Below are 112692 nucleotides of genomic sequence, written 5' to 3'. Positions count from 1 at the left end.
TAGAACATCACGACCGGCTTGTCTTTCATGGTCGCCTGCAGTCCTGCCAGAAGCGTGTGTGACCGGAGCATGGGATAAGCCGCGCCAACCCCCGTGAGCAGCAACACATCAACCTGATCGAAATCTATCTGGTTGGCGATACGTTCGGCCAGCTTGTCTTCCTTCAGAACGGGGCGCAGCGCAGCCAGAGCTGCTGCATCGCCCTTCTTTGCCTGGATGTCGAGGACCCGGTCGTAAAGCTTGCGATCCTCGAGCAAGTCGATAATCAGGTCGAACAGGTTCACTACGGCGGGCCTTACCGCCGGCTGGCGCTTGGCCATGCCAGGTAGCAAGACGCCGTCAATGAAACTGCGCAGCTCCAGCTCACGTTCGGGCGGATAGTCGAAGATCCAGAAGCCGATCTCGTTGCCAAGCCCTTTGTTGGACAGCAGCTCGTCCGACGACAGCCGGTCAGCAATCTTGTTGAGTCGGACACGGAAGTCGTCAGTCATGCGTGCAGCTCCATGAGCTTGAGTAAACGTTGCTCTCCAGCGTCCTTCAATGCCTTGGCAACAGAGGGATGCAAGTGCGGCTCAAGCAGACGCAGCGACCGGGTGGATTCCAGATATCGCGCTTCAGCAAGAATCCTGAGGACAACCTGCAGCAACTTGCGTCGAGTCGATTCGCTCCAGGTACCCACTGCCGGGTCCCTGGCTTGGCAATCGGCCAGGAACTGCTCCCATTCCCGGGGAGAGATCGTCATTTCGAGTCGTCGAACATGGTCTGTGACGACGTCCCGAACAAAGTCGCGCAGCAGCTCGCTGTGTTTGAGCGCGGCGGCGAATAGCGCCTGGACGGCAGCTTCTTTGTCTCCATGAGCCACCAGCGGCCACAGTGACGGACTGATCGCCTCCAGTCGGAACCGGATCAGACGTGCTTGGCGGATCGCCGTCGACGGCACGCCCTTCTGCAGAAGGTTATCGAGCCGAATAGCCTGATCCCACTCCGCGTCAGTGACATTTGCCATCAGGAGGCGAGCAACGATGCGGCTTTCCGGAAGCATGAGTGAGCCGGCGGACAGATCGGCTTGATACTGCTTCAAGCGATACCTCCGGCAGCGGCACGGCGGGCGGCTGGCGCGCCGATAGTGCGTGTTTTGTTCATTGACCTTTCCTCATAAGCTCAGAGCGTCCGATCACTTGGCGCTCGGCTTTGACCGGCTGTGGGTCCGAGAACGTGGTGAATGCTTCTCCCAGCTCGGTTTCGCCCATGGCGTAGATGCGCTTGTCCCGCAGTCCGGCAATCCCTTCCTGCCAAGAAAGCAACATGCGCTTGCCGATCTCCGCGAAGCCCGGATGTTCTTCCATGGCTTCGCGGACGCTGGGCCCAACCTCGGCCATCGCGGTTCCAATCTGATCGACGACGTCAGCCTGATCGCGAGCCGGCAGCCCGAACGTGGCGGTCAGGAAGGTCTGCAGGTTCCTCCCGGGATCCCAGGTTTTCTTGCCCATGAGCGAGATTCCCGGCGGATTCTTGGCGTACTCCGGATATGCGGCTGTGGTGATCATGTCGTAGGCCGGCGCCAGATGGACGTCGTCACGACGGGTGTAGCGAAGAGCGACATTCTTGGCGTGGCAGTCGGCGTTGCGGAGGGCGTAGGTCAGCAGCAGCATGGTCGCCATCTCGCGGAAAACGCCTGGCCGGTTGGCGGCCGGAGCGTGGTCGCGGACCGCCTTGGCGATGCGTTCCCAGGTGGTTTCGTACTTGTCCGCAGGCCGCATGCCGAGCAGCGCACAGAAGTCCTCCATGCCCCAGAGGCGGGCACCCTTCTCGTCCACGTCAAAGCGATGGACAACCAGGGCTTGGCCATCGCGGGACACTTCGGTCTCCGCGGCAGGCATCACCCGACGGGTCACCTGCATGCAGAGGTGCTCGTTGAGGGACACGAACGGCAGGAGCCGGGAGGAGCCCTTAATGATGTGCCTATGAGTGAACAGCGTGGTCTTCGTATGCGGTCCGGTACCGGTCTTCTCGGCATCGCCGTCCAGAAACTTAGGCACCACACCTGATACGCCACTGGTGGCATGTCGGCGAACCAATTCGGCAAAGGCTTCTTCGGAGTTGTCGCCCTGCAGCAGGGCCGCAACGTCCACGGCCTGTGCGGGCTCGTCGAGGCTTGCGCCCGAGGGAGCCACCTGGATGCGACCGATCATGTTGCGACCAATGACCGACAGGAGCGCCATCGGGCTGGCGCCGATGACCGGGCCAAACTGCTCCTGCAACACCTGCAGCAGATAGCCCTCGGGCAGGTTCATCCGGAAGACCGGGTGAAGCACGTCGTCCCAGATGTAGGGCTCGGCCCGCACATGCATGGTCAGTGAGACGAAATCGTCCACGGCCACGCCGCCGTGATATGTCATCGAACTCTTGAAGTCGCCGTCCGATTCCAGCGTGGCAACTTCGCGGCCAAGCACGTAGACGGACAGGCTCACGGGCGGCCCCCGCGCTCACGGCGAAGCTCGTCCAGCGACCCGGACGCCCCCACTTCGGCGAACTTGAGCTCCATGCCTAGCGCGGCGAGTACGGCCAGGAGCTTGCGCGATCCGAATTCGGCCAGCTTCCCGCGTTCGAAACGGGACAGGGATTCCTGGGAAACGCCCGCGCGGGCGGCGACGTCACCTTGCTTCAAGCCGAGGGACCTTCTTCGCACCGCGACTGCTTCACCGAGCTCAAAGACCGTTTGCATTTGATTTATACATCAATATAGTTCGAGCGCCGGCACATTATTTGACATATATGTCTAATTTGCAACCCGTGCGGCCACGAGACCTCAGCGTCCATCCGAAGCGTCGCAGCCTCCCCCGTGGAGCCTGAAAATCTCTTCTCAGGGCGTCCTTGCATAGGGCAGACGCAGCGCGGGCTGTTGGGCCCTCCGCTGGCGCATGATGTCCAGAACGGAGGCGAGCGCCTCGTATTGTTCCCGCTTCGCGCGCCCCTTGCCGGACAGCCAGTGGCTGCCCACACCCCCCAACAGACCCAACCACCAGGTTTGCGTCACAAGCATCATTCCCTTGCCCGCAAGCGAAGAGACGCCCACGCGTCCGCTGCGTTCGCCAAACACCGCCGCTCGTTCCCCTGCACTAAGGGACTTGTCCATGAACACGGACAACCCGACCACCGCCAGGCCCAGCGCCGATGGCAACACGTCGCTGAAATCTACGCCCGTGCTGGCCACGCCGGCAGCCCCGGTGACCATCTGTTCAAGCGCCGCCTCGCTGATGCCACTGTCCCGCACGCGCTCTGCCAAGCCGAGTGCAGTCAGCTGCGCGTAGACCTCCTGCGTGGTTACCACCTCAATGCCGGGATAGCGCTCCAGCGCCTGCTGCACGTACGCAACGGACTCGGTCGCCTTCGCCTGCAGCAGCTCGGCCACCTGCCCGCCCCGGTCCAGGATCTGGATATCCCAACCACCCTCGGTTGCAGATTGCGCCAGGGACGCGGTCATACCGTCAGGCAAGTTGCCGTCGTTGAGATAGTCGACAAACTCCAGTTCGAACAGCTTGCCCTTCACCCCCGACACGAACCCGGGAAGCTGCTCGGGCGACAGTCGCGTCACCACTTCGGAGAACGATTCCCCGGCGGCCAGCCCGGGATAGGCCTGTTCGAATGCCCGCTGGACTTCCTCCGGCACCCTCGAAGGCGCGCGCGCCATTTCGGCGAGCGACACACCTCCGATCACGTACAGATCGAGCAGCTCGGACTTGCGTCTTGCCGCCCTCGCGCTACGGATGCTCGCTTCCAGGCGGGCCGAACGCTCCTGCTCGTGCAATCCGAGGCCCCGGATCTCAACCCGCATACTGTCCAGCTCTGAGCGTTGGATCGCGATCGAATCCAAGGCTTCGGACGCGAGGGACACGGTTCCAGCAGCCATACCGCCCACTGCGTCACCTACCACGCCGCCCGAGCGATCAACCAGGCCACCTACGGCATCTGCCCCGCGCCCCACCAAGCCGATGCTGTCGGCAGCCAACCCCGCCACAACGCCTACGCTTTTCCCCAGAGCACCAGTCGACGTGGCTGCATATCCATACGCGGCTCTTGCCCCGATATCGGCTGCACCCTTGGTGGCCTTGCCCGCGACCTGCACCGCCTTTCCAGTGAGGGAGACGGTCGCCTTTCCTGCGGCGGCTATCACATCGCGGTTGTCCACGACCACGTGCCGGGTCTCGTTGGCGACCCACGCCGTTGCTTTCACCAAGCCCTTCGTACCCGCCCACGCGACGCCAAACGTTCCCCTGACCCAGCCCATGCCTTTCCCCCAGTGTTGCCAACCCGGAAATTACAAGCAAGACTCATACCACTGCCGCCGAACCAATAGCGACCACCGGCAAGGGGAAATCGTTGATGCTTGCGGCACGCGTGGTCGACCCTCCGCTTGAAGATCTTCAAGGCCTCCGCCAGCCACTGACTGTCTACGCGAGCATCGGGAGCCGGCGACCATGTCATGCCGGCGAGACACCGCAATCGGCCGGTCCGGAACAAGAAGCACCGACGCGGGGCACGCCCCAGAGATCTCCTATTGACTGCCCATAAACGGTTCGCACCCAAGTCGTGCGCTGGGCACCATGGCCCAAAGCGTTCGCCGCCCGCCCCAGAGCCTCCCGCTCGCTCCATCCAGCTGCGTGCAGGTGCACAATCAGGTCACAGCAGTAGGCGTATCGGGCCGAATGCGGCGAACTTGCGCCGACCATTCCCAGGTCTGAGCAAACCGTGTAGACCCGAGACAAGGCTTGCGGAAGTATTCCAGGAAGCAGGTGGCCTCCATTTGATGCGGCTACGGCGATAGCGCGTTGAACTGCTGCATGGGCCCCGACGACGTTGACGACGGGCACAGACCGGATCCGCCCTCCTTTCGTACCGCGCATCACCCTGATTTCGGGCAGCTCGGTCGTTGCGGCTGCAAGCACAGACTCCCATCGCGGCAGATCAGGGGCCGACATCACTGCCTCTTGAACCCGAAGCCCGAGGTGGAATCCCAGCTCAATGACCGAGGCAACACCGGGCTCGATTGCAGCTGCCCTATCTACGAAGTCTTGCATCACAACTTGCTGGAGCGGCTCTCTGACACCGGCACGAGACCCGCCGGAGATTCCGAGCGCGTCATTTGTCGTGTGCGGGTGGCGAAGAAGTTCGCCCCTTCCGGATTTGCGCAAAAGATACCTGACGTGCGCCATCAGGTTTCGAGCAGCCTTTACTCCGTTTCCGTCTTCCAAATAGTCCGTGACCAGTGCGATGAGATGGCGAGTGCGTACCTGTCGAAGGTCAGACAGGTGGAGACGAGCAAATACGGCTACGGCACGGCGCGACGCGCAGTACCTCGCCTTTCGCGTAAGGAATGACCCCTCCTTACGCGCAAGAATGGAATGGACTTGCTGCATCAGAGAATGGTTTGGGGTGTTGGCCACGGCTAATCCTCTTCGGTATGACGCCACCACAGCGGTTCTCACGTCGAGCGTGACGGAGAACCCCGGCGGTGGCGCCTGGCGGTTTGGGTTAGCTCGGTGCGGCGACTCTGTGTGTCCTTGGACGAACACAGATCCTGGAATGACCAGCGAGGCCTGGCCCCTTTTGCAGGGGGCAACCGGAGATCTCCGAATGATGATTCAGATGAATGGAGTCGACCGACTCAGATGATTCGGATGATCTGACGAGGAGGCTCGTCGTTTGAAGCCGTGTGCCGGTGGAAAGGCGCGTCGACACGGACAGCGACATAAATGACCCATACGCCCGCTTGAGGCGCAGCGATCAACTTGACTGTGATGAGATCGATGAGTGACGGGTAACGGTCGTCTACCGTGGCTTTCGCCTAATTAAGGATATTCATACCACGTCCACGTGCCGTGTCAACGGGGAAACATAAAAAAACAACCGCGTCATTCTTGGAAATTCGCCGAAAACGTAATGTGCAGAATGGCTTACACATGATTTCACTCCGCGTCACTCTGAAGTGACTCCTTGCAAGCACTTGATACGACGGGAGCAGCGCCGGCCAGGGCGAAGATTAGGTGTTGCGTCCGAGGAGATTCACACCGCAAGACTGACGATCGCGGACTCTTCGTCGCAGCAAAAGCGAGATTCGTCGGCGCGTAAGGGACTGATTACTTTCGAGAAATCTACGGATCCAAGCACGCCGTGGCGAGATTCTCTTCGAACCCGTCTGCCGGCCTGTGCACGGGGAGAATCTCGCTTTCTTCGTTCTCGCCATCACCTCCGACTCGGCTAACGTGTTGACGCGCAATGGGTTCTTGATGCGTCGTAGCCAGCCAGAATCTCGCCTTTGCAAAATCGCCCACGACTTCGGGCGATTCAGCCCAGCGCGGGTCCCTAGAAGACATATCGGCGCGTGCCACCCGTCAGCTGGCACTGCCAGTCGAAGGCCGGGGCCACAGGCCTGCGCAGCGGAACCAGCCGCTGCGAGGATCTGTTCTCGGGCAGCCGGGCTAGCATGAAGATTGGACCTTGGGGGAGATGGGACCGTGGAAAGGATGTGGATGGTTCGCGGCGATGGTGGCCGCCTTTACGAGGATTTTCGGGAAAAGCAAGCCGTCGCAGTGGGCTGGACTCAGTTGGCAGAGCAGGTCAAGCCGGGCATGAGCAGGGAAGCACTCAAGGATCTATACCGGAAGATCGATCCGTCAGCGTCGGATGGTGCCGTGACATCTGGCGCATCGCAGGTATGGCGATTCGTCAACGAGGTTCGCGACGGCGACCACGTCCTGACCTACTCACCCGCGAATCGTACGTACCTCTTGGGGACGGTTACGGGGGCCGCAGTCCATCGCCCCGATTGGCAGGACCTCGGGATGTCCTTGGCGAGGACTGTGGAGTGGACTTCCGAACTGCCACGCGATGCCTTGAGCGTTACGACGAAGAACACCCTGGGATCGACGCTGACCGTCTTTCTCTTGACCCAGTCGGCAGCCGCGGAAATGCAGGCGCTGGCGTCAGGGGAGACTGTACCGGACCCGAGCTCGGAGACCGGCCAAGACGCTGATCTGATCGATCCACTAGCCGACATCGAATCGTTAGCCATGGAGCGCATCAAGGACTCTGTGAGCGGCCTGGACTGGAGCGACATGCAGGATCTGGTCGCGGGGATTCTTCGAGCCATGGGCTACAAGACCCAAGTCACCCCTGCCGGACCGGATCGCGGAAAGGACATCATTGCCTCACCGGACGGATTCGGCTTCGAGAATCCCCGGATCGTGGTGGAGGTCAAGCACCGGTCCGGCGCGATGGGCAGCCAAGCCATTCGCAGCTTCCTCGGAGGTCGACATCGTGATGACCGAGGCCTCTACGTGAGCACCGGTGGCTTCAGCAAGGACGCTTTCTACGAGGCGGACCGAGCCCAGGTTCCTCTTACCCTGTGGACGCTGGACAACCTGGTCAGGGCATTGGTTGAGCACTACGACCAGACCGATGCCGAGACAAAGCGAATTATTCCTCTACGGCGGATGTACTGGCCGGCGTAGGTCACCCGGGCACGTCCTCGACCACTTGCGGGCTCTACATTGCAGTGAAGCGGATCGCCGCCCTATCGCGGGCGATATCCAAGGGCACACGCTTCAGACCGCCCAATGCCACGCGGCGAGGATTAGCCGCGGAACTAGCGACCTCAAGACACTGCACTTTCGGTCACTAGCGCTGCGCCCACCCCTGCACTAGATTTACCAAAATCCCCCGGCCCGCCGTACTTCAGTCCCATTTTTCGATTCCCAAAGAACCCCCTTAGTCGGTCCAAGTCATCCCCGACCTCTTCATCATCTAGACCAATCGAAACAATCATCAACTTCGGCAATTTGACTGTTTTTGAGCGAAACCATTCACGAACGCTCTCTTGAATAAGGCCGCACTGCGCCTCCGTAGAGCGAACCGGCCAAACCCTCGTCGCATTGACTCGAATCAGATCATCCAGCTCAGACTTTCCGATACCGCACGCGAGCAAGACATCGATCGCATCCGGCCGATCAGTCTTGCGATTTTCATCAAACGCGAGCGCTACTGCAAGTGATTGGTACTGCGCATACTCAAGAGCGATCGAAGAGGCGATACGATTTTGGCCGACTGCTCTTATGCAGACATCCTGGACAGTCTGGACGAACAACTCCAAAAGAAGCGCTGGAGGGAACACTCCACTCCATTGCCTGGGTGAAGCCACGGCTGGAGATACTAGAACAAGCAACTTATCTCTCGACTCAGCGCTGCAGGCATTCTCAGCCCACCAGTCGAAAATTTCCATGTCGCAATCTCCATCCCGCATATTTGTTGAATACTGGAGGACCATCACGGAGCCCCGTTCAGCACATACAGTCCTCAAGATATCCGGAAGCGCATTTTTGATCGCCCTGGCCGCATCGACGCCCCAATCCGTCAACAAATGCACATCGATGAAATTTCGTTGCGCATCATCTAATAGCACGGACGCTCTGTTACAAACGAAGCGAATGAAACCATCAGTTGAGTCAACAACACAAATACCGTCTCTCCTTGTTCGCTTAATAATCCGAGAACTCGACATCTCCCGCCCCCTTTGATCGCTAATGCTCACTTGGAAAATCAATAGTTCTAAGTAAAGCCTCCCGCCCCGGAATCAAACCGTGCACCTTCTCCGATAAATTGAGAAGAGTTGAAATGTCGCTCTTGAACTGTCCTGGGGCGCGCTCCAGAATGCCGTCCAGCCGAGAAACAGCTTGCACCACACTATCCTCGTACGCCGAAACAGCGAAAATAGCTCCCTCATACTGCAGCTCGCTAGCAGTCACTTCAAAAGCAACCAATCCACGCATGACAGGTACACCTTTTAATTCGACCAAGGTATCCCTCAAGCTTGGAAAAAATCCCTCCATTATTTCTCGCCGATCTATGGAGTCCTGTTCAATTAGTTTCCTGAGCTTTGAGCATTGCTGACCCAATATCCACTTCAAAGCCCATATGCGAATGAACGCCTCATAGAACGGATGATCTTGTATAAGCTGTCGCTTGGTAAGCTCAAATTGCGCGCGCGAGATCGCCAATGAAACTTGCGCCAGATAGATAGCATAGAGGGCCCCGGAGATTGCCAAGGGCACTCCAAACAAGACAGCCAAGAGACCTACATACGACTCAGCGTTGAAAAGTCCAGAATCGCCAGCCTGATTCATCGTAAAGTTTGCGCCCTGCAGCGCGTCATAGAGCCAGCGAGAGCCAAGCAACAATACCGCGACCAGAAATGTTACAACCAAGGTACCAGAAGCGAACACCAGCAAATGCCACTTCGCTTGGGATCCGTAGATACCAAAATCGCTAACCTTTAGAATAAATTTTCTGCACGCATACGCCGATACAATGCTCAGCAGCAGTAACGCTGTAAAAATTATCCATACATGCATTGCCCCTTCCCCCATTACTTGGCCAGCCCAGTTATCTTTGTATGCCAACGGCGGCGTTCGTCCACGCTGGCGTCGAGGTAGAGGCGAGTCCTAACGCAGCACACGAGCATCTTAATTTGATACATGACAGGCCCATAGGCAATAGCTCGCAGCCCACTCCGACGGTGCGGAAGGCACCTCTACTAGGCCGGCCTGAATTTTAATAGGCTATCACTGCCCCGCCTGCGCATGGCGCCGCTCTAACTCTACCGGCGTGACGTCGACGCCACCATGGGAGCCGTGTCGCCCAACCAGGTTCTAGAACATTTCGATGTAATCGAACACGTCGGAGCCAGGGGCGGCCGAGTCGGGTTGATGCGCCGCTTGATCCGCTCTTTTCTTCAGTACGTTGAAGACGTTTTTGCCCACCACATTGTTGTGGCTCTACCCGCGACGGTTCATGCTCGGCATGAGCCGTCCAGGCGCATTATTGAGTTGATCTCTAGGACAGTGGCTGGCGATCGCTTGCGGCACCGATCAGCCGTTCGCGATTCTTGCTGAACACCGTTGGCACCCACCACGTCACCCATCGACAAGCCGATGAGCCAGCGAAACAGCAGGTTGTACTGCATCTGCTCCATCAACTGGCGCTCGGATCGGATGCTGTAGAACACCTGCAGCGGCATCGCCCGCACCAGCTTCTCCGGTGCAATGCTTGGCCGACCGCGCTTGTAACTGGGTTCGTACATGCTCGAACAGACCGTCCAGCCGCTGCAGCGCCTCGTTGACCATCGCGCGCACCGGGCGCAATGTGTGGTCGGTTGGATGAACTCGTCCAGCCGCTTGACCATGGACAACTGCTCGCTAAAAACGTCTGCACCGCGCATCGAAAATCTACTTCTGGGGTGACGGGAGTAGTCAATCGGGCTGAGGTGTTTCAGCAGCCTACTAGGGTCGCAAGTGCCTCGCCCAAGTATGCAGATCGGCTACGCGCCAACGCGAACATCGTCGCCCAAGCCGAACAGGTCGAGGGAACCTAGCCTCGCGAATCATGGCGTAAATCTGTGATCTGCCTAAGCCGACTAGACGACAGACATCGCTGAGCGGAATCAAGAGACGGTCGTCCACCGGATCTTTGTTGCTGCGAGTGTTGTGTGTAGGGGATTGCTGTGTGTCCATGGTGAACAGACTAGCGCGAGCCATTGCAGGGCTTCCGGCGAAACGACCTGTAAATGATGGGCGAATCGCCCTGTTCGCTCGAATTGCGTTACGATTTCGGCCACAGCGAAGCGCTACGGGGGCGCGCACGGCGCGCGGAACGCCAGCCAATTTCTGCAGGAGTAGATTTGTGAGTAGCATGATTCAACCAGCGGAATATTTCATAGCCGAATCATGAACTTACGCAAACAATTCTGCGCCAACTTCGGGCGCCAGAAAATCCAGGAGGCCTGCGGAGCAATCCGCAGGCCTTTTTTTCGTCCGCTAGAACCAGCCCCGCGAACGCGCCAGCGCCACCGAGCCGCCGCCAAACACCAGCATCGCTCCCACGGCAATCAGGAAACCGGCATTGCCGGCATCGAAAAAGCCGGCCTTGAAGTTCATGCCCAGCACTCCGGCCACCGTGGCCAGGAGGCCTGTGATCACGGTGACGAAGGTCAATACGCGCATCGAGCGGTCGGTGCGCAGCGCGGTCTGGCTGCTGAACAGCTCGAAGCTGCCGATGACCAGGCTGCGCGCGTTTTCCACCATGTCCATGGCGCGCTCGAAGCGGGTGTCCAGCGCCGCGAAGTGCCGGTCCGATTCCGGGCGCTCGTCGTGGCGGAAATCCGGACGCGACAGCGCCGCGAACACGGCGCGGTGCGGGGCCAGCATCCGGCGCAAGCGCGAGGCCGCCTGCCGCAGCTGGCGCAGTTGGGGCAGGCAGCTGCCTGCGTCCTCGGCCAGGATGGTCTGCTCCAGCGCATCCACCCCGGCCTCGAACGTGCTCACGGCGTCGAAGTAGGTCGACAGCTGCCAGTCCAGCAGCGCGGCCACGAAGCTGTCCGCGCCGAGTCGCCCGATATGCGAGGCCGCGGCTTCGCGGCTCATGAGGTCGTCTATGAAACCGATGTCGCGCCCGTGCACGCTCACGACGATGTTGTCGCCAGCCACCAGCACCAGCGGCGCGCCCTCGACGCCGGCCAATCCGTCATCGACCACGGCGATCGCGCAAACCATGAAATGGCTGCCGAAGCGCTCCAGCCGCGGTCCAGACTCCTGTGCCAGGCAGTCCGGCATGTCCTCGGGCAGTCCGCACCTGGCCCAGACCCGCCGCAGCGTGTCCTTGTCCGCGCGCACCAGGTCGACCCACAGCAGCGCGTCGCGGTCCGGGCAGACCGATCCAAGCTCTTCGCAGGCGAGTTCGCGAACGCTGGAATCGGACAGGAACAGCCTGGCGCGACACGACGTCTCGGCGGGGCCTGCCCCGGTGTGGCGCACACGCGTCGCTGCTGGCCGCAGCGGTGCCTCGCGCTGAGTGGACATGGGCGGCGCTATTTCTTGCGCTGGTCGCCGCGATCGCCGTGGCCGGACTCTACTTCGGTCTCCGCCTTCCTGGCCCGATCCTGCTTCAGCGACCGGCCCACGTCGTCCTGTTCGTCGAACCGCCCCTTTTCGTCCCGGCGCACATAGCGGCTGTCGCCTTCGTTTGGTGTGATGAGTTCGCGCTTGGTCATCTGTGCAGCCTCAGGCAGCCTGGGACGCGGCGCGCTGGTTGCCACCGCCTTCCGCGATCATTGTCAACTTCTCGTCGGTCGCCTTCTCTTCGTCCAGCGTCTCCTGCAGGAGCGGCAGCGCCTTCTTGTAACCAAGCTGCCTCGCAAGTGCGCAGAGCGTGCCGTACGCGGCGATCTCGTAATGTTCGACCTTCTGTGCGCCGCCGATCAGGGCCGCATCGCGCAGCGGCCCTGCATCCACGGTTTCGATCACGTCCTTGCCCTCTTCCACCAGTCCTTCCATCGCCGCGCACTTGATCCGCTTGAGCCGGATGTCCAGGAGCTCGACCACCTGGTCGATACGCTCGATCTGGCCCCGGGTCTCTTCGAGGTGTGTTTCGAAAGCCGTGGACAGTTGCTCCGATGAGGCGGCCTTCGCCAGGCGCGGCAGCGCCTTTGTCAGCTGCTTTTCCGCGCTGTAGATGTCTGAAAGCTCATGCACGAACAGCTCTTCCATCGTCTTGACAGCCATTGTGTTTACTCCGGCTTGGGGGGAGGGCCAAGGCTCGCAAAGGGCACGCTAAGCCTGGGTGAACTCCCGGTGGTCGGACAGCCGGAGGCCAAATGGCTTCATTCACGCCGCCTATCCATCAGCACGCTACCGTCGAAGACCCGACTTCCTTCGCTGCAGATGTCGCGCCTTGTCATCGTTTCCAACCGCGTCGCCGTACCTGGACAGTCGCGTTCCGGTGGGCTCGTGGTTGCGCTGGACGGCGCCCTGCGCGCCACCGGTGGCGTCTGGTTCGGCTGGAGCGGCAAGGCGAGCCGCGACGGCACCCGCGGGCTGAATTCGACCAGCGAAGGCAACGTCGACTACGTGACCATGGACCTCACCGAGGCCGACGTCGCCGGTTATTACGACGGCTTTTCCAATCGCACGCTCTGGCCCGCGCTGCACTACCGCCTCGACCTGGTCGAATACAGCCGCGAGACCCACGTCGCCTACCGCCAGGTCAACGCGCAGTTCGCCGAGCGCCTGGCCGCACTGTTGAGGCCGGACGACCGGGTCTGGATACATGACTACCACCTGCTGCCGCTGGCCGGCGAGCTGCGTGCGCGGGGCGTGGGGAATCCGCTGGCGCTGTTCCTGCACGTGCCGTTTCCGCCGTCGGACCTCGCGCGCGCACTGCCCAACCACGACAGCGTCTTCGGTGCGATGTCCGCCTTCGACCTGGTGGGCTTCCAGACCCGCCGCGACTGCGAGAACTTCGATGCCTACCTGCGCGATGCCGCGGAGGCCGGTGAACACGTGTCCGGCCGACGCGATCGCAGGCCGCTCACGCGTGCGTTTCCGATCAGCATCGACGAAGGCGAATTCGCACGGGCGGCGGCGCGCGCGCGCGGTTCCGCCGGCCTGCGTGGCCTGCGCGACAGCCTGGGCGGCAGCGCGCTGGCGATCGGCGTCGACCGGCTGGACTATTCCAAGGGACTGGCCGAGAAGTTCCAGGCCTTCGGCGAGTTCCTGCGCCGCCACCCGGCCAACGCCGGCGGCCTGACCCTGCTGCAGGTCGCGCCGCTCTCGCGCAGCGGCGTGCGCAGCTATCGCGAACTGCGGCGCGAGCTCGAGCAAATCGCGGGCCACATCAACGGCGAGCACGCCAATCCTCAATGGACGCCGATCCGCTACGTAAACCGCAACCTCGGCCGCCAGACGCTGGCGGGGTTCTTTTCCGCCTCGCGCCTGGGCCTGGTCACGCCGCTGCGCGATGGCATGAACCTGGTGGCCAAGGAGTACGTTGCCGCGCAGGATCCGGACGACCCCGGCGTCTTGCTGCTGTCGCGCTTCGCCGGCGCCGCGGAGCAGCTGGGCGGCGCGCTGCTGGTCAATCCCTACGACATCGGCGGTGTCGCCAATGCGATCGCCGCGGCGCTGCGCCTGGACGTCGCGGAGCGGCGCGAGCGCCACCTGCAATCGCTGCGATCGCTGCAGGAAGAGGGTATCCACTGGTGGACGTCCAGCTTCCTGCAGGCGCTCGAATCCCGCGCGAACGGGGACGGCCCCGCTGCAGCGGCACGGGACGCGCCGCCGCGCCGGCCGTGACGCCGCGGGCCGTGACGCGGTGTTTCCACCGCCATTGCTATACACCAGCCATGGCGACCCCTGTCCAGCGCGCGGCTGGCTCGGCGCCTATCGACAGACAGGAGAAGAACGATGCCCGACAGGGACAGGCCGGAACGACCGACATCCAGCGGCTACGCCGAACGCGGGCCCGGGCGCGGGGATTACCCCGGCCGCGGCGAAGGTACGAGCAGAAAGCCACAGGCCGAAGAGGAAGCATCCGATCGCAGCCGCTGGCGCGATGCCGACCCGGACGAACGCAGCGAACGCTGGAGCGACACCGGCGACGATGCGCTTGACCCCGAGATCCCCGCACGCAATGAAGAGGGTGGCGCCGGAAGCGCCGGTCCTGCCGACACCGACCCCGCGGACCAGGACCGTGCAGACCATTGAGCTGATGAGTCGGCTGCACGCCCTCGATTCCGCACTGACCTCCTGCCAGCGGCAGGCGATCGCGGTGGGTGAACTCCGCGCCGTGTGGGAACTGCACTCGCGTGGCCTGGACGAGGTCGGTGGCAGCGATGGCGAATGGGTCGACGTCCTGCTGAGGAGAATGGCGAAGCGCCACGGCATCCTCGGACTGGTCAGCCTGCGTCCGCCTCCGCAGCCGGACGGCGGCGGGACACTGCCCGAAGCCTGATCGCGGACTGTGCGATCAACCCGGCGCGGCATCCGCCTGCGCCCCAGCCTGGTACTCGGCCACCTTCGCCTTCGCGGCGTCGCCGCGAGCACCGACTCGCATCGACGGCGTGGTCGTGCACGTCGGCGCCGGTGGGCACAGTGCGTGGCCCATGCACATCGTGGCTCGCAGCGTGCACGACATCGAGCATCGGATCGTCTGTGATTGCGCGCAGCGCGGCGATTCCGGCCGGACTGGCACCGCCGATGCGCCAGGACTGCCCAGCACGCCGGAGCGCATCCGACCATCGCGGCGACGCCGAGTTCCCCGAACCCCCGTGAACTCAGGCAACAGGTCGCGAGGCTGGATCCCTATTGCGGGTCGGGCAAGGTCCGGCCGTCCAGGCCCACCAGCGACCATTTTCCCCACTGGTCATCCACACCCGCACCGCTGGTGCGGTTCGCACCGGCATCGCCCGAATAACGATACAGCGGCTCGCCACCATAGGTCACATGGATGCGGCCTTCGCGCTCAAGGGTGCCAATCCGCGCCGACTCCACCCCGGCGGCTCCCGTGGGCTGCAGGTCGTGTGCCATCACCGGTGGCCAGACCTCCTCGCAGACCGCGTCGCACTTGCTGCCATCGGTATTGCCGGCCAGCACATAGACCGCACTGCCAGCGCCATCCACCAGATGCGAGGACGGCGAGCCCGACATCGCCAGGGTCGCATTCTCGTTGCCGGCGCCCGCCTGCATCCCGGAGCCCTGGTTCGGCGCAGGTGTCCCGGTGGGACGGCCCTGGTCCGCAGGCAGCGACTCCTGCGACATGCGCCCGTCCTCCGCCTGGCTTCGCGCCTCGCCCGCATCGGCGCGCATGTCGCTGCGATCATTGCAGCCCGCGAGGACCAGGGCGCCGACGCCCAACGCAAACAACATCGTATGGCGACTCATGGCGTGCCTCCGAAAGGGTAGGCGTCGACACTAGAACGCGTTCCGTAGGAGGTGCGTGAACAGGCCGCTGCGGCCCTCAGGCCACCTTGACATCGCCCCCGCTACCTTGGCCCCATTCAAGGAGGGGTCCATGGCCGGAAACAGCAGCATGGCGCGCGGCGCGCAGGTCTTGCGGTTCGTGTTGAAGCATCGCGGTGCCGGCCTGTTCGGCGGTGACGACGTGGACATCGCCGATCTGGACGCGGAGGTGGTGGCATTCAGCGACGACACCACCGGGCCGGAGGCGTTCGTCGACGACCTTGAGGCCCTGGGGCCGACATTCATCAAGATCGGCCAGTCGCTTTCAACCCGTCCGGACATGGTGCCTGCGCCCTATCTCGTCGCGCTGGAGCGCATGCAGGACGACGTCCAGCCGGTACCCGCAGCTGCGATCCGCGAACTGATCGAAGCCGAACTGGGCGTGCGCCTGGGCAAGCTGTTCCGCGAGTTCGACGACGTGCCGCTGGGCTCCGCCTCACTGGCGCAGGTACACCGTGCCGTGCTCAACGACGGCCGCGAGGTCGCGGTGAAAGTGCAGCGACCTGGCGTGGATCTCGAAATCCGATCCGACCTCGACACACTTGCCAGCATCGCGCGCCGCGCCGACGCCAGCACCCGCATCGGCCGCCGCCTGCGCTTCTCCGACTGGGTCGACGAATTCCGCAAGACCCTGCTGGCCGAACTCGACTACCACCTTGAAGCCGACAACCTCGAACGGTTCCGCGAACGCCTGGCCGACTACCCTGAACTGCTGGTGCCCGCCCCGCTGCGCGACCTGAGCACCCGCCGCGTGCTGACCATGGAACTGATCCGCGGCACCAAGGTCACCGCACTCAGCGGCCTTCGCCGCACCGAGCACGATTACGCAGCGCTCACCGCCGCACTGATGCGCGGCTACCTGGACCAGGTCTTCGTGCACGGCGAGATCCACGCCGACCCGCACCCCGGCAACATGCTGGTGACGGAAGACGAGCGGCTCGCGGTCTTCGACCTGGGCATGGTCGCGCACGTGCCCCCGAGGCAGCGCGAGCATCTGCTGAAGCTGCTGTTCTCGGCAATCGACGGGCGCGGTGAAGAGGTGGCGGACGAGACCATCGCGATGTCGATCCGGCTCGAAGACTTCGACGAAGTCCGCTACGTGCGCGAGGTGGGCCATCTGGTTGCGCGCTATGCGGCACACGGCAGCTCGCAGGCGCTGTCGGAAGGCCGGCTGATGATGGAGCTGGCGCGACTGAGCGTGGCCTGCGGACTGCGCTCGCCTCCCGAACTTCACATGCTGGGCAAGACCCTGCTGAACCTTGAAGGCGTGTGCAATGCGTTGACACCAGAGCTTGACGTCAAGCGCGTGGTGGAGGGGCACCTGCAGGCGCTGATGCGCCAGCGCGTGCGCCAGGCGTTCTCGCCGGCGCGTCTGGCCGGCGACGCGATCGAACTGCAGAACCTGCTGCAGGAAGCGCCACGCAAGCTGTCGAACATCCTGTCGCTGGTGTCGGAGAACAAGCTGCAGGTGCGGATGGTGGGGCTCCAGGAGTCCCGTCTGACGGAGAACCTGCAGAAGATCGCGAACCGGGTGGCGGCGGGGGTGATCGTGGCTGCGCTGATCCTGGCGAGTGCGATGTTGATGCGTGGGGATGTGGGCGGGCCGAGGTTGTTCGGCTATCCGGCGGTGGCGATGGGGATGTTTCTGTTGGCCTCGGCGCTGGGGTTCGGCATTGTGCTGAGTGTGCTGTTCAGTGACAGGCGACCGAAGGTGCGCGAGGAGCGTAGCCCCAGAGCGTGACATGTCGCCGGCTAGCGTCCATCCCTCAATTTCGCGCGTCGGCGAGACACAACCAACCAATCACCAGCAGTCCGCAAGCGTACCCGTCCCGTTCTCAGTTTTTTGACCGGTGTGGCTCAACGACAGAGTTCCGCAACGAGTGTCCTTCGTCTGGGTCCCCTCTGGAGTTGCCGAGAGAGTAAAGCTGTTCGCAGCCTCCACTTGCGTCAGGCTATAGGCGGCGGTTCCGCCTGTCCTCGGCGAGATACGGTGTGAAGTTGGCACCGTGGCCCAGAACCCAACATAGGAATTATTGCTGGTGTGAAAACGCTCGGCGCGCTGCGCCAGTTCTACGAGGTCCGACTTAACCTGAGCTCGTCTTGATTTGCGAACACTGTCGTTGTAGGCGGGGTAAGCGATAGCAGCGAGAATCGCTACTACCGCGACCACGATCATGAGTTCAATGAGCGTGAATCCTCGCTGGCGCATGGCTTTCCCCTTGTCCATGGAACTTGTCACTGCAGTTGACGCCAAGACTGACGGCCACAGGGATAGGGGAGATACATCTGCTGTGCACCAGCCGCGGTCACCATCATCCAGCAGCCTTGCTCGGGCGGGGCTGGCGGTGTGCCAGGCGGCGTTCCGCCGGGGCCGCCTGCAGGAGCCGTCGGCGGGCCCAACCGCGGAACCACGAACACGCCGACATCTTTGACAGGCGCGCTGCCACCGGTGTCAAGGGCCACTGCGCCAGTCCCTGCGGCCGGCGATTCACCTGTAGGCGAGCCGTAGCGGACGCTTGAGAGCCCCGGAGCGCCACTACGTGAGTTGAGGCCGAACAGCCAGTTGAAGCCTTGCGTGGAACAGCCAGTAGCAGCGGCCTGAGGTGCATATGTAGGCATGAAAACCATACCCGTAGCAATACGCGGGTAACCTACGAACCGCTCCCCTGCTGGCAGGTCGACGTACCATCCTCGTGCACCAACTGGAATCGCACCGGCGATCATCGTCCTTGTCGTGTCGTTCGTGGTGATGGAGTAACCGTGCAAGTTGCTGCGCGTCACTGTCGACGTCGTCGGTCCACGCTCGATATCGTTCACTGCGTAAAGAGACTGCGACTCATCCTCGCCTGGATCGTGGATGAAAGAGAAGCTGCCGGTACCGAAGTAGATGAGGACGCCCCCAGCGGGGCCAGTCGCTGCCGTAAGGCCGCCCGTAATCGGCTGACGGTACGTCGACGAACCCTCAGTGTGCGTGCGCGTCGTGAACAGCGGAACCGTTACATTGGCTGGCGTGGGCGCGCGGAGATCAAACTTCCAGAGGGCGCCGCGCTGGTCAGCGGCATAAACGGTATCTACCAAGCCATCCCGATATTGGCCCTTGATGCCACTTTCCGAAGAACCTCCCCAGCGGTCCAAAGCAACGATGTTGCCCAAGCCATTGCCGCCAGACGGCGCCGAGCCCTCGACGGCCTCAATCATTCGGATGCTGGGTGTACCCGACTTGATATCAACGACAAAAAGCACTGCCTTTCCGCTGGCGCTGTTGTAGCCGTTGCCGAAAATGGCCACCCATCGCGGTGTGTCACTAGCTGTGGTCTTGATCGGAACGATAACGGGCTTGCCTAGGACGTGTCCGATGTTGCTCTGCACATCAGCCGGCAAGCTGCTATCGAGGTCGCTGATCTCCCAAAGCTTGCCGTTGTTGGCGCCCGTGCCGAATTCGGACGGATCCGTCACCTCCAGCGCGAAGACACTACGTCCGCCCGCGCCAGCGCTGCCGACAAGTGCTGTCTTCCAACCGCCAAAATTTGCATCGGACACTGTGACCGGGCCGTCTACGTAGTAACGATGGTCGAACTTCTGGTCGTTGTCGTTGCTTGGGTCGTGCGGGAACAGCAGATTTCCCATGTGTCCAATCGCCGTGGCCGGAATATAGGCAAACTCTTCGCGTCCCCCGTTGGAGTCCATGATGCCATCCGCGCCCATGCCACCATCGAATGCATGCAGCATGCCGTCGTTGGCACCGACGTAAACCATATATCGGCCGTCGTTGCGCTTGTCAGCGAGATAGGTGGCGTAGGAGCTACCCAACAAACCGGGCAGCGATCCGTACCCGTAATCATCCAGTGGCGAGCTCACGACCGGGGTCGAGTTGACAATGTCTCCAAGCTTCGTGGACCTGTCACGAAGCATCCCACCGTTCCGCTTCTCCAAGCTGGCGTCGCCTAGCAAGTAGCTGATGCTTTGAGTCAAAGTCGTCCCAAGCGCTGTGATTTCCGCCTCCGTGCATCGCGAAATGCCGATGTAGTTTCCCGAAGGCTTGGTGCAGAGATTCGCAAGACTCACTGTGGAATCACTGAATTTCTGCATCGTGCCGTCAAGGTTGAAGAAGACATTCCTGGACCCCGGCAACGGCATCTCGTCGCTGGCTTCCCAGGCAAAGGTCAAGGTTGCGGCGCGAGTGGTCGGCTCGATGCTCACGGTTTGTGCCGTCAGCTCGCTGAACCAATCGGTTCCTTCGTTTCTCACTTCGTACCGCGGCGCAACGCTAAGCGAGCCGTCCCCAATTCGCGCGCCGGTGACCGCAAGACTTCCGGACGGCGTCGAGCCGGAGCTGACCGAGGAAAGGATGCGCCTCATTGCTGAAAGGATGTCGGCCGGCGTTCGCGCATTAACCAGCTCGCCACGGGTGTTCACCGTCGCGTGCCAGATATCGTCGATGGTGCTGCGGTTGTCGTTCTGGCGGGACGGCCAATTCTGGTAAATCGCCGGATCCGTGTAGGGTTGCTGATTGACCTCAGGATTGAAGAGGTTTCCGCGTCCTCCAAGCGTTATGCCATAGAAGTTGACGTGCAGGTTTTTCTGGCAATTCACCCGCGGATCATCACTGGGGCAGGCATCGGGAACTGGAACCTGCCCTTCCGCGAAACTGGTGTTCAATGGCGACGTTCCTTCGGCGTCATTTTTGTAAAAGCTGGTTGCGATATCCGCAAGCGTATTATCGTGGCCATCTGAAAACGGCACACCCATAAGGTTATCCACTCCACCAACAGCCGGCCCGTCGGAGTTGCTGTAACCGTCAGTGAAAAGCATCATGGCGTTCTTCTGACAGGCCAATTGCACCGGCGCTCCGTTGGCGGCCGAGGTCAGCGGATCCTTGCGCATGAATTGCCTTCCCGCCGCGTATACCGCCTGCCTATTGTAGGTGCTCCCCCAGTTGGGATTGGCGAGAATGTCATTGAACAGACTCGCCTTATGCGTGGCGTTTGCCATGTCACGCATTGAAACACGTTCATTGCCGGTACCCGTCCCAAGACCCGGGTTGTCGTAAGAGCCGTGCTGATTGATGCGAAAGTAACCGATCCGCATGTTGTTGATCTCAAGCAGCGATCGCGTGAGCCCCGCAACTAGCGAACGATGACGATTACCATAGTACGAGAACCAGTTGGCGAAGTTTTGCAGCGCTTCAGTATCGGTCTGGCGGATCGTGTAACGCCACATGTCGCAGTCAGGGCCGCACGCGTTATATGCCCGCACGCGTGGGACGGACTCATACCCGACCGGAACCTCATCCGAACTCAGATAAAAAACAGCAAGGCGGTGTTTGATGAAGATGTTGCACTGCGCGGTCATGGAGTGGTCGCTGGATAGCGTGCGCCAAGTGCTGCTGCCAACCAGACCGCCGCAGTTACTCGTACCCGGGAATCTGTACTCTGTACCTTCCGGCAACACCATACCGGTGTAAGCACTAAAGCGATCCGACAACTGGCCGGAGCTATCGGCAACCTCTCTGCCGTCATGCAGCTCGGTCAAGTTAACTGCTCCCAAACCCGAGCCGTTGGGCCTGGGGTCGATCCGCGTCGCAGTCAGAGAAGCGCTCCCGAAACTCGTACCGTCGCTGTTGACCCACGGCAAGTAGGTCACGGTCGGATCGAAATAGGCCGGATTGAAGTCGGAAGACCTCGCGAAACCCATTGTGTCAACGGGGGGAATGCCGCGCCAACTGTTGCTCTCCCCATTACGGGGCGAAGACCCATACGAGAAGGCGTACCCGCAGACACCACCGTTGTCCGTGGACGCTCTGAGCTGTCCCTTATTCGTGCCCGACGTATGGAAGAAACTCCAAGCGGGAGTACCCGTGTCACGACTCCAGCAGCCTTTGCCGTCCGCGCCGGGAAACTGGTTGTGATAAGTCATCGAGCCAGAATCGTCGATCGCCATGACGAATGCGGGGGGGACCTGCACCTGCGTGTTCAGTGGCGCTTGCGCCAACACGCCCTGCCCTTGGGCAGCAAATAGTCCATAAAGGAAGTAGCCGCCACCGAATAGTGTGGCGACGACGGCGATGGAAGCCAGACTGGTACGGCGCAATGCCATGGTGGCGGCCCTCAGAGCTTGAACACAGTATCGACCACGGCCGAGGACGTGGGGTTGTCCTCGTCGTCCGCGGCGTAGGAGGTGATCTGGTAGATCGGGAATGGATTCGCGTCCTTGGGGCCGCCCTCGTCCAGCGGCGCTTCGCCCTCGACACACTCATCAATCTGTCGGATGTTGGTCGCCGGCACCGCGGTGAAGCTCTGGGTCTCGCCCCAGGCCACGGGATCGAAGCCGTCGTCGCATCGCCCAAAGTCCAGCGGATCAATGACCGTGCAGACGCCCGGAGAAGTTCTGTTTACGAACTCCTCAATCCCGCACTCCGTATTCCGGACGACGCCTTCAACGTTCTGGAACGCGACGTTTGCCGCTAGGTAGTTGGCCGCCATGCGCTCCTGCATACCGGTGACCTGCATGCCCACCACACCGATGAGAGCCATGATCACGAGCATGATCAACGCGATATAAAGCACCGCGCCCTCTTGGCGGTGCCGCTCGATGAAGTCGCCGCGCGTAAGGGGGGGCATATCGTCAGTTCCCGAAAAGTCGGTTGCGCAGCGCCACCGTGGCTTCGTAGCTCGCCCGATAACGTGCATCGTTGTTTGCCCCCGGGATGAATTCGACGCCGAGCACGCGTTGGCGTGCCGCTCCTTCCGCAGCTTGTGCAGCGGAGGCGCGATTGGGGCTGCGTGCCAGCAGGCCTACCTGCACCAAGCCCACGCGTCGCCATTGTGTTACGCGCTGCGCTGGGGTTCCCGAGCGGACAACTTCAGCGGTGTTCTGCACAGTGATGTTGCCGCGAGGTGGCGACGCCGAGGTGATATTCACAACCTCGTCCTGCCCGAACAGCAACTGCATGCTTTCGATGCCTTCCACAAGCTCTTCACGATTTGCGGCGGGATAGGCTCCAGCGCCATCTGCCCGCGCACGCCAGAGCGCCGGCTCGCCCGCGGAGTTCATCGCCACGTAGTACACGATCGATTCCGCGCGATACAGAGTGGCCAAGCCGTTCGGCGCAGGCACGTATCGCCCTTCGAACGAATAATTCGCGGGTGTGGAAACGGTGGTACCCCCCCCCGTGGCGCCAGGAAAAACATCGGCGTGGTTGCAGTCCGTGACACCAAACATCACCGGTGCCGGTACACCGCCGTTGGTTAATGCTCCGAACCTGGAAGCATCCACTGTGAGTGTCTCGCCACTTCCGGCAGTCGCGATGCCTGTGACAGGCGCACCTTCGTTGTAGAGATAGCGCAGGACGAGGACATCACTACCTCGGGCCGGATCCAGCGCCGCGACCTCGGCAGGCATGCCGGCAGGAATCGCCCATGACCCGCCAATCGTCAACGATTGCCCTGGTCCAGTGCCGGGGGCTTCGTAGCCTTCGACCGAAACCGTGAAGTCAAGCGGGTGGCCCGCACCGGGAGTGATTGTTCCGGCGCCTCCGAAGTGCTGCCGCGGGTCGCCCTCGTTTTTGACGAAATGCGCCTGATCATTGACACAGCCGAAATGTCCCGCCATCCGAATGTCACGCTGGAGGAAGTCGATCGCAAAGCGCGCGTTTTCCTGCGTGCGTGCCAAGCCCTCGGACAGCTGGTAGGCCGATCGCGAAGCACTGAATACTTGGACCAGCCCCAGAATCAACAGACTACTGATGGCCAACGCCACCATGATCTCGATCAGTGAAAGACCGCGCGCGTAGCGAATGGTCGACATCGGCCTACTCACAGTCTTGTAATGAGTTCAAAAGTGGTGGTCGCCTCTGGATCTTCCTCGTCCCACCGCTGATCTCCCCACGAAATAGCCACGTTGACCACCCCAGCGTTATAGCCCACGTTCGCGCTCGCGCTTTCTCCAAGCAACTGTACGACTTGGCATTGCCAACGCTCGATGCTATCGGCGATCGCAACGGTTCCCACTGGCCTGGAGCAGTCCCCCGCAATGATATCGCCCGCATTGAAACCGGCGCCGCTGGAGCCGCTGTACCAGGCTGCTTGGAATCGATTCGCGCGCATTTGGTCGAGAAGGTCATACGCGAGGTTCGTGGCTTGGGTGCGATAGTTCGCGCTTTGGGCATAGCGCAGACTCATCGTCTGCAGCAGCGCGAACCCCAGTAGGCCGAGCGCGAGCACGATGATCGCCACCAACACTTCAATCATGCTGAAGCCATGCTGGCGCGCCCTACTGCGGGCGCTATCGATCGCGGGTGCGGTAATCACGAACAAGTCTCCTTGCGAACCCGGCCCTGGCCGCTGGCGTTAAGCGCTATAACACGGCGCAATTCCGAACCGCTGCTGCAATCTTCCGGCTGCAAAGTAATGGTCCGCGTATCGCCGATCAGGCGGCCACGGCGGTCGAAGCGAATCAGGTTTTCCTCCGCGACACCACCAGTGCCCCCGGCCTTATTCTTGATCTGAACCTTTGCGAGGCCTTCCTCGTATCGCACGACGCGATCGTCGGTGACAAGCGGCGTGGCCGACGGAGCATCGAAGGCCCCGTTTCCATTCTGATCGATCCAGATCATCCAACCATCGTTCCAGCTAGTACCGTTGCAAACTGCACCATTGCTCGTAGTACAGATCGCAGCGCCCCCTGAGCTCCGGATCGCCTCCATTCTTGTAAGTGCCAAGGAGGCCATAAGCTGGTTGCTCGCAGTTGCAATCCGATTTGAGCGCATGGTGGCCTCGAAACTAGGAAATGCAATTGCCAGCAAAATTGCCGCGATGGCAACTGCGACCATCAGCTCGATCATGCTGAAACCTGAAACCCGGTTGCGCCCCATGCTTCCCCCGTTGCCACTTTGCGGCAATCCACTCAATCGTACCCTCACCGCTCAAGGGTGCACTCCTCATCCGGACGAGCGGTCGAATCATGACCTTGAGCGTCCGCCTCAGCGATCAGTGTCGCCCCCGACGTGACACTGACGCGATGATCCGCGCCCTTCCCTCAGGTCACCACCTCATAACAAGGCCGATACTCCCCACTGATCTTCATCCGCCTCTGCACCACAAACGCCCTCAACAGCGCATCCAGCGACTCCATCATGTCCTTGTCGCCATGGATCTGGAACGGCCCGAACGCCTCGATCCGGCGCATCCCATCCTCCTTCACATTCCCCGCCACGATCCCCGAGAACGCCCGCCGCAGGTCCGCCGCCAGCTCATGCGGCTTCCGCCCGTGGTGCAGGTCCAACCCCGCCATCGCCTCGTGCGTCGGCACGAAGGGCTGCTGGAACGGCAGCGGGATGTCCAGGCCCCAGTTGAAGTAGAACGAGTCCTTGTGCTCGATCCGCGCCTCGCGCACGCGCTTGACGCCCGCCGCCATCCGCCGCGCCACGGCCTGCGGATCGCCAACGATGATCTCGTAGCGTTCGGTCGCGGCCTCGCCCAGGGTCAGCCGGATGAACCTGTCGATCTGCTCGAAGTACGGCGCGGACGCCACCGGGCCGGTCAGGATCAGCGGGAACGGCAGCTCTGCGTTCTCTTCGCGCAACAGCAGGCCCAGCAGGTACAGGATTTCCTCGGCCGTACCCACGCCGCCCGGGAACACGATGATGCCGTGGCCGACGCGGACGAAGGCTTCGAGGCGCTTCTCGATGTCCGGCATGATCACCAGCTGGTTGACGATCGGGTTCGGACTCTCGGCGGCGATGATGCCGGGCTCGGTGATGCCGATGTAGCGCGGGCGGCGCTGGCGCTGCTTGGCGTGGGCGATGTTGGCGCCCTTCATCGGGCCCTTCATGGCGCCGGGGCCGCAGCCGGTGCAGATGTCCAGGCCGCGCAGGCCAAGCTCGTAGCCCACCAGCTTGGTGTACTCGTACTCGACGCGGTTGATGGAGTGCCCGCCCCAGCACACCACCAGCTTGGGCTCGACGGGAAACAGCAGGCGGGCGTTGCGCAGCTGGCCGAACACGGCGTCTGTGATGCCGGCCGACGACTCGAGGTCGGCGGCGTTTTCGGGGCCAAGCTCGATGGCCATATAGGCCAGGTCGCGCACGGTGGCGAACAGAAGTTCGGCCACGCCGCGGATGATCTGGCCGTCAACGAAGGCCATGGCGGGGGCGGCGACCAGTTCGATCCGCAGGCCGCGGTCCTGCTGCAGCACCTGGATGTCGAAGTCGGGGTACATCTCCTGCGCGGCGCGCGGGTCGTCGTTGGCGCTGCCGCTGGTCAGCACGGCCAGCGCGCAGCGGCGCAGCAGGTCGTGCAGGCCACCGGAGGAGGCGTCCTTGAGCCGGGCCACTTCCTCGCGCGACAGCACGTCCAGGCCGCCACGCGGGTAGATGCGGGCGTCGACGGTGGGGAGGGTGGTGGTTTCGGGCGTTGTTGCCTGGGTCATCTGTGTTCTCTTCTTCTTGTTGTCGTCGTCGTTTTCGGTGTCGACTCTAGCGCACGCGGGTCGGCCTGCGGAAACGCCGGCGTGGCCGCAAACGGAAACGGCCGGGGCATGCCCCGGCCGTTCCGTGTGTCGCGTTTCAGGCGTGGATCAGAACTTGTAGCGGAAGCCCACCTGGAGCGCCCAGCGCGACTGGCCCTTGTCGTCGTACAGACCCGGCTGCCACGCACCGTCGAAGTCGTAGATGTACTTGCCGGTCTCGGGGTTGATGCCCTGGAAGTACACCGCGCGCAGGTCGCTGAAGGGCGACTGCTCTTCGATCCGGCCCCAGTCCTTGTTGATCAGGTTGCCGATGTTCATGACGTCCAGCCAGATCTCCGACTTGTGGCCACTCACGAAGCCCGGCAGTTCCTGGCTGACGCGGATGTCAAAGGTGTTGACCCAGCTGTTGCGGCTGCTGTTGCGGCCGGCGTTGCCACCCTGGACCGCGTTCAGCTCTGGCACCGTGGCAAGCCAATGGAAGAACGCGTCCTCCATCTCGGCACCGCCCACGAACTCGACGTCGCCGTACCCGTTCGGCACGTACAGCAGGTCGTTGGTGTAGCCGTCACCGTTCATGTCATTCATGAAGCGCCAGCTGTGGGGACGACCGGCGCGGCCTTCGTACACCGCGCTCACGGTGGTGTTGTAATCGCCGAACAGCGCCTTCTGCCAGGTCAGGGTGCCGATGAAGCGGTCGCGGATCTCGTAGTTCGAGGTCGAGGCCACGTCTTCGTTCGGGTTGAAGATCGCACGGCCGTTCCAGTTCGAGATGGCGCGCGAGGACGTCAGCGGGCTCACTTCGGTGGAATCGGTGAAGGTATAGGCCAGCGACCATGCCCAGTCGTTGATCAGCGGCTTGCTCAGGCTGAAGGTGTACTGCTGGCTGCGGCCTTCGTCGGTGTTCTTCATCAGGATCACGCCATCGTTGTGCCAACCGCTGACGTTCTCGTAGCCCGGCAGGGTGTCGGCGATCGCGCCGATGCCGATGTTGCCGTTGCCACGGCGGCCCGAGGCGGTGGCCGGATCGGCCCAGAAGATCTGACGGCCGTCCTGGCCGGTCGCGGTCGGGCTGCCGAGATCGAGGCGCTCGAAGTGCAGGCCGTCATTGACCTTGGTGTACAGCACCTCGGCCGAGGCCACGATGCCGTGCCACGGCAGCTCGTGGTCGAACGCGAGGTTGGCCTTCCACACCGACGGCTGCTTGATGTTGTCCTCCATCAGGTTGACCAGCATGTCGTAGCCGGCCGCCGGGCTCGGGGTGGTCGGGTTGTCCGGATCGGGGTTGAAGGGCAGGCCCGCCCACACCGCCGCGCGCTCGGCATCGCTGAGGCCATCCACGATCTGGTTGTAACCGATCAGGCCGAAGCCGCTGTTCTGGTAGGAGTTGCCGACCCACACGTTGGCCGCCGCGCCCTGGAACAGGCCCAGGCCGCCACGCAGCTGCGTCGGACGCTCGCTGTCGAAGGTGTAGTTGAAGCCGAAGCGCGGCTGCCACAGCGCTTCATCCAGGACCTTGCGGTTGTCGAGACCGTAGACCTCCTGGACCAGCAGGTTGTGGTCGGCGACGTCGTCGAGGTCGGGGATGTCGACGCGCAGGCCGAACGTCAGGGTCAGGTTGTAGTTGACCGCCCAGGTGTCCTGCACGAACACACCGAGATTGGCGTGCTCGTAGTTCATCGCCACGCTGTCGAGGTTGCGACCGGGGACCGGTGCGTTGAGGCGGTATTCCCAGTAGTTGCCCTGGCGGAAGTTCTCGAGGCCGGCGAACGTGTAGGCGCCCCAGATGTTCTGCGCGTACATGTTGTAGACGTCGTTGCGCTCGTAGTCGAAACCGAACTTCAGCGTGTGGTCGCCGGCATACAGGGTACCCGCGGCGAACACGTTGTCGGTGGTGGTCTCGACGTTGTTGCCGTGGCGGAACTCGTCGGTACCGAAGTTCAGGAACGGGCCACGCTGCTTGGCGTCGTCTTCGGGGTCGGAATTCACGCTGACCTGCATCTCGGGCAGGCGCGCATACACCCCGCTCAGCGAGTCGTAGTTGCGACGTGAAATCTTGAACTCGGTGGAGAAGTTGTCGCTCCAGTCGCTGAAGAGCTGCAGGACGGTGGAGTCGAAGGTCTTGTTGATGTCGTACCACTGGCTGTTGAGGCTCAGCGCGTTGTTGCCCGAACCGGTGGCGACAGGGTCGACCTGCTCGGTCTCGGAGTAGCGCAGCGAAAGGCGATGGTTGTCGCTGATGTTCCAGTCGAGCTTGACGGCCTTCTCTTCAAGCTCCTGCTTGATGCCGTCGATCTGCGCCAGGCTGCCGATGTCGATGCCGTACACGTCGCGGCCGATCTGCTGGACTTCGGTGATCCAGTTCGGGTCGATGTTGACGATGTTCGACGCGCCCGAGCCGATCGGGCCGTAGGAGGAAGCCGGCGAATTGCGGGTGAACTTCTCGTAGTTGGCGAAGAAGAACAGGCGGTCCTTGACGATCGGGCCGCCGAAGGTCATGCCGTAGGTCTCTTCGTCCTCGAAGCCGTTGAACGGCGAGCCGTTCTCGTTGTCACGCACCCAGTCCTGGTCGCGGGTGACGTAGTAGACCGAGCCGCTGAAGTTGTTGGTGCCCGACTTGGTCACCGCGTCGATCACCGCGCCGGTCGCGCCGGTGATGGTGACGTCGTAGTTCGACAGGTCGACGTTGATCGCCTCGATGGCGTCCATCGACACCGGCTGGCGGATCAGCGGGAAGTTGCTGGCCTCGAGGCCGAAGGTGTCGCTGGTGTTGACGCCGTCGATGCGGATGGCGTTGAAGCGCGGGTTCTGACCAGCGGCGCTGATCTCGCCACGGCCCTTGTCGGACTGGGCAATGCGCGGGTCGAGGCGCACGAAATCCTGCAGGTTGCGCGATATGGTCGGGAGGACCTCGATCTGCTCCTGCGACAGGTTGGTGCCGGCACCCATCTTGGTCGCGCTGAAAACGTCGGAACCGGTGAAAACGCCGGTGGCGACCACAGTGCCCAGGGTAGTCACGTCGCCGCGCAGCACCGCGTCGACGGTGTTGGCCTGGTTGAGCGTCAGGAAGACGCCATCTTCGGTGGTGGTGCCTTCGCCGGGCTTGGTGATCATGACCTCGTACGGACCACCAACGCGCAGGCCGCGCGCGTTGTAGCGACCGCTGGCGTCGGTGGTGGAGCGGCTGACGGTTCCCGATTCCAGGTGCCTGATGACGACCTCGGCGCCAGCCACTGGCTGTCCGCCGCTGCCGGTCACCTGGCCGCCGATGCCTGCGGAGGTTGTGCTCTGGGCGAAGACTGGTGCGACGGCAAGCGCGGCGATCAGGCCGAGCGAAAGTTTCGACACACGGAAGACGTTGCGACGGGTCATGGCTGGACTCTTGGTGGCAAGTAAACGGACCGCACCCCGGGGCACGGCAGGAAGAATTCGGGTTGTCCCTGGTCACGCCGCGACCGCCGGAGCGGCAGCGGTTAACAAGAGATTAACACGGTAGCCGGGCTATGTGACAGCCGGGTGACTGATTCAGACCGGGCGCATGCTCACCAGGTAGCTGGCCACGCCGTCGAGCAGCATCTGCACCGATATCGCCACCAGCAGCATGCCCATCAGGCGCTCGACGGCGGTCAGGGCGCGGGCGCCGAGCAGCCGGTACAGATAGGGCGCGCAGAACAGGATGGCCGCGGTCGCGCCCCAGGCGATCATCAGCGCCAGGCTCCATTCCCAGAGACGGTCGGGCTCGCGGGTGCCCATCAGCATCACCGCTGCCATGCCCGAGGGGCCGGCGACCAGCGGCACGGCCAGCGGGACGATGAAAGGCTCCCCGCCCGGCAGTTCGCCCATCAGGCCCTCGGGCGGCGGGAAGATCATCCGGATGCCGATCAGGAACAGGACGATGCCACCAGCGATCGACACCGACTCCTGGCGCAGGTGCATGACCTCCAGGGCGTGCTTGCCAACCCAGAGGAAGACCATCAGCACGCCCAGGGCGATCAGCAGCTCGCGCGCCAGGACGATGCGCTGCCGCTTGGGCGGCAGGTTGCGCAGGATGCTGAGGAACACCGGGATGTTGCCCAGCGGGTCCAGGATCAGGAACAGCAGCAGTGCCGCGGAAGCAATGGTCATGCGGGCGGCGCCCAGGCTTGCCCGCGATGGGCCGTGCCCGCGGGCGACAGCAGGGTGACGCAGGCCTCGGCCGCGGCGGCGGGATCACGCGCGCGGCGGTCTTCATCGACCGCGTGGGCACGTGCGCGCAGCGGTGTGCGCAACGGGCCGGGGCGGAGGCCATGGATGCGCACTGTGCTGTTGCGGTGCTCGGCGTGCAGGGTGTCGAGCAGAGCGCGCTGGCCGTGCTGGGCGATGCCGTAGGCGCCGCGATAGGCGGCCGGCACTTCGTCGTCGAGCACGAACACCACCGATGCGTCCGGCGCCTGTCGCAGCAGCGGCAGGCAGGCCTGGGTCAGCCACCAGCGCGCGCTCAGGTTCACGTGCAGGATGCGGGCGAAGTCGCCCGGGTCGGTGTGTTCGAGCGGAGTCAGGCCGGCGAAGTCGGCGGCGCAGTGCAGGATGCCGTCCAGCCGGCCCAACTGGGCGCCGATGCGCGTGGCAAGTTCGGCATGGTCGCCGTAATCCGCCCCGGCGAGATCGAAGGGATAGTTGACCGGTTCCGGCAGCCCGGCCGGGTCGCGCGCGATCGTGTCGTACACGCGGTTGAGCCTGGGCACCTTGCGTCCGAGCAGGACCACGGTCGCACCCGCGCGCGCGCAGGCGTGTGCGGCGACCGCACCGAGGCCGCCGTGGGCACCGGTCACCAGGACCACGCGGCCGGCCAGTGCGGCCGACGCGATGGGCGCCTCCGCGGCGGCCGGGGGCGTACTCACGCCTTCTGCGTCTCCGCGACCATGCGCGCCAGCTCGCCGGACTCGAACAGCTCCATGGTGATATCGCAGCCGCCGATCAGCTCGCCGTTGATGAACAGCTGCGGGAAGGTCGGCCAGTTGGAAATGCGCGGCAGGTTGGCGCGGACTTCGGGGTCCTCGAGCACGTTGACGCTGTGCAGGGTCGCCATGTCGGCGCCGGCTTCGCGCAGCGCACCCACGGTGCGGCTGGAAAAGCCGCACATCGGGAACTGCGGCGTGCCCTTCATGAAAAGGACGATGGGGTGGCCGCTGATTTCGGCCTGGATGTTTTCGACGATGGCCATGGGGGCTCCGACGTGGTGCGCAGCGGCCGTGGCCAGGCAGCGCGTGATGGGGATCGCGCTATTGTAGCGTCCATGGCCATTGAACTTGCCGCCCTGCCCTGGGACCGCACCGCGCTCGAGCCGCACATCTCGGGTGACACCCTCGACCTCCACCACGGTCGCCACCACCGTGCCCATGTCGAAGCCGTCAGCGCCCTGGCGCCCTCGGCGGGGATGGGTACGGCCACGCTTGAAGAGCTGGTGCGCGGCGCCCAGGGCGCGCTGCAGCAGCACGCGGCACAGGCCTGGAACCTGGCGTTCCAGTGGCGCTGCCTGAAGCCTGCCGCGGCCGGCGGCGGCGGCGAGCCGGAGGGTGAACTGGCCGATGCACTGGTGCGCAGGTTTGGCGACGTGGCGCGTTTCCGCCAGCGCTTCGCGGCGGTGGCCTGCTCTTTGCAGGGATCCGGGTGGATCTGGCTGCTGCAGCGGCCGGACGGCTCGCTCACTCTGGCGCTGACGGCGAACACTGCATCACCGCTCACCGGCGACGACCGGCCCCTTCTGGCCCTGAGCCTTTGGGAACACGCCTACCTGCTGGACTACCGTGAAGCCCGCGGCCGCTACATCGAAGCCGCGTGGAACCTGGTGGACTGGAGCTTCGTGGGCTCGAACCTCCGCTAGCCGCGGAGCTCAAGCAGCAGGGTGTGGAAGCCGTCATGGCGGCGATCGCGGCCATGGCCGCTCCCACAGAAGCTGCTCTTGTGGGAGCAGCTACAGCTGCGATCGCGCCGCCCGCCGGGTCTGATCGCGCTGTTGGGGTTCCGACGATTACAGGAGCGGCGGGCGTTCCTGCAGGCGGGCGATCACGGGTTCGACCTGGGCCTCGCGTCCCAGCGCGGCGCCGACGCGCGCCAGTGCATCGGCCAGTTCCCCGTCGCCATCCGCGCGCAGAGTGGCATGGCCGACCTTGCGCCCAGGGCGCGCGGTCTTGCCATAGTCATGCCAATGGCCACCGGCCTCGGCCAGCACCGCGGCGGGATCCGGCATGTCGCCGATCCAGTTGAGCATGCAGCTGCGGCCCAGCGCGCGCGTTGCGCCCAGCGGCAGCCCGAGCACGGCGCGCAGGTGGTTTGCGAACTGCGAGGTCTCGGCGCCTTCGATCGTCCAGTGGCCGGAGTTGTGCACCCGCGGCGCCATTTCATTGGCCAGGAGTTCGCCATCCCGGCAGAACAGCTCCAGCGCGAACACGCCGACGTAATCCAGGGCTTCCGCCAGCGCGCGGGCGTGCTCCACCGCGCGGGCTTCCAGCGCAGGCGCGACGCGCGCCGGCGCAAGGCTGGCCGACAGCACGCCATCGACGTGCCAGTTCTCCGTCAGCGACCAGGTGCGGAACTCGCCGTCGCGGCCGCGCACGGCGACGACGCTCAGCTCGCGCTCGAAGGGCACGAAGGCTTCGAGGATCAGGCCCACGGTGGCCGCCTGGGCACCAAGCGCCTCCCAGGCCGCAGCGGCATCGGCTGGCGCGCGGATCCGGAACTGGCCCTTGCCGTCATAGCCCAGGCGCCGGGTCTTGAGGATGCAGGGCACGCCGAGTCCAGCCACCGCGGCGTCGAGGTCCGCGCGGGTATCGACCGGCACATAGCCCGGCACCGGGATGCCGAGCTCGCCGAACAGGGTCTTCTCGGCCAGCCGGTCCTGGCTGGTGCCAAGCGCGCGCGGATTGGGGAACAGCGGCACGCGCTCGCCCAGCCACTGCGCGGACCCGGCGGGCACGTTCTCGAAATCGAAGGTGGCGATGTCGATGCCGGCCGCGAACTCCGCCAGCACTCCGGCGTCGCGGTAGTCACCCACCACCAGCGGCGCGAGCTGTCCGGCGCAGGCCTCGGCGCTGGTGTCCATCACCCTGAAGCGCAGGCCCAGAGGAGCCCCGGCCAGGGCCATCATCCGCGCCAGCTGGCCGCCGCCAAGGATGCCGACGGTGGTCATCGCGCCCATCTCGCACCGGACGCCGGGCGGATGCCGGCGCTCACAGGCGCGGATCGTCGCCGGCGGCGACGTCTGCGGTCTGGCGCTGGCGGAAGGCGTCCAGCGCGGCCGCCACATCCGCATCGCCTGCCGCGGCCAGCTGCGCGGCGGCAAACAGGGCCGCGTTGGCCGCGCCGGCATTGCCGATCGCGAACGTGGCCACCGGCACGCCGGCCGGCATCTGCACGATCGACAGCAGCGAATCCATGCCGTTGAGCGCCTTCGACTGCACCGGCACGCCCAGCACCGGCAGCGGCGTCTTGGACGCGATCATCCCCGGCAGGTGCGCGGCACCGCCGGCACCGGCGATGATCACTTTCAGGCCGCGGTCGCGCGCGCCGGCCGCGTACTCGAACAGCACGTCGGGCGTGCGGTGCGCGGAAACAACGCGCACCTCGTGCGCGATGCCGAGCTCTTCGAGCTTCTGCACCGCGTGCTGCATGGTGTCCCAGTCGGATCGCGAACCCATCACGACGCCGACGACGGGCGGACTGTTGGTGGCGGTCATTGGCCGTCCCCGGTGGCAAAGACGTATTCTAGCGGCCCCACGCCGCGACGTACCGCCATGGACCGCAAGCTGCTCGACATCCTCGTCTGCCCCGCCAGCCGCCAGCCGCTGGCGCTGCTGGAACCTGCAGGGCTCGAAGCGCTGAACCGCGCCATCACCGCCGGTGGCGTGCAGCGCGGCGACGAGGCCGTGCAGGCCGAGCCGCTGCGCGAAGCCCTGGTCACCCGCGACCGGCACACGGTCTATCGCGTCGACGACGGCATCCCGGTGTTGCTGGCCGAGGACGCGATCGCCACCGCGCAGATCGGCGGCTTCCCGGGCGCATGAGCGCCGTCGGCCCGGGTCCGGACGCCGCCCCAGCCGGGGTTTCGCCCGGCACCGTGTCCGGCGGCCCAGGATCCGCCGCCATTGCCGTACCACCGGCCGCCACCGTCTCCGCCGACGTCGAGCGCGCCCTGGCCGAAGACATCGGCAGCGGCGACGTCACCGCCGCCCTGCTGCCAGACGCGCCGGAATCGGCCTACCTGCTGTGCAAGGAAGACGCCGTGGTCTGCGGCCGGCCGTGGTTCGACGCCTGTCACCGCGCGCTGGACCCGGACGTGGCCATCGACTGGCGCGTCGCCGAGGGCGACCACGTGCGTGCCGGCACCGTGCTTGCCACGTTGCGCGGCCGTACCCGCGCCTTGGTCAGCGCCGAGCGCACCTCGCTCAACTTCATGCAGACGCTGTCGGGCACGGCGACCGCCGTGGCAGCCCACGTGGAAGCAGTGCGCGGCACGCGTGCGCGCATCCTCGACACCCGCAAGACACTGCCCGGCCTGCGCATCGCGCAGAAGTACGCGGTCCGGGTGGGAGGCGGCGACAACCACCGCATGGGCCTGCACGACGCGGTGATGCTGAAGGAAAACCACGTGCGCGCCGCCGGCTCCATCGCCGCGGCCATCGCCGCCGCGCGCGCCAGCCAGCCGCGGCTGCCGCTGATCGTCGAGGTCGAGACCCTGGTCGAGCTGCGCGACGCGCTCAAGGCCGGCTGCGACCGCATCCTCATCGATGACTTCGACGCCGCCGCCCGCCGCGAGGCAGTGCGCATCACGGCCAGGCGGATCCCGCTCGAGGTGTCGGGTGGGGTCGACCTGGATTCACTGCGCGCGATCGCCGCCGACGGCGTCGACTGCATCTCGATCGGTGGGCTGACCAAACACGTGCAGGCAGTCGACCTCTCGCTGAAACTCGGGCCGGTTCCTGCCTAACGCAGCAGCAGCCACGCCGCTGCCCCCAGGACGGCGACCGCGGCGACCCACCACCACGCGGACACCCCCGCCGGGCGCCGCTGCGTGGCGCCCGGCCGCGGCCGTTCCAGCGGAGCGCCCGGCGCCACGACGCGGAAGCGCAGCACGTCGAAGCCGAGTTCGTCGCCGTGCCGCGCCCAGGCGCGTTCCCGCGGCTCCTCGTTGAGCAGCCAGCCGTTGGTGGAGTCGAGGTCTTCCACCAGCAGGCCTTCCGCGGTCGGCGTCAGCCGGACGTGCTGGCGCGAAATACCCGGATGGTCGAGATGGATCCCGGAGTCCGCCGCGCGGCCAAGGACCGTCGGCCCCACCAGCGGGAAGGTGCGGCCGAAGCCGGCCCCGGCCACGCCGCGCAGGACGTAGCGCGGCATCGCCGGTCGCACGACGGTGGCCGTGGTCGACGCGCGCGCGATCGGCGGGGACGTCGACAGGTCGAGGGTTTCATCTGCGTCGCGGAGGCTGTTCATAGGTGGAAACTGGGATGTGGTCCGTGAAGCCCGCGCAAAGGCTTGCTCAATCTTCGGCTTGGCCCCAGATTGCACAGCCATGCCCAGCCTTATCCTGCTCATGATAGCCGGCGCCCTCGCCTACGCGTGGTGGAACGCGGCCCGCGCGGCCAGCGAACACGCCATCGACGTCGGGCACGCCGCCTGCCGTACCGCCGGCGTGCAGTTGCTCGACCAGACCGTGCATGCCATCGGACTGCGCCTGCGCCGCCGCGGCGACGGGCGGCTCGGGCTCGAGCGCAGCTTCCGCTTCGAGTATTCGCACGATGGCACCGACCGCCAGCGCGGCCGCATGGTGTTCCACGGAAACCGGCTGGTGTCGTTCACCGGCCCGGCACCGGCCGTGGAGTCCAGCCTGCAAGGCGAGGACTGAGCCAGCCACGGCCACCCGACCCGCCCGGAGCGGCTACTTGATCACGCGCAGGTGCGCACCGCGCCGCGGAGGGGGTGAACCATCGTCGTCACCGTCGCCGTCATCGTTTCCGTCGCGATCCTCGCGCGGCGCTTCGTCAGCCACGCCGCCGGGCACCACGCCGAGCACGACATCGCCAGCGGACGTTGCACGGTCGTCTTCGTCAGCGCCGGCCGCATCGCCATCGCTGCCGCCCACCTGGTCTTCGGGCAGGGCCATGCCCTGGCCGGTCTCGCGGGCATAGATGGCCAGCACTGCGCCCACCGGGACGGCCACGGGATGGCTGACACCGCCAAAGCGCGCGGTGAAGCTCACCGACTCGTTGTCCATGTGCAATCGGGAGACCGCGCGCTCGGCGACGTTGAGCACCACGCGCCCGTCCTTCACGGTATGCGGGGGCACGCGCACGCCGGGACCGAGCGCATCCACCAGCAGATGGGGCGTCATCCCGTTGTCCACGATCCATTCGTACAGCGCCCGCAGGAGGTAGGGGCGGTGGCTGGTCATCCGGGACACGTCATTCATGTCCCGATTCTACCGCGAGCGGGCCGGAGTCAGGCCGGCAGCTCGCGCAGATGGCGCTCCTGCGGCGTCAGGCTGCGCGTGAACCCGGGATTGCGGAAAATCCGGCTGCCGTAGTCGTCGATCGCCTTGCCATCCTTGGGCAGCGGCACGCCAAGCGCTTCCAGGCGCCAGATGATCGGCGCCATCGCGCAGTCGGCGAGGCTCATTTCGGGATTGAGGAAGAACTTGTAGGCCTTGAACAGCGGCACCGACGCGGTCAGCAGGTCCTTCAGGCGCTTGCGCGCGGCATCGGCCTGGGCCTTGGTGCCGGTCTGGATCATGCGCACCTCGGGCACCCAGTCGTGCTCGAGGCGCAGCATCGCCAGGCGCAGCCGCGCGCGGGACAGCGGATCGACCGGCATCAGCGGCGGGTGCGGATAGCGCTCGTCGAGGTATTCGGTGACCACGCTCGAGGCGTAGAGCACCAGGTCCCGCTCTACCAGAGTCGGCACCGAATGGTAGGGATTGAGGTCGAGCAGGTCCTCGGGCGGGTCCTTGGGGTCGACGGTGATCAGGTCGTAGGTGACGCCCTTGGCCGCCAGCACCAGCCGCACGCGGTGGCACAGGACATCATCGGCGGAGGAAAAGAGCGTGAGTGCATTACGCATGCGCGGACTCGCTGCCATCATCGAACAACTCCCTTCAGTGCACGTCCTTCCAGTATTCCTTCTTCAGCAGCCACGCCAGGAAGGTGAAGAATGCGAGGAACAGCAGTACCCACACGCCGATCGCCTCGCGCTTGACCGCCACCGGCTCACCCGCGTATTCGAGGAACGCGGTGATGTCGCGCGCGGCCTGGTCGAACTGCAGCGGATCCATGGTGCCCGGCGATGCCACTTCCAGGCGATCGATCAGCGGATCGCCCGTGGCCTCGTCCTTGCCACCGTAGATCGGGCGCTGGATGCCCTGCATCTCCCACAGCACGTTCGGCATCGACGCATTGGGGAACACGGTGTTGTTCCAGCCAAGCGGACGCTCTTCGTCGATGTAGAAGGCCTTGAGGTAGCTGAAGATCCAGTCTCCGCCGCGCACGCGCGAGGTCAGGCTGAGGTCGGGCGGCACCGTCCCGAACCAGTCGCCGGCGTGCTCGGCCGGCATCGCGGTCAGGATCTGCTCGCCGAATGCGGCGCCGGTGAAGTTGAGGTTGGCCATGACCTCCTCTTCGGTCAGCCCCAGATCCTCGGCCATGCGCGAGTAGCGCAGGTACTTCAGCGAATGGCAGGACGAGCAGTAGTTCATGAAAAGCTGCGCGCCACGCTGCAGCGACGCCTTGTCGCTGAGATCGGTGCCGGCATGCTGGACGGGGCCGCCGGCCGCGGCCAGCGCCGAGAACGAGAGCAGCATGGAGGCCGCGAACACCGCGACGCGGCTGATGAGGGTCATGGGCTTAGTCATGCGTGGTCACCCGATCCGGCACCGGCTTGGTGGAGTCGAGCTTGGTCCACAGCGGCATGGTGATGAAGAAGGCGAAGTAGAAGAAGGTCAGGACGCGGCCGACGATGGTTTCGACCGGGTCGGTGCCCGGGCCGGCGCCGATCTTGCCCAGCCAGATGAAGGTGAGCGCGAACAGGCCCAGCAGCACCTTCGACATCAGGCCGCGGTAGCGGTAGGACTTGACCTTGGCGCGGTCGAGCCAGGGCACCAGGAACAGGATCGCGATGGCACCGAACATCACCAGCACGCCGCCGAGCTTGTCCGGCACCACGCGCAACATCGCGTAGTAGGGCGTGTAGTACCACACCGGCTTGATGTGCTCGGGCGTCACCAGGTGGTTGGCCTCGGTGAAGTTGTCATGCTCGAGGAACCAGCCGCCGAAGGCCGGCGCGAAGAAGATGATGAAGGCCGCGATCATCAGGAAGAAGCCCACGCCCACCAGGTCCTTGACCGTGTAGTAGGGGTGGAACGGGATGCCGTCGGCGGGCTTGGTCGCGTCCCAGCGGTTGCCCTTGGGACCCTTCTTGATGTCGACGCCGTCGGGGTTGTTCGAGCCCACTTCATGCAGCGCGCCGAGGTGCAGCACGACCAGCAGCAGCAGCACCAGCGGCAGCGCGATCACGTGCAGCGCGAAGAAGCGGTTGAGCGTGGCGTCGCTGGGCAGGTAGTCGCCCATGATCCACTCGACCAGGCCGTTGCCGATGATCGGGATCGCGCCGAACAGCGAGATGATCACCTTTGCGCCCCAGAACGACATCTGGCCCCAGGGCAGCACGTAGCCCAGGAAGGCCTCGGCCATCAGCACCAGGTAGATCAGCATCCCGAGGATCCACACCAGCTCGCGCGGCTTCTGGTAGCTGCCATACATCAGCCCGCGGAACATGTGCAGGTAGACGACGATGAAGAACAGCGAGGCACCCGTGGAGTGCATGTAGCGGATCAGCCAGCCCCACTCGACGTCGCGCATGATGTACTCGACCGAGGAAAAGGCCTCGGCCGCGGACGGCTTGTAGTGCATCGTCAGGAAGATGCCGGTGACGATCTGGTTGACCAGCACCAGCATGGCCAGCGAGCCCATGTAGTACCAGAAGTTGAAATTCTTGGGCGCGTAGTACTCGGACATGTGCTTGCGGTACATCGGCATCATGCCGGGCGCGCGCTCGTTGACCCAGTCCGCCACGTTGTTGGCGGTGCGCGTGATCAGGTTCGACATGGCTTACGCGGCCCCCTGCGGATCGACGCCGATGACAATCGTGTTGTCGTCGACGAAATGGTGCGGCGGCACCACGAGGTTGGTCGGCGCCGGCACGCCCTGGTAGACGCGGCCGGCCATGTCGAACTTCGACTTGTGGCAGGGGCAGAAGTAGCCGCCCTTCCAGTTGGCGTCGAACGGCGCCGGGCGGATCTCGGCGACCATTTCCGGCGAGCAGCCCAGATGGGTGCAGATGCCCACGAGCACGGAGATTTCCGGCTTCAGCGAGCGCAGCTCCGGATTCGCCTCGCGGATGTACTCCGGCTGCTGCTCGATGTTTTCCGACATCGGGTCGCGCAGCTGGTCGTCCAGCGTCGGCAGCAGCTGCAGGACTTCCTGCGAGCGCTTGACGATCCAGATCGGCTGGCCGCGCCACTCGAACACCAGGCGTTCGCCCTCGGCCAGGGCGCTGATGTCCGCGGTCACGGGCGCACCCGCGAGCTGCGCGCGCTGGCTCGGGAACCAGGTCTTGACGAATGGAACCACGGCCACGCCGGCGCCCGCGGCACCGACCACCGCAGTGGTAGCTGTCAGGAAGCGGCGGCGACCATGATCGATCGTGCCCCCCTCGACAGGATCCAGAACCCCTTCATTGCCCATCCGCCACTCCGAAAGATCGTACGGTCGCCATGTGTAAGTCGCTGTCCCGGCGGGGCCCGGCCTGCAGGCCCGCCGCCAAAGACAATGAAGTGTAGCGGAACGCCGATTCAGGGGACAACGTGGAAGGCGCGATTCCGCCCCGCCGGCCGCTCAATTGGCCGCCTGGTGTCCCCGATAGCGGTCGGCAAGGACGGCCACGCGCTCGACGTAGCGCCGGGTTTCCTTGTACGGCGGCACGCCCTTGTGGCGATCGACCGCGCCCTCACCGGCGTTGTAGCCCGCAGCGGCCAGGGTCAGGTCGCCGTTGAAGCGCTTGAGCAGCCAGGCCAGGTACCGCACCCCGCCGCGGATGTTCTGCGCCGGATCGAAGGCATTGGTGACCCCGAAGCGGTCGGCCGTGGCCGGCATCAGCTGCATCAGGCCCTGGGCACCGACGCGCGACAGCGCATTGGGGTTGAAGGCGGATTCCGCGTGCATCACCGCGCGGATCACCGCCTCCTCGACGCCGAATTCGGTCGCCGCCGCCTTGACCTCGGCATCGTAGGAACTGGTGTTGAGCCGGACGTTGCCGAAATTGAGGCCCGGCGAGCCGCAGGCGTAGCAGGTCTCGAAGAAGCTGTAGCTGATGGTGCGCAGCGCCGAGGCGCCCCCGCCGGCAGGCTTGCGGCTGGTGTAGTGGCGGACGCCGTCCTTGACGTAGGAATAGACCTGGCCCTGGACCAGGCGCCGCGAGCCGCTGCCCGAGGAGGGCGCGGACGGAACCTGCACCGCCGCGGGTGCTGCGGAACCGGAGCCCATGAAGGTGGACGGCGCGTTGGCATCCAGCGAGGCCGGCGAGCCCTGGACCGCGGTCGATGCGTTCACCGCGCCGACCGCGCCCGGCGTGGTGGACGGCTGGCTGGGACGCGACGGGCGGCTGGGCCGGTAGGTGCTGGCCACGGTGCAGCTCGCGCCCTTGATGCGCTTGCTGACATAGCTCGCCACGCCGTCGCCCACGTCGCAGCGGTAGATGGTGCCGGCCACGGCCTGGCCGGCCGCTGCCATGCAGGCAAGGCCGACCGTCGCCGCGCAGGCGAACCCGATGATTTTTCCGAAGCACTTCATCCCCGCCCCTCCATCGCGCGCAGTCTCCATGCTTGAGGCGGCCTTGCCAAGGGCTGAAACCGTGACCATGGCCAGGGAAACGCCCACCCGCCGCGTCTCCGGCCATCGTCCGACGCGCCAACCACTGCAGGATCACTGCGACGAGCACCGTGGTCCGCAAAGCCCCTGGCGGAGCCGACGGGTTTAGACTGACGCCTCCGCATCTGCAATCCGGCCCGGATTCACCGCCGTGCCCCGGAACCACCATGACCACCCAGACCCTGCCGGATTCCGCCTCCGAAGCCTCCGCCCCGCCCGCGCGCAAGCTGTTCATCCAGACCCACGGCTGCCAGATGAACGAGTACGACTCGGCCCGCATGGCCGACGTGCTGGCCGCCTCGGACGGACTGGAACTCACCACGAACGTCGACGAAGCCGACGTGATCCTGGTCAATACCTGCTCGATCCGCGAAAAAGCGCAGGAGAAGGTGTTCAGCCAGCTCGGCCGCTGGAAGTCCCTCAAGCAGGGCGACCGCCCGGTGCTGATCGGCGTCGGCGGCTGCGTCGCCAGCCAGGAGGGCGCGGCGATCGTGAAGCGCGCACCCTACGTCGACGTGGTGTTCGGACCGCAGACCCTGCACCGGCTGCCCGAGATGCTTCGCGGGCGCCGCGAGACCGGCCTGCCCCAGGTGGACATCAGCTTCCCGGAGATCGAGAAGTTCGACCGCCTGCCCGAACCGCGGGCCGACGGGCCCAGCGCCTTCGTCTCGATCATGGAAGGCTGCAGCAAGTACTGCTCGTTCTGCGTGGTGCCCTACACCCGCGGCGAGGAAGTCAGCCGGCCGTTCGAGGACGTGCTGGTCGAGGTCATGCAGCTCGCCGCGCAGGGCGTGCGCGAGGTGAACCTGCTGGGCCAGAACGTCAACGCCTACCGCGGGCCGATTGCCGGGGCCGACGCCGCGGACGGACCTTCCGACGGCCATGTGGCCTCGAACGAGCCGCAGTTCGCCGACCTCGGCCTGCTGATCCGCACCATCGCCGAGATCGACGGCATCGACCGCATCCGCTTCACCACCTCGCATCCGCTGGAGTTCTCGGATTCGCTGATCGAGGCCTATCGCGACGTGCCGCAGCTGGCCAACTACCTGCACCTGCCCGTGCAGTCCGGCAGCGACCGCATCCTGACGGCGATGAAGCGCGGCTACACCGCGCTCGAGTTCAAGCAGAAGATCCGCAAGCTGCGCGCAGTGCGGCCGGACATATCGATCAGCTCGGACTTCATCGTCGGCTTCCCGGGCGAGACCGATGCCGACTTCGAGAAGACCATGAAGCTGATCGCGGACGTGGGCTTCGACCAGTCGTTTTCCTTCATCTATTCGCGCCGCCCGGGCACGCCCGCCGCCGACCTCGAAGACAAGGTGACCGGCGCGGAAAAGCACGCGCGGCTGTCGCGGCTGCAGGCGCATATCAACGAACACGCCGCGGGCATCTCGCGGGCGATGCTCGGCAGCGTGCAGAAGGTGCTGGTCACCGGTCCGTCGCGCAGGGACCCGAACGAGCTCACAGGAAAGACCGAGAACATGCGTTCGGTGAACTTCGCCGGCCCGACGCGGCTGATCGGGCAGTTCGTGGACGTGGTGATCACCGGGGCGTTCAGCAACTCGCTGCGTGGCCGGGTGGCCACGGTCGAAGCACCGGCCGAAGCGCCCGCCGAAGCACCCGCCGGGTCTTGAGGGGCGCCGTGACGCCGCGGCATCAGCATGCCCCCGGAGCACCGTCGCCGCGCCGGCGGCTCGACCCGCTGGGGCTGTGGCTTTGCGGGCTGGCCATCCTGGGCCTGGCGCGCACCTGGATGTACCTGGTGCGCGACGGCGGCGCGGCCGGCGCCGTGGGCTGGATCTGGCTGGCGGGATCGCTGCTGATGGCCGGGATCGGCATCGTGCTGCTGGCACGCGGCCTGCCCGGCGCTGCCCGGCGGCGGCCGGACCCTCCGCCGCCGCGCTAGGCAGCGGCCGGGGCGTGGCCGGCCCTGTCCCCCAGCCATCCGTCGCGCCGCGATCATGGTCCCGGGACGGGCGGCGCGCTACCCTGCTCCGCCTATGCCCAGCCCATACCAGCGCGACTTCACCCTCGAACCCGCCGACACCGAACGGCTGGCCAACCTCAGCGGGCCCTTCGACGGCCACCTGCGCCAGATCGAACTGGCGCTTGGCGTCGAAATCGCCAATCGCGGCAACATATTCCGCGTCACCGGCGACGATGCCGGACGCGTCGACGGCGCCGAGCGCCTGCTGCGCGAGCTCTATGACGAGGCCGGCGGCGAAACCTTCGATGGCCATGCCATCCACCTGCGCCTGAACGCGGTCCGCGCCGCGAAGGATGACCGGGACGCGGACGGCGGCGTCCAGGCCGCGCGCAACGCCGACCCGGACTTCGTGCCCCAGGACGTCGCGATCCGCGTCAAGCGCGGCACCATCCGTGGCCGCGGCGCGAACCAGCAGAAATACCTGCACGCCATCGCTACCCATGACATCAACTTCGGCATCGGGCCGGCGGGCACCGGCAAGACCTTCCTCGCCGTGGCCAGCGCGGTCGAGGCACTCAACGAATCCCGCGTGCAGCGCCTGGTGCTGGTGCGTCCGGCGGTCGAGGCCGGCGAAAAGCTCGGCTTCCTCCCCGGCGACCTGTCGCAGAAGGTCGATCCCTATCTGCGGCCGCTGTACGACGCGCTCTACGAAATGATGGGCGTTGAAACCGTGCTGCGGCTGCTGGAGAAGAACGTCATCGAGATCGCGCCGCTGGCCTATATGCGCGGGCGCACGCTCAACGACGCCTATGTGATCCTCGACGAGGCGCAGAACACCACCATCGAACAGATGAAGATGTTCCTGACCCGGCTCGGCTTCGGCAGCACGGCGGTGGTCACCGGCGACCTCACCCAGATCGACCTGCCGAAGACGGTGAAGTCGGGCCTGCGCGACGCGGTCGAGGTGCTGCACGACGTCGAAGGCGCCAGCTTCACCTTCTTCGAGTCGCGCGACGTGGTCCGCCATCCGCTGGTGGCGCGCATCGTCAACGCCTACGAGCGCCGCGACGCGCAGGACGCGTCCACCGGCGCGGCGTAGACTGCCGGTCATGACCAAAGGCCCGGTCCGCCTCGATGTCGCCGTGGGCTATGCCCTGCCCCGGGCCGGGCTGCCTGCGTCGGTGAGCTTCCGCAAGTGGGTGGCCGCGGCGCTGGCCGGCCGCATCCGCGAGGCCGACCTCGCCATCCGCCTGGTCGACGCGAAGGAGGGCCGCTCCCTCAACCGCCACTACCGCGGCAAGGATTACGCCACCAACGTGCTCAGCTTCCCGGCCGAGCTCGACGAAGACATCAAGCTGCCGCCCGGCGTGCACATGCCGCTGCTGGGCGACCTGGTGCTGTGCGCGCCGGTCATCGCCCGCGAGGCCCGCGAACAGGGCAAGCCGCTGGCCGCCCATTACGCCCACCTGACCGTCCACGGCAGCCTGCACCTGCTGGGCTGGGACCACGGCAACGACGTCGAGGCCGAGGCCATGGAGCAGCTGGAGCGTGAAATCCTGGCCGGGCTGGGCATCGACGATCCCTACCGCGTGGCCTGAGCGGACGCGGTAAACTGCAGGGCCGCCCTTCCCCCAGGGCGATGACACGAGCGAGATGTCCGAAGACGACAGTGGTAGCCAGGGCAACAACGGTGCCGGTCCGGATCACCCGGAACGGCGCCGCGGCTGGCTGGAGCGCCTGAGCTCCGCGATTTCCGGTGATCCCACCACGCGCGACGACCTCATCGAGCTGCTGCGCGATGCCCAGGCCGACGGCCTGGTCGAAGCCGACACCCTGCGGATGATGGAAGGCGCCATCGCCGTGTCCGACATGACCGTCGGCGACGTCATGGTGCCGCGTTCGCAGATGGTCTCATTGCCGGTCGAGTCCCGCTTCATCGACCTGATGAAGGATGTGGTCGAATCCGGCCACTCGCGCTTCCCGGTGCACGGCGACGACAAGGACGAGATCCTCGGCATCCTGCTGGCCAAGGACCTGCTGCGCGGCGTGGTCGCCGACAACGGCCCGGGCACGGTGCGCGCGCTGCTGCGCCCGGCGGTGCTGATCCCGGAGTCGAAGAAGCTCAACGTGCTGCTGCGCGAGTTCCGCCAGTCGCGCAACCACATGGCGATCGTGATCGACGAGTACGGCGGCGTCGCCGGGGTGATCACGATCGAGGACGTGCTCGAGGAAATCGTCGGCGAGATCGACGACGAGCACGACGACGCCAACGATCCCGACGCGCAGATCGCCGCCCAGGCCGACGGCCAGTACGTCGTCGATGCGCTGACCCCGATCGACGACTTCAACGAGCGCTTCGGCGCCGACTTCGACGACGACGAGTACGACACCATCGGCGGCCTGGTTACTGCCGCCATCGGCCACCTGCCTGAAACCGGCGAAGAGCTGACGCTGGGCCGCTTCAGCTTCCGCGTCGCCAGCGCCGACGCGCGCCGGCTGCACGCGCTGCACCTGTCGATCCATGGCGACTGAGTCCCGCCGGGCATCCGCCGGCATGTCCGCGGCCCCGGATTGCATGCCACGCGCCACGCGGACGCTTGCCCGCCGCCTGGCCGCTGCCCTGCTGCTGGCCCTCCTCGCCTGCGCGCTGCCTGCGCTGGCGGCGCCGCGCATCGGCGTGGCCACCATGCAGCCGGGCGAGATCTTCTTCGAGCGCTTCGGCCACAACGCGATCGTGGTCGATGACCCGGCGGCCGGTCCGCCGCTCTCCTACAACTTCGGCTTCTTCGATCCGGGCGAGCCGGACTTCGTCGCCCGGTTCGCGCGCGGGGACATGCGCTACCGGCTGGTGGTCCTGCCGCTCGCCGACGACCTTGCCTACTATCGCGACGTCGGCCGCGGCGTGTCGATCCAGTGGCTTGATCTCGACGCCGCGCAAGCAGCCGGCCTCGCCGCCCGGCTCGCCCGGAACGCGCGCCCGGAGAACGCCGAATACAGCTACGACTACTTCACCGACAACTGCTCCACGCGCGTGCGCGACGCCATCGACGAGGGCCTCGGCGGTGCGCTGCGCCGCCACATGCAGGGTCGCTCCCAGGGCAACACCTACCGCAGCGAAGCCGTGCGCCTGGCACGCCCCGCGGCGTGGATGGCGCTCGGCTTCGACCTGGGCCTGGGGCCCGCCGCCGACCGCCCGAACGCACTCTGGGACGATGCCTTCGTGCCGATGCGCCTGGCCACCGCGCTGCGCGACGTGCGCCATGCCGACGGTCGCCCGCTGGTGGCCTCCGAGGAAGCGCTGCTGCCGCACCGTATCGGCCCCGAGCCCGAACCGCGACAGGTGGCGTGGATCCCGTGGCTCGTCGCCGGACTCGCGCTGGCCGCACTCGCCTGGTCGCAGCGCGGGCACCCGCGCGCCGTGGCCTGGGCGGCGATGGCAACCTGGCTGGCCTGCGCCCTGGTCGGCGCGCTCATGCTGTACATCTGGCTGGGTACCGCGCACCGCTTCGGCTGGGCCAACCACAACCTGTTGTTGTTCAATCCGCTGTGCCTGCTGCTGCTCCCGGGCGCATGGCGCGTCGCACGTGGTGGCGAAGGCGGCACGGCGTTCCGGATCGTGTCGGGGATCGTCGCCGCGCTGGTGCTGCTGTCACCTTTCCTGCTGTGGATGCCGCTGCAGTCGCAACGCAATGGCCACTGGATCGCGCTCATGCTGCCGCTGCACCTGGCCCTGTTGGCGGTCCTTCGTCGCCCCCGGCGCGAAGGCGCATGACGGCGCGATGACCGCCCCCGCGCCGCCGTTGCCCGCCTGCGTCATCAACAGCGCCGCGTATGACCGCGAAGGCCGGCGGCGCGACATCGGCCTCGATGAAATCAGCGATGTGCTTGCGATCGACGACGGCAGCTTCGTCTGGGTCGGACTGTTCGAGCCCGACGAAGCGGTGCTGGCCAAGCTGCAGGAGGAGTTCGACCTGCATGCGCTGGCCGTCGAGGACGCCCACCACGCCCACCAGCGCCCGAAGCTGGAGGCCTATGGCGACTCGCTGTTCGTCACGACCAACACCGCGCAGGTGGCCGACGAACGCATCCGCTACGGCGAAACCCATGCCTTCCTCGGCGCACGCTACCTGGTGACCGTGCGCCATGGCGCCTCGGCGTCCTACACCCCGGCGCGGGCGCGGGTGGAGCGCAACCCGGGGCTGCTCGGGCTGGGTCCCGGCTTCGCCCTGTATGCGGTGCTCGACGCCATCGTCGACGACTACGTGCCGATCGTGGACGAGTTCAAGGCGACGCTGCTTGCGCTGGAACAGGACATTTTCCGCGACACCTTCCACCGCGGCATCCTGCGCCGCCTGTACGACCTCAAGCGCGAACTGACCTACATGCGCGTGGCCCTGACCCCGATGCAGGACGTGCTCTCGCAGCTGCTGCGCAGCAACACCCCGCTGCTGCACGACGAGATCCGCCTGTACCTGCGCGACGTGCTCGATCATTCGGTGCGGATCAACGACAGCATCGACATGCTCCGCGACATGTTGGGCACCGCGATCAGCGTCAACCAGGCGCTGGTGACGCTGGCCCAGGGCGAGGTCGTGAAACGCCTCGCCGGCTGGGCCGCGCTGCTGGCCGCGCCCACCCTGATAACCAGCTGGTACGGCATGAACTTCGCGCACATGCCGGAGCTGGCCGGGCGCTTCAGCTACCCGGTGCTCGTGGGCGCGGTGGTGGTGGTGGTGGCCGGCCTGTACGCGTACCTGCGCAAGGTGCGCTGGCTCTGAATCGCCACGGCGGACCGCGACCAAAGTCTTAGGGCGCTTTCTCCCGCATTGCAGCACCCGCGATTGACCGCACCCCGCCTTGGGTAGACCCTTGCGGACAGCCTGCAACCGGACGGGGAATCGCATGAAAGGTGGACTCGGGAAATTGGCCTGGGCGGCGCTCGCCCTGCTTGGTGCGTTCTGCCTCGGTACGGTGGCCCTGCGCCGCGGCGAACCGATCAATGCGCTGTGGATCGTGGTCGCGGCGGTCTCGATCTACCTGGTGGCGTATCGCTTCTACGCACGATTCATCGCCGACCGGGTCTTCGGACTGGACGCGACCCGCGCCACCCCCGCGATGATCAACAACGACGGCCTGGACTACGTGCCCACCAACAAGCACGTGCTGTTCGGCCACCACTTCGCCGCGATCGCCGGCGCCGGCCCGCTGGTCGGCCCGGTGTTGGCGGCGCAGATGGGCTACCTGCCCGGCACCCTGTGGCTGATCGTCGGCGTGGTGCTGGCCGGCGCGGTGCAGGACTTCATGGTGCTGGTGGTCTCCAGCCGCCGCGATGCCCGCTCGCTCGGCGACCTGGTGCGCGAGGAGATGGGCCAGGTGCCCGGCACCATCGCGCTGTTCGGCGCCTTCCTGATCATGATCATCATCCTCGCGGTGCTGGCGATGATCGTTGTGAAGGCCCTGGCCGAGAGTCCCTGGGGCATGTTCACCGTGATCGCGACGATGCCGATCGCGATCTTCATGGGCATCTACATGCGCTACCTCCGGCCCGGCAGGGTCGGCGAGATCTCGGTGATCGGGCTGGTGCTGCTGGTGGCGGCCATCTGGTACGGCGGCCAGGTCGCCGCGCACCCGACCTGGGGCCCGGCCTTCACCTTCACCGGCATCCAGATCACCTGGATGCTGATCGGCTACGGCTTCGTGGCGGCGGTGCTGCCGGTATGGCTGCTGTTGGCGCCGCGCGACTATCTGTCCACCTTTCTGAAGATCGGCGTGATCCTGGGCCTGGCGGTCGGCATCCTGATCGTGATGCCGGAGCTGCGCATGCCGGCGCTGACCCAGTTCACCGACGGCACCGGCCCGGTGTGGAAGGGCTCGATGTTCCCCTTCCTGTTCATCACCATCGCCTGCGGCGCGGTGTCGGGCTTCCACGCGCTGATCGCCTCGGGCACCACGCCAAAACTGATGGCCAACGAGCGCCACGCACCGTACCTCGGCTACGGCGGCATGCTGATGGAATCGTTCGTGGCGATCATGGCCATGGTCGCGGCCTCGATCATCGACCCGGGCGTGTACTTCGCCATGAACAGCCCGGCGGCGATCATCGGCACCGACCCGGCCGCGGTCGCGCAGGTCGTGTCGAGCTGGGGCTTCGTGGTCACCCCGGACGTATTGATCCAGACCGCCAACGACGTCGGCGAGGCTTCGATCATCTCCCGCGCCGGCGGCGCGCCGACGCTGGCGGTGGGCATCGCGCAGATCTTCCACGCGGTGATCCCGGGCGAAGGCATGATGGCGTTCTGGTACCACTTCGCGATCCTGTTCGAGGCGCTGTTCATCCTCACCGCGGTCGACGCCGGCACGCGCGCCGGGCGCTTCATGTTGCAGGACCTGCTCGGCAATTTCGTACCGGTCATGCGCAGGACCGACGCCTGGGTGCCCAACCTGGTCGCCACCGCGGGCTGCGTGGCGCTGTGGGGCTACTTCCTCTACCAGGGCGTCACCGACCCGCTGGGCGGCATCAACATGCTGTGGCCGCTGTTCGGCATCGCCAACCAGATGCTGGCCGGCATCGCGCTGATGCTGTGCACGGTGGTCCTGTTCAAGATGAAGAAGGACCGCTACGCCTGGGTTTCGATCGTGCCCACGGTGTGGCTGCTGCTCTGCACGCTCAGCGCGGGCTGGATCAAGATCTTCGACAGCAATCCGGGCGTGGGCTTCATGGCCCAGGCCAACAAGTACCGCGCGGCGCTGGATGCCGGCGAGCTGATCGCGCCGTCGAAGGACTTCGGCGGCATGCAGCAGATCATGATCAACAACTACGTCAACGCGGGCCTGACGGCGCTCTTCATGTTCGTGGTGCTGGCGATCCTGTTCTACTCGGTCGGCGCCGTCCGCAAGGCGCGCGCGAACCCGGCGCGCACCGATCGCGAGACGCCTTACGTCGCGTTGACCGAAGAACAGCAGAAGGTCTGGCTCTGATGTCCGGGCAGCTGGTCACGCTGGACCACTTCGCCACGCACAAGCGTGTGTGGCGGAGGATGGTGCAGACCGCCCGGCTGTGCTGCGGGATCCCGGACTACGACAACTACGTGCGCCACGTGCTGGAAAAACACCCGGACCGGGAGCCGATGGACTACCCGACCTTCTTCCGCGAGCGCCAGGAAGCCCGCTACGGCGGGCGCGGCGGGTTTCGCTGCTGCTAGCAGGGCGTCGCGAGGCCGGCGCGCCTCGAGTCTCAGTGGCGATTCCTGCGGCCACGGGCCTGCCACAGCAGGCCCATCGATGCCAGTGCAGCCAGCGTCAGGAGCGGGAACGCGGGCTGCATGTAATGGATGCGGATGGCCGGAAAGGCGGACGCTTCAACCAGGACAAGCAACAGCAACCGCGCGCCGACCAGGGTCCACGCCGCAGCGGCAAGCAGCCAACCACGCTCCAACCGACGCCGCCTGACAGCACGGGCCGTGACCCAGGCGAATGCGACCAGCCCTGCGCCGGCAAGCCAGGGCAAGGCAAAAGCGTGGATGCGGCTGATCCAGGCGCGAACCGTCCTGGCCGCAGGATGCGCCTGCGCCGACTGCGGGATACCAGTGCGAAGCTTGTCGATGTGCAGGTGGCCGGATTCAAACGCGAAATCACGGCGCATGTCCGCAATTTCTGAGAATCGCGCCCTGTCCGTGCCCTGTATGGATTCGAGCGCGCAGCCTTCGATGGCCGGCACCACGACCTCGAAGCGGCTCGCCTGGGCCATCGGGTCATTGAAATGCGCCGCAACATCCTGGCTGGGCATGCGCGCGACTGGCGCGACTCCACGCTCATCGTCGCATGCCAGCCGGATCCACCCCCCGTCCCGCCCGTGATACCAGCCCGCGACCAGGTCACCCAACAGCCTTTCATCCTCGAGCACCCGTGGGCGCCCGACGAACATCCACATGGGGCTGACGGCGGGCACCTTCATGTGCCCGCCGCCCCAACCGTCGCGTCGTCCCTGCCACGTCAGCAGCGATACCGCCCTGCCCATGTGGGATGGCAGGCTGCGCCACTGCCCGTCGGTCATGGCGGGCATCAGCCCCAACGCACCACGCACGCAATCCAGGCGGCCTTCGTCGCAGGCGCCCGCGACCTCATCGGCAAGCTGGCGATAGAACGCCTCGGCAGCAGGAGCGTCTGCGTAGGCGCCGATGGACGCGACCGCGGCCCTCAATGCCCACGGCCAAGCTCCAGCGCCGTAATCACCGCAGTTCTGCTGCTGGTCCCCACAGTCCGGCTGTCTCCAGGATTGGCCATCGGCCTCCAGCTTGGAGCGCAGGCGGGCGAAGCCGGGGCTGGCGATATAAACAGCCTCGCGCACCGCGCCCGGCACGGGCACGTAGGCGACCGGCTCGCCGACGCGAACGCGCTGCAGTGCCGCCATCGCGTCGCCGAAGGCCCCGCCGCGGAAATCATTGGTGACGAATACGCCGTATTTCCCCTGGTTGGCCATTGCCACCAGCGCAAGCGGCGATGCGAACGCCAGCAATGCCGCCAGCGCGCCCATGGCCAGCTGACGCCGCCGCGGCCGGTCCTGCCGGACCTGCCACGCGAATCCGAGCACGAGCACCAGAAGGCCCGGCAACACCCAGTCCCCGTCCTCACGGGTCAACCAGAGCCAGGCGAGGGTCCAGCCACACAGGGCCGCCCACCACCGGCCATGCTTTCCGGCACGGATTGCGCACAGACAATGCAGCAACGCCGCCAGCGCCAACAGCACCTGCGCCGCCACGATGTTGTCGCGGATGACCCGGCTCCATGACAAGGCGGCAGGATGCCACTGCAAGGCAAGCAGCATCAGCAATACCCACCACGGGCGGCCGTTGATCCTGTAGATGGCGGCACCCAGCAAGAGGCACGCAACCGAATACAGCAACGCCTGGGCAGTCATCACTGAAAGCCCGAGTGCATGCCCGGCGGCGAGGAACAGCGGGTAACCGGCCCCCTTCATCAGGGTCATCTCGTCATAGGGCCCCAGCCAGTGGCCTTTGACGATCGACTCTGCACGGTGCCAGAACCATGCATCGTCGTGTCCCGCACCGGCGAGGATCTCGACGGGCAGGCAGGACACCACGAGGACGAACAGTGCGGCGGAAATCAGCGCCAACAGGCCCGGCAGGACCGCGGGGGCCCTTGCGGCCGGCGCATCACCGTTCATGAGTGGCGACATCGCCTTTTGCACCCTGGTCGCCGCTGCCGTGCTTGCGTGCGAGCAGCAACAGATTGCTGGGCCAGCCGCCAAGCGACACGCTGTCGATCCGCCAGTCCGGCAGCCCGGCGTGTGTGCAGGCCTTCGCAAGGTCGCTGCGGCTCATCAGGTTCAGGTGTTCCTCAAGCGCGAGTTCACGGTGTCCCAATACGCGCAGCAGGGTCCGGAACCAGCGCTTCGGCAGCCAGTGCACTAGCGGCAGCACCGTGTGGAATTCCACGGGGAACCAGCGGTTGGGCGTGGTGGCGAAGACCCCTTGCCTGCACACCCGATGCAGCTCCGCGATGAACCGTGCCTGTTCCACCGACGAACCCACGTGCTCAAGCACGGCGCTGGAGTGGACCCAGTCGAAACTGCCGGACCGGAAGGGCAGGTACTTGCCGTCACCGCGCACGAATTTCAGGCCTGGATACAGCTGCTCAAGGAACGACGCGTCGTCGATGCCACATGCGGTGATCCTCTCGCCATGCGGGTACCACGCCTCCAGGTAGTTCGACGCCAGCTGATCCTGGTCGCTGGTCACGCCAACGTCGAGGATGGTGTCTTCGGCCTGCACGCCGCAGCCAATGAAGCGCGCGTACATCTTCCGGCGCATGTGCGTTGACACGCGGTCGGTGATGCTTCCGCGATGCGTGCGGTTGTACTGGGCATTGACGTCACGGTGCACGCTCAACGCGATTCATCCCCCGCGTCCCGGGGCGCGTCGGGAAGACGCAGTGCCTCGAGGAAAAAGGCCGCCAGCCCAAGTTCCCCACCCACCGCCATTAGGGTCACCGACGGAAGGACCCAACGCATCGTCTCCCTCGGATCCAGGGGACCAAACTGGTGCGCGGACCACAGGTATACCGCATACAGCGACATTGCCACGCCGGCCAGGAACAGCAGCACCGCCACAACCAGACAGCGCTCAAGCGTCAGCACCGGCAACAGGCCTTTCCCGCGCCCTCCGTCGGGAAGCCAACCGTTGCGGACACCGACCGCCTTGGCAAGGATCGCGAACAGCACCATCTGCATGCCCAGGATGACCGCAGCCCCGGCATAGGACAGGGTATGGATATCGAGGTTGACCCCGCCGATGCTGACGCTGCGCATCGCGATCACCACCATTCCCAGCGCTCCCACCGCGGCCAGCGCGATGCCAGGCACCAGGAACAGCCAGCGCGGGCTGTGCACCAGCAGGAAGCGCAGGTGCCGCCAACCGTCGCGCCAGGTCCGCAGGTGGGGCGCGCGCGTACGCCCGTCCGGCTTGAGGGTTGTAGGCACCTCGCTGATGCGATAGTCGGCGAGCGACGCCTTGACCACCATTTCGCTCGCAAACTCCATTCCCGGTGCCACCAGGCCCAGTGCCATGATGCGCTCGCGGTCGAAGCCCCTCAGTCCGCAGTGGAAGTCACGCGCCCCGATCCCGTAGAACAGCCGGCCCAGGAAGCTGAGCACCGGGTTGCCGAGGTAGCGGTGCAGGAAGGGCATCGCCCCCGGCGCGATGCCGCCGCTGAAACGGTTGCCCATCACCAGGTCGCTGCCGTTGCGCAGGGCCTGGACGAATGCGTCAAGCCGCGCGAAGTCGTAGGAGGCGTCGGCATCTCCCATCACCACATAGCGACCACGCGCGGCGCCAATGCCGGCCAGCAGCGCGGCACCGTAGCCACGCTGCGCAACTTCGACCACGCGAGCGCCTTCGCGCCCGGCGATCTCCAGAGAACCGTCGGTGCTGCCGTTGTCCGCGACCAGCACCTCCCCGTCCACGCCGGATGCGGCGAGGAAGGACTTCGCCATGCCAATGCACTCCGCCAGCGTCTCGGCTTCGTTGAGGCAGGGCATGAGGATGGTCAATTCCAACGGGCGCGGATCGCCGGCCTCATTCCAGCGCGCGTGCAGCCCCGGGGCGTCGCTCATGCCCCGGCCATCACCCGCAGGACCTGCCCGATGCCGTAGGCGACCACGGTGCCGGTGGCGTAGCCCACTGTCCCCAGCAGAACACCCACGGGCGCCAGCGTCGGATGGAAGGCGGCGGCCACCACCGGCGCGGATGCGGCAGCGCCGATGTTTCCCTGCGAACCCACCGCGAAATAGAACAGCGGTGCCCGCACCAGCTTCGCCGCGGCGAACAGCACGAGGATGTGAACCGCCATCCAGATCAGGCCGATCAGGACCAGCTCCATGCGCTCGGCGAGCTTGAAGAAGTCCATCTGCATGCCGATGCAGGCGATCAGGAAGTAGAGGAACACCGTACCCAGCTTCGATGCGCCGGCGTTCTCCAGGCGACGCATCGGCGTGAAGCTGAGCAGCAGGCCGCCCAGCGTGGACAGCACGATCACCCAGACGAAGGGCGCGTCGAGGCTGAACTGGCTGGCCCATGGTGCGTTGGCCTTGAACCAGGCCGAGGCCGGGTCGGCGACGAAATGCGCCAGGCCGACCAGACCGAATGCCACGCCCACGATCACCATCAGGTCGGTGAGCGTGGGGATGCGGGCGTTGGCTGCCTCGTAGGCCGAAATGCGGTCCTTCATCTCGTCGATGGCGCGGGTGTCGGCGCCGGTGCGGGCGTCGATCTGCGGCGCGCGGTTGGCCAGGAACAGCAGGGTGGCCAGCCACAGGCTGGCGATGGCGACGTCGACGACCGCGAACTGGCCGAACAGGGTCGCGTCGACCTCGTAGATCTCGCGGATCGCCACCATGTTGGCGCCGCCGCCGACCCAGCTGCCCGACAGCGCGGCCATGCCCTTCCAGGTGTCGCCGGCCACGGCCTCCGGCCAGAACCACTCCATCAGCTGGAAACTGGTGAAGGCGCCCAGGGCGATGCCCAGGGTGCCTGCGCAGAACACGAACAGCAGCCGCGGCCCGAGCTTGAGTACGCCCTTGAGGTCGATGGACAGCGTCAGCAGCACCAGGGCCGCCGGCAGCAATACGCGGCTGGCAACCGGGTTGTAGAGCGCGCTGCTTTCGCCATCGATCAGCCCGGCGGTGTTGTAGATCGCAGGCACGAAGTAGCACAGCAGCAGTGCCGGCACCCAGGCGAAGAACTTCTTCCAGAACGGCGTCGGCCCGGAAGCCAGCCAGAAGATCAGCCCCAGCGACGCGGCGATCAGGCCGAACACGACGATGTCGTTGGTGATCAGCGGGGCGACGGCATCGATCGCATCGCCCGCAGCGGCCGGATCCATGGCGTCGATGGCGGCGGCTTCGGCGGAGGCGTCGGGCGCGGTGGATGCAGGTGCCATCGGCAGGTTCCTGTCGGTCGTGTAGGAGCAGCCATGGCTGCGAATCAAAAGTATGCAGGGTCACGCGCAGCCGGAACCGGGCCGGCCGCGCGCGGCAACGCCTATTCGCCGATGTGCTGTTCCAGCCAGGCGTTGACGGTGTCATGCCAGAGGATGCTGTTCTGCGGCTTGAGCACCCAGTGGTTCTCGTCCGGGAAATAGAGCAGCTTCGACTCGATCCCCCTGCGCTGCAGCGCAGTGAACGCCGACAGCCCCTGGTCCACCGGCACGCGGTAGTCCTTCTCGCCCTGCACCACCAGCATCGGCACCTTCCACTTCGACACGTGGTTGACCGGATTGAACTTTTCGTAGGCCTCAGGGTTGTCGTACGGCGTGCCGCCGTTCTCCCACTCGGTGAACCACAGCTCCTCGGTCACGTAGCCCATCGAGCGGGTGTCGAACACGCCGTCGTGGTTGACCAGGCACTTGAACGGCGCGTTGCCCTGGCGGTCGAACCAGTTGCCGGCCAGCCAGTTGATCATGTAGCCGCCGTAGCTGGCGCCGAGCGCGCAGGCGCGGTCGCCATCGAGGTAATCGTACTTCTCCTGCGCCGCCGCCCAGCCCTTCTGCAGGTCGACCAGGGGCGCATCGCCCCAGTTGCCGGTGATGGCGTCGGTGAAGTCCTGGCCGTAGCCGGTGGAGCCGTGGAAGTCGATCATCACCACGGCATAGCCCTGGCCGGCATAGGTCTGCGGGTTCCAGCGGTAGCTCCAGCCGTTGCCGAAGCTGCCCTGCGGGCCGCCGTGGATCAGGAAGGCCACGGGATACTCGCGGCCCTCTTCGAAGTTCCAGGGCTTGACCACGTAGCCGTGCACGGTGGCGTCGTCCGCGCCCTTGAAGCTGAACTGTTCGAAGGCGCCGAAGTCGACGCCGGGCAGGCGCTCGGCCGCCGTCGGGGTGATCGCGCGCTGGACCTTGCCATCAAGCGAGGCCGCGTAGATGACGTCGCCGGTGTCGATGGCGTTGCGGCTGAAGACCAGGCTGTCGCCGGCGACTTCGAACGAGGACACGCTGCCGCCATCGACCAGGCGCGTGGCCTTGCCGCTCGCGATGTCGACGGTGAACAGCGGGTATTCGCCGGTGTCCTGCGCCGCCACGTACAGCGCGCGGCCGTCTGGCGACGGCGTGATGCTGCTGGGCGAACGGTCCCAGTCGGGCGCGATTTCCCGGCGCTCGCCGCTGGCAAGGTCCAGCGCCATCAGTGCATAGCGGTCGGCCTCGAAGCCGGGGCGCGCCATGGCGCGGTAGAACAGGGTTTTGCCGTCAGCGCTGAACACCGGACCCGCATCCCAGGCCTTGTTGTCTGCAGTCAGGTTGACCGGCGCCGCGGAACCCGCCGGGTCCAGGCGGAAGAGGTCGTAGTTGGTCGACCAGGCCTCTTCGCGGCCGGCCACGTTCACGCTGGCCACGATGCTGGCCCCGTCCGGCGCCCATGCGTAGTCACCGGCGCCGCCGAACGGCTTGCCCGGCACGTCGCCGTCAAGCGCGCCGCTGACCGCGGTGGCGGCGGCGGCCGGCTTGTCCTTTGCACCCGGCAGCGTGGCGACGAAGAGGCGGTTGCGGCGGCCATCGGCCCACGTGTCCCAATGGCGGACGAACAGCTGGTCGTAGACCACGCCGCTGGCCTTGGAGGCTTCGCGTTGATCCAGTCGCGCCTTCGTGCACGCGAAGTCCGCGCCGCAGTCGCCGAAGGTGTCGGCACTGAACGCGATGCGGCTGCCGTCCGGCGAGACGTGGTAGGTGCCGACATCGGCCTCGAACGCGGTCAGCTGGCGCGGCTCGCCGCCGGCCAGCGGGATCGCGTAGAGCTGCTGCGAGCCGTTCTTCGCACTGAGGAAGTAGACCGTGGCGCCATCGGGCGAGAACGAAGGCGAATTGACGTTCCAGCCCTGCGGCGTGAGCCGCTTGGGCGGCGCGAGGTCGCGGGTCACCAGGTTGCGCGCATACAGCGCCGAAGACGCGCTGTTGGCTTCGAGATCGACCGTGCGCTGCGCGAACACCAGGTGCCTGCCGTCCGGCGACAGCGTCGGCGAAGACACCCGCTCCATGGCGGCGAGGTCACGCGCCTCGAGGCCGCGGGCATCGGCGACCGCGGGCAGCGCGGCGAACAGGCACAGGGTCAATACGGCGATGCGCGGCATGGATCGGGACTCCGGACGGAAAGTCCCGATGGTAGGGGCCGGCGGCGGCGGGCGCAAAGGCGGAAGGTCGGGCGACCGCTTCCCGCCGCTGCGATACAGCAGCCACGCAACCCCGGCAGCAGCACCGGGCCTATCGTTCGGCCGCGGTCCTGCCGCCCAGGTGCTTGCCAAGGAAGGCGAGCAGCCGGCTGTAGTACTCGTAGCGGTTGGCGTCGTCGTAGTAACCATGCCCTTCCGTCGGGAAGTAGGCCGTTTCGACCGGCACGCCCGCCTTCACCAGGGCGCGCTCCATCTGCTTGCTGTGTTCGATGGGTGCGCGCTCGTCCTTGCCGCCCGCCGCCAGGAACACCGGCACCTTGATCCGATCGGCCATGCGCGTGGGCGACACGGCGCCGAGCGCGTCACGATCGCCGATCCACTCGTTCAGGTAGGTCACGCCCGAACCGCGCTTCTGCACGTCGCCGTGCGTGTGCATGGTCGGCAGGTCGTAGACACCGACGTTGCCGGCCGCACAGCGGTACAGGGTGGGCTCCTTCGCCGCGCCCATCAGCGCCGCGTAGCCGCCATAGCTGCTGCCGTAGATGCAGATCCGGCTGGCGTTGGCGATGCCCTGGGCCACCGCCCAGCGGGTGGCATCGGTGATGTCGTCCTGCATCGCGCCGCCCCATTCGCGCGCGCCCGCGTGCTCGAAGGCGCGGCCCTGGCTGCCGGAGCCGCGGAAGTTCACCTGCAGCACCGCATAGCCGGCGTCGGCAAGCAGCTGCGCCTCGTTGTCGAAGCCCCAGCTGTCGAACATGCCGAAGGGCCCGCCGTGCGGCAACACCACCATCGGCAGGCCGCGGCCATCGGACCCGGCGGGAATCGTGACGAAGCCCTGCAGCTTCAGACCGTCGCGCGCCTCGAAGCTGATCGGGCGGCGCTCGGCCATCTTCGCGGGATCGAACCATTGCGAGCGCGCAACGACGTATGCGGCCTTCTTGTCCACCGTGTCGTAGACATAGAAGTCGCCGGGATTGCGGTCGCTCCAGACCTGTACCAGCACCTTGCGCCCGTCGGCCGTGCTGGACGTGATGTACACGGCATGGCCTTCGAACGCGGCCTCGAGGCTGCGGTACAGGCGTGCATGTTCGGACTCCGGATCGAAGAACGCGGTGCGCGGGCGGCCATCGAGGAACAGAGCGCCCACCGGCACCCGCGTTCCAGGGGCATGGAGAACCACCGGGTCGCCGGTCTCGTCGGCAAGGACCGTGGTCCGCTTGCCCGTCGCCACGTCATACGCAACGATCCGGTCGGGGCCTTCCGCCTGTTCGACGTTGAGATAGGCGATCGCATTGTCGGCGGAGAACCCGACCGGCCACTCCGCGCGCCCGCTGGCTGACTCGTCGTTCACCAGCACCCAGTCGGCACCTGCCCCGGCACGATGGTAGAGCTTGTTGACGATGTCGTAGCCGGCGCCATGCGCGAAGCGCACCGCCCCGGTGTTGTCGGTGGTGAAGCTTGCATTGCGGATCGGCGCGGTGGCCTCCAGCGTGCGGCGGCCGGTGTAGATGTCCAGGCGCTCGGCGCGCGTGTAGGGATCCGTGGCGAAGCGTTCGGTCGACACCAGCGAATAGCGCGCGTCGTCAGGCAGCGGATCGATCAGGAAAGCGGCCACGCGATCGGCGCGCTGGGTCTGGATGCGGGTCCCCGAGCCCGAACCGACGACGCGCTGGCCGATCAGCAGCTGCTTGTCGCTGCCATCGGCGTCGAGCGCATACAGCTCGCCGGTGAGCTGCGGCGCGTCCATCGTTCCCATTTTTTCCGCCACGCTGAGCATCACGCGCTCGGGGGTGACCCAGCTGAAGCCGGCGAAATGCGTGTTCTTGCCGAGCCGCAGCGCGGTCGAGATCTGGTTGTCCGCGGCCTTGATGATGACCAGGCCCATCTGGTCTTCCAGCGGTACCGTTGCCGCGTAGTACTCGCCGGTGGGCGAGAGCTTGATGTCGACGAAGGCATCTTTCTTGACGTATGCGTCCAGGTCGATGCCGGTCGCCGCCATCGCCGGCACGGACGCCATGGCCAGCATCGCAGCCAGTGCGAACGCATTCCCTCGCTTCATCTGTTTCCCCGGAAAATAGAACCAGCCCCTCGCTGGCGGCCCCATTATGGAGCGCCGGCAGTCCCGACGGTACCCGCGTCAGTCCTCGACCATGCTGTCCAGCACGCGCTCGAGGTCGCGGCTCCATTCGGGCAGTTCGATCGCCCACTGCGCTTGCAGCGCGCCGGTGTCGAGCCTTGAACAGGCCGGGCGGCGCGCCGGGGTCGGGTATTCGCTGGTCGGCACCGGCACGATTCGCGGGCGCCCGGCGAGCAGGCCGCGGGCATGGGCGCCGTCGATGATGGCGCTGGCAAAGCCGTGCCAGCTGGTACCGCCCGAAGCCGTGAGGTGCCAGAGCCCGGACGGGCCTTGCGTCGAAGCCAGTACCGATGCCGTCACGGACGCGATCAGGCTGGCCGCCGTCGGCGTTCCATGCTGGTCGTCGACCACGCGCAGCTCGTCGCGCTCACCGGCAAGGCGCAGCATCGTGCGCATGAAGTTGTGCCCGTGGGCGTCGTAGACCCAGGCAGTGCGGAAGACCATGTGGCGCGCACCACTGCCGCGCACCGCCTGCTCTCCGGCGAGCTTGCTGGCGCCATAGACGCCCAGGGGTGCGGTCGGGTCATCCTCGCGCCAAGGGCGGCTGCCGCTTCCGTCGAACACGTAATCGGTCGAATAATGGACCAGCAGCGCGTCACGGCGGGCACAGGCTTCGGCCAGGGCGCCGGGCGCCTCGGCGTTGGCGCGGAATGCGGATTCGCGCTCGGTCTCAGCGCGATCGACGGCAGTGTAGGCGGCGGCGTTGACCACAACGTCCGGGGCGATCCGCTCGACCAGGCCGGGCAGCGTGCCCGGCTGGTCGAAATCGGCGCGTTCGCAAACGCCGCCGTCGGGCAGCGTGCCGCTGCGGGTGGTGCAGACCACCTCGCCCAGGGGTGCGAGCGCACGGCGCAGCGCATGGCCGACCTGGCCGTTGGCACCGAGCAGCAGCAGCCTCAAGGCGCGTAGACCGGCAGCCGGTCCTCGGGCACGTCGGCGAGGAACGGCGCGCGCGCGTCCTTGTCCGACAGCGAAGGCGCGGCCACCGGCCAGTCGACGGCCAGCGTGGCGTCGTTCCAGCGGAGGCCGGCATCGGCTTCGCGATCGTAGGTTTCCGTGCAGAGGTAGGTGAACACGGCGCGCTCGCTGAGCGTCACGAAGCCGTGCGCGAAGCCTTCCGGGATCCAGAAATGGCGCTTGTTCTCCGCGCTCAGCACCACCGCCGTCCACTTGCCGAAGGTCGGCGAGCCGCGGCGGATGTCGACGGCCACGTCCCAGACCTCGCCTTCGGTCACCGACACATACTTGCCCTGCGGCTTCGGCCACTGGTAGTGCAGCCCGCGCAGCACGCCGCGCGAGGACGCGGACACGTTGCCCTGGACGAACGTCGGCGTGAGTCCGTGCTGCGCCAGCTTGTCGGCGTTGAAGGACTCGTAGAAGAAGCCGCGATCGTCGCCGAACACCTGCGGCTCGATCACCACGCAGCCCGGCAGGCCGGTCTCCACGACTTTCATCGCACGACTCCGCGCTTGGCCAGCGACAGCAGGTACTGGCCGTAGCCGTTCTTGGCCAGCGGCGCGGCCAGGCGTTCGAGGTCTTCGTCGCCGATCCAGCCGTTGGACCAGGCGATCTCTTCCGGACAGCACACGCGCAGGCCCTGGCGGGCCTCGACCGTCTCGATGAAATTCGAAGCTTCGATCAGCGACTGGTGGGTGCCGGTGTCGAGCCAGGCATAGCCACGACCCAGCTGCTCCAGGTGCAGGCTGCCCTCTTCGAGATAGCAGCGGTTGAGGTCGGTGATTTCGAGTTCGCCGCGCGGCGAGGGCTTGAGCGAAGCGGCGAAGTCGCTGGCGCGGCCATCGTAGAAGTACAGGCCGGTGACGGCGTAGTTCGAGCGCGGGTTCGCCGGCTTTTCCTCCAGCCCCACCACCTTGCCGTCGGCGTCGAAGTCGGCCACGCCGTAGCGCTCCGGATCGCTGACCCAATAGCCGAACACCGTGGCGCCGTCCTGGCGCGCATCGGCGCGCTTGAGGATTTCGGTGAAGCCGTGGCCATGGAAGATGTTGTCGCCGAGCACCAGGCAGCTCGGCTTGCCGTCGACGAACTCGCGGCCGATCAGATAGGCCTGCGCCAGCCCGTCCGGGCTCGGCTGCACCGCGTAGCGGATGTCCATGCCCCACTGCGAGCCGTCGCCCAGCAGCTGCTGGAACAGCGCCTGCTCGTGCGGGGTGTTGATGATCAGCACCTCGCGGATCCCGGCCAGCATCAGCGCGCTCAGCGGGTAATAGATCATCGGCTTGTCGTACACCGGCAGCAGCTGCTTGCTGATGGCGCGGGTGATCGGATACAGCCGTGTGCCGGAGCCGCCGGCCAGGATGATGCCGCGGCGCGCGGTCATGCTTCGGCCCCGATGCGTTCCAGGCGGTAGCTGCCGTCAAGCACGCGCTGCACCCAGGGCTGGTTGGCCAGGTACCAGTCGACGGTTTCGGCGATGCCGCGCTCGAAGCTGTATTTCGGCTCCCAGCCCAGTTCGTCACGCAGCTTGGAGGCGTCGATCGCATAGCGGCGGTCGTGGCCCGGGCGGTCGGCGACGTAGGCGATCTGCGACTCGCGCGGCTGTCCGTCCTCGCGCGGGCGGCGCTGGTCAAGCAGCGCGCAGATGGTCTTCACCACCTCGATGTTCTGCATCTCGGCGTTGCCGCCGACGTTGTAGGTCTCGCCCACGCGGCCCTTGGCCAGCACGGTGCGGATCGCCTCGCAGTGATCGGTCACGAACAACCAGTCGCGCACCTGCTTCCCGTCGCCGTACACCGGCAGCGGCTCGCCGGCCAGGGCCTTGGCGATCACCAGCGGGACCAGCTTCTCGGGGAAGTGGTAGGGACCGTAGTTGTTCGAGCAGTTGGTGGTCAGCACCGGCAGCCCGTAGGTGTGGTGGAAGGCGCGCACCAGATGGTCCGAGGCCGCCTTCGACGCCGAGTACGGCGAATTGGGCGCGTAGGCCGTGGTCTCGGTGAACAGGCCGGTCTCGCCCAGGGTGCCGTAGACCTCATCGGTGGAAACGTGCAGGAAGCGGAACGCGTCCTTCGCATCGCCTTCCAGCGCCTTCCAGTAGTCGCGCACGGCCTCAAGCAGCGCCAGGGTGCCGACCACGTTGGTCTGAACGAAGGCCGCCGGGCCGTCGATCGAACGATCGACGTGGCTCTCGGCGGCGAAGTTGATGACCGCATCCGGCCGGTGTTCGGCCAGCAGCCGGGCGACCAGGTCGCCGTCGCCGATGTCGCCGTGCACGAAGACGTGGTCGGGATTGCCTTCAAGCGAGGACAGTGTGTCCAGGTTGCCGGCGTAGGTGAGCACGTCGAGGTTGACGACGCGGACGCCCGCGGCGACCGCCTCGAGCACGAAATTGCCGCCGATGAAACCGGCACCGCCGGTGACTAGCCAAGTGGCCATGCTGGGAAAATCCTCCGGGAACTCCAGCCACCCCGGCCTGCTCCTGCGGCCGCGGACGATGGCTTGATCCGCCTAGGATAGCGGGCAGGCCCTGCCCGACCAAATCCGCGCCCCACGCCTTGCACCGGCCTGCCTGGAGCGGCTTGCGCCACCCGGCCCCGCCAAAGCGGGGCTTCCTCTACTCTTTCTCACCACATACAAATAAGTGTGTCTTAGAACGGGATGTCGTCGTCCGAAAAACCGCCGTCGTCGAAGGGCTGCGCCGGCTGCTTCGGGCCGCCCTGTGCTTCACGGCCACGCTGCTGGTCCCCACCGCCGCCGCTGCCACCGCCACGCTGGTAATCCCCGCCGCCACCGCGCTGGCCGCCACCTTCGCCACCGCCGCCGCGCTGGTAGTCGCCGCCGCCACCGCCGCGCTGGCCACCCTCGCCACCGCCGCCGAGCATCTGCATCTCGTCGGCGATGATGTCTGTGCTGTAGCGCTCGACGCCGTCCTTGCCGGTGTACTTGTCGGTGCGCAGCGACCCTTCGATGTAGACCTGGCGCCCCTTCTTCAGGTATTCACCGGCGATTTCCGCCAGGCGCCCGAAGAACTTCACCCGGTGCCACTCGGTGCGCTCCTGCTGCTGGCCGGACTGCTTGTCCTTCCAGGCGTCGGTGGTGGCCACGCTGATCGTGGTGATGGTGGTGCCGCTCTGGGTGTACTTCACGTCGGGATCGTTGCCGAGGTTGCCGACGAGGATGACCTTGTTGATTCCGCGGGCCATGGTCTTGGGTTCCTTGCGCTCTCCGCCGGGATTGGCAGAGGAAAAGGATGAGTATAACCGCCACCCCGCGGCCATCCGCCCGTTGCCCGGCCCACCGTCGGGCGAATCCCGCGCGGCCCGTAGTCCGGCATCGGACCCTATAATGACGGCCCCCAGAACCGCGCACGACATGGATCAGACCGCCCCGGCCGCCCCGCCACGCCACGCCCTGCCCCTGCCGGAAACCCAGGCCTTCGCCGCGCCCGACATGGCCGCGGTCGACGCCCTGATCCGCCGCCGCCTGGCTTCGGACGTGGTCCTGGTCAACCAGGTGGCCGAGCACATCGTCGCCGGCGGCGGCAAGCGGCTGCGTCCGATGCTGCTGCTGCTCGCGGCGCGGGCGTTGGGCCACCAGGGAGCCGACGCGCACCAGCTGGCGGCGGTGGTCGAGTTCATCCATACCTCGACGCTGCTGCACGACGACGTGGTCGACGAATCCGACCTGCGCCGCGGCCGCAGCACCGCCAACGCGGTGTTCGGCAACGCGGCCAGCGTGCTCGTCGGCGACTTCCTGTATTCGCGCAGCTTCCAGCTGATGGTCGAGCTGGGCTCGATGCGGGTGCAGGAGATCCTGGCCGACACCACCAACCGCATCGCCGAGGGCGAGGTGCTGCAGCTGCTGCACGTACGCAACCCGGACGTGGACGAGACCGCCTACCTGAGCGTGATCGAGCGCAAGACCGCGATCCTGTTCGCCGCCGCGACCCGCCTGGGCGCGCTGCTGGCCGGCGCGGACGACGAGGTGCAGCAGCGCCTGCACGATTTCGGCCTCAACCTCGGCATCGCCTTCCAGATCGCCGACGACGTGCTCGACTACAGCGCCGACGAGGCCGCCCTGGGCAAGCACCTGGGCGACGACCTCGCCGAGGGCAAGATGACGCTGCCGCTGATCCACGCCATGGCGCACGCCGGTGACGACCTTCGCGCGCGCCTGCGAACCATCGTCGAGGAAGGCGACGTGGATGCGCTGGACGAGGCGATCGGCGCGATCCGCGCCAGCGGCGGCCTGGAATACAGCATCGGCCGCGCGCGGGAATACGCCGCCCTGGCCGAAGCCGCGCTCGACGGGCTTGATGACAACCGGGCCGTGGCCGCCCTTCGCGGCCTGGTCCGCCACGCCGTGGACCGGGGCGCCTAGCGCCTGGACCGGGGCGCCCGGGAACCCGGGCATCGGCCTGCGACAGGCAGGTCCGCCCGAGCCCGACCCCCTGGCCAGCACGTCCCGTTGGAGCAAATCCCGGGTTACCGAGTCCCGGGTCAGCGAATTCCGTTGCAACGAATCCCGTTGCAACGAATCCCGTGGGAGCAAGTCCTGTGGGAGCGGCTATAGCCGCGATCGATCTGTCCCGCGTCACGACCAGGTCACGTCCACCGCGAGGTGTTCCGCCCTCGCGGCCATGGCCGCTCCCACACCGCTTTCAGCCAGGATTCGACGAAGCGATGCCCAGCCCTGGGATCGCCGAGATCGCATCCGGATCGAAGCCTCCAAGCCGCGCGAAATCCCGGCCACGCTCCACATAGTCGCGGTAGGGACCGAAGCTCGGCGCGCCCGGCGACAGCAGGATGACGTCGTCCGCGGCCGGCCGCGGGCTGGCAGCCAGCGCGTCCCGGGCACCGGCGAGCGCGCCGGGCAGGTCGGACGCCTGGCGCAGGTCGAAGCCGCCGTCGCCCGCCACCTGCGCCAGCAGCGCGTGGATGCGTGGACCGTTCTGCCCCGTGGTGACGATCACCGCCGGCGCCTGCGTGCGCATGCGTGACGCGAAATCCGACCAGTCCAGGCCGCGGTCGTGCCCGCCGACCAGCAGCGCCACGCGTCGGTCCCGGTACACCTCGAGTGCGGCCAGGGTGGCGTGTGGCGTGGTGCTGATCGAATCGTTGACCCAGATGGCAGCATCGCGCGTACCCAGCACCTGCAGCCGGTGCGGGAGCGGACGGAAGCCGCGTGCCGCCGGCGCCAGCGCCACGGCGTCGTGCCCCAGCGCCTCGATCGCCGCGAGCGCCGCGCACAGGTTGCCGCGGTTATGGCGCCCCGGCAGCGGCACGGCGCGGGTGTCGTACAGGGCCTCGCCGCCACGATGCAGCACGTCGCCGCGCAGGTGCCAGCCGTCACCGCGCCCGTACCATCTCACTTCGGTGGCCGGATCCAGCCGGGCACCCAGCGCCGCCAGCCGCGGATCGGCGGCGTTGAGCACGGCGATCCTCGGCCTTGCCCGCGTCACCAGCGCCAGCTTGTCCTCGATGTAGCGGTCCTCGCTGCCGTGCCAGTCCAGGTGTTCGGGGAAGAGGTTGGTGACCACGGCCACGTCCGGGCGCACGCCGCCCGCGGCCACGTCGCCGGTCTGGTAGCTGGACAGTTCGACCGCCCAGGCCTCGGCGCGCCCGTCCAGCAGCTCCAGCAGCGGCAGGCCGATATTGCCGGCCAGCGCCGTGCGCACGCCGCCCGCGCGCAGCAGGTAGGCCAGCAGCGCGGTGGAGGTGCTCTTGCCCTTGGTGCCGGTGACACAGGCGACGCCGCGCGCGACGCCATCCGCGTCCGCCCGCTCGCCGAACCACAGCGCGGTACCGCCGATGAACGCGGTCCCCGCATGCGCGGCCAGGAGGGCCTCGGGCCGGTACGGACTGATGCCCGGTGACTTCACCACCACGTCGAAGGCGGAGAGGCGGCCAGCGCTGGCGTCGGTTTCGACCGTCAGCAGCCCGTCGCCAAGCGCGCCTGCCGACGCGGCCTCTTCAGCGGCGCAAAACAGGGTCAGCGCCTGCGTGGGAAGCCTGGCCCGCAGCGCATGCCAGGCGGCGCGCCCCTCGCGTCCCCAGCCCCACAGCGCGACCCGGTGGCCCTCAAGCTGCGAAATACGCATGCAGCCGGCTCCAGACCGCGTCGGGAATGCCGTGCTCCGGATCGGCCACCAGCAGCGGCGCGATCTCCAGTCCACCGGCGTCGATCTGCGGCAGGATTTCGCGGCTGAAGCGCTGCACCACCGCGTCCTCGCGCCACTCCGGGCGCGCCGCCAGCGCCGCCATCGCCGCGCGCGACTCACGTGCCTCGCCCACGCATTCGAAGGGCTTGTGGTCGTGGAACTCCATCAACGCGTCATAGCCCGGGACCTGTGCCGGGTCGTCGAGCAGGTTGCGGCCGAGGATGCCGACCAGCCGCGGCTTGGGCATGAACGGCGCCAGCGCCAGGAACACGAAATGGCACTTCGGGCAGGCCCCGCACCAGCGGCTGGTGGGGCGCTCGCCGAGCAGGTGGAAGTTGCGGTTGCAGCTCGAGAACCAGGCATCGTAGCGATCGCTGCGCGCGAACTGGCGCGCCACCGCCAGCTCCGACAGCGGCCGCAGCAGCGAGTAGTAGCCGAGGTCGGCCGCGACGTGCCGCTTGAGGTAGCCGGCAAAGGCCTGCTCGAAGGCCCAGCCCTTAGACCACTGGTGGTTCACCTCGCCGGTGCCCTCGATCAGGCTGCCGTAGCTTGCCGAGCGCTCGTTGGAGAACACCACCTGGTCGACGCCCAGCACCACCGCGGCCAGGGCCAGGATCGCCGAGTTGATGGCCGTGACCGGGATGTGGCCGTTGTACGCGCCCTGGCGGTTGTACTCGAACAGTTCAGCCGCAAGCTGGCGCTGGATGTTGAGCGTCGGCAGGCCGGTGCGTTCGGCGCAGGCGCGGATCAGCTGCGAGCCGCCGATCCAGGACACCGTCTGGTCGATGCCCGCGGCACGCAGCGCTTCGATGGACACGAGCGAATCCTTGCCCCCGCCGATGGCGACCAGCGCGTGGCGGCGGAGCTCCAGCGCCGGCGCAGCCGCTGCGCCATCGGCGCTTCGCACATCGTCCGCCCGCCGCGGGAAGCGGATCCGGCCATGGAGGTCGAGCCCATTGCGATACGCGAACTCGCCGAGGCCCTGCAGGTAAATATCTTCCAGCAGCATCGCGGTGTCGTGATCGATGCCATATCCATCGATGCGGATGTCCTCCGGCACCGCCGCCTTGTAGTAGCTGACGCCGGCGACCAGGTGCAGCAGGCGAAGCGCCTGCGTGACGGCTTCCATGCGCGCGCCTTCGAGCCTGAAGGGCGCGCCGGGCACGACCACCGTCTCCACCAGCTCCGGCCCGCTGTCGAACGCGTACACCAGCCGCGCGACGCCGGTGCCGGGATCGAAGCTGCAGTCGACGAAGCGGAAACATGCCGCCGCGGCGCGATCGAACACGATGTTCATTCGCTGCTCTCCGTGCGCACGCCTTCATGGAGCACGCCTTCATGGAGCACGCCTTCCTGGAGCGCGCCTTCCTGGAGCACGCCTTCATGGAGCACGCTTTCACCCGGCAGCGCGCGCAGGTTGTAGGTATTGGCCATGGCCATGCCGTAGGCGCCGGCATCGGCGACCAGCAGCACGTCGCCCGGCGCAGTACTGCGCGGCAGCGGTCGCTGGTGGCCGAGCACGTCGCCGGATTCGCAGATCGGGCCGACGACGTCGAACGCCAGGGTGTCCTCGCCTTCCGGCCGCGACAGGTTGTGGATGTCGTGCCAGGCCTCGTACAGCGCCGGCCGCATCAGCACGTTCATGCCGGCGTCGGCGCCCACGCGGCGCACGCCGCCTTTCTCCACCACCTGGGTGGCGGTCAGCAGCAGCACGCCGGATTCGGCGACCAGGAAGCGCCCCGGCTCGATCGCCAGGCGATAGCCCGGATAGGCCGCCTTCACCTCAGCCAGCCCCACGGCCCAGGCCTCGAGGTCGAAGGGTTCGTCGTCCTCGCGGTAGGGGATCGGCAGGCCGCCGCCGATGTCGATGGTGTCGATGCTGCCGATGCGCTCGGCGATCCCGCCCAGCGCGTCGCAGACCTCGCGCCAGTGGTCGGGCGTGTCGACGCCGCTGCCCAGGTGCGCATGCAGGCCGGTGATGCGCACGTCGATGCGGCGCGCCGCGGCGACGAAGTCCGCGATCCGGTCGACCTGCAGCCCGAACTTCGATGCCGGCCCGCCGGTGCGTACTTTCTCGTGGTGGCCTTCGCCGCGGCCCAGGTCGACGCGCAGCCAGAGCGCGCGCCCGCGGAACACGTCGGGCCGGCCCTCCAGCGCCTCGACGTTGTCGAGGGTCACCGTGGCGCCACGCTCGAACGCCAGCGCGTATTCGTCCATGGGCGCGAAGCTCGGCGTGAACAGCACCCGCGCCGGATCGAGCTCCGGCAGCACCGAGAACACGTGCGCGATCTCGCCGGCGGATACGCATTCCAGGCCGAAGCCTTCCTCCACGAGCAGCCTCAGGATGGCCGGGTGCGGATTGGCCTTGATCGCATAGAAGCGGCGGTCGACCGCGGCCACCGCCGCCAGCTGGCGGGCACGGGCGCGCACCGTGGCAAGGTCGTAGGCGTAGCGCGGCGTGCCTTCGGCGGCCAGCGCAAGCAGCGCGTCGCGGCGCGCATGCCACCACGGCGCCGGGCGCCGGCGCAGGCCGCCCTGGATCTCGCGCCAGCGCGGGCCGAAGACCTCGGCCTCGCGCACGGGCATCGCACCGCTGGCGATGAGTTCTTCGTGGAGTTCCTGCATGAGTCCCTCTGCGTCGGCTTCGTCGATGACGAAGGTCAGGTTGAGATCGTTGGACGACTGCGAAATCAGGTGCACGCGTTCGCGGCCGAAGGTGGCCCAGACATCGGACAGTTTGTGCAGCAGCGAGCGCATGCCGCGCCCGACCAGGGTGATCGACGCGCAGGGCGCGATCACCTTCAGCCGGCAGCTGCGGGCAAGGTCCGCGGACAGGCGCTCGAGCACGTCGGTGCTGACCAGGTTCTCACTGGGGTCGAGCGACACGGTGACGTTGGTTTCCGACGAGCCGATCAGGTCCACCGACAGGCCGTGGCGGCGGAAGCATTCGAAGATGTCGGCCAGGAAGCCCACCTGCTGCCACATGCCGATGGTTTCCATCGACACCAGGACCACGCCGTCGCGGCGGCTGATGGCCTTGACGCCGGGCACGGTGTCGGCGCCGCCGTCGATGCGCGTGCCCGGCAGTTCCGGGCGCGCGGTGTCCAGGATCGCCATCGGCACGCCGGCGTCGCGGCAAGGCTTGATGGCGCGCGGATGCAGCACCTTGGCGCCGGTGGTGCAGATTTCCTGGGCCTCGGCGTAGTCCAGCCGCGCCAGCAGGCGCGCGTCGGGCACCTCGCGCGGGTTGGCGCTGAACATCCCCGGCACGTCGGTCCAGATCTCGACGCGCTCGGCGCCGAGCAGCGCGCCGAAACAGCCCGCCGAGGTGTCGGAGCCGCCGCGGCCCAGGGTGGCGGTGCCGCCGTCCTCGTGGCGGGCGATGAAGCCCTGGGTGAGCACCATGGCGGTGGGCTGCGCGTCGAAGCGCGGGCGCCAGGTGCCCCCGACCTCGCGGCGGCATGACACCGACAGCCGGCGCGCCCAGTCGTTCTGGTTGGGCAGCGACTCCGCCTGCAGCCAGTCGCGCGCATCGCACCAGCCGAAGTCCAGGCCCTGGGCACGCAGGTAGGCCGCGCCCAGCGTGGATGACAGCAGTTCGCCCTGGGCCAGCAGTTCAGCCTGCCATGCCAGCGGGCGACTGGCGGCGCGGGGCTCGGCCACCAGGGTGCGCAGGGCATCCAGCCGCGCCCCGACCGCCGCATCCGGGGCAAGCCCCAGCGCCACCGCGAAGGCACGGTGCCGCTCCACCAGGTCTTCCAGCCGAACACGGGCGTCGGCCGCGCCGTCCGCGATCGCCGTGAGCTCGTTGGTGACGCCCGACAGCGCCGAAACCACCACCAGCACGCGGCGCCCGCCTGCGGCGCGCGACGCGGCAAGGCGTCCGATGGTGTCCCAGCGCTCGCGCTGCGACACCGAAGTTCCGCCGAACTTGAGCACGATCCAGCGGGCGGATTCGGGAATGGTGGTCATGGCGGGAGGCGTGGGCACAGCCTGCGATTCTAGCCGCGTGCATGGTCCCGGCGCTGCCCGGCCGGCGTCCAGCGGACGCCTGGCGAGCCCCTGGCGATGGCCGCGGACCATCGCGGCGCGGGCGCCGCGGCTACACTGGCGCGCCGCGCTGGAGCCCTCGATGACCGCACGTCCCTACGTCCAGCTGGACGTGTTCTCCGACCGCGCCGGCGCCGGCAACCCGCTGGCCGTCATTCCCGACGCCGGCGACATCAACGACGCCACCATGCAGGCGATCGCACGCTGGACGCGGCTGCCGGAAACCACCTTCGTCTTTCCCTCGCCCACCGCATCGGCGGACTACGCCGTGCGCATCTTCAGCCCGCGCCGCGAGGTTCCCTTTGCCGGCCATCCCAGCGTCGGCACCGCGCACGTGCTGCTGGACCGTGGCCTGGTCAAGCCGCGCGACGGCATCCTGGTCCAGTCCTGCGCGGTCGGCGAACTGCCGCTGCGCGTGGATGGCGAAGGTGCGTCGCGCACGGTCGCGGTGCGCACGCCGCGCGCGAGCGTGGTCGAAGTCGCCGGCGCCGACGATCCGCGCCTGCGCGATGCCCTTGGCGGCCTCGTCACAGGAGCGCTGCCCCCGGTGCTGATGGACGGCGGCCGCCGCTGGTGGCTGGCCGAGCTGCGCGACGAAGCCGAACTGCGTTCGGCGACGCCCGATTGGGCCGCGATCACGGCCCTGGCCGAAGCCACCGGAACCATGGGCCTGTGCGCGTTCGCGCGCAGCGAGGACCCGGTCTACTACCTCGCCGTCCGCGCCTGGGTGGGCTCGCCGGCACCGTTCGAGGACGCGGCGTCCGGCGCGGCGAACGCGACGCTTGCCGCGTGGCTTGCCGAGCGCGACGCCCTGCCCGGCGACGACGGCTTCTACCGCATCAGCCAGGGTCGCGAAGTCGGGCATGACGCCATCATCGAACTGCGCGTCGATGCCGACGGCGAAGTCTGGTCCGGCGGCCGCGCGCGCAGCATCGTCAGCGGCAGCATCGACTGGTAGCCCCGCCGCCCCTTGCGGGAGTCGCGCCTGCGGGGGCCGCGCTCGTGGGGAGCCGCCTTTGCGGGAGCCGCTATGGCGGCGATCGTGGCAATCGCAGCTGTAGCTGCTCCTACAGGTGGGGCGCTTTCGCGGGAGCGGCCATGGCGGCGACTTCGGTCTCGTACACCGGTCGCCCGTCGACCCAGGTCGAGCGCACGGTGAGCGAATCGAGTTCGCTGCCGGGGATCGCCAGCGGATCCTGGCCCAGCACCACGAAATCCGCGCGCAGGCCCGGGGCCAGGCGGCCGGTTTCGTCCTCGTCGAACGCCGCCCGGGCCGCGCCGGCAGTGAAGCCGTACAGAGCCTCGGCCGCGGTCAGCGCCTGGTCCGGACGCCACCCGCCCGGTGGATGTCCATGCACGTCCTGGCGGGTCACCGCGGCAAACAGGCCAAGCCGGGGGTCGGGGAACTCGACCGGGAAATCCGAGCCCAGCGCCAGCGGCACGCCGGCCTTTTCGAAGCTGCGCCAGGCATAGGCACCGGCAAGCCGCGCCTCGCCCAGGCGCTCACCGGCCCAACCCATGTCGGATGTGGCGTGCGTAGGCTGCATCGACGCGACCAGGTGCAGGCCGGCGAAGCGCGCGATGTCACCCGGCGCCATCACCTGCGCATGTTCGACGCGCCAGCGGTGGTCGCCAGCCGAATCTGTGCCCAGCACGCGCCCGTAGACATCAAGCACCAGGCGGTTGCCGCGGTCGCCGATGGCATGCGTGGCCACCTGCAGGCCGCAGCCGTGGGCGCGGCGCACCGCGGCCTCGAAGTCCTCTTCGCTCTGCACCAGCAGGCCGCGGTTGCCCGGATCGTCGCTGTAGTCCTCGATCAGCGCGGCGCCGCGGCTGCCAAGCGCGCCGTCGATCATCAGCTTCACGCCGCGCATGTCCAGGCGGCCGGATGCGTGGCTGTAGGCACCGTCGCGGCAGAGCTCGTCCACGAGGCCGCTGTCGCGCTGGGCGTAGGCGCGCACGCGCAGGCTGAGCGCACCGCGGTCGGCGAAGCGCTTCATGCGCTCGAGCCCGCCGCGGGAGGTGCCCATGTCGTGCACGCCCGTGAGGCCCAATCCGGCGACGTGGCGAAGCGCACGCTCCAGCGCACGGTCCTGCCATGCCTCGTCGGGCGCGGGTGCGGCGGCATAGACCAGCTGGGAGGCCATGTCGATGAACACCCCGGTGGCCCGGCCGTCGGCACGCTGTACCAGGCCGCCTTCGGGCTGCCAGTCACCGGACAGGTCGCGCCCGGCGGCGCGCATCGCCGCGCTGTTGGCCCAGGTCGCGTGCCCGTCGATGCGTTCGAGCACCACCGGGCGCTCCGGGAAGGCGGCGTCCAGCACCGCAGCCGTCGGGAATGCGCTGTCGGGCCACAGGTTCTGGTCCCAGCCACGGCCCATCAGCCATGCACCCTGCGGCAGGTCCTTCGCGAAGGCCTGCAGCCGCTGCACGATTTCGTCCGTGCTGCGCGCGCCGACAAGATCGGCCTGCATCAATGCCTCGCCCAGGCCGATGAGGTGCGCGTGGGCGTCGATCAGCCCCGGGATGACCGTGGCGTCGCCGGCATCGATGCGCTCGGCGTCGGGGTGCCGCGCGGCCAGCGTTCCGGCATCGCCGACGGCGAGGATGCGGCCATCGGCGCCCCAGACCATCGCAGTGGCCACCGGCATGTCCGCATCCGAGGTATGGATCCGCGCCGCGGTCAGGAGCTTTTCGCCATCGGCGGCGAGGACGTTTCCGGCCAGGGCAAGCAGCACGCTTGCGATGGCGGGGGCGAGGATCGTGCTGGCGTTGCGGCGCATGCGGCGTGGCTCCATGGTTGGACCGCGCCGACTATGTCCGCGATCGCGCGGCGGGGCAACGTGCCATTTTCGCCCGCTGCCCTCCGCGCAGCTCCGACTCTCAGGCCAGGAGTTCGGCCTCGAGCGTGATCGGCACCGCCGACAGCGCCTTGGACACCGGGCAGTTCTTCTTGGCGTCGTCGGCGATGGCGCGGAACTTCGCGTCCTCGATGCCCGGCACCTTGGCCTTGGTGAACAACCGGATCGCGCTCAGCGTCGGCCCTCCTTCCATCGACAGGTCGACCTCGGCGCGCGAGTCCACCGACTCGGCCGGATGCCCGGCTTCGGCCAGTGCATTGGCCAGCGCCATGGTGAAACAGCCGGCGTGCGCCGCGGCGATCAGCTCTTCCGGATTGGTGCCCTTCTCGTCGCCGAAGCGGCTGTTGAAGCCGTAGCGGGTGTCCTGCATCAGCCCGCTGGCCGGGGTGCTGATGCTGCCGCGGCCGGACTTGAGGTCGCCTTCCCAGTGTGCGGTGGCCTTGCGCGAGATGCCCATGGTGGTACTCCGTTCTTCATATGGACCCGACACGCTAGCGGCTCCATCGTTACGCCGGCGTTTGGCGAAGGCGGCGTCCGGCGCGCCCTGCCCGACGCGCATGCTGCGTCGCAACGCGACGCCCGCGCACGCGCCGCGCTACTGTGCCTTTCCGCCATGACCGCCCGCCGCGCGCAGGCCCGGTCGCAGCATGCGACGGACAGCCATGACGTCCTTTCCGCCCAGCCAAGGGAGAAACGGACCCATGTCCCATGCAAGCACAGACATCCGCAACGTGGCCCTCGCAGGCCACCCTGGCGCCGGCAAGACCACGCTGTTCGAAGCCCTGCTGCATGCCGGCGGCGCGATCCAGGCGGCAGGCAGCATCGAACGCGGCAGCACGGTCTCCGACTTCGATCCGCTGGAACGCTCGCGCGGGCATTCCATCGATGCCGCGATCGCCGGCATCGACCACCGCGCGGCGGACGGCAGCCGCGTCCACATCAACCTGCTCGATACACCGGGCTACCCGGACTTTCGCGGCGCCGCGCTGTCGGCGCTGTCGGCGGTGGAGACGGTCGCGGTGGTAGTGGACGCCGACACCGGCATCGGACACGGCACCCGACGGATCATGGAGCACGCCGCGCGCCGGGGACTGTGCCGCGCCATCGTGGTCAACCGCATCGACGCCGAGGGCGCGGACTGCGCGCGCCTGCTCGACGAGCTGCGCCGGGAGTTCGGCCCCGAAGTGCTGCCGGTCAACCTGCCGGCGGAAGGCGGGACGCGGGTGGTCGACTGCTTCGCCAGCGGTGGTGGCGACAGCGACCTCGGCCCCGTGGCCGACTGGCACCGGCGCATCCTCGACCAGGTGGTCGAGGTCGAGGAGTCGGTGATGGAGCACTACCTGGACGGCGGCGAGTCCGCGCTTGGCCGCGACGAGCTGCACGACGCCTTCGAGCAGTGCCTGCGCGAAGACCACCTGGTGCCGCTGTGCTTCGTGTCCGCGCGCTCGGGCACCGGCCTGCGCGAGTGCCTGGACATCATCGCCGGCCTGTTCCCGCACCCGGGCGAGGCCAACCCACCGCCCTTCCAGCGCGGCACGGGCGACGACGCTGAGCCGGTGGCCTCGCGCCCGGACCCCGACGCGCACGTGATTGCCGATGTCTTCAAGATCGTCAACGATCCCTTCGTCGGCAAGCTCGGCGTGTTCCGGGTGCACCAGGGCACGGTGAGGCGCGACCAGCAGCTGTTTGTCGACGACGCCCGCAAGCCGTTCAAGGTCGCGCACCTGTACCGGATCCAGGGCAGGGACCACGTCGAGATCGAGCAGGCGGTGCCCGGCGACATCGCCGCGGTGGCCAAGGTCGAGGAGCTGCACTTCGACGCCGTGCTCCACGACAGCCACGACGAGGACCACATCCACCTCGAACCGATGGCCTACCCCCGGCCGATGTTCGGCCTGGCGGTGGAGGCCGGCAGCCGTGGCCAGGAGCAGAAGCTGGCCACCGCCCTGCACAAGCTGGCGGAAGAGGATCCCTGCTTCCAGGTCGAGCACGACGCCGAGACCAACGAGACCGTGGTGCGCGGGCTCTCCGAGCTGCACCTGCGCATCCAGCTGGACCGCCTGCGCGAACGCCACGGCGTCGAGGTGCACTCACGGCCGCCGCGCATCGCCTATCGCGAAACCGTCAGCGCCGCGGCCGAAGGCCATTACCGCCACAAGAAGCAGACCGGCGGCGCCGGCCAGTTCGGCGAGGTCATGCTGCGCGTGGAGCCGCTGCCGCGCGGCGCCGGATTCGAGTTCGTCGACGCGGTGAAGGGCGGCACCATCCCCGGCCAGTTCATCCCCGCGGTCGAGAAGGGCGTGCAGCAGGCGATGGCCGGCGGTGCCGTGGCCGGGCACCCGATCCAGGACGTGCGCGTCACCGTGCACGACGGCCGGCACCACCCGGTCGACAGCAAGGAGATCGCGTTCGTGACCGCCGGGCGCAAGGCCTTCCTCGACGCGGTGGCCAAGGCTTCGCCGAAGGTGCTCGAACCCATCGTCGACCTGGTGGTGACCTCGCCCGAGGCGCACATGGGCGACATCAGCGGAGGGCTTGCCGGGCGCCGCGCGCGCATTCTCGGCACCGATGCGGCGCGCGGCGGCGACATCGTCGTCAAGGCGCAGGTGCCGCTGTCGGAGCTCGATGGCTACCCCGCCGAACTGCAGTCGGCGACCGCGGGTCGGGGCCGTTATTCGCTTGATTTCAGCCACTACGAGCCGGTTCCGGCGCAGCTGCAGCAGGCACTGGCCGCTGCCTGGCATCCCGGCGGGGACGACGATTGAGCACGGGCCTTGCGCGCGCGGCGCAGGAAAGATCGGGTTTTACCGCGCTTTCCACTTGGCGTGGCCCCGGGCATGCCCTACATTGCGATTGCCGACGGGGTCGGCCCGACTACCCATTACCGATAAACGGAATCACATAAACATGGCGAAGAAAGCAACCAAGGCGGTCAAGAAGGCCGCCCCGAAGAAAGTCGCTGCTGCCAAGCCGGCCGCGCCGAAGCCGATCAAGGACGCCCTGACCAAGTCCGGCCTTGTCGCGCACATCGTCGAGGGCACCGGCCTTGCAGCCAAGGACGTCCGCGCCGTCCTCGCCTCGCTCGAGGGCGCAGTGCACGGTTCGGTCAACAAGAAGGGCATCGGCAGCTTCACCCTGCCCGGCCTGCTGAAGATCACCTCGGTCAAGGTGCCGGCCAAGCCGAAGCGCAAGGGCATCAACCCGTTCACCAAGGAAGAGCAGTGGTTCGCCGCCAAGCCCGCCTCGGTGAAGGTCAAGGTGCGTCCGCTGAAGAAGCTGAAGGACGCCGCTGCCTGATCGCAGCGCGCCAGTGCTCCACCTGCTCGGGACGGCAATCGCCGTCCCGAGTCGTTTCCGGGCAACGGCCACGTTTTCGCGACACGCCTGCGCGCATCCTCGCGGCCGCACCCCGGCTCCTCGCCGCACCACAGGGCACACGCATGAACCTGCAAGGCTTCCTCGACCATCTCCTGAAGTCCCAGTCCGCCACCCAGGCGCCGGGCGCACAGCCATCGACTGGCGGCAGCCTGCTCAATGCCGACTTCGGCAAGGGCGCGATCACCGGTGGCGCGCTTGGCCTGCTGCTGGGCAAGAACAAATCCACGCGCAAGCTTGCGACCTATGGCGGCCTGGCCGCGATCGGCGTGATGGCCTACAAGGCCTACGGCGACTACAAAACGCAGCAGGGCAATGCGCAGGCCGCTCCGCCGCAGACCGTCGACCGGCTTCCTCCGCCGCAGGCGGCGCTGCACAGCGAGGCGATCCTGCGCGCGCTGGTGGGCGCGGCGAAGGCCGACGGCCACATCGACGAGCGCGAGCGCGGGGTGATCGAGGGCGAGTTCGCGCGCCTGAACCCCGGCAGCGAAGTGCAGCAGTGGCTGCACGCCGAACTCGCCAAGCCGCTCGACCCGGCCGAGGTGGCGCGCGCGGCGACGACGCCTGAAATCGCTTCGGAGATGTACCTGGCCAGCCTGATGGCGGTCGACGAGCAGAACTTCATGGAGCGCGCCTACCTCGACGAGCTCGCGCGCCAGCTCAAGCTCGACGAAGACCTGCGCCAGCGCCTGCAGAACGAGCTCAAACGCGCCTGACGTGCCCGCGCTCGTCCGCCTGCTTGCACGACTGGTCGCCTGGCTGTTCGTCCTCGCGGCACTTGCCGCAGTGGCGTACTGGGCCTGGGACCAGCCGTTCATGGCCAGGACGCGCGCGCAATGGGAACTTTCGCGCATGCCGCCGCCGGTTGCGGTGGCGATGCCGGTGCAGGGGGTTGCGGCCGACCAGGTCGCCGACACCTTCGGCGCGCCGCGCGGGCGTGACCGCAGGCATGAGGGCGTCGACATCTTCGCCACGCGCGGCACGCCGGTGGCGAGCTCCACGCGCGGCATCGTCACCGTGGTGCGCGAAGGCGGACTCGGCGGTCGCCAGGTCTGGGTGATCGGTCCGGCGCTTCAGCGGCACTATTACGCGCACCTGGACGACTGGGCCGAAGGCCTTGCCGTCGGCGACGTGGTGTTGCCCGGCGATGCGCTCGGCACGGTCGGCGACACCGGCAATGCGCGCGGCACGCCGCCGCACCTGCATTACGGTATCTACGCCGAGGCCGGAGCGATCGATCCGCTGCCGCTGCTGCGTGCCCGGGGGCGCCGCGGCAGGGCAGCGGAAGCGGCGGCGGAGCAACCATGATCGACGGGTGCCCGGCTCGGCGCTAGGCTTTGGCCATCGCGCGGCGGCACCGCGCTCCACTGGACCGGCATGGACAAGCGTTTCTGGATTTGCGGGATCGTGGTCGGCGCTGCCGGCCTGCTGCTCGGCTTCCTGGTCCACGGACTGCTGCTGCGGCCCGACTACCAGGCACTCGCCCAGCTGTATCGCTCACCCGAACAGGCAAACGCGCAGGCCGCGTGGATCATTCCCGCGTACCTGCTCCTCGGCCTGGCAATGACCTGGCTGTACCGGCGGATGCCGGCAAGCGACGGCGTCGACCTCGGCCGCGGCGCGCGCTTCGGGCTGGCGGTGGCGCTGGTTTCCTACGTGCCCTGGCACATCCTGGCCTTCGTCGGGCAGCCGCTGCCGCCGTCGCTGGTGCTCCGCCAGGTGGCCTTCGACCTGCTTGCGATGGTGCTGCTCGGGATGCTGTTGGCCTGGCTGCAGCCGCATCGGCGGGTGCTCACCTCGCTGTCCTGATGCGGCATTCACAAGCAGACGGATGCTGACGATGCGTTCATCGCCGGCGCGTATCGTCTGGCGCAGCCTCCGCACGCGCATACGCCACCATGTCCCCACTGCAGTTGCTGACCATTGCCGTCCTGGCATCCGCCCTCGCGGGCTGCGGCGATGACGCCCCCACGCCTGCCTCCGTCGCGGAGGAGGATTTCGAAACCCTGCCCGCGCCCGCGCAGCCACGCAGCGGCGGCGTGACCGGCATGCCCGATGCACCCGGCCCCGGCGCCGTCCCGCTTGCCGGCCCGAGCGCCTCGCTGGCGACCGAAGGCGCCGAGCCGGGCACGCTGTTCTCCGACGGCATGGCGCTTCCCGCGCTGCCCGGTGCCGATGGCACGCCTTCCGGCCAGGCGACGCTGCCGCATTTCACCGGCACCCCTGGAGGCCAAGGCACGCTGCCACCGTTGGAAGACAACCCCGAGACGGGACTGGGCGCCGGCCCCCTGCCCGGCGCGGCCGCGATGGCCACGCCCGCATCCACGCCGCCAGCGGCATCGTCGGCGCAGGAAGCGGCCAGCGCGGTCCGCGCCTATTACGACGCGATCGGTGCCGGCGATTTCAATCGCGCCTATGCCGCCTGGTCCGACGGCGGCCGCAGCAGCGGTCGCACCCCGGAGCAGTTCGCTTCGGCCTTCCAGGACACCCACGTCATCCGCGTCTCGATCGGCGCCCCGGGCCGCGTGGAGGGTGCCGCCGGCTCGCGCTACGTGGAGGTGCCGGTGACCGTCACCAGCCGCGGCGCCGACGGCCGCGAGCTGCGCCAGGCCGGCAGCTTCGCCATGCGCAGCTCCGGGGTGGAGGGCGCAGTGCCGGGCTGGCACATCGTTTCGGCGGACCTGCGCGAACTGCAGCGCTGAGCCGCTCCGGGCCGGTCAGCGCTTCGGCTGCAGCATCGTGCCGGTGCATTCCGGCGCGCCGCAGCGGCAACCCCAGAGCTTCTTGAGCTTCGGGGTGTGGCGTTCGTCCAGGGTGATGCCGTAGTTGTAGGTCAGCTCCTCGCCCGGCTCGATGCGACGCAGCGCCTCGATGAACACCTTGTCCTTGTGCGGGCGGCCCTTGTCGTCCTCTTCCACCACGGCTTCGCAGTTCGGCGCGCAGCTGTGGTTGATCCAGCGCGCGACGCCGCTGTCCATGTTGCCGTCGATGACGTACTCGTCGTTGAGGGTGAACAGGAACGTGTGGCCGTTCTCGTCGAGTTCGCCGTATTCGGAATCGACCTCGTCATGGCTGCGGAGCCTGCCCTTGTAGCGGACGATGCGCTCTTCCTTCTCGATCACCGCGGTGGCGAACACGCCGTTGCCGTGGATCTCCGATTGACGGGCCTCGATCTTCTTGTCCTTCTTGCCGGACTTGTCCTTGCTCTTGGCCATCTGCGGCATCGTCTCGCTGGGGAAAGGCGCATTGTGGTGGAAGCGCCGGCGATCTTCCATCGCGCACGCCAGCCTTTGCAGGGCCGCTGCAGCAACTCTTGCACGAAGGAGCGAAGCCCAGGCCGAGGCTTGGACGCGGCCCGATCAAATGGTACAATTTCGGTCCTCTTTAAGGGCCACCGCCTCCGATGCTGCGCGTCACCCGCCTCACCGACTACGCAACCGTTGTGCTTACCGTGCTTGCCGCGGAGCCGGACCGCGTCCTGAGCGCGGCCGAGCTGGCCGAACGCGCGGGGCTGGAAGCGCCCACGGTCAGCAAGCTGCTCAAGCCGCTGGCGCAGGCCGGGCTGCTCGAGGCCTTCCGCGGCGCGCACGGCGGCTACCGCCTGTCGCGCCCGGCGTCGGAGATCAGCCTGATCGCCATCGTCGAAGCCATGGAAGGGCCGCTGGCGATGACCGAGTGCAGCCTCGAGGACACCAGCTGCGGCATCGCCGAACACTGCGGCGCGCGCGCCAACTGGCGGCGCATCAACGACATCGTCGCCGACGCCCTGCGCGGCGTCAGCCTGGCGCAGATGCTTGAAGCGCCACACCCCCGATCCGGGGCCGGCCCGGGTGCGTCCAGACGCATCCCCGCCCGCCTCGCCACCGTATGAAGACCCAGGCAGCCCCCATGGCCACCCAGATCGAAGCATCCATCGAACCCGTCGCGAACCGGGAAATCCACGAGCAGCTCGGCCGCAAGTACGAGGCCGGCTTCATCACCGACATCGAGTCCGACTCGCTGCCGCCGGGCCTTGACGAAGACACCATCCGCGCCCTGTCCGCGATCAAGGAAGAGCCCGGGTGGATGACCGAATGGCGCCTCGAGGCCTACCGCCACTGGCTGACCATGCCGGTGCCGCACTGGGCCAAGCTTTCGATCGCGCCGATCGACTTCCAGGCGATCAGCTACTACTCCGCGCCCAAGGGGCCGAAGTACGCGTCGCTGGACGAGGTCCCGCAGGAGCTGCTCGACACCTACGACAAGCTGGGCGTGCCGCTGCACGAGCGCGCCAAGCTCGCCGGCGTGGCCGTGGACGCCGTGTTCGACTCCGTCTCGGTCGGCACCACCTTCCGCAAGGAGCTGGCCGAGAAGGGCGTGATCTTCTGCTCGATGTCCGAGGCCATCAGGGAATACCCCGAGCTGGTGCGCAAGTACCTGGGCACCGTGGTGCCGGTGGGCGACAACTACTTCGCCGCGCTGAACTCGGCGGTGTTCTCGGACGGCTCGTTCGTGTTCATCCCCAAGGGCGTGCGCTGCCCGATGGAGCTCAGCACCTACTTCCGCATCAACGCCGGGCATACCGGCCAGTTCGAGCGCACCCTGATCATCGCCGAGGAAAGCTCGCACGTGAGCTACCTGGAAGGCTGCACCGCGCCGATGCGCGACGAGAACCAGCTGCATGCGGCGGTGGTGGAACTGGTGGCGCTCGATGACGCCGAGATCAAGTACTCGACCGTGCAGAACTGGTACCCCGGCGACGAGAACGGCGTCGGCGGCATCTACAACTTCGTCACCAAGCGCGCCGAGTGCCGCGGTGCGCGCAGCAAGGTCATCTGGACCCAGGTCGAGACCGGCTCGGCGATCACCTGGAAGTACCCGAGCTGCGTGCTGCTGGGCGACGATTCCTCGGGCGAATTCCACTCGGTGGCGCTGACCCACCACCGCCAGCAGGCCGACACCGGCACCAAGATGATCCACCTCGGCAAGCGCACCAAGTCGAAGATCATCAGCAAGGGCATCAGCGCCGGGCACGGCCAGAACACCTACCGCGGGCTGGTGAAGATCGGCTCGAAGGCGGAAGGCGCGCGCAACTACACGCAGTGCGACAGCCTGCTGATCGGCAAGACCTGCGGCGCGCATACCTTTCCCTACATCGAAGTGAAGAACCCCAGCGCCACCGTCGAGCACGAAGCCACCACGTCGAAGATCAGCGACGACCAGATGTTCTACTGCCGCAGCCGCGGGCTGGGCGAAGAGGACGCGGTGAGCCTGATCGTGGACGGCTTCTGCAAGCAGGTCTTCCGCGAGCTGCCGATGGAGTTCGCGGTGGAGGCGAAGAAGCTGCTTGAAGTGAGCCTTGAGGGCTCGGTCGGCTGATCCATCGCGTTGCCGGTGCCCGGTCGTGCTGCATCGGGATCGCGGCCATCGCCGCTCCCACAAACTCCCATCGCGGCTCCCACGACGATTCGTGGCCGCTGCACATCATTCCAGAGAACGACATGCTGAAGATCACCAACCTCCACGCCACCGTCGGCGGCGACCGAGAAATCCTCAAGGGCCTTGCGCTGGACGTGAAGCCGGGCGAAGTGCACGCCATCATGGGTCCCAACGGCGCCGGCAAGTCGACGCTGGGCAACATCATCGCCGGCCGCGACGGCTATGACGTCACCGAGGGCACGGTCGAATTCGAGGGTGCCGACCTGCTTGCGCTGGACCCCGAGGAGCGCGCGGCCGCCGGCGTCTTCCTCGCCTTCCAGTACCCGGTCGAGATCCCGGGCGTGAACAACACCTACTTCCTGCGCAGCGCGCTCAACGCCCAGCGCAAGGCGCGCGGCGGGGAGGAGCTGGATTCGATGCAGTTCCTGAAGCTGGTGCGCGAGAAGCTTGGCGTGCTGCACCTGGACGACAAGCTGCTGCACCGCGGCGTCAACGAGGGCTTCAGCGGCGGCGAGAAAAAGCGCAACGAGATCTTCCAGATGGCGGTGCTTGAGCCGAAGCTGGCGATCCTCGACGAGACCGATTCCGGCCTCGACATCGACGCCCTGCGCCAGGTCGCCGACGGCGTCAACGCGCTGCGCTCGCCCGACCGCGCCTTCCTCGTGATCACGCACTACCAGCGCCTGCTCGAGTACATCAGGCCCGATTACGTGCATGTGCTGGCCGATGGCCGCATCGTCGAATCCGGCGGGCCCGAGCTTGCCCTGCAGCTCGAGGCCCAGGGCTACGAGTGGCTGCGCGAGCGCAAGGTGCCGGAGGCGGTGGCGTAATGGCCGCACTGCTCGACTCCCTCTCGACCGGCTTCAGCGGCAGCGGCGCGCGGCGCGACGCGCTCGATGCCGCGCTGCGCGACGGCCTGCCGCACGCGCGCAGCGAAGCCTGGAAGTACACCTCCCTGCGCACGCTGGAGCGCCGCGGCTTCTCGCCCACGCCGCTGCCGCATGCGGACGTGGATCCGGCGCTCATCGCCGACATCCCGGCACCGCGCCTGGTTTTCGCCAACGGCCGCTTCAACGCCGCGCTGTCGGACATCTCCGGGCTGCCCGAAGGCGCGCGCCTGCTGTCGATGGCCGAAGCGATGGCCGATCCCGACCCGCGCGAGAGCAACGTGCTGGCGCGCAGCTACGAGCGTGCGGACGAGGTCTTCGCGCGACTCAACGCCGCGCTCGCCGACGACGGCGCGGTGCTGCGCGTGGCCGAAGGCGTGGCGGTGGAGGTCCCGGTGCACCTGGTCTTCATCGGCCTTCCCGCCGAGGGCGACCTCGCCTGGCACGCACGCCACCTGGTCGAACTGCGCCGCGGCGCCTCGGCGACGGTGATCGAACACCACCTGGCCGGCGGCGACCACGCCCATCTCGGCAACGCCATCGCCCACGTGCACCTGGCCGCCGGCGCCGTGCTGCGCCATGCGCGCATCCAGGACGAATCCGGCCGCGCCACGCTGTTCACGCGCACCGACGCCGTGCTCGCCCGCGACGCCAGCTACCGGCGCCTGGACCTCGAGCTCGGCGGTGCGCTGTCGCGCCACGAGCTCAACGTGCGCCTGGAAGGCGACAAGGCCGAACTGGTCGCCAACGGCGTGCTGCTGGCCGCCGGTCGCCGCCACCTCGACACCCGCCTGGGGATCGAACACATCGCCCGCGACACCCGCTGCGAACTGCTCTGGCGGGGCATGGCCGCGGGCCGCGGCCGCGCCGTGTTCCACGGCGGCATCGAGATCCGCGAAGGCGCCGACGGTACCGACGCCCGCCTGTCCAACAAGAACCTGCTGCTGTCCGACACCGCCGAGATCGACACCCAGCCGGTGCTGGTGATCCACGCCGACGAAGTCACCGCCGCGCACGGCGCCACCGTCGGCCAGCTCGATGATGCGGCGATGTTCTACCTGCGCTCGCGCGGCCTGCCTGAAGAGGAGGCGCGCGCGCTGCTGACCGCCGCGTTCGTGCGCGAACCGCTGCTGTCGGTGGTGGAGACCCCCGCGCACCGCGAACTGCTGGAGGCAAGGTTGGACCGGGCGGTCGAAGCGCAGGTACTGGCGTGATGGATCCTGGCGAGCTTCGCCCGCAGGCGGGAGGCGTGGATCCGGCCACGATCGACTGGGCGGCGGTGCGGGGGGACTTCCCGCTGCTGCAGCGGGAGGTCCACGGCAAGCCGCTGGTGTATTTCGATTCGGCCAATACCGGGCAGAAGCCGGCCGCGGTGATCGATGCCGTCGACGGCTTCTATCGCCGCCACAACGCCAACGTCAGCCGCGCCGTGCACCAGCTCGGCAGCGAGGCGACCGAGGCCTACGAGCAGTCGCGGGCGAAGCTTGCGCGCTTCATCAACGTACGGCCCGACGACCTGGTCCTGACCAGCGGCACCACCTTCGCGATCAACCTGGTGGCCTACTCCTGGGCGCTGCCGCGTCTCGGCCCCGGCGACGTGATCCTGCTCACGCGCATGGAGCACCACGCCAACATCGTGCCCTGGCAGCTGGTCGCCCAGCGCACGGGCGCGCGCATCGACGTCGTGGACCTGCTGGACGACGGCAGCCTCGACATGGACATGCTGCGCGCGAAAATGACCGGCGCCGTCAAGATGCTTGCCGTCACCCACGTCAGCAACGTGCTCGGCACCGTCAATCCCGTGGCCGACATCTGCCGCGAAGCGCGCAGGCGCGGCATCGTCACCGTGGTCGACGGTTCGCAGGCGCTGCCGCACCGCCCGGTCGACGTCGCCGCGATCGGCTGCGACTTCTACGCGCTGACCGGCCACAAGATGTGCGCGCCCACCGGCACCGGCGCGCTGTGGGCGCGACGCGAGCACCTCGAAGCCATGCCGCCCTTCATCGGCGGCGGCGAGATGATCAGGGAGGTGCGGCTGGACGGCGGCACCGTGTTCAACGACCCGCCACGCAAGTTCGAGGCCGGTACGCCGAACATCGCCGGCTTCGTCGGCATGGGCGCCGCGGTCGACTACCTTTCAGCGCTGGGCATGGAGCGTGTCGAAGCCCGCGAGCAGGAATTGCTGGCGCACCTGGACGAGGAGTTCGCCAAGGTCGAGGGCCTGCGCGTCTTCGGCACCGCGCCGGGCAAGGCGGCGGTGGTCTCCTTCGCGATCGACGGCGTCCACTCGCACGACCTCGCCACCCTGCTCGACCTCGAGGGCATGGCCGTGCGCTCCGGCCAGCACTGCGCACATCCGCTGCTGCAGTGGCTGGGCGTCAGCGCCACCTGCCGCGCCTCGCTGGCCTTCTACAACACCCATGACGAGATCGAGGCCTTCATCGCCGCGCTGCGCAAGGTCCGGAAACTGCTGGCCTGACCGGGGTGCGGGCCGGCAGAATCACGCCATGGGCGAACTCCAGTTCCGCGCGGCCAGCGACGCCGACATCGATGCCATCGTGCGCCTGGTCACCCGCGCCTACCGCGGCGAGGCCAGCCGCGCCGGCTGGACCACCGAGGCCGATTTCCTCGACGGCGAGCGCATCGACTCCGACGTGGTCCGCGCCGACATCCGCCAGCCGCGCAGCCGCGTGCTGCTGGCCCTGCGCGACGGCGCGCCACTCGCCTGCGCGCACGTCGCCGATACCGGCGGCGCCGGCTATTTCGGCATGTTCGCGGTGGAGCCGACCCTGCAGGGCGGCGGCATCGGACGCGCGCTGCTGACCGAATGCGAGCGCATCGCGCGCGGAGAGTGGGGCCTGCCGTGCATGCGGATGACGGTGATCGACCTGCGCGCGGAGCTGATCGCGTGGTACCAGCGCCTGGGCTACCACCGCACCGGCGAACACAAACCCTTTCCCTACGGCGACGCCCGCTTCGGCGTCCCCCGACGCGACGACCTCCGTTTCGAGGTGCTGGAGAAAATGCTGTGAGCCAAGCCTGGACCTTCGTCTGCCCCGGCGCCGAGCTGCTGCCGGGGGAAATGAAGACCGTGTTCGACGAGGTCAGCGGGGCACCGATCCTGGTGGTGAACCTCGACGGCGAACTCTACGCGCTGGAGGACATCTGCAGCCACGAGGACTTCGAACTCTCGGCCGGTGCGCTCGACGCCGACGAGGGCACGATCGAGTGCGTGCTGCACGGGGCCAGGTTCGACGTCCGCGACGGCAGCGCGCTCTGTGCGCCGGCGTATGAGCCGGTGGCGAAGTTTCCGGTGAAGCGTGAGGCGGACGGCGGGGTGTGGACGAGGGACGACCGGGACTGAGCCTGATAGCAGCGCGTCGGGACCCGTGGGGATCCGGTTCTGGAAGGGGCGCGTCGCCGTTATAGCTGGTCCTACAGTTGAAGGTGCGGGAACTGGGGTGAATGATTCCCCCGTTGCGGTTGCTAATGGTTCTCATTACCATGGCGGTCCGCTGAATGCGTGTGGACGCCCCCGGGTTGCCGCGCACGCTTCCCGCGTCAAGCCGCCGCCAGACGTGGACCCCCCTGATTTCCGGAGCCGTTCCGTCCATGTCCACACCCGCCGCCCGCCTGCGCGTGCGCCACGCACCCGTGCGCACCGCGCTATTTGCCGCAATCACCGTCCTGCTGCCGCTGTCCACTGCGCTCGCGCAGGATGCGACGTCCGATGGCAGCGACGCGACCACCTTCGACACTCTGGTGGTGACCGCCGCAGGCTTCGAGCAGAAGCTCACCGACGCCCCGGCCAGCATCAGCGTGATCACCCGCGAAGACCTGTCCACGCGCCCCTACGTGACCCTGACCGACGCCGTGCGCGACCTCGAGGGCGTCGACATCGGCGAGACCTCGGACAAGACCGGGCAGAAGACCGTCAGCATGCGCGGCATGGGGCCGGACTACACGCTGATCCTCATCGACGGCAAGCGCCAGAACAACCACGGCGACATCTACCCCAACAACTTCGGCGGCAACCAGTTCAACCACGTGCCGCCGCTGGACATGATCGAGCGCATCGAAGTGATCCGCGGGCCGGCCTCCACGCTGTACGGCGCCGACGCCCTGGGTGGCGTGATCAACATCATCACCCGCAAGGTCGGCGACCGCTGGATGGGTTCGGCCACCGTGTCGCACAACCTGCAGGAAAACGACGACTTCGGCAGCGACAGCACCTTCGACTTCGCGGTCATGGGGCCGCTGGTCCAGGACACGCTGGGCCTTGCCGTGCGCGGCTCCTGGTACGACCGCAATTCGTCCACGCCCGAGTACGAAGTCATCACCGCTCCCGACGGCACGGAGTTCGAGCGTTCGCTGGGCTTCGGCGGCGGCGGCAAGACCGTCGACAACACCAACAAGAGCGCCGGCGTGACCCTGAGCTGGACGCCAGGCGAGTTCCAGAGCGTGGTGTTCGAATACGACAAATCCGAGCAGGTGTACGACAACACGCCGTACATCAACAACCTCGGCACCGAGACCTACCCGCTGGGCACGGTGGACGGGCTGGGCGGCATCTGGCGCGCGCCGCCGCGCGTCGGCTACGCCGCCGACCAGGAGTTCACCCGCGACCAGTGGTCCGTGACCCACCAGGGGCAGTGGGAGTTCGGCAACAGCTTCCTGTCGCTGTCGCATATCGACACCGCCAACCACGGCCGCACCCTGCCCTTCACCGTGGCCGAGCGCCTGCTGCACGAAGACATCTACTGCGACAACGCCGCCACCTGCGACACCGGTCCGTATGCCGGCCTGGGCCGAGAAGAACGCCAGCAGCTGGCGGTCGAAGCCTTCCTGCCGCGCCCCAAGCGCACCATGGAAAGCCGCCAGTACACGCTGGACGGCAAGCTCGACTTCGCGCTGGGCGCGAACCACCACGTGATCGTGGGCGGCCAGGTCGTCGACGGCGAACTCGAGGACGGCGTGTTCGGCATGGAAGGCGGCAGTGACGGCGGCGGCACCGTGCAGGAGCACAAGATGTGGTCGGTGTTCGCCGAGGACAACTGGAACCCCGTCGACGCGCTGACCATCACCCTGGGCCTGCGCCATGACGACCACAACATGTTCGGCAGCCGCCTGAGCCCGCGTGCGTACGCGGTCTGGGACCTGGCCCCGGCCTGGACGCTGAAGGGCGGCGTCAGCACCGGCTACAAGACGCCCAAGACCACCGACCTCTACGACGGCATCATCGGCTTCGGCGGCCAGGGCACGTCGCCCTTCGTCGGCAATCCGGACCTTGAGCCGGAGACCAGCGTCAACACCGAAGTCGCGCTGTACTGGACCGCGCCCGAGGGCGGGCACAACTTCAACGTCACCATCTTCCGCAATGACTTCGACGACAAGATCGCCCGCGGCGAGACCAGCCAGAGCTGCGAGGAAACCGGCGGCGTGCGTCCCTGCGCCAACCTTGGCGACTTCGGCCTGCTGGGCTACACGAGCTACGCGCAGAACATCAACATCGACGAAGTGCGGATCCAGGGTGCGGAAGTCGCCGGCCGCTGGGGCATCAGCGAGGCCTGGTCGCTGCGCGCCAACTACACCTTCACCGACAGCGAGCAGCTGAGCGGCGACGACAAGGGCCTGCCGCTGACCAACACCGCGAAACACATGCTCAACGCCAGCCTCAACTGGCAGGCGACCGACGACTTCAGCATGCAGCTGTCGTCGGAAACCCGCTCCAAGCGCTACCGCGACGTGATCGACGGCGTCCGCTACGACTACGAGGACTACACCGTCCTCCATCTCGGCGCGCAGTACCGTTTCAGCGAGAACGTCCGCCTCAACGCGCGCATCAACAACCTGCTCGACGAGGACTTCACCAGCTTCCGCACGGTCTGGACGCAGGATGCGGGCGGCGCCTATGCGCCCACCTATTACGACGACTACAACAACAAGGACAAGTCGCGGAACCTGTGGCTCAGCCTGAACGTGCAGTTCTGATCCGCGACGCCGGCCCCGACGTGACCCGACCCTCCACACCTTCCGGCAACGCCGCGGCCCAGCGCCGCGGCTTCTGGCTGCGCACGCTGCACCAGTGGCACTGGATCAGCTCGGCGGTGTGCCTGGTCGGCATGCTGCTGTTCGCGGTCACCGCCATCACGCTCAACCATGCCGCGAAGATCGAGGGCAGTCCCGAGGTCGGGAACCGGCAGGTCGAACTGCCGGCGGAACTGCTGCCACAGCTCGAAACCCACGTGGAAGGCACCGCACCGCTGCCGCGCGAGCTCGAGCGCTGGCTGCGCGACGAACTCGGCGCACCGACCGGCGGCCGCGAGGCCGAGTGGTCCGAGGACGAGGTCTACCTGTCGATGCCCGGCCCCGGCCGCGATGCATGGCTTGCCATCGACAAGGCCGGCGGCACGGTCGAGTACGAACGCACCGACCGCGGCTGGATCTCCTACCTCAACGACCTGCACAAGGGCCGCAACTCCGGCCCCGCGTGGGGCTGGTTCATCGACATCTTCGCCATCGCCTGCATCGTGTTCACGCTGACCGGGCTGTTCCTGCTGCAGATGCACGCGCGCCAGCGCCCCACCACGTGGCCCTGGGTGGGCCTGGGCCTGGTGGTGCCGGTGCTGCTCGCCCTGCTGTTCATCCATTGATCCACGAGAGGCCACGCATGCGCATTCCCCTGACCATCGTCCTTGGCGGCCTGCTGGCCACGCCGGTGTATGCCGCCGAGCTGACCGTCGAGGTCGAAATCCCGTCGATGACCGTGGCCGAATACCACCGTCCCTACGTCGCGGTCTATGTCGAGGGCGCCGACGGCAAGGCCGCCGCCGATCTTTCGGTCTGGTACATGATGAAGGACACCGCCGAAGGCCACGGCACCAAGTGGCTGCCCGACCTGCGCCAGTGGTGGCGCAAGTCCGGGCGCACGCAGCAGATGCCGGTGGACGGCGTCACCGGCCCGACCCGTCCCGCCGGCCGCCACGCGCTGAAGTTCAACGCCCGCGATCCGCGGCTGTCCGGCCTGGCGCCGGGGCGCTACAGCGTGGTCGTCGAAGCCGTGCGCGAAGTCGGCGGCCGGGAGCTGCTGAAGATCCCCTTCGACTGGCCGGCAACTTCGGCGCAGTCGGGCGAGGCGCGGGGAAAGACCGAACTTGGCGCGGTGAACGTCGCGATCAAGCCCTGAGCCCGGCCACACGACACGCATTCCTTTCCGGAGACCGAAGATGAAGAAGACCCTCGCACTCGCGCTTGCCCTCGCCGCCGTGCTGCCCATGACCGCCTCCGCGCACAAGCAGTGGATCATCCCGTCGCAGGCCGTGGTCAACGGTGGCGACGTCTGGGTGACCTTCGACGCCGCGGTGTCCAACCAGCTGTTCTTCCCCGACCACGTGCCGATGCGCCTGGACGGCATCACCGTCACCGCGCCGGACGGCAGCAGCGCGGAGCTGGCGAACGGTGCCACCGGAAAGTACCGCAGCACCTTCGACGTCGAGCTCGCGCAGCAGGGCACCTACCGCATCGCCAACGCCGGCAGCGGCATGTCGGCGCGCTGGGACACGGCCGAAAGCCTGGCCGCGAAGGCGAAGGCCGAGGCCGCAGGCATGCCCGCCGGTCCCGACGCTCGCGGCGGCTTCCTGCGCAGCGCCACCGCCGAGGACCTGGCCACCAAGGTGCCGAAGGACGCGCAGAACCTGGAGGTCACCGAGACCGTCCGCCGCGTCGAAACCTTCGTCACCAACGGCGCGCCCAACGCGACCGCGCTCGCCGCCACCGGCACCGGCATCGAGCTGGAGCCTGTGACCCACCCCAACGACCTGTTCGCGGGCGAGGAAGCGACCTTCCGCATCCTGGTCGACGGCAAGCCGGCCGCCGGCCTCGAGTTCGAGATCGTCCGCGGCGGCACCCGCTACCGCAATGCCCAGGACGACATCGCCGCGACCACCGACGCCGAGGGACTGCTCCGCGTGACCTGGCCGGACGCCGGCATCTACTGGCTGGAAACCGGCCTGCAGGACGACAAGGCCAGCCTGCCGCAGGCTACCGGCCGCCGCCTCGGCTACGTCGCCACCCTGGAAGTCCTGCCGCAGTAATGGGTCCACACGGCGCCATCGCCGCGCGACCCGCGCTCGCGGTGCACGCGCTGGGCGGCGCCACCATGGGCACGCTCTGGCGGGTGTCGGTCGCGGCACCGCCCGGCGCCGATCTGCACGCCCTGCACGACGGCATCCAGGCCTGCCTGGATCGCGTCGTCGCGCAGATGAGCACCTGGGAGCGCGACTCCGACATCAGCCGCTACAACCGCGCGCCCGCGGGCAGCTGGCAGGCGCTGCCGCAGCCGTTCTTCAACGTGCTGCGCGACGCGCTCACAATTGCCGCGGAGAGCGGCGGCGCCGTCGACCCGACCGTCGGGCCGCTGGTCGAGGCCTGGGGCTTCGGCCCCTTCGGGGGTGGCGGACGCGTGCCGGACGCGGAGACGCTGGCCTCGGCGCGCGCGCGAACCGGCTGGCAGCGGGTGCTCCTCGACAAGGGGGGACAGCGGGCGCTGCAGCCCGGTGGCACCGGCCTCGACCTGTCCGGCATCGCCAAGGGCCACGGCGTGGACGCCGTGGTGGACTGGCTGCAGGCGCACGACACGCCCGCCGCGCTGGTTGAGGTCGGTGGTGAGCTGCGCGGCTACGGCCGCAAGCCGGACGGCAGCGCCTGGAAGGTCCTGGCCGAAGCCTGGCCGGACGACGATGGCGACGATGGCAGCCTCGGCGCGCACGGCGTGGACGGATCCGGCGACGCGCGCCAGGACACGGCGCGGAATCGTCCTGCCGCAAGCTGCGTGATCCAGCTCGACGACGCCGCGGTCGCCACCTCGGGTGATCACTGGCATCGCTTCGACCAGGACGGCCGCCTGTACTCGCATACGATCGATCCGCGCACCGGCGCACCGGTCGCGCATGCCCCGGCCGCCGTGACCGTGGTTGCCGGGACCGCGCTGGCAGCCGACGCCTGGGCGACGGCACTCACGGTGATGGGGCCGGAGCGCGGCTTCGAGCTGGCACAGGCCCGCGGCATGGCCGCGCGCTTCGTACTGCGCGACGCCGAGGGCGAGCGCGAACGCAGCACCGACGCATACATGCAGCGACTCGCGCAGTGAGCGGCGCGTCCGCCACCCGCCGCGCACGCGCGGCACAGGCCGGCATCCTGCTCGCGCTGTGCGCTGCCGCGCTGGCCTTGCTACCGCTGCACGACGACGTCTGGTGGCCCGGTCCGCCAGGCACCACGCAGGGATGGCTGGCGACGCTGCTTGCGGCGGCCTATCTGGCGGCCAGCGCCGCGAAGCTCCTGCACGCGCGTCGCGACGCGCGCGCACGGGCCTCGTCCGAAGCCGCGATCACCGACGCAGCCGACGCCGACGACTGGCTCGTGGTCCATGCCAGCCAGACCGGCCAGGCGCTGGACTTCGCCCGGCGCACGGCGGACGCGCTGCAAAGCGCCGGACTGCGCCCCCGCCTGCGCGGGATCGCGACGCTCGATGCCGCGTCGCTCTCGGCCGCGAAGCAGGTGCTGTTCGTCGCCAGTACCACCGGCGAAGGCGACGCACCCGACCCGGCCGCGATCTTCGTCCGCGACACCATGCACGCCGGCATCGCCCTGCCCGGGCTCCGCTACGCCGTGCTGGCCCTGGGCGACCGCAGCTACCAGAACTACTGCGCCTTCGGCCACGCCATGGACCAGTGGCTGCGCGATGCGGGGGCCAGGCCGCTGTTCGATATCGTCGAGGTCGACAACGGCGATCCCGCTGCGCTGCGCCACTGGCAGCACCACCTCGGCGTCGCCGCCGGGGCCCCGGAGCTGCCCGACTGGTCGCCCGCACGCTATGCGCCGTGGACCCTGGCCGCACGGCGCGAACTCAATCGCGGCAGCCCCGGCGGCGCCGTGCACGAAGTGCTCCTGTCGCCGCCCAGCGGCAGCGACCCGCAGTGGCGCGCAGGCGACATCGCCGAAACCGGTCCGCGCCAGGCGCCCCGGGCCGTGGTCGCGCTGCTGGTCGCCACCGGCCTGGATCCGGCGACGCAGGTGCGCGTGGGCGACGGACACGCGTCGCTGCGCGACCTGCTGGCGCGCTCCCACCTTCCGGATGCGGGCGAACTCCGGGGACTTGACGCGCAAAGCGTCGCCTCACGCCTGCAGCCGTTGCCGCATCGCGAATACTCCATCGCATCGGTTCCCGGGGAAGGCGGGCTGCGGCTGCTGCTGCGGCGCATGCTGCGTCCGGACGGCAGCCCGGGCATCGGTAGCGGCTGGCTTTGCGACCACGCGCAGCCTGGCGGCGTGATCGACCTGCGGATCCGCGCCAATCCCGGCTTCCATGGCCCCGGCGCCGGCACGCCACTGGTGCTGGTCGGCAACGGTACCGGCATCGCCGGCCTGCGCGCGCACCTTGCCGAACGCATTGCCGCCGGTGGCCACCGGAGCTGGCTGCTGTTCGGCGAACGCAGCGCCGAGCGCGACTTCCACCTGCGCGAGGACATCCTGCAGTGGCTGGACCACGGCGCGCTTGCGCGCCTGGACCTCGCGTTCTCGCGCGATGCCGAGGGTGCCGGACTTGCAGAATCGGCAGTCATCGGCGGCGCCGCGGCGATCCACCGCGGCTACGTGCAGGACGCCCTGCGCGCGGAATCCATGCGCCTGCGCCGCTGGGTCGACGACGGCGCCACGATCCTCGTCTGCGGGAGCCTGCAGGGCATGGCGCCGGGCGTGGACGCCGCGCTGCGGGAGATCCTGGGCGATGCGGCGGTGGAGCGGATGCGCGTGGACGGCCGGTATCGGCGCGATGTCTATTGAGCCTGCGTGCTGCGTGTGCCCCGCTGGCGGACATGCCTGCTGCAGGATTACCGCGTGAGGCGAGCGTCCGGGTCGCAGCTATGCAGCTGTAGCTGCTCTTGCATGGGGTTTGGCGGCGATGGCTCGACGCGTATGAGCAGCAGCTCGCCGGCGCCTTCGACCAGGCAGCGCCTGCGCGCGGCATCGGCTTCCAGCATGGCGCTGTCGCCCATTTCAAGCAGTGGCAGCGCATGGTCGCCCCCGACCCTGGCCTGGCCCGTCAACACGTGCACGACCCACGCGGCGCCCGGATCGACGAACAGCAGCATGGAACCCACCAGCGGTCGATGCCACAGCTGCGGTGCGACGCGCCCGTCCTGCCACATCAGGTTGAACACCTCGACCCGCCCCGCCCGCAGCCGGGCCTGCACCGCGGCCTCGCCGCTGAAGCGCTGACGTCCGTGCGGCGGTGCCAGCACGCGCTCCGGTCCGTCGCCGAAGTCCAGGGCAAGGCCTTCCCCGGCCAGCAGCACCTGCTCACGCTGCACGCCGGGAAAGACGGAGTACGGCCCGTCGGCTTCGATCTCGGCGATCGACAGCCGCCAGTTCCAGCCTTCGCCGGCACCACGGGAGGCCGCGTGGATCTCGCGCGTCCAGCCCAGGCCGTTGCGCCAGCGCAGGCGCCGGTATTCATTGGCGGGAAGATGGCGTGCGAAGGCCGCGTCGCTGGACATGGCGGCAGTGTAGCGCCGCATGCCTGCCCTCTCGAAGGCGCGCGGGACGCGTCCCTGCGTCCCGCCACGCCGTTGCCGCGCCAGGTGCGTCCCTGCACCCGTAGCACGGAGTCGCGTCAGGGCGTGGAGGCGGCAACGGGCTTGGCGGCCGCCGGCTTCTTTGCCGCGGCGGGCTTGGCCGCGCCACCACCGACGACGATGCGGTCGCGGTTCCGCTCGACCGTCTTCAAACCCACGCCCTTGACGTTGACCAGTTCGTCGGCGCTCTTGAACGCACCGTTGGCCTTGCGGTAGGCCACGATGGCCTCGGCCTTGGACATGCCGATATTGACCATCACGCTTTCGATGGTCGCGGCGTCGGCGGTGTTGATGTTGACCTTGTCACTGGCGAAGGCGCTGCCGGCCATGAGCAATGACAACAGCACCGGTGCGAGTACGGACTTCAGGGGAATCATGGCGCTCTCCTTGCGTGGTTGGGTTTCCTTTCCACCGGGCCATCCTGGCGCCGGCGTGGCCAGTCTCGACGCCTGCCACGGGCCAGGGCCATCGCCACGACGCCCGCGCAAGCGCCGGCCCGCAACGCGTCGCACCGTCCGGAAACCCTGACCCATGGGGCGTAGAATCGGGCTTTCCCCGCAAAAAAAGGCCTCCGCGATGGACACCAGCCTGATCAACCCCGACAGCGCCGAGAAGTTCGTATCCGGCAAGTGGGACGACGAGATCGTGCCGCAGCTGGTGGAATACATCCGCATCCCCAACAAGTCGCCGATGTTCGACGCCGACTGGGTGAAGCACGGCTACATGGAAGACGCGGTCAGGCTGATGGAAGGCTGGGCGCGCGCGCAGCCGATCCCCGGAATGCAGCTGGAGGTGGTGCGCCTTGAAGGCCGCACGCCGCTGATCTTCATCGACATCCCCGCGACCAACGGCGGCAACGCCGACGACTGCGTGCTGCTCTACGGCCACCTCGACAAACAGCCGGAGATGACCGGCTGGGACGACGACCTCGGCCCCTGGAAGCCGGTGCTGCGCGACGGCAAGCTCTACGGCCGCGGCGGCGCCGACGACGGCTACGCGATCTATGGTTCGCTGACCGCGCTCATGGCGCTGCAGGAGCAGAAGGTCCCGCACGCACGCTGCGTGGTGCTGATCGAAGCCTGCGAAGAATCCGGCAGCTACGACCTGCCCGCCTATGTCGACCACCTGGCCGACCGCATCGGCCAGCCTTCGCTGGTGGTCTGCCTGGACTCGGGCTGCGGCAACTACGACCAGCTCTGGTGCACCACCTCGCTGCGCGGCCTGGCCGGCGGCAATTTCAGCGTCAAGGTGCTGGAGGAAGGCGTGCACTCCGGCGACGCCTCGGGCGTGGTGCCGTCGAGCTTCCGCCTGCTGCGCCAGCTGCTGTCGCGGATCGAGGACGAGGCCACCGGCCGCATCCTCCTGGATGGCCTGCACGTGGAGGTCCCCGCCGAACGGCTCGCGCAGGCGCGCAAATGCGCCGACGTGCTCGACACCGCCGTGTTCGACAAATTCCCGTTCCTGCCGGGAATGACGCCAATGAGCGACGACCTCACCGAGCTGGTGCTCAATCGCACCTGGCGCCCGGCGCTGTCGATCACCGGCATCGGCGGCATGCCCTCGCTGGAATCGGCCGGCAACGTGCTGCGTCCGGAAACCGCGGTGAAGCTCTCGCTGCGGCTGCCCCCGACGCTCGACGGCAAGCGCGCCGGCGAGCTGCTGCAGGAGTCGCTGCTGCGCGACCCGCCGAACGGCGCGAAGCTCGCCCTGGAGCTCGAGAAGGCATCCAGCGGCTGGAACGCCCCGGCGATGGTGCCGTGGCTGGACAGTGCCATCGACTCCGCCAGCCACGCGTTCTACAAGCGCCCGGCCATGTATATGGGCGAAGGCGGCTCGATTCCATTCATGGGTATGCTCGGCGAGAAGTTCCCGGGCGCGCAGTTCATGATCACCGGCGTGCTTGGCCCGCACTCAAATGCCCACGGTCCCAACGAATTCCTGCACATCGACATGGGCAAGCGGGTGACCGCCTGCGTGGCGCAGGTGATTGCCGCCCACCAGGCCGCAAGCGCGCGCGGCGAGACCACGGGCGCGGCGGTGGCCGCCGACAGCGGAACGCGGCACGGCGACCACGGCTGCTGCTGAGGCTGCCGCTGAGGCCGAGCCGTTGAGGCTCCTGGCGAGACTGCTGCCGAGGCCGCAGCCGGCTCCTGTCGGAGCGGCCATGGCCGCGATCGCGCTCCGCGGACGCGGCGCGGGACACACCTGCCACCGCCCCTGTTAAGCTTCCGCGGTCATCCACGCAAGAGGGGCGCGTCATGGACGGTGTATTCGGCGGCAGCAGCTGGCTCTGGATCATTCTGGTTGGCTTGGTGGTCGGCGTGCTCGCGCGCCTGATCAAGCCAGGCAAGCAGGGCATCGGCATCATCATGACGATCGTGCTCGGCATCGTCGGCGCGCTCTTCGCCGGTTGGGTCGGGCGCCTGCTGGGATGGTATGCGGAGGGCGAAGCGGTCGGCTTCATCGCATCGCTGGTCGGCGCGATCGTTCTGCTGTTCATTGCCGAGGCCATCAAGGGCAAGCGCAGGCGCTGAGCCGGCGCGGGCTTCGCACGAACGGAAAAGCCGGGCATCGCCCGGCTTTTCCGTTCCCGGGCCAGGCCTCAGTCGAGGAGGGCTGCGATCACGCGTTCGGCGAGCGCTGCGGGCCCTGCCGACATCGTGTCCAGCACCAGCTCCGCGCCCTCCGGCCGTTCATAGGCCGAGTCGATGCCTGTGAAATTGGGCAGCTCGCCGCGGCGCGCCTTGGCGTACAGGCCCTTGGCGTCGCGCCGCTCGGCTTCGGCCATCGGCGTATCCACGAACACCTCGATGAAGTCGCCCTCGGCGAACAGCGCGCGTGCGGAACGACGCTCGGCGCGGAAGGGCGCGATGAAGCTCACCAGCACGATCAGCCCGGCATCGGTCATCAGGCGCGCGACGTGGGCGATGCGCCGCAGGTTCTCGACCCGGTCCTCGTCGGTGAAGCCGAGGTCGCGGTTGAGGCCATGGCGGATGTTGTCGCCGTCGAGCAGGTAGGTGTGGCAGCCGCGCGCGACCAGGCCGCTCTCGACCAGGTTGGCGATGGTCGACTTGCCGGCACCCGAGAGCCCGGTGAACCAGACACAGCGCGGCCTTTGGCCCTTGAGTGCGGCGCGGACGTTGCGGTCCACGTCCAGGTCCTGCCAGTGGATGTTGTCGGCGCGGCGCAGGCCATGGCGGACCATGCCGGCAGCGACGGTGGCGCGGCTCAGCATATCGATCAGGATGAAACTGCCCATCGCCGGCTCGTCGGCAAACGGCGCGAACGGGATCGGCGCGTCGAGCGACAGCACCACTTCGCCGATATCGTTGGCCTGCAGGCGCTTTGCGGCCAGCGGCTGCAGGGTTTCGGGATCGAGCAGGTGCTTGATTTCACCCACGCGCGCGCCGACAACGCAGGCACTCGCCTGCAGCTGGTAGCGCCGCCCCGGCAGCAGCGCGGCGTCGTCGAACCACAGCAGGTCGGCGACAAACTGGTCGGTGGCGGCCAGGGGCGCGCCGGCGGCGGCAAGCACGTCGCCACGCGCGGCGTCGACGTCCTCGGCCAGGCGCACGGAGACGGCGTCGCCGGCATGCGCGGTGCCGACCTCGACGCCACCGCGGCGCAGGCCGGCAACGGTCGCGGCCACGCCGTCGGGCTCGATCCGCAGCGCATCGTCCACGCGCAGCGTGCCCGAGGCCATGGTGCCGGCCAGCCAGCGCCCGCCGTCATCGTCGCGCAGCACCAGCTGCACGGGCAGCCGCGCGGCAAGGTCGGCGTCGCGCGCCTCGACCTGCACCGATTCGAGGTGCTCGAGCACGGTCGGTCCCTCATACCAGGGCATCGCCTCCGAACGCGTAGTGACGTTGGCGCCGGTCGCCGCGGCCAGCGGGATCGCGACGGCATCCGCGATGCCAAGCTTCGCGGCGTGCGCGCGGTAGGTGCCTGCAATCGCCTCGAACGCGGCGCGATCGTGGCCCACGCGGTCCATCTTGTTCACGGCAAGCAACACGTGGCGGACGCCGAACATCGCCGCGATCGCGGTGTGGCGGAAGGTCTGCGGCAACAGCCCGCGGGTGGCGTCGACCAGCACGATCGCGAGGTCGGCGACCGACGCACCGGTGGCCATGTTGCGCGTGTACTGCACGTGTCCGGGACAGTCCGCGATCAGGAAGCGGCGGCGCGGCGTGTCGAGGTGGCGCCAGGCGACATCGATGGTGATGCCCTGCTCGCGTTCGGCCTCGAGGCCATCCAGCAGCAGCGCGTAGTCGACGTCACCGCCGCGGGTGCCGTGCGTCGCACTGGCTTTCGCCAGGGCCGCGCGCTCATCGTCGGGCACGCGGCCGGCCTCGGCCAGCAGGCGTCCGATCAGGGTGCTCTTGCCGTCGTCGACGCTGCCGCAGGCGACCAGGCGCAGGAAGTCGCCCGCCATCAGAAATAGCCCTCGCGCTTCTTCTTCTCCATCGAGTCGCCCTCGGCGTGGTCGATCAGGCGACCTGCGCGCTCCGACTGCGTGCCCGCCTCCATCTCGGCGATGATGGCGTCGAGGTCGGTGGCATCGGACTCGACCGCGCCGGTCAGCGGATAGCATCCAAGGGTGCGGAAGCGCACGCGGCGCAGCACCGGCGCCTCGCCGGGCTCGAGCCGGAAACGCGCGTCATCGACCATCACCAGGGTGCCGTCGCGCTCGACCACCGGTCGCTCCGCGGCGAAGTACAGCGGCACCACCGGGATGCCTTCGCGGCGGATGTAGCGCCAGACGTCGAGCTCGGTCCAGTTCGACAGCGGGAACACGCGCATGCTCTCGCCCGGATTCACCCGCGCGTTGTACAGGTTCCACAGCTCCGGTCGCTGCCGGCGCGGATCCCAGCGCTGGTTGGCGTCGCGGAAGGAAAACACGCGCTCCTTGGCGCGCGACTTTTCCTCGTCGCGGCGCGCGCCGCCGATCGCGGCGTCGAAGCCACCGGCGTCCAGCGCCTGGCGCAGCGCCTGGGTCTTCATCACTTCGGTATGGCGGCTTGCGCCATGGCTCTGCGGACCGATGCCGTCGCGCACGCCGTCGGGGTTCACGTGCACGCGCAGGTCCACGCCGGTCTCGGCGGCGCGCCGGTCGCGGAAGGCGATCATCTCGCGGAACTTCCAGGTGGTGTCGACGTGCAGCAGGGGGATCGGCGGACGCCCCGGGGCGAAGGCCTTCAACAGCAGGTGCAGCAGCACCGAGCTGTCCTTGCCGATGGAATACAGCATCACCGGCTTGCGGCACTGCCCGGCGACCTCGCGAAGGATGTGCAGGCTCTCGGCCTCGAGCCGGTCGAGCTGGCTGTCGATCACGGCCACCTTGCTCACGAGCGCCCGTAGACGTCTTCGTAGCGGACGATGTCGTCTTCGCCCAGGTAGTCGCCCGACTGCACTTCGATCAGCTCCAGCACCTCGCTGCCCGGGTTCTCAAGGCGGTGCTTCGCGCCCAGCGGGATGTAGGTCGACTGGTTGGCATGCAGCTCGAAGACATCGTTGTCGCGGGTCACGCGCGCGGTGCCGCGGACCACGATCCAGTGCTCGGCCCGGCACCTGTGCGACTGCAGCGACAGCCGGCCGCCCGGCTTGACCTTGATGCGCTTGACCTGGAAACCCGCGTCCTGGTCGATCGAGTCGTAGCTGCCCCAGGGCCGGTGGACCTCGCGATGGAGCACGGCGTGGCTGCGATCGTCGGCCTTGAGCCGCGCGACCACGTCCTTGACCTGCTGCACCCGGTCCTTGTGCGCGACCAGCACCGCATCGTCGGTCTCCACCACCACCAGGTCGTCCACGCCCACCAGCGCCACCAGGCGGCGCGACCAGGCATAGCTGTTGCGGCTGCCGATCGCGATCACGTCGCCATGGCCGGCGTTGCCATCCGCGTCCTGCTCGCTGACCTGCCACAGCGCCGACCACGAGCCGACGTCGTTCCAGCCGATGTCCACCGGCAGCACCATGGCGCGATCGGTCTTCTCCATCACCGCGTAGTCAATCGAGTCCGCGGGCGAGGCGGCGAAGGCATCCCTGTCCAGGCGCACGAAGTCGCCGTCGCGGGTGGCGCCGTCGCTGGCGCGGCGCACCGCGTCGAGCATGTCCGGATGGAAACGGCCCAGCTCTTCCAGATAGCGCGAGGCCCGGAACAGGAACATGCCGCTGTTCCAGTAATAGCCGCCGGCATCCAGGTAGGCCTGGGCGGTGGCGACGTCGGGCTTCTCGACGAAGCGCAGCACGTCGCGCACGCCGCTACCGGCGGCCGCTCCGGCCTGGATGTAGCCGAACCCGGTTTCCGGCGCTTCCGGCACGATGCCGAAGGTGACCAGCGCACCCGCTTCGGCGGCCGCGGATGCTTCGCCCACCGCGACGCGGAACGCCTCCCCGTCGCGCACCACGTGATCCGACGGCAGCACCAGCAGCAGCGGATCGGCGCCACCGGCCATGGCCTGCAGGGCCGCGGCGGCGATCGCCGGGGCGGTGTTGCGGCCGACCGGCTCGAGGATGATCGCCGCGCCCTCCACGCCCACCTGTCGCAGCTGCTCGCCGGCCAGGAAGCGATGCTCCTCGTTGGCAACCACGATCGGCGCCAGCGCCGCCAGCGGCGCTACCCGCAGCCAGGTGTCCTGCAGCATGGTGTGCTCGCCCGTCAGCGCCAGGAACTGCTTGGGATACGCCTCGCGCGACAGCGGCCACAGGCGCGTGCCGGAGCCGCCGGAGAGGAGCACGGGTTGCAGCTGCATCATGGCAAGGCGCCTGGCTGTCTAATGAGGAGCGCGAAGTTTACCCTGTGCGCACCGCCGCCCCGCCGGCCACCGACCGCATCCCGCATGACCACCGCCAGTGACGAAACGCACGCGACCGGGCGCCTGGCCTGGGCGCGCATGGCCGCCGGACGACCCGGCCTTGTGCTTGAACGCGCGTCGACCGACGCCGGCTTCCGCAGCTACTGGCGCACGGCCGGCAGCGCCGATGCCAGCCTGATCGTGATGGACTCGCCCCCCGCGTTGGAGGACGTGCGGCCCTGGCTGAAGATGCACGGACTGCTCGAGCGCGGCGGCGTGCGCGTGCCGCGCGTGCTGGCGCGCGACGTGGAGCGCGGCTTCCTGCTGCTGGAAGACCTCGGCGTGGACACGCTGCTCCACGCCATCGACACCGGCAACGCCGATGCCTACTTCGACGCCGCCATCGACCAGCTGCTGCACATCCAGGCGATCCCCGCGCCCCCCGACCTGCCGCATTACGACGAAGCCCTGCTTGCGCGCGAGCTCAGGCTGTTCGACGACTGGTTCCTTGGCCGGCACCTCGGCGCGACCCTCGGCTGCGCCGACATGGACGCGCTCGACCTCGTCTACCGGGTATTGATCGACAGCGCCCTGGCCCAGCCGCGCGTGCTGGTGCATCGCGACTACATGCCGCGCAACCTGATGCCTGTGGCCGGCGGACTGGCCGTGCTGGACTTCCAGGACGCGGTGCTTGGCCCGGTGTCCTATGACCCGGTGAGCCTGTTCAAGGACGCTTTCCTCAGCTGGCCGCAGGCGCGGGTCGACGGCTGGCTGACCGGCTACCACGCGCGCGCGCTGGCGGCAGGCGTGCCGGTGCCTGCGTCACCGGAGCGCTTCCTGCGCGATGCCGAGCGCGTCGGCGTGCAGCGCCACCTGAAGGTGCTTGGCATCTTTGCCCGCCTACACCACCGCGACGGCAAGCCGAAGTACCTCGCCGATGCGCCGCGCTTCCTCGCCTACCTTGATGAAGTGCTCCCCCGGCACCCGGAGCTCGCGCCGCTGGCCGGCGTGCTCGACCGCCATGTGCGCCCCGCGCTGGCCGCGACGGCGGCCGGCTGAGGAGCGCGCGATGAAAGCCCTCGTCTTCGCGGCCGGCCTTGGCGAACGCATGCGCCCGCTGACCGACACCACGCCCAAGCCCCTGCTTGATGCCGGCGGCAAACCCCTGATCGCCTGGCACCTGGAAAAGCTGGCCGCCGCCGGCGTGCGCGACGTGGCGATCAATACCTCGTGGCTGGCGCCGCAGTTCCCGCTGATGCTCGGCGACGGCTCGCGCTGGGGCCTGCGACTGCACTACTCCCATGAAGGCGATACGCCGCTGGAAACCGGCGGCGGCATGCTGCACGCGCTGCCGCTGCTTGGCGATGAGCCTTTCATCGCGGTCAATGGAGACGTGTGGTGCGACTACGATTTCGCACGCCTGCCCCAGGCTCCCGAAGGCGATGCCTGGCTGGTGCTGGTCGACAACCCCGGCCACCATCCACGCGGTGACTTCGCGCTCGACGCGGAAGGACGCGTGCATGCGGACGGTGCGCCGCGCCTGACTTTTTCCGGCATCGGCGTGTACCGGCCGGCGCTGCTGCGAGACTGGCGCGATGCCATCGGCGATGCACACGGCGCGGACGCCCATCCGGCGCGCTTCAAGCTCGCGCCCCTGCTGCGTGCGGCGATGGCCCGAGGCATGGCCTCGGGCGAACACCACCGCGGCCGCTGGACCGATGTCGGCACGCCGCAGCGGCTGCAGGCGCTGTCGCGCGAGATCGCAGCGGACGCGTGACCCCGGCGCGCGTCCGCGTATGCCTCGCCGGTTTGACCGGAGCTGGACGAACACGATGAAAACGGCCCCGGAATGCAACAAACGTGACGCACGTCACGGACTTTGTCGCGCCGCACAAGACAGGATCAGGCGAGGCGCACATCGATCCGTGCCGCCCAAGGGGGAACAACCATGAAAACAGGCACCGTGCTGGCCACGGCTTTTCTGCTTGCGGCAGGCAGCGTGCATGCGCAGTCTGGCGGCGACTGTCCCGCGCTTCCGGCAAGCAGCGGCCTCGCCTGGGAAAAGCTTGACGGCAAGGACTACACCTTCTGCAAGGCCATCCGCGCCAGCGACGGCGCGCAGATGCTGGCGGTGATGATCACTGGCGACGCGCCGTTCCGCCCGCGCCGCGGCAACCGGACGGTGGAAACCGTGATCGATGGCCAGGACACCTGGTGGTACCGCAGCGAGCTCTCGGGACCGGCCGGCATCGAAGTGCGCGAGACACTGGTCGAACTGGATCGCGGCAACGTCGCCCACATCTCCTTGCGCGGCGACGAAGCACAGCTGTCCGAGGCCATGTCACTGGCCGAGCAGCTGCGCTTCGACGTCATCCGCCTCTCGACCAACTGAATCCAGCCGCCCGGTCGACGCATGCGGGCCTGGCCTCCCGCGCCGGGCGCCGACGCTCCGCAGCAGGCGAGTGGCCTTCGCAAGCGCAAGGCCGCTGGCCCGCTCGCCGCGGCCGTGCGCTGCACGGTCGTGATGACTGCCATCAACCACGGCCGTTCAGGTGGTGCCGACCATCGGCGCCACGCTCCCCTCAGAACCGGCCCTGCTGGAAATCGACGAAGGCCTGCATCAGCTCTTCGCGGGTGTTCATCACGAAGGGGCCGTGGCGTGCCACCGGCTCGCGCAGCGGCCGGCCCGACACCAGCAGCATGCGTGCCCCGGCCCCGCCCGCGTCCACGCGCAGCGCGTCGCCACCGCCAAGGACGCCGAGTTCATGGCTGGCCAGGGTGCGCGCCTCCTCGCCGCAGCCGATGGCGGCCTCGCCTTCGAATACGTAGACGAACGCGCTCTGGCCCTCGGGCAGCCGGTGCTCCCAGGCCACGCCCGGCGCCAGCGACACGTCCAGGTACAGCGGATCGGTGGCCGGCTGTTCGATCGGCCCGCGCACGCGGCGACCATCGGCGGCGGCGATCTCCCCGGCCACCACGCGGACATCGACGCCTTCCGCCGGCGTGACGCGCGGGATGCGGTCGGGCGCGAACTCCTGGTAGCGCGGCTCGATCATCTTGTCCTTCGCGGGCAGGTTCACCCACAGCTGGAAGCCGCGCATTCGGCCTTCCTCCTGCTCGGGCATCTCCGAATGCACCAGACCGCGCCCCGCGGTCATCCACTGCACGCTGCCGGGCACCAGCAGGCCTTCGTTGCCGTGGTTGTCGCGATGGCGCATGCGGCCGTCGAGCATGTAGGTGACGGTCTCGAAGCCGCGGTGCGGATGCTCCGGGAAGCCCGCGATGTAGTCCTCGGCACGGTCGGTGCCGAATTCATCGAGCAGCAGGAACGGATCGAGGTCGGGCAGCCCGGCGCCGCCGATCACGCGCGTCAGCTTCACGCCGGCGCCGTCGGAGGCGGGCTGGCCGCGCAGCTTGCGCACCACGCGGGTGGAGTCGAAATCGGCAGTGGTCATGGCGGGTTCCTCTGGAGGCTCTCCCACATCATGGTGCCGCCGCGCGGTGAGGATAGCGCCACGCGTGCAACTGTCTGATCCGCCGAACCGGACTGCAGCAAGGCCGGCGGTGCGCAACACGCCGGGAATCGCGGCTGCAGCCGCTGTTACAGGGCGCGCGCGCCGGAGGAGCGGCGGCGCAGCCGCCAGGCCTTGTGGATCCGCGGGTTGCGCGCGAAGTCAGGCGGGATCGTCGCGGCGGTGATGTCCTCGCACTCCGCGAACGCCGCCACCGCCTCCTCGTCCAGGCGGAAGCGGCGGTAGTTGTTGGAGAAGTACAGCACCCCGTCCGGCGACAGCCGCGCGACCGCGGCCTGCAGCAGCTGCACGTGCTGGCGCTGCATGTCGAAATCATCGGCGCGCGCCGAGTTCGAGAACGTCGGCGGGTCGCAGAAGACCAGGTCGTACTCGCCGGTGTCGGCCTCCAGCCAGGCCACGGCATCGGCCTGCACCAGGCGATGCGCGTTGCCACCGAGGATACGGCCGTCGACGCGGTTGCCGCGCAGGTTGTCCGACGCCCACTGCAGGTAGGTCGCCGACAGGTCGACGCTGGTGGTGCTGGCCGCGCCGCCCACCGCCGCATGCACGGTGGCCGCGCCGGTGTAGCAGAACAGATTGAGGAAACGCTTGCCGCGCGCCTCGCGCTGCAGGCGCGCGCGCAGCGGGCGGTGGTCGAGGAACAGGCCGGTGTCGAGGTAGTCGAACAGGTTCACCCGCAGCAGCGCCGCGCCCTCGCGCACCGTGATGTATTCACCGCGGCGCAGGGCCGCGGCATCGGCGTACTTGCTGCCGCCCTTGCCACGCGCGCGGACCTTGGTCGCGACGCGCTCGCGCGAGACGCCGAAGACTTCGCGCGCGGCCGCCAGCACTTCGCCGAAGCGGCGGCGCACGTCGGCGTCCGGGATGTCCGCCGGCGCGGCGTATTCCTGCACATGCAGCCAGGTCGCATCGGGATCGTCGGCTTCGGTGTAGACATCGATAGCGGCCGAATACTCGGGCAGGTCGGCGTCGTAGGCGCGGTAGCAGCCGATGCCCTCGCGCACGCGCCAGGACTTCAGCGCGCGCAGGTTCTTGCGCAGGCGGTTGGCAAGCATCTGCGCGCCGGGCGACAGCGGGCGGGGCGTGGCGTCCTCGCGCAGCGGCGGCTGCACCGGATCGACGACCAGCAGCGAGCACTCCAGCGCACCGTTGAACACCTGGTAGACCTTCTGCGGGCGCAGGCCGGTGGCCCGCGCCAGGTCCGGGCTGCCGCAGAGCAGGCTGGCGCGCCAGTACGGCGCGATCCGGCGCAGGGCATCGCCAAGTCCGCGGTAGAGCTGGGCGTCGGCGGCGAGGCGCGCGTCGTAGGGCGGGTTGCTGGCGACCAGGCCGCGGACCTGGACCATCGGCCGCAGCGCGGCAACCTGGCGTTCCTCCAGCTGCAGCACGTCACCGAAGCCTGCGGCGGTCGCGTTCTCGTGCGCGGCCCGCAGCGCTGCCGGATCGACGTCGCTGCCGTAGAACACCGGCCGCAGTGAATCGCGTCCCGCGCGCTCACGTGCCAGTGCGTCTTCACGCAGCGCGGTCCACGCGCCGGCATCGAAGCCGCTCCAGCGCGAGGGCTGCACCTCGCCATGGCGCAGAAGGCCGGGCGCCACGTCCGCGGCCATGGCCGCGCCTTCGACCAGCAGCGTGCCGCTGCCACACATCGGATCCAGGAGCGCGCCGCCCTCGGCATGCACCTGCGGCCACTGGCCACGCAGCAGCACCGCGGCGGCCAGGGTTTCCTTCAGCGGCGCATCGCCCTGCGCGCGACGCCAGCCGCGACGGTGCAGGGAGCCGCCGCCGAGGTCGACGGAAAGGATCGCGCGGCCCTTGCGCACCACCAGGTTCAGCCGCAGGTCGGGCGCATCCAGGTCGACGTCCGGGCGCGCCCCGGTCTCGGCGCGCAGGCTGTCGACCACGGCGTCCTTGACCCGCAGCGCTGCATAGCGCGCATGCGTGATGCCTTCGCCCGACACCCGGGCATCGACCGCCAGCGTGCGGCCCGGCGCCAGGTGGCTGGCCCACGGCAGGGCCACGGCGTTGCGGTACAGCGTGTCTTCGTCGTCGCAGTAGAACTCGGCCAGCGGCCACAGCACGCGGCTGGCCAGGCGCGACCACAGCACCGCGCGCTGGGCGTCGGCGAGCTCGCCTTCGACGTTGACGCCGGCGACGGTGGCGGTCGCGCGCGCGCAGCCGAGCGCAACCAGCTCGTCGGCCAGCAGGTATTCCAGGCCCTTGCCGCAGCTTGCGAAGAATTTCACGGCGACAGCGCGCCCAGCAGGTCGGCGAACAGCCCCGCCGAAGCTTCGACATGCGCGGACAGGCGGTGGCTGTCGTCGACCAGCAGCAGGCGGTCGCGACGCGGCATCGCCCAGGCGACGACATCGGCGGCCGGTATCAGCTCGTCGTGCCAGCCGTGGATGATCGCGGTCGGCACCGCGCCGGCCTGGAGCGGGTAGGCCTTGGCCAGGTTCACCGGCGGCGCCATCAGGAACAGCGCGCGCGTGGGCACTTCAAGCGAGACCCGCCCGGAGATCCAGGCGCCCAGGCTCGACCCCGCGAGCACCAGCGGGCCTTCGGCGGCGCGGGCGGAGGCGAGCGCCTGCAGGTGGGCCAGGCGCCGGGCGACGTCGCCCAGGTCGCTGACGTCATGCATGGCGTCGAAGCCGGTGTAGTCCGGACGTTCGTGGCTCCAGCCCAGGCGTTCGGCGACCTCGGCCAGTGCGGTGACCTTGGTGGCGTCGGGGCCGCTTTCGAAGCCGTGCGACAGGATGCAATGGCCGCGTGCGGTCATGGGGTCCGGAGAGGTTCGGGGGAATGTGAATGCTAGCATCGCGCCGTCCCCCGCCCCGGCCGCGACGTGCGCATCGACCCCCTGCCCTACGAGTCCCTGCTGGAGACGCGCCCGCTGGCGCAGGTCGACCTGGTGGTCATCCACTGCACCGAACTGCCGGACCTCGCCCTCGCGCGCGAATACGGCGAACGCGTGCTGTACCCGGCCAGTGGCACCGGCAACAGCGGGCACTGGTACGTCGATCGCGACGGCACCACGGAACGCTGGGTGGCTCCGGCGCGGGTCGCGCACCACGTCCGCGGCTTCAACCCGCGATCGGTTGGCATCGAACTGGTCAACACCGGGCGCTGGCCGGACTGGCTGGATTCACGCCGCCAGACGATGGAGGAAGCGTATCCGGAGGCCCAGATCGAGGCGCTGGTGGCACTGCTGGCGATGCTGGTCCGCGACCTGCCCGCGCTGCGCTGGATCGCCGGCCACGAGGATCTCGATACCGCCACGGTCGCCGCCGGCGACGACCCCGCGGTCCAGGTGTGGCGCAAGCGCGATCCCGGACCGATGTTCCCCTGGCAGCGGCTGCTGGACGCCACGTCGCTGCGGCGCCTGCCCCTGCCTCCGCCGCTCTAGCTCTGCTGCGGGCGCGCTTGCCGGCCGGGGTTCACCGCACGCCACCGTATAATCGGCGGATGCCCAACAGCGCCCCCGCCCCCGCTTCCGAACTCCTTGAACTGCTCACCCTCGAGCGCCTGGAGGACAACCTGTTCCGCGGCCAGAGCCGCGACATCGGCACCAAGTACGTTTTCGGTGGCCAGGTGCTGGGCCAGGCGCTGTCGTCGGCGCAGAGCACGCTGTCGCAGCCGCGCGCGGCGCACTCGCTGCACGCCTACTTCCTGCGCGCCGGTGACATCGAGCACCCGATCGTCTACGACGTCGACCGCACCCGAGACGGCGGCAGCTTCTCGGTGCGCCGGGTGACCGCGATCCAGCACGGCAAGGTCATCTTCTTCTGCGCCGCATCGTTCCAGGAGCCGGAGGGTGGCGCCGAGCACCAGCTGTCGATGCCCGAAGTACCGCAGCCCGAAGACCTGGAGCCCGCGCCCGCGATTCCGGACAAGGTGCTCGCGAAGCTCCCGACCAAGATCCAGCGCTGGCTCGACCGCAGCGGCCCGTTCGAGTTCCGCCACATCTATCCGCGCGACGAACTCGACCCGCCCAAGCGCCCGCCCTACCAGCAGGTCTGGTTCCGCCTGGCCGAAAAGGTCGGCGATGCGCCCGAGCTGCACCGCACGCTGCTCGCCTACGCCTCCGATTTCCACCTGCTCGGCACGGCCACGTTCCCGCACGGCATCAGCTACTACCAGCCGAAGGTGCAGATGGCTTCGCTCGACCACGCGCTCTGGTTCCACCGCCCGTTTCGCGCCGACGACTGGCTGCTCTACTCCATCGACAGCCCCAGCGCGCAGGGCTCGCGCGGACTGGCCCGCGGCATGATCTACGACCGCGCCGGCCACCTGGTCGCGAGCACCGCGCAGGAAGGGATGATCCGGGTGGTCGAAGGGCAGCCCGGGCAGGTCCCGGCGCGGAGCTGACGCCGTGCGCCAGGTGTTTTCCAGCTCCCGCATCGAGAACGTCGAAGCGGTGGCCCGGCTGCTTGAAGAGGCCGGCATCGAGGTCCGGATCAGCAACGGCCGCTCCTACCGTGGCGCCATCCGGGGCAATTTCAGCTATCGCGACGGCAACAACAGCGGGCCGCGCCCGGCCGTCTGGGTGATCCGCTCCGACCAGCAGCCCGAGGCGCGCCGCATGCTGCGTGAAATCGGCCTGCTGCAGGACACCACGCCGCGCAGCGAAAGTTTCATGCCGCCGCCGCCTTCACTGGCCGGAGGCACCAGCTCACCGCTCTCCGCGCGCGGTGGCGGACGCTTCCGCTACGGACTGCTGCTCGGGGTGGCGGTGATGGTGGCGCTGGTGATGATCGCCTACCGCGCCAGCCGTGGTGGTGGCGACGATGACGCCTTGGCCGCCGCGCCGGCGGCATCCGTAACGGGCGCGTCCACCCCGGCCGGAAGACAGGCGCCCGCGCCGACGTCCGCTGCCGACATGCCGCTTGTCGCCACCCTGCCCGACGAAGCCTTCGTGATCGCCACGCCGCCGGCGCTGGCGGCCACCCTGCTGCGCGAAGCGCTGGAGGCCGCCGGCACGCGGCGCGGCTGCCTCGGCATCGACGGCGCCGACCCGGGCCCCGCGCTCCTGCAGGCGCTGGCCGGCGAAGGGTTCGACGTGGTCCCGGCCTCGGACTGTGGTGATGCACGCCTGCTGGTGAGCGTGTCCGACTACGCCACCGACGGCTCCGGCAGCGGCACCGTGCGACTGGCCGTGGGCGAAGGCGAGCCCCGGACCCTGGCGGTTCGCCGCGACGGCCAGCACTGGCGGCGCGAAGACGCGGAGTGAGGCAGCACGGGTGGAGCCTGCCAAGGGTCACGTTTCCCGCACCGCCGCGTCTGGATAGGATGGCGCCTGCCCGGTGCCGCCACGCGAGCCGCCCATGACCACCTGCGCCATCGATGCCCTGATCCACCGCGACCTCCCCGCCGCGGCCGACGGCTGCCAGCAGGCCTACACCCGCATCATCGTCGCCAGCCAGAACACGGTGACCGCGGTGGCCCTGGCCATCACCCGCGATCCGACCGCCAGCGAGGACATCGCCCAGGAGGCCTTCCTCTCTGCCTGGCAGAACCTCAAACGCCTGCAGAACCCGGCAAGCTTCCTGCCCTGGCTGCGCCAGATCACCCGCAACCTGGCCTATGACCACCTGCGCCGCCATCGCCAGCGCGTGATCGGCGGCGAGGCCGCGGAAATCGCCATCAACCATGCCGCCGATCCGTCCGCGCTGCCCGAAGAGCAGCTGCTCGACGCCGAACGCGAACGCATGGCCGCCGAGCTGATCTCCGAGCTTCCCGAAGAGAGTCGCGAAGTGCTGCTGCTGTACTACCGCGAAGGCCAGAACTCGCGCCAGGTGGCCGAACTGCTGGGCCTGTCCGACGCCGCCGTGCGCAAGCGCCTCTCGCGCGCCCGCAAGAGCCTGCGCGAAGACCTGCTGTCGCGCGTCGGCGACTTCGCCCGTTCCAGCGCGCCGGGCACCGCGTTCGCAGTGGGCGTCACGGCCATGCTCGGCTTCAGCCGGCCCGCAGCCGCGGCGGGCTTCGCCAAGGTCGGCGGCAGCGTCATCGGCGGCGTGTTCGGCAAGGGCGTGCTCGGGACGGCCGGCGCGCTTGGCGGCGGCCTGCTGGCCGGGCTGGTCACCGCCTGGCTGTGCCGGAAGATGCTCGTGGCCTACGCCGACGACGAGGCCGAGCGCGGCGGGATCCTTCGCGTCTACAACACCTACATCTGGACCTCGTTGCTGGCGGTGGGCCTGACCCTGGCGTCGGCCTTCACCTTCGACAGCCTGGTGCCGACGTATGCGCTCGCCCTGGCCGCGATCGCGGTACTGAACTACCAGCTGCTCGGTCCGCTGGCGCGGACCATGCAGCCGCTGCTGCGGCGCGACGCCATCCGCAACCCCGAAGGCGCGCGCTCGAGGCAGCTGCTGTACCGGCTGACCTTCGGCACCAGCGGCGTGGTAATCAGCAACGTGGCGATCATCGGCGGGCTGGTGTTGCTGTACCTCAAGGGCTGATCGGCGGCATGCGGTCCGGGCATTGAAAAGGCTCTTCTCCCGCTTGGGGGAGAGACCTACGGCCGGCCCGGCGTTGTGGCTGGTTCTTCTCGAGGCTCCGGGGTGCTGACGTGACAGTTGGGGCGTTGTTGGGCCGGGAACTGCTCCGTCCTGGTCCGCGCTGCCCGTCCCGTGCACAGGGGGTGTGCTCCCCCGGCCTGTCCGCGTCCTGCTCCCAAGGCCGGCCGCCGGCCATCCATGGCCGGCTGTACGCACACCCCCTGTGCACGGGACGGGCCGTGGCGTTTCCTGGCTTCGGGACGAACATCAAGAGCGTCGCGCTCGCCGGCGTGGCCGTGGCTATGCCGCTTGATCCGGTGAGAACCGCCCGGTTGCGACATCTGCGTCGACGTTGCCTTCGTCCACCACCGCGCAAAAGGTCCGGGCCCGCCGTGGAGGCAGCGCACACCCTCCCGGAAGACGACCAGCGGGCGTATCACCCGAAAGCCCCCTCGCTCCGGTGAAAAACCATGAAAAAAAGGCCCGCGCCATGAGCGCGGGCCCGGGAACAGGGGAAAAAGGGACAACCAACCAACG

General features: G+C 67.8%; 104 protein-coding genes and 2 pseudogenes (1 of these 106 only partly in view). 49 read left to right on the top strand and 57 right to left on the bottom strand.

Going from position 1 to position 112692, the window contains the following annotated elements; genetic code table 11:
* The 5 genes from WCE37_RS01035 to WCE37_RS01015 all read right to left on the bottom strand — a co-directional run.
* Positions 1-491, bottom strand: the 5' portion of a protein-coding gene (locus tag WCE37_RS01035) for a DUF1788 domain-containing protein (protein ID WP_343277743.1). 88 nt of this gene lie to the left of the window's left edge; 491 of the gene's 579 nt are visible here — the first part of the coding sequence; it begins with the start codon at positions 489-491; its stop codon lies off the left edge, out of view.
* On the bottom strand, positions 488-1081 hold the full coding sequence (locus WCE37_RS01030; protein WP_343277742.1) for a DUF1819 family protein: 594 nt from the start codon (positions 1079-1081) through the stop codon (positions 488-490). Before WCE37_RS01030 ends, WCE37_RS01035 begins: the two co-directional genes overlap by 4 nt.
* Positions 1082-1139: 58 nt before the next feature.
* On the bottom strand, positions 1140-2471 hold the full coding sequence (locus tag WCE37_RS01025; protein ID WP_343277741.1) for a type II toxin-antitoxin system HipA family toxin: 1332 nt from the start codon (positions 2469-2471) through the stop codon (positions 1140-1142).
* Positions 2468-2725: an XRE family transcriptional regulator gene (locus WCE37_RS01020; protein WP_343277740.1), complete on the bottom strand. Its 258-nt coding sequence runs from the start codon at positions 2723-2725 to the stop codon at positions 2468-2470. Before WCE37_RS01020 ends, WCE37_RS01025 begins: the two co-directional genes overlap by 4 nt.
* Before the next feature lie 138 nt (positions 2726-2863).
* Entirely contained in the window at positions 2864-4234 is a 1371-nt protein-coding gene (locus tag WCE37_RS01015) for a hypothetical protein (RefSeq protein WP_343277739.1), read from the bottom strand.
* Between the two features lie 772 nt (positions 4235-5006).
* Here WCE37_RS01015 and WCE37_RS01010 point away from each other — a divergent pair.
* Both WCE37_RS01010 and WCE37_RS01005 read left to right on the top strand, forming a co-directional pair.
* Positions 5007-5378, top strand: a complete 372-nt coding sequence (locus WCE37_RS01010) for a hypothetical protein (RefSeq protein ID WP_343277738.1) — start codon at positions 5007-5009, stop codon at positions 5376-5378.
* 1152 nt (positions 5379-6530) lie between these two features.
* Positions 6531-7511, top strand: coding sequence for a restriction endonuclease (locus WCE37_RS01005; protein WP_343277737.1), 981 nt, complete (start codon positions 6531-6533; stop codon positions 7509-7511).
* Between the two features lie 143 nt (positions 7512-7654).
* On the opposite strand, the gene WCE37_RS01000 is transcribed toward WCE37_RS01005, so the two are convergent.
* From WCE37_RS01000 to WCE37_RS00975, 6 genes and pseudogenes are all read right to left on the bottom strand, one after another.
* On the bottom strand, positions 7655-8278 hold the full coding sequence (locus WCE37_RS01000; RefSeq protein ID WP_343277736.1) for a hypothetical protein: 624 nt from the start codon (positions 8276-8278) through the stop codon (positions 7655-7657).
* A gap of 298 nt (positions 8279-8576) precedes the next feature.
* Entirely contained in the window at positions 8577-9455 is an 879-nt protein-coding gene (locus WCE37_RS00995) for a hypothetical protein (RefSeq protein WP_343277735.1), read from the bottom strand.
* A 466-nt stretch (positions 9456-9921) separates the two neighbouring features.
* A pseudogene (locus WCE37_RS00990) lies at positions 9922-10273 on the bottom strand (transposase); the annotation flags it as partial.
* A 595-nt stretch (positions 10274-10868) separates the two neighbouring features.
* Complete coding sequence (locus WCE37_RS00985) at positions 10869-11909, bottom strand: CorA family divalent cation transporter (protein WP_343277734.1); 1041 nt, start codon at positions 11907-11909, stop codon at positions 10869-10871.
* A gap of 8 nt (positions 11910-11917) precedes the next feature.
* Complete coding sequence (locus WCE37_RS00980) at positions 11918-12100, bottom strand: hypothetical protein (RefSeq protein ID WP_343277733.1); 183 nt, start codon at positions 12098-12100, stop codon at positions 11918-11920.
* A 10-nt stretch (positions 12101-12110) separates the two neighbouring features.
* On the bottom strand, positions 12111-12611 hold the full coding sequence (locus tag WCE37_RS00975) for a ferritin-like domain-containing protein (protein WP_343277731.1): 501 nt from the start codon (positions 12609-12611) through the stop codon (positions 12111-12113).
* A gap of 159 nt (positions 12612-12770) precedes the next feature.
* On the opposite strand from WCE37_RS00975, the gene WCE37_RS00970 reads away from it, so the two are divergent.
* The 3 genes from WCE37_RS00970 (at position 12771) to WCE37_RS00960 (ending at position 14838) form a co-directional block, all read left to right on the top strand.
* On the top strand, positions 12771-14180 hold the full coding sequence (locus tag WCE37_RS00970; protein ID WP_343277730.1) for a trehalose-6-phosphate synthase: 1410 nt from the start codon (positions 12771-12773) through the stop codon (positions 14178-14180).
* Positions 14181-14291: 111 nt separating this feature from the next.
* On the top strand, positions 14292-14591 hold the full coding sequence (locus WCE37_RS00965) for a hypothetical protein (RefSeq protein WP_343277729.1): 300 nt from the start codon (positions 14292-14294) through the stop codon (positions 14589-14591).
* Positions 14592-14595: 4 nt separating this feature from the next.
* Complete coding sequence (locus WCE37_RS00960; RefSeq protein ID WP_343277728.1) at positions 14596-14838, top strand: hypothetical protein; 243 nt, start codon at positions 14596-14598, stop codon at positions 14836-14838.
* A gap of 350 nt (positions 14839-15188) precedes the next feature.
* On the opposite strand, the gene WCE37_RS00955 is transcribed toward WCE37_RS00960, so the two are convergent.
* On the bottom strand, positions 15189-15767 hold the full coding sequence (locus WCE37_RS00955) for a hypothetical protein (RefSeq protein ID WP_343277727.1): 579 nt from the start codon (positions 15765-15767) through the stop codon (positions 15189-15191).
* A 130-nt stretch (positions 15768-15897) separates the two neighbouring features.
* Between WCE37_RS00955 and WCE37_RS00950 the strand changes: the two genes are divergently transcribed.
* Positions 15898-17586 carry an AarF/UbiB family protein gene (locus WCE37_RS00950; RefSeq protein WP_343277726.1) on the top strand — a complete coding sequence of 563 codons (1689 nt, stop codon included), beginning with the start codon at positions 15898-15900 and terminating at the stop codon, positions 17584-17586.
* A gap of 60 nt (positions 17587-17646) precedes the next feature.
* Here WCE37_RS00950 and WCE37_RS00945 read toward each other — a convergent pair whose 3' ends face one another.
* The 11 genes from WCE37_RS00945 to grxD all read right to left on the bottom strand — a co-directional run bounded on the left by WCE37_RS00945 (position 17647) and on the right by grxD (position 31512).
* On the bottom strand, positions 17647-18072 hold the full coding sequence (locus WCE37_RS00945; RefSeq protein WP_343277725.1) for a type IV pilin protein: 426 nt from the start codon (positions 18070-18072) through the stop codon (positions 17647-17649).
* Positions 18073-18080: 8 nt separating this feature from the next.
* On the bottom strand, positions 18081-21941 hold the full coding sequence (locus WCE37_RS00940; RefSeq protein WP_343277724.1) for a PilC/PilY family type IV pilus protein: 3861 nt from the start codon (positions 21939-21941) through the stop codon (positions 18081-18083).
* Between the two features lie 11 nt (positions 21942-21952).
* Positions 21953-22465 carry a PilX N-terminal domain-containing pilus assembly protein gene (locus WCE37_RS00935; RefSeq protein WP_343277723.1) on the bottom strand — a complete coding sequence of 171 codons (513 nt, stop codon included), beginning with the start codon at positions 22463-22465 and terminating at the stop codon, positions 21953-21955.
* Positions 22466-22469: 4 nt separating this feature from the next.
* The gene (locus tag WCE37_RS00930; protein WP_343277722.1) at positions 22470-23651 is read right to left on the bottom strand and encodes a PilW family protein; all 1182 of its coding nucleotides are present in this window, start codon (positions 23649-23651) and stop codon (positions 22470-22472) included.
* Between the two features lie 8 nt (positions 23652-23659).
* On the bottom strand, positions 23660-24154 hold the full coding sequence (pilV, locus tag WCE37_RS00925) for a type IV pilus modification protein PilV (protein WP_343277721.1): 495 nt from the start codon (positions 24152-24154) through the stop codon (positions 23660-23662).
* Positions 24151-24717, bottom strand: coding sequence for a GspH/FimT family pseudopilin (locus WCE37_RS00920; protein WP_343277720.1), 567 nt, complete (start codon positions 24715-24717; stop codon positions 24151-24153). Before WCE37_RS00920 ends, pilV begins: the two co-directional genes overlap by 4 nt.
* 164 nt (positions 24718-24881) lie before the next feature.
* On the bottom strand, positions 24882-26273 hold the full coding sequence (gene ppnN / locus WCE37_RS00915) for a nucleotide 5'-monophosphate nucleosidase PpnN (protein WP_343277719.1): 1392 nt from the start codon (positions 26271-26273) through the stop codon (positions 24882-24884).
* A gap of 147 nt (positions 26274-26420) precedes the next feature.
* A complete protein-coding gene (locus WCE37_RS00910; RefSeq protein ID WP_343277718.1) occupies positions 26421-29681 on the bottom strand; it encodes a carboxypeptidase regulatory-like domain-containing protein in 3261 nt (1086 codons plus the stop codon).
* A 153-nt stretch (positions 29682-29834) separates the two neighbouring features.
* A complete protein-coding gene (locus tag WCE37_RS00905; protein WP_343277717.1) occupies positions 29835-30434 on the bottom strand; it encodes a YhgN family NAAT transporter in 600 nt (199 codons plus the stop codon).
* Entirely contained in the window at positions 30431-31189 is a 759-nt protein-coding gene (locus WCE37_RS00900) for an SDR family NAD(P)-dependent oxidoreductase (RefSeq protein ID WP_343277716.1), read from the bottom strand. The genes WCE37_RS00905 and WCE37_RS00900 overlap by 4 nt, the downstream gene beginning before the upstream one ends.
* Positions 31186-31512, bottom strand: a complete 327-nt coding sequence (gene grxD / locus WCE37_RS00895) for a Grx4 family monothiol glutaredoxin (protein ID WP_343253789.1) — start codon at positions 31510-31512, stop codon at positions 31186-31188. The genes WCE37_RS00900 and grxD overlap by 4 nt, the downstream gene beginning before the upstream one ends.
* Positions 31513-31584: 72 nt before the next feature.
* On the opposite strand from grxD, the gene WCE37_RS00890 reads away from it, so the two are divergent.
* Positions 31585-32172 carry a Fe-Mn family superoxide dismutase gene (locus tag WCE37_RS00890; protein WP_343277715.1) on the top strand — a complete coding sequence of 196 codons (588 nt, stop codon included), beginning with the start codon at positions 31585-31587 and terminating at the stop codon, positions 32170-32172.
* A 147-nt stretch (positions 32173-32319) separates the two neighbouring features.
* On the opposite strand, the gene WCE37_RS00885 is transcribed toward WCE37_RS00890, so the two are convergent.
* Together WCE37_RS00885 and purE are read right to left on the bottom strand one after the other, a co-directional pair.
* The gene (locus WCE37_RS00885; protein WP_343277714.1) at positions 32320-33477 is read right to left on the bottom strand and encodes a 5-(carboxyamino)imidazole ribonucleotide synthase; all 1158 of its coding nucleotides are present in this window, start codon (positions 33475-33477) and stop codon (positions 32320-32322) included.
* 40 nt (positions 33478-33517) lie between these two features.
* Positions 33518-34024: a 5-(carboxyamino)imidazole ribonucleotide mutase gene (gene purE, locus WCE37_RS00880; protein ID WP_343277713.1), complete on the bottom strand. Its 507-nt coding sequence runs from the start codon at positions 34022-34024 to the stop codon at positions 33518-33520.
* Positions 34025-34081: 57 nt separating this feature from the next.
* On the opposite strand from purE, the gene WCE37_RS00875 reads away from it, so the two are divergent.
* Positions 34082-34351 carry a Trm112 family protein gene (locus WCE37_RS00875; protein ID WP_343277712.1) on the top strand — a complete coding sequence of 90 codons (270 nt, stop codon included), beginning with the start codon at positions 34082-34084 and terminating at the stop codon, positions 34349-34351.
* On the top strand, positions 34348-35274 hold the full coding sequence (nadC, locus tag WCE37_RS00870) for a carboxylating nicotinate-nucleotide diphosphorylase (RefSeq protein WP_343277711.1): 927 nt from the start codon (positions 34348-34350) through the stop codon (positions 35272-35274). The genes WCE37_RS00875 and nadC overlap by 4 nt, the downstream gene beginning before the upstream one ends.
* Here nadC and WCE37_RS00865 read toward each other — a convergent pair.
* Entirely contained in the window at positions 35271-35777 is a 507-nt protein-coding gene (locus WCE37_RS00865; protein WP_343277710.1) for an FHA domain-containing protein, read from the bottom strand. The two genes, nadC and WCE37_RS00865, sit on opposite strands and share 4 nt — an antisense overlap.
* A 79-nt stretch (positions 35778-35856) precedes the next feature.
* Here WCE37_RS00865 and WCE37_RS00860 point away from each other — a divergent pair, with 79 nt between their 5' ends.
* Entirely contained in the window at positions 35857-36189 is a 333-nt protein-coding gene (locus WCE37_RS00860) for a DUF3301 domain-containing protein (protein ID WP_343253796.1), read from the top strand.
* 33 nt (positions 36190-36222) lie between these two features.
* On the opposite strand, the gene WCE37_RS00855 is transcribed toward WCE37_RS00860, so the two are convergent.
* From WCE37_RS00855 to WCE37_RS00830, 6 genes are all read right to left on the bottom strand, one after another.
* Complete coding sequence (locus WCE37_RS00855) at positions 36223-36753, bottom strand: ClpXP protease specificity-enhancing factor (RefSeq protein WP_343277709.1); 531 nt, start codon at positions 36751-36753, stop codon at positions 36223-36225.
* Between the two features lie 29 nt (positions 36754-36782).
* Positions 36783-37418 carry a glutathione S-transferase N-terminal domain-containing protein gene (locus tag WCE37_RS00850; RefSeq protein WP_343277708.1) on the bottom strand — a complete coding sequence of 212 codons (636 nt, stop codon included), beginning with the start codon at positions 37416-37418 and terminating at the stop codon, positions 36783-36785.
* Between the two features lie 16 nt (positions 37419-37434).
* A complete protein-coding gene (locus WCE37_RS00845) occupies positions 37435-38187 on the bottom strand; it encodes a cytochrome c1 (protein ID WP_343277707.1) in 753 nt (250 codons plus the stop codon).
* The gene (locus tag WCE37_RS00840; RefSeq protein WP_343277706.1) at positions 38180-39439 is read right to left on the bottom strand and encodes a cytochrome bc complex cytochrome b subunit; all 1260 of its coding nucleotides are present in this window, start codon (positions 39437-39439) and stop codon (positions 38180-38182) included. Before WCE37_RS00840 ends, WCE37_RS00845 begins: the two co-directional genes overlap by 8 nt.
* 3 nt (positions 39440-39442) lie before the next feature.
* The gene (gene petA / locus WCE37_RS00835; protein ID WP_343277705.1) at positions 39443-40078 is read right to left on the bottom strand and encodes a ubiquinol-cytochrome c reductase iron-sulfur subunit; all 636 of its coding nucleotides are present in this window, start codon (positions 40076-40078) and stop codon (positions 39443-39445) included.
* 150 nt (positions 40079-40228) lie between these two features.
* On the bottom strand, positions 40229-41122 hold the full coding sequence (locus tag WCE37_RS00830; protein ID WP_343277864.1) for a lytic transglycosylase domain-containing protein: 894 nt from the start codon (positions 41120-41122) through the stop codon (positions 40229-40231).
* Between the two features lie 305 nt (positions 41123-41427).
* Between WCE37_RS00830 and miaB the strand changes: the two genes are divergently transcribed.
* From miaB to WCE37_RS00785, 9 genes are all read left to right on the top strand, one after another.
* Positions 41428-42894, top strand: coding sequence for a tRNA (N6-isopentenyl adenosine(37)-C2)-methylthiotransferase MiaB (gene miaB, locus WCE37_RS00825; RefSeq protein ID WP_343277704.1), 1467 nt, complete (start codon positions 41428-41430; stop codon positions 42892-42894).
* A gap of 8 nt (positions 42895-42902) precedes the next feature.
* Positions 42903-43166 (top strand): hypothetical protein, encoded by a 264-nt coding sequence (locus tag WCE37_RS00820; RefSeq protein ID WP_343277703.1) that lies wholly within the window; start codon positions 42903-42905, stop codon positions 43164-43166.
* Between the two features lie 94 nt (positions 43167-43260).
* Positions 43261-44286, top strand: a complete 1026-nt coding sequence (locus WCE37_RS00815; RefSeq protein WP_343277702.1) for a PhoH family protein — start codon at positions 43261-43263, stop codon at positions 44284-44286.
* Between the two features lie 10 nt (positions 44287-44296).
* A complete protein-coding gene (gene ybeY, locus WCE37_RS00810) occupies positions 44297-44785 on the top strand; it encodes an rRNA maturation RNase YbeY (RefSeq protein WP_343253804.1) in 489 nt (162 codons plus the stop codon).
* 55 nt (positions 44786-44840) lie between these two features.
* Positions 44841-45719 carry a transporter associated domain-containing protein gene (locus WCE37_RS00805; protein ID WP_343277701.1) on the top strand — a complete coding sequence of 293 codons (879 nt, stop codon included), beginning with the start codon at positions 44841-44843 and terminating at the stop codon, positions 45717-45719.
* 43 nt (positions 45720-45762) lie between these two features.
* Entirely contained in the window at positions 45763-46959 is a 1197-nt protein-coding gene (locus WCE37_RS00800; RefSeq protein ID WP_343277700.1) for a DUF4105 domain-containing protein, read from the top strand.
* A gap of 7 nt (positions 46960-46966) precedes the next feature.
* On the top strand, positions 46967-47965 hold the full coding sequence (locus WCE37_RS00795; RefSeq protein WP_343253807.1) for a magnesium and cobalt transport protein CorA: 999 nt from the start codon (positions 46967-46969) through the stop codon (positions 47963-47965).
* Positions 47966-48089: 124 nt separating this feature from the next.
* A complete protein-coding gene (locus WCE37_RS00790) occupies positions 48090-50165 on the top strand; it encodes a carbon starvation CstA family protein (RefSeq protein WP_343277699.1) in 2076 nt (691 codons plus the stop codon).
* Positions 50165-50389, top strand: a complete 225-nt coding sequence (locus WCE37_RS00785; RefSeq protein ID WP_343277698.1) for a CstA-like transporter-associated (seleno)protein — start codon at positions 50165-50167, stop codon at positions 50387-50389. Before WCE37_RS00790 ends, WCE37_RS00785 begins: the two co-directional genes overlap by 1 nt.
* Before the next feature lie 32 nt (positions 50390-50421).
* On the opposite strand, the gene WCE37_RS00780 is transcribed toward WCE37_RS00785, so the two are convergent.
* From WCE37_RS00780 to ssb, 11 genes are all read right to left on the bottom strand, one after another.
* Entirely contained in the window at positions 50422-52383 is a 1962-nt protein-coding gene (locus WCE37_RS00780) for a hypothetical protein (RefSeq protein WP_343277697.1), read from the bottom strand.
* A complete protein-coding gene (locus WCE37_RS00775; RefSeq protein ID WP_343277863.1) occupies positions 52361-53089 on the bottom strand; it encodes a class I SAM-dependent methyltransferase in 729 nt (242 codons plus the stop codon). The genes WCE37_RS00780 and WCE37_RS00775 overlap by 23 nt, the downstream gene beginning before the upstream one ends.
* Before the next feature lie 2 nt (positions 53090-53091).
* Positions 53092-54318, bottom strand: coding sequence for a glycosyltransferase family 2 protein (locus WCE37_RS00770; protein WP_343277696.1), 1227 nt, complete (start codon positions 54316-54318; stop codon positions 53092-53094).
* Positions 54315-55586, bottom strand: coding sequence for a DUF819 family protein (locus WCE37_RS00765; protein ID WP_343277862.1), 1272 nt, complete (start codon positions 55584-55586; stop codon positions 54315-54317). Before WCE37_RS00765 ends, WCE37_RS00770 begins: the two co-directional genes overlap by 4 nt.
* A 158-nt stretch (positions 55587-55744) precedes the next feature.
* Positions 55745-57823: a S9 family peptidase gene (locus WCE37_RS00760; protein WP_343277695.1), complete on the bottom strand. Its 2079-nt coding sequence runs from the start codon at positions 57821-57823 to the stop codon at positions 55745-55747.
* A gap of 130 nt (positions 57824-57953) precedes the next feature.
* Positions 57954-59921, bottom strand: a complete 1968-nt coding sequence (locus WCE37_RS00755; protein WP_343277694.1) for a S9 family peptidase — start codon at positions 59919-59921, stop codon at positions 57954-57956.
* A 78-nt stretch (positions 59922-59999) separates the two neighbouring features.
* On the bottom strand, positions 60000-60899 hold the full coding sequence (gene rfbD / locus WCE37_RS00750; protein ID WP_343277693.1) for a dTDP-4-dehydrorhamnose reductase: 900 nt from the start codon (positions 60897-60899) through the stop codon (positions 60000-60002).
* Positions 60896-61453: a dTDP-4-dehydrorhamnose 3,5-epimerase gene (rfbC, locus tag WCE37_RS00745; RefSeq protein WP_343253815.1), complete on the bottom strand. Its 558-nt coding sequence runs from the start codon at positions 61451-61453 to the stop codon at positions 60896-60898. The genes rfbD and rfbC overlap by 4 nt, the downstream gene beginning before the upstream one ends.
* Positions 61450-62337: a glucose-1-phosphate thymidylyltransferase RfbA gene (gene rfbA / locus WCE37_RS00740; RefSeq protein ID WP_343277692.1), complete on the bottom strand. Its 888-nt coding sequence runs from the start codon at positions 62335-62337 to the stop codon at positions 61450-61452. Before rfbA ends, rfbC begins: the two co-directional genes overlap by 4 nt.
* Complete coding sequence (gene rfbB, locus WCE37_RS00735; RefSeq protein WP_343253817.1) at positions 62334-63389, bottom strand: dTDP-glucose 4,6-dehydratase; 1056 nt, start codon at positions 63387-63389, stop codon at positions 62334-62336. The genes rfbA and rfbB overlap by 4 nt, the downstream gene beginning before the upstream one ends.
* A 212-nt stretch (positions 63390-63601) precedes the next feature.
* Positions 63602-64156, bottom strand: a complete 555-nt coding sequence (ssb, locus tag WCE37_RS00730) for a single-stranded DNA-binding protein (RefSeq protein WP_343277691.1) — start codon at positions 64154-64156, stop codon at positions 63602-63604.
* Between the two features lie 169 nt (positions 64157-64325).
* Between ssb and WCE37_RS00725 the strand changes: the two genes are divergently transcribed.
* Positions 64326-65333: a polyprenyl synthetase family protein gene (locus WCE37_RS00725; protein ID WP_343277861.1), complete on the top strand. Its 1008-nt coding sequence runs from the start codon at positions 64326-64328 to the stop codon at positions 65331-65333.
* Between the two features lie 280 nt (positions 65334-65613).
* Here the strand turns inward: WCE37_RS00725 and murD are convergent, their stop codons facing one another.
* The 3 genes and pseudogenes from murD to WCE37_RS00710 all read right to left on the bottom strand — a co-directional run.
* A complete protein-coding gene (gene murD / locus WCE37_RS00720) occupies positions 65614-67053 on the bottom strand; it encodes a UDP-N-acetylmuramoyl-L-alanine--D-glutamate ligase (protein WP_343277690.1) in 1440 nt (479 codons plus the stop codon).
* The gene (gene murL, locus WCE37_RS00715; RefSeq protein WP_343277689.1) at positions 67034-68410 is read right to left on the bottom strand and encodes a UDP-N-acetyl-alpha-D-muramoyl-L-alanyl-L-glutamate epimerase; all 1377 of its coding nucleotides are present in this window, start codon (positions 68408-68410) and stop codon (positions 67034-67036) included. Before murL ends, murD begins: the two co-directional genes overlap by 20 nt.
* 89 nt (positions 68411-68499) lie before the next feature.
* Positions 68500-71085, bottom strand: a pseudogene (locus WCE37_RS00710) (bifunctional aspartate kinase/diaminopimelate decarboxylase); the annotation flags it as partial.
* A 160-nt stretch (positions 71086-71245) separates the two neighbouring features.
* Here WCE37_RS00710 and WCE37_RS00705 point away from each other — a divergent pair.
* Positions 71246-72121, top strand: a complete 876-nt coding sequence (locus tag WCE37_RS00705; protein ID WP_343277688.1) for a PhzF family phenazine biosynthesis protein — start codon at positions 71246-71248, stop codon at positions 72119-72121.
* A 109-nt stretch (positions 72122-72230) separates the two neighbouring features.
* On the opposite strand, the gene WCE37_RS00700 is transcribed toward WCE37_RS00705, so the two are convergent.
* Positions 72231-73946, bottom strand: a complete 1716-nt coding sequence (locus tag WCE37_RS00700; protein ID WP_343277687.1) for an amidohydrolase family protein — start codon at positions 73944-73946, stop codon at positions 72231-72233.
* A gap of 100 nt (positions 73947-74046) precedes the next feature.
* Positions 74047-74481 (bottom strand): OsmC family protein, encoded by a 435-nt coding sequence (locus WCE37_RS00695; RefSeq protein ID WP_343277686.1) that lies wholly within the window; start codon positions 74479-74481, stop codon positions 74047-74049.
* Between the two features lie 244 nt (positions 74482-74725).
* Between WCE37_RS00695 and fusA the strand changes: the two genes are divergently transcribed.
* The 6 genes from fusA (at position 74726) to WCE37_RS00665 (ending at position 80101) form a co-directional block, all read left to right on the top strand.
* Positions 74726-76789, top strand: coding sequence for an elongation factor G (gene fusA, locus WCE37_RS00690; RefSeq protein WP_343277685.1), 2064 nt, complete (start codon positions 74726-74728; stop codon positions 76787-76789).
* Positions 76790-76931: 142 nt separating this feature from the next.
* Entirely contained in the window at positions 76932-77321 is a 390-nt protein-coding gene (locus WCE37_RS00685) for an HU family DNA-binding protein (protein ID WP_343253826.1), read from the top strand.
* A gap of 143 nt (positions 77322-77464) precedes the next feature.
* Positions 77465-78115 (top strand): tellurite resistance TerB family protein, encoded by a 651-nt coding sequence (locus tag WCE37_RS00680; RefSeq protein WP_343277684.1) that lies wholly within the window; start codon positions 77465-77467, stop codon positions 78113-78115.
* Position 78116: 1 nt separating this feature from the next.
* Positions 78117-78707, top strand: coding sequence for a M23 family metallopeptidase (locus WCE37_RS00675; RefSeq protein ID WP_343277683.1), 591 nt, complete (start codon positions 78117-78119; stop codon positions 78705-78707).
* 69 nt (positions 78708-78776) lie between these two features.
* A complete protein-coding gene (locus tag WCE37_RS00670; RefSeq protein ID WP_343277682.1) occupies positions 78777-79208 on the top strand; it encodes a hypothetical protein in 432 nt (143 codons plus the stop codon).
* Between the two features lie 89 nt (positions 79209-79297).
* Positions 79298-80101: a hypothetical protein gene (locus tag WCE37_RS00665; protein ID WP_343277681.1), complete on the top strand. Its 804-nt coding sequence runs from the start codon at positions 79298-79300 to the stop codon at positions 80099-80101.
* A gap of 15 nt (positions 80102-80116) precedes the next feature.
* On the opposite strand, the gene WCE37_RS00660 is transcribed toward WCE37_RS00665, so the two are convergent.
* On the bottom strand, positions 80117-80614 hold the full coding sequence (locus WCE37_RS00660; RefSeq protein WP_343277860.1) for an SET domain-containing protein-lysine N-methyltransferase: 498 nt from the start codon (positions 80612-80614) through the stop codon (positions 80117-80119).
* A 188-nt stretch (positions 80615-80802) separates the two neighbouring features.
* On the opposite strand from WCE37_RS00660, the gene WCE37_RS00655 reads away from it, so the two are divergent.
* From WCE37_RS00655 to WCE37_RS00595, 13 genes are all read left to right on the top strand, one after another.
* Entirely contained in the window at positions 80803-81270 is a 468-nt protein-coding gene (locus tag WCE37_RS00655; RefSeq protein ID WP_343253832.1) for an SUF system Fe-S cluster assembly regulator, read from the top strand.
* Positions 81271-81287: 17 nt separating this feature from the next.
* On the top strand, positions 81288-82757 hold the full coding sequence (gene sufB / locus WCE37_RS00650; RefSeq protein ID WP_343277680.1) for a Fe-S cluster assembly protein SufB: 1470 nt from the start codon (positions 81288-81290) through the stop codon (positions 82755-82757).
* A gap of 122 nt (positions 82758-82879) precedes the next feature.
* Positions 82880-83647, top strand: coding sequence for a Fe-S cluster assembly ATPase SufC (gene sufC / locus WCE37_RS00645; protein WP_343277679.1), 768 nt, complete (start codon positions 82880-82882; stop codon positions 83645-83647).
* Positions 83647-84918, top strand: coding sequence for a Fe-S cluster assembly protein SufD (gene sufD / locus WCE37_RS00640; protein ID WP_343277678.1), 1272 nt, complete (start codon positions 83647-83649; stop codon positions 84916-84918). Before sufC ends, sufD begins: the two co-directional genes overlap by 1 nt.
* The gene (locus WCE37_RS00635) at positions 84918-86183 is read left to right on the top strand and encodes a cysteine desulfurase (protein ID WP_343277677.1); all 1266 of its coding nucleotides are present in this window, start codon (positions 84918-84920) and stop codon (positions 86181-86183) included. The genes sufD and WCE37_RS00635 overlap by 1 nt, the downstream gene beginning before the upstream one ends.
* Positions 86125-86736 (top strand): GNAT family N-acetyltransferase, encoded by a 612-nt coding sequence (locus WCE37_RS00630; protein WP_343277676.1) that lies wholly within the window; start codon positions 86125-86127, stop codon positions 86734-86736. Before WCE37_RS00635 ends, WCE37_RS00630 begins: the two co-directional genes overlap by 59 nt.
* On the top strand, positions 86733-87068 hold the full coding sequence (locus WCE37_RS00625; protein ID WP_343277675.1) for a non-heme iron oxygenase ferredoxin subunit: 336 nt from the start codon (positions 86733-86735) through the stop codon (positions 87066-87068). The genes WCE37_RS00630 and WCE37_RS00625 overlap by 4 nt, the downstream gene beginning before the upstream one ends.
* A 248-nt stretch (positions 87069-87316) precedes the next feature.
* Complete coding sequence (locus tag WCE37_RS00620; RefSeq protein WP_343277674.1) at positions 87317-89695, top strand: TonB-dependent receptor; 2379 nt, start codon at positions 87317-87319, stop codon at positions 89693-89695.
* 20 nt (positions 89696-89715) lie between these two features.
* Complete coding sequence (locus tag WCE37_RS00615) at positions 89716-90357, top strand: PepSY-associated TM helix domain-containing protein (protein ID WP_343277672.1); 642 nt, start codon at positions 89716-89718, stop codon at positions 90355-90357.
* Positions 90358-90374: 17 nt separating this feature from the next.
* Positions 90375-90890: a DUF2271 domain-containing protein gene (locus tag WCE37_RS00610; protein ID WP_343277671.1), complete on the top strand. Its 516-nt coding sequence runs from the start codon at positions 90375-90377 to the stop codon at positions 90888-90890.
* A gap of 40 nt (positions 90891-90930) precedes the next feature.
* Positions 90931-91797, top strand: a complete 867-nt coding sequence (locus WCE37_RS00605) for a DUF4198 domain-containing protein (RefSeq protein ID WP_343277670.1) — start codon at positions 90931-90933, stop codon at positions 91795-91797.
* Positions 91797-92852, top strand: coding sequence for an FAD:protein FMN transferase (locus WCE37_RS00600; protein WP_343277669.1), 1056 nt, complete (start codon positions 91797-91799; stop codon positions 92850-92852). The genes WCE37_RS00605 and WCE37_RS00600 overlap by 1 nt, the downstream gene beginning before the upstream one ends.
* Positions 92849-94543: a sulfite reductase flavoprotein subunit alpha gene (locus WCE37_RS00595; protein ID WP_343277668.1), complete on the top strand. Its 1695-nt coding sequence runs from the start codon at positions 92849-92851 to the stop codon at positions 94541-94543. Before WCE37_RS00600 ends, WCE37_RS00595 begins: the two co-directional genes overlap by 4 nt.
* A gap of 47 nt (positions 94544-94590) precedes the next feature.
* Here the strand turns inward: WCE37_RS00595 and WCE37_RS00590 are convergent, their stop codons facing one another.
* Complete coding sequence (locus WCE37_RS00590; RefSeq protein ID WP_343277667.1) at positions 94591-95277, bottom strand: HutD family protein; 687 nt, start codon at positions 95275-95277, stop codon at positions 94591-94593.
* Positions 95278-95372: 95 nt separating this feature from the next.
* Positions 95373-95711, bottom strand: coding sequence for a ComEA family DNA-binding protein (locus tag WCE37_RS00585; protein WP_343253846.1), 339 nt, complete (start codon positions 95709-95711; stop codon positions 95373-95375).
* 199 nt (positions 95712-95910) lie between these two features.
* Here WCE37_RS00585 and WCE37_RS00580 point away from each other — a divergent pair, with 199 nt between their 5' ends.
* Both WCE37_RS00580 and WCE37_RS00575 read left to right on the top strand, forming a co-directional pair.
* A complete protein-coding gene (locus WCE37_RS00580; protein ID WP_343277666.1) occupies positions 95911-97419 on the top strand; it encodes a M20 family metallopeptidase in 1509 nt (502 codons plus the stop codon).
* A gap of 173 nt (positions 97420-97592) precedes the next feature.
* Entirely contained in the window at positions 97593-97868 is a 276-nt protein-coding gene (locus WCE37_RS00575; RefSeq protein ID WP_343277665.1) for a GlsB/YeaQ/YmgE family stress response membrane protein, read from the top strand.
* Between the two features lie 68 nt (positions 97869-97936).
* On the opposite strand, the gene cysC is transcribed toward WCE37_RS00575, so the two are convergent.
* The 3 genes from cysC to WCE37_RS00560 are packed head-to-tail and all read right to left on the bottom strand — an operon-like array spanning position 97937 to position 102086.
* Positions 97937-99766, bottom strand: coding sequence for an adenylyl-sulfate kinase (cysC, locus tag WCE37_RS00570; RefSeq protein WP_343277664.1), 1830 nt, complete (start codon positions 99764-99766; stop codon positions 97937-97939).
* The gene (gene cysD / locus WCE37_RS00565; RefSeq protein ID WP_343277859.1) at positions 99766-100671 is read right to left on the bottom strand and encodes a sulfate adenylyltransferase subunit CysD; all 906 of its coding nucleotides are present in this window, start codon (positions 100669-100671) and stop codon (positions 99766-99768) included. Before cysD ends, cysC begins: the two co-directional genes overlap by 1 nt.
* Positions 100672-100676: 5 nt before the next feature.
* Entirely contained in the window at positions 100677-102086 is a 1410-nt protein-coding gene (locus WCE37_RS00560; RefSeq protein ID WP_343253850.1) for a mannose-1-phosphate guanylyltransferase/mannose-6-phosphate isomerase, read from the bottom strand.
* A gap of 84 nt (positions 102087-102170) precedes the next feature.
* Here WCE37_RS00560 and WCE37_RS00555 point away from each other — a divergent pair, with 84 nt between their 5' ends.
* From WCE37_RS00555 to WCE37_RS00545, 3 genes are all read left to right on the top strand, one after another.
* The gene (locus WCE37_RS00555; RefSeq protein ID WP_343253851.1) at positions 102171-103184 is read left to right on the top strand and encodes a phosphotransferase; all 1014 of its coding nucleotides are present in this window, start codon (positions 102171-102173) and stop codon (positions 103182-103184) included.
* 10 nt (positions 103185-103194) lie between these two features.
* Positions 103195-103902, top strand: a complete 708-nt coding sequence (gene murU, locus WCE37_RS00550; RefSeq protein ID WP_343277663.1) for an N-acetylmuramate alpha-1-phosphate uridylyltransferase MurU — start codon at positions 103195-103197, stop codon at positions 103900-103902.
* A gap of 171 nt (positions 103903-104073) precedes the next feature.
* Positions 104074-104517 carry a hypothetical protein gene (locus tag WCE37_RS00545; protein WP_343253853.1) on the top strand — a complete coding sequence of 148 codons (444 nt, stop codon included), beginning with the start codon at positions 104074-104076 and terminating at the stop codon, positions 104515-104517.
* 190 nt (positions 104518-104707) lie between these two features.
* Here the strand turns inward: WCE37_RS00545 and WCE37_RS00540 are convergent, their stop codons facing one another.
* The 3 genes from WCE37_RS00540 to WCE37_RS00530 form a co-directional block, all read right to left on the bottom strand.
* The gene (locus WCE37_RS00540) at positions 104708-105580 is read right to left on the bottom strand and encodes a pirin family protein (RefSeq protein ID WP_343253854.1); all 873 of its coding nucleotides are present in this window, start codon (positions 105578-105580) and stop codon (positions 104708-104710) included.
* A 146-nt stretch (positions 105581-105726) separates the two neighbouring features.
* Complete coding sequence (rlmKL, locus tag WCE37_RS00535) at positions 105727-107904, bottom strand: bifunctional 23S rRNA (guanine(2069)-N(7))-methyltransferase RlmK/23S rRNA (guanine(2445)-N(2))-methyltransferase RlmL (protein ID WP_343277662.1); 2178 nt, start codon at positions 107902-107904, stop codon at positions 105727-105729.
* Complete coding sequence (locus tag WCE37_RS00530) at positions 107901-108437, bottom strand: hypothetical protein (protein WP_343277661.1); 537 nt, start codon at positions 108435-108437, stop codon at positions 107901-107903. Before WCE37_RS00530 ends, rlmKL begins: the two co-directional genes overlap by 4 nt.
* 66 nt (positions 108438-108503) lie before the next feature.
* Between WCE37_RS00530 and WCE37_RS00525 the strand changes: the two genes are divergently transcribed.
* From WCE37_RS00525 to WCE37_RS00510, 4 genes are all read left to right on the top strand, one after another.
* Entirely contained in the window at positions 108504-109064 is a 561-nt protein-coding gene (locus WCE37_RS00525; RefSeq protein ID WP_343277660.1) for an N-acetylmuramoyl-L-alanine amidase, read from the top strand.
* A gap of 59 nt (positions 109065-109123) precedes the next feature.
* Entirely contained in the window at positions 109124-110026 is a 903-nt protein-coding gene (tesB, locus tag WCE37_RS00520; RefSeq protein ID WP_343277659.1) for an acyl-CoA thioesterase II, read from the top strand.
* A 4-nt stretch (positions 110027-110030) separates the two neighbouring features.
* On the top strand, positions 110031-110888 hold the full coding sequence (locus WCE37_RS00515; RefSeq protein WP_343277657.1) for a hypothetical protein: 858 nt from the start codon (positions 110031-110033) through the stop codon (positions 110886-110888).
* 94 nt (positions 110889-110982) lie between these two features.
* The gene (locus tag WCE37_RS00510) at positions 110983-112116 is read left to right on the top strand and encodes a sigma-70 family RNA polymerase sigma factor (RefSeq protein ID WP_343277656.1); all 1134 of its coding nucleotides are present in this window, start codon (positions 110983-110985) and stop codon (positions 112114-112116) included.
* Positions 112117-112692 lie beyond the last annotated feature (576 nt).

It is taken from the genome of Luteimonas sp. MJ250, assembly GCF_039548455.1.
In the GTDB taxonomy this organism is placed as follows: Bacteria; Pseudomonadota; Gammaproteobacteria; order Xanthomonadales; family Xanthomonadaceae; genus Luteimonas.
This window is presented reverse-complemented; position numbering and strand designations above follow the sequence as displayed.

What these genes read in the sequence shown, in the direction of transcription:
- WCE37_RS01020 (WP_343277740.1), bottom strand. Translation starts at nt 2,725, where the DNA reads ATGCAAACGGTCTTTGAGCTCGGTGAAGCAGTCGCGGTGCGAAGAAGG.
- WCE37_RS01005 (WP_343277737.1), top strand. Translation starts at nt 6,531, where the DNA reads ATGGTTCGCGGCGATGGTGGCCGCCTTTACGAGGATTTTCGGGAAAAG.
- WCE37_RS01000 (WP_343277736.1), bottom strand. Translation starts at nt 8,278, where the DNA reads ATGGAAATTTTCGACTGGTGGGCTGAGAATGCCTGCAGCGCTGAGTCG.
- WCE37_RS00985 (WP_343277734.1), bottom strand. Translation starts at nt 11,909, where the DNA reads ATGTCCACTCAGCGCGAGGCACCGCTGCGGCCAGCAGCGACGCGTGTG.
- WCE37_RS00980 (WP_343277733.1), bottom strand. Translation starts at nt 12,100, where the DNA reads ATGACCAAGCGCGAACTCATCACACCAAACGAAGGCGACAGCCGCTAT.
- WCE37_RS00975 (WP_343277731.1), bottom strand. Translation starts at nt 12,611, where the DNA reads ATGGCTGTCAAGACGATGGAAGAGCTGTTCGTGCATGAGCTTTCAGAC.
- WCE37_RS00970 (WP_343277730.1), top strand. Translation starts at nt 12,771, where the DNA reads ATGTCGCGCCTTGTCATCGTTTCCAACCGCGTCGCCGTACCTGGACAG.
- WCE37_RS00965 (WP_343277729.1), top strand. Translation starts at nt 14,292, where the DNA reads ATGCCCGACAGGGACAGGCCGGAACGACCGACATCCAGCGGCTACGCC.
- WCE37_RS00960 (WP_343277728.1), top strand. Translation starts at nt 14,596, where the DNA reads ATGAGTCGGCTGCACGCCCTCGATTCCGCACTGACCTCCTGCCAGCGG.
- WCE37_RS00955 (WP_343277727.1), bottom strand. Translation starts at nt 15,767, where the DNA reads ATGAGTCGCCATACGATGTTGTTTGCGTTGGGCGTCGGCGCCCTGGTC.
- WCE37_RS00950 (WP_343277726.1), top strand. Translation starts at nt 15,898, where the DNA reads ATGGCCGGAAACAGCAGCATGGCGCGCGGCGCGCAGGTCTTGCGGTTC.
- WCE37_RS00945 (WP_343277725.1), bottom strand. Translation starts at nt 18,072, where the DNA reads ATGGACAAGGGGAAAGCCATGCGCCAGCGAGGATTCACGCTCATTGAA.
- WCE37_RS00940 (WP_343277724.1), bottom strand. Translation starts at nt 21,941, where the DNA reads ATGGCATTGCGCCGTACCAGTCTGGCTTCCATCGCCGTCGTCGCCACA.
- WCE37_RS00935 (WP_343277723.1), bottom strand. Translation starts at nt 22,465, where the DNA reads ATGCCCCCCCTTACGCGCGGCGACTTCATCGAGCGGCACCGCCAAGAG.
- WCE37_RS00930 (WP_343277722.1), bottom strand. Translation starts at nt 23,651, where the DNA reads ATGTCGACCATTCGCTACGCGCGCGGTCTTTCACTGATCGAGATCATG.
- WCE37_RS00920 (WP_343277720.1), bottom strand. Translation starts at nt 24,717, where the DNA reads ATGGGGCGCAACCGGGTTTCAGGTTTCAGCATGATCGAGCTGATGGTC.
- ppnN (WP_343277719.1), bottom strand. Translation starts at nt 26,273, where the DNA reads ATGACCCAGGCAACAACGCCCGAAACCACCACCCTCCCCACCGTCGAC.
- WCE37_RS00910 (WP_343277718.1), bottom strand. Translation starts at nt 29,681, where the DNA reads ATGACCCGTCGCAACGTCTTCCGTGTGTCGAAACTTTCGCTCGGCCTG.
- WCE37_RS00905 (WP_343277717.1), bottom strand. Translation starts at nt 30,434, where the DNA reads ATGACCATTGCTTCCGCGGCACTGCTGCTGTTCCTGATCCTGGACCCG.
- grxD (WP_343253789.1), bottom strand. Translation starts at nt 31,512, where the DNA reads ATGGCCATCGTCGAAAACATCCAGGCCGAAATCAGCGGCCACCCCATC.
- WCE37_RS00890 (WP_343277715.1), top strand. Translation starts at nt 31,585, where the DNA reads ATGGCCATTGAACTTGCCGCCCTGCCCTGGGACCGCACCGCGCTCGAG.
- WCE37_RS00885 (WP_343277714.1), bottom strand. Translation starts at nt 33,477, where the DNA reads ATGACCACCGTCGGCATCCTTGGCGGCGGCCAGCTGGCGCGGATGATG.
- purE (WP_343277713.1), bottom strand. Translation starts at nt 34,024, where the DNA reads ATGACCGCCACCAACAGTCCGCCCGTCGTCGGCGTCGTGATGGGTTCG.
- WCE37_RS00875 (WP_343277712.1), top strand. Translation starts at nt 34,082, where the DNA reads ATGGACCGCAAGCTGCTCGACATCCTCGTCTGCCCCGCCAGCCGCCAG.
- nadC (WP_343277711.1), top strand. Translation starts at nt 34,348, where the DNA reads ATGAGCGCCGTCGGCCCGGGTCCGGACGCCGCCCCAGCCGGGGTTTCG.
- WCE37_RS00865 (WP_343277710.1), bottom strand. Translation starts at nt 35,777, where the DNA reads ATGAACAGCCTCCGCGACGCAGATGAAACCCTCGACCTGTCGACGTCC.
- WCE37_RS00860 (WP_343253796.1), top strand. Translation starts at nt 35,857, where the DNA reads ATGCCCAGCCTTATCCTGCTCATGATAGCCGGCGCCCTCGCCTACGCG.
- WCE37_RS00855 (WP_343277709.1), bottom strand. Translation starts at nt 36,753, where the DNA reads ATGAATGACGTGTCCCGGATGACCAGCCACCGCCCCTACCTCCTGCGG.
- WCE37_RS00850 (WP_343277708.1), bottom strand. Translation starts at nt 37,418, where the DNA reads ATGGCAGCGAGTCCGCGCATGCGTAATGCACTCACGCTCTTTTCCTCC.
- WCE37_RS00845 (WP_343277707.1), bottom strand. Translation starts at nt 38,187, where the DNA reads ATGACTAAGCCCATGACCCTCATCAGCCGCGTCGCGGTGTTCGCGGCC.
- WCE37_RS00840 (WP_343277706.1), bottom strand. Translation starts at nt 39,439, where the DNA reads ATGTCGAACCTGATCACGCGCACCGCCAACAACGTGGCGGACTGGGTC.
- petA (WP_343277705.1), bottom strand. Translation starts at nt 40,078, where the DNA reads ATGGGCAATGAAGGGGTTCTGGATCCTGTCGAGGGGGGCACGATCGAT.
- WCE37_RS00830 (WP_343277864.1), bottom strand. Translation starts at nt 41,122, where the DNA reads ATGGCAGCGGCCGGCCAGGCCGTGGCCGGCACCATCTACCGCTGCGAC.
- miaB (WP_343277704.1), top strand. Translation starts at nt 41,428, where the DNA reads ATGACCACCCAGACCCTGCCGGATTCCGCCTCCGAAGCCTCCGCCCCG.
- WCE37_RS00815 (WP_343277702.1), top strand. Translation starts at nt 43,261, where the DNA reads ATGCCCAGCCCATACCAGCGCGACTTCACCCTCGAACCCGCCGACACC.
- ybeY (WP_343253804.1), top strand. Translation starts at nt 44,297, where the DNA reads ATGACCAAAGGCCCGGTCCGCCTCGATGTCGCCGTGGGCTATGCCCTG.
- WCE37_RS00805 (WP_343277701.1), top strand. Translation starts at nt 44,841, where the DNA reads ATGTCCGAAGACGACAGTGGTAGCCAGGGCAACAACGGTGCCGGTCCG.
- WCE37_RS00800 (WP_343277700.1), top strand. Translation starts at nt 45,763, where the DNA reads ATGCCACGCGCCACGCGGACGCTTGCCCGCCGCCTGGCCGCTGCCCTG.
- WCE37_RS00795 (WP_343253807.1), top strand. Translation starts at nt 46,967, where the DNA reads ATGACCGCCCCCGCGCCGCCGTTGCCCGCCTGCGTCATCAACAGCGCC.
- WCE37_RS00790 (WP_343277699.1), top strand. Translation starts at nt 48,090, where the DNA reads ATGAAAGGTGGACTCGGGAAATTGGCCTGGGCGGCGCTCGCCCTGCTT.
- WCE37_RS00785 (WP_343277698.1), top strand. Translation starts at nt 50,165, where the DNA reads ATGTCCGGGCAGCTGGTCACGCTGGACCACTTCGCCACGCACAAGCGT.
- WCE37_RS00780 (WP_343277697.1), bottom strand. Translation starts at nt 52,383, where the DNA reads ATGTCGCCACTCATGAACGGTGATGCGCCGGCCGCAAGGGCCCCCGCG.
- WCE37_RS00770 (WP_343277696.1), bottom strand. Translation starts at nt 54,318, where the DNA reads ATGAGCGACGCCCCGGGGCTGCACGCGCGCTGGAATGAGGCCGGCGAT.
- WCE37_RS00765 (WP_343277862.1), bottom strand. Translation starts at nt 55,586, where the DNA reads ATGGATCCGGCCGCTGCGGGCGATGCGATCGATGCCGTCGCCCCGCTG.
- WCE37_RS00760 (WP_343277695.1), bottom strand. Translation starts at nt 57,823, where the DNA reads ATGCCGCGCATCGCCGTATTGACCCTGTGCCTGTTCGCCGCGCTGCCC.
- WCE37_RS00755 (WP_343277694.1), bottom strand. Translation starts at nt 59,921, where the DNA reads ATGAAGCGAGGGAATGCGTTCGCACTGGCTGCGATGCTGGCCATGGCG.
- rfbC (WP_343253815.1), bottom strand. Translation starts at nt 61,453, where the DNA reads ATGAAAGTCGTGGAGACCGGCCTGCCGGGCTGCGTGGTGATCGAGCCG.
- rfbA (WP_343277692.1), bottom strand. Translation starts at nt 62,337, where the DNA reads ATGACCGCGCGCCGCGGCATCATCCTGGCCGGCGGCTCCGGCACACGG.
- rfbB (WP_343253817.1), bottom strand. Translation starts at nt 63,389, where the DNA reads ATGGCCACTTGGCTAGTCACCGGCGGTGCCGGTTTCATCGGCGGCAAT.
- ssb (WP_343277691.1), bottom strand. Translation starts at nt 64,156, where the DNA reads ATGGCCCGCGGAATCAACAAGGTCATCCTCGTCGGCAACCTCGGCAAC.
- WCE37_RS00725 (WP_343277861.1), top strand. Translation starts at nt 64,326, where the DNA reads ATGGATCAGACCGCCCCGGCCGCCCCGCCACGCCACGCCCTGCCCCTG.
- murD (WP_343277690.1), bottom strand. Translation starts at nt 67,053, where the DNA reads ATGCGTATTTCGCAGCTTGAGGGCCACCGGGTCGCGCTGTGGGGCTGG.
- murL (WP_343277689.1), bottom strand. Translation starts at nt 68,410, where the DNA reads ATGAACATCGTGTTCGATCGCGCCGCGGCGGCATGTTTCCGCTTCGTC.
- WCE37_RS00705 (WP_343277688.1), top strand. Translation starts at nt 71,246, where the DNA reads ATGACCGCACGTCCCTACGTCCAGCTGGACGTGTTCTCCGACCGCGCC.
- WCE37_RS00700 (WP_343277687.1), bottom strand. Translation starts at nt 73,946, where the DNA reads ATGCGCCGCAACGCCAGCACGATCCTCGCCCCCGCCATCGCAAGCGTG.
- WCE37_RS00695 (WP_343277686.1), bottom strand. Translation starts at nt 74,481, where the DNA reads ATGGGCATCTCGCGCAAGGCCACCGCACACTGGGAAGGCGACCTCAAG.
- fusA (WP_343277685.1), top strand. Translation starts at nt 74,726, where the DNA reads ATGTCCCATGCAAGCACAGACATCCGCAACGTGGCCCTCGCAGGCCAC.
- WCE37_RS00685 (WP_343253826.1), top strand. Translation starts at nt 76,932, where the DNA reads ATGGCGAAGAAAGCAACCAAGGCGGTCAAGAAGGCCGCCCCGAAGAAA.
- WCE37_RS00680 (WP_343277684.1), top strand. Translation starts at nt 77,465, where the DNA reads ATGAACCTGCAAGGCTTCCTCGACCATCTCCTGAAGTCCCAGTCCGCC.
- WCE37_RS00670 (WP_343277682.1), top strand. Translation starts at nt 78,777, where the DNA reads ATGGACAAGCGTTTCTGGATTTGCGGGATCGTGGTCGGCGCTGCCGGC.
- WCE37_RS00665 (WP_343277681.1), top strand. Translation starts at nt 79,298, where the DNA reads ATGTCCCCACTGCAGTTGCTGACCATTGCCGTCCTGGCATCCGCCCTC.
- WCE37_RS00660 (WP_343277860.1), bottom strand. Translation starts at nt 80,614, where the DNA reads ATGGCCAAGAGCAAGGACAAGTCCGGCAAGAAGGACAAGAAGATCGAG.
- WCE37_RS00655 (WP_343253832.1), top strand. Translation starts at nt 80,803, where the DNA reads ATGCTGCGCGTCACCCGCCTCACCGACTACGCAACCGTTGTGCTTACC.
- sufB (WP_343277680.1), top strand. Translation starts at nt 81,288, where the DNA reads ATGGCCACCCAGATCGAAGCATCCATCGAACCCGTCGCGAACCGGGAA.
- sufC (WP_343277679.1), top strand. Translation starts at nt 82,880, where the DNA reads ATGCTGAAGATCACCAACCTCCACGCCACCGTCGGCGGCGACCGAGAA.
- sufD (WP_343277678.1), top strand. Translation starts at nt 83,647, where the DNA reads ATGGCCGCACTGCTCGACTCCCTCTCGACCGGCTTCAGCGGCAGCGGC.
- WCE37_RS00635 (WP_343277677.1), top strand. Translation starts at nt 84,918, where the DNA reads ATGGATCCTGGCGAGCTTCGCCCGCAGGCGGGAGGCGTGGATCCGGCC.
- WCE37_RS00630 (WP_343277676.1), top strand. Translation starts at nt 86,125, where the DNA reads ATGACGAGATCGAGGCCTTCATCGCCGCGCTGCGCAAGGTCCGGAAAC.
- WCE37_RS00620 (WP_343277674.1), top strand. Translation starts at nt 87,317, where the DNA reads ATGTCCACACCCGCCGCCCGCCTGCGCGTGCGCCACGCACCCGTGCGC.
- WCE37_RS00610 (WP_343277671.1), top strand. Translation starts at nt 90,375, where the DNA reads ATGCGCATTCCCCTGACCATCGTCCTTGGCGGCCTGCTGGCCACGCCG.
- WCE37_RS00605 (WP_343277670.1), top strand. Translation starts at nt 90,931, where the DNA reads ATGAAGAAGACCCTCGCACTCGCGCTTGCCCTCGCCGCCGTGCTGCCC.
- WCE37_RS00600 (WP_343277669.1), top strand. Translation starts at nt 91,797, where the DNA reads ATGGGTCCACACGGCGCCATCGCCGCGCGACCCGCGCTCGCGGTGCAC.
- WCE37_RS00590 (WP_343277667.1), bottom strand. Translation starts at nt 95,277, where the DNA reads ATGCGGCGCTACACTGCCGCCATGTCCAGCGACGCGGCCTTCGCACGC.
- WCE37_RS00585 (WP_343253846.1), bottom strand. Translation starts at nt 95,711, where the DNA reads ATGATTCCCCTGAAGTCCGTACTCGCACCGGTGCTGTTGTCATTGCTC.
- WCE37_RS00580 (WP_343277666.1), top strand. Translation starts at nt 95,911, where the DNA reads ATGGACACCAGCCTGATCAACCCCGACAGCGCCGAGAAGTTCGTATCC.
- WCE37_RS00575 (WP_343277665.1), top strand. Translation starts at nt 97,593, where the DNA reads ATGGACGGTGTATTCGGCGGCAGCAGCTGGCTCTGGATCATTCTGGTT.
- cysC (WP_343277664.1), bottom strand. Translation starts at nt 99,766, where the DNA reads ATGGCGGGCGACTTCCTGCGCCTGGTCGCCTGCGGCAGCGTCGACGAC.
- WCE37_RS00560 (WP_343253850.1), bottom strand. Translation starts at nt 102,086, where the DNA reads ATGATGCAGCTGCAACCCGTGCTCCTCTCCGGCGGCTCCGGCACGCGC.
- WCE37_RS00555 (WP_343253851.1), top strand. Translation starts at nt 102,171, where the DNA reads ATGACCACCGCCAGTGACGAAACGCACGCGACCGGGCGCCTGGCCTGG.
- murU (WP_343277663.1), top strand. Translation starts at nt 103,195, where the DNA reads ATGAAAGCCCTCGTCTTCGCGGCCGGCCTTGGCGAACGCATGCGCCCG.
- WCE37_RS00545 (WP_343253853.1), top strand. Translation starts at nt 104,074, where the DNA reads ATGAAAACAGGCACCGTGCTGGCCACGGCTTTTCTGCTTGCGGCAGGC.
- WCE37_RS00540 (WP_343253854.1), bottom strand. Translation starts at nt 105,580, where the DNA reads ATGACCACTGCCGATTTCGACTCCACCCGCGTGGTGCGCAAGCTGCGC.
- WCE37_RS00530 (WP_343277661.1), bottom strand. Translation starts at nt 108,437, where the DNA reads ATGACCGCACGCGGCCATTGCATCCTGTCGCACGGCTTCGAAAGCGGC.
- tesB (WP_343277659.1), top strand. Translation starts at nt 109,124, where the DNA reads ATGCCCAACAGCGCCCCCGCCCCCGCTTCCGAACTCCTTGAACTGCTC.
- WCE37_RS00510 (WP_343277656.1), top strand. Translation starts at nt 110,983, where the DNA reads ATGACCACCTGCGCCATCGATGCCCTGATCCACCGCGACCTCCCCGCC.